Source organism: Lysobacter hankyongensis, from assembly GCF_039543145.1.
GTDB classification, from domain to species: Bacteria; Pseudomonadota; Gammaproteobacteria; order Xanthomonadales; family Xanthomonadaceae; genus Lysobacter_I; species Lysobacter_I hankyongensis.
Genome location: NZ_BAABJE010000005.1, coordinates 1 through 115343 on the forward strand (window position 1 = coordinate 1; position 115343 = coordinate 115343).

The following is a 115343-nucleotide window of genomic DNA, read 5'->3' on the forward strand; positions in this document are numbered from 1 at the left end:
CCCGATACCATCACCACAGGACTCACCGCTTGAGTGGCTACAAAATCCGTACGCAGGTCACCTGAGTTAAGCCGCGCCGAACGCGGCAGTAGGGAAGCCAGTATTGCCCGCACTCCGGCAAGTTTCAACGGAGCCGAGATACGGCGTCGGCTTGAACGACGAGTTAGGCGCGAAGGAAGCCGGCGAGGGTGAAGTCCTTGCGAACGGGACGAAAGACCAAAGCCCGGATGCCTGAGCGCGCTATGCGAACTGTCCGCCGACCGCCACCGAAGCGACCGCGTCTGGGGCGAAGATGCCGGCCGAATGCCGACCAGTGTTTCCGAAGCCGAGGACCGCAATGCATACGACGCTTGAGCGCGCCTGGTGAACTTGGCCGAAGCGTCAACGCGCCGAGACCGTATCCGAAGAGCCATGCTGACCGAAGCCAGAGAGCCGCAGCCGCGTGCAACGCAACTGAAGAATGCTTGTGACCGCCTAACGCCTGAGTTAAGCCGCGCCGAACGCGGCAGTTGGGAGCCAGTATTGCCCGCACTCCGGCAAGTTTCAACGGAGCCGAGATACGGCGTCGGCTTGAACGACGAGTTAGGCGCGAAGGAAGCCGGCGAAGGTGAAGCCATGGCGAACGGGACGAAAGACCGAAGACCGGAAACATGAGCGCGCCAGGCGAACTGTCCGCCGGCCGTCACCGAAGTGACCGCGTCTGGGGCGAACGTGCCGACCCTCAGCCGACCAGTGTTTACGAAGCCGAGGACCGCAACGCATGTGATGCTTGAGCGCGCTAGACCAAATTGACCGAAGCGGCAACGAGCCGAGAGCGTGTCCGAAGAGCGATGCTGACCGAAGCCCCTGTGTTGCAGCTGCGAGCAATAAAACTACAGAATGCGTTCCAACGCCTAACGCCTGAGTTAAGCCGCGCCGACCGCGGCAGACGGGAGCCAGTATTGCGCGGGCGCAAGCGAGTTTCAACGAAGCCACGATACGGCGTCGGCTTGAACGAGTGGTTAGGCGCGAAGGAAGCCGGCGAGCGTGAAGCCATTGCGAACAGGCCGAAAACCGAAGACCGGATGCCCGAGCGCGCCCCGCGAACTGTCAGCCGGTCATCACCGAAGTGATTGTCTCTGGGGCGAACGTGCCGACCGTCAGCCGACCAGAGTTTCCGAAGCCGATAACCGCAAAGCAGTTGACGCTTGAGCGCGCATGACAAGCTTGACCGAAGCAGAAACAGGTCGAGAACCTGTCCGAAGAGCAATGCCAACCGAAGTCGATGAGTCACAGCCGCGATCAACACAACTACATAACGCTTTTGACCGCCTAACGCCTGAGTTAAGCCGCCCCGTGGCGGGGCGGCGGACACGTGCAAGCGTAGCGCATAGCACGTGGCCGACGCCACGACATGGGGTCGGCTTGAACGAATTGTTAGCGCCCATTGCGGAGTGTCCAGCGGTGAAAGAAATTTCCAGTAGCTCCCATTAACATTAATACTGACAAAAAGAAATATAGAGAGAAAATACACCAAAAAATAAGTGTATTGCTAATTGAAATTTGAACGCCACGGGGAAATACAAGAATACCTGTGTCAATACCGCGAGACATACCAATGATGCTAATAATTGCAAGGGATGTGAAAAAAGCACAGGACAAGAGTGATACACCAATTCCAGCAGTCGGTTTTTCGATCATCTTTGCACGGCCTGTTTTCACTCGCCACGCTCCATAGAGCAATAGTAAGGCGGTAGTACCAACAGATGCCAATGAAATTACAATTAACGAGAAACTAATCATGGGCGCTAACGCCTGAGTTAAGCCGCCCCGCAGCGGGGCGGCGGACGCGTGCTAGCGTAGCGTATGCACGTGGCCGCTGCCACGATGCGGGGTCGGCTTGAACGAATTGTTAGGTGCCGCGCTCCATGTAACCGTCCACGTAGCCTGACACAAACCCAAGAGCGAATATCAACAGGCCGATGTGGGCAAGGGCTTGAAGTCCGTACGCCCACTTGAACCCGCGGTACATCCACACGCGCTTTTTCTCCTCGCTGAGCAATTGCATGAGGTCATTGCGATTACACGTGTTAGTTATGTTCATCTCGTAAACAAGCGCGTAGATGAGCAACGCGATTAGATAGTGAAGAAAAACTTTGTACTGTGATGTGGCATGAAATATAGCGTCTCCTTCAATTTTGAAGAAAGACACAATTGCTGCAACGGCGGCAATCATGGCTAAGTCAAATTTGAAATAGAAGATGCAGCTCTCTCTCCATCGAGCGAGCGCCTCGATAAACATGCTTGGTTCACTGCGATCTTCCATAGGTACCTAACGCCTGAATTAAGCCGCGCCGCGAAGCGGCGTCGGCTTGAATGAATTGTTAGGCCTCAGTGTCATTGCAAGAAATGGACTTGAGACCGGCTTTGTGAAGGGCCGTGTTTGCGCGGAACCGAATGCGCCCACAGCGCTCCCTGGTTTCATTTGGCATGGAATCGGCGCAAGCGCAATTGGATGCCAGCCAGCGAAGATCTTCTACGTCCAACCAGAGAGCGACGCGGCCAAGCCCCATCTCGTGAGATGGATCAGTGGACTGCACAGATCTTGGGATGTCTGTCATGAGGCCTAACGCCTGAGTTAAGCCGCCCCGCAGCGGGGCGGCGGACGCGTGCTAGCGTAGCGTAGGCACGTGGCCGATGCCACGATGCGGGGTCGGCTTGAACGAATTGTTAGGCACCCGACCCGCGGAGGCTGAATACCCCAAGGAGAACCCCGATGACGCCGAGCATGACGCTAATGAGTCCGAGCCAGGCCGCTACGCGAACAACAACTTGAGGGTGATGTGTACATGCCATGAAACGCCCCCAATGACCATTGGCCGGCTTGACAGTGATCTGGGCAGTAGACTGCTTGGCAAGGTTGCCGAGCTTAGACCGGTACCAACCATTCATGACAATTGAACTGGCGGGGGATGTGATGCTTATGCGGTGCGGTTTGTTGTAGTGGCGGAGGAAGTTCTCGTCTATTTGCAGAGCCTCGCAGTACACCGATTTACCAGAAGCTGTATTGGTCAATTTGACTATAGAGCGGGGAGGCAGACTAGAAGACTCTAGCCAAACCCAGCCCTGCTGTGCTTCTTCAACTGTGGATGCGAAGACTTCAAACATGGGTGCCTAACGCCTGAATTAAGCCGCGCCGCGAAGCGGCGTCGGCTTGAATGAATTGTTAGACCCAATCTTAGATCTGCCCCCAAGGCAGTAAAAACCGCAGCCCCGGCCTGAGGGCGCGGATATCTTCTTGCCACTGGCTGAGAGACGCCATTACCTGTTCGACCGGAACCTTGCCCAGCTTGCATGAAGCGACCAAACTCTCGGCTCTCCTGGCGAGTGCGAGCATGCCTTCGCCCGCCCGCCGATGCTTTAGGAGCAGCAACTCGAATGCAATGAGGTGCAAGTCATCAACGCGGTCAGCCCGCTGCAAATTCGTTTGAACCTCATCCCCAACATAGTTGATGGCACGAACGCAACGTAGTGCCTCGTGCTTCAACGAGTTGAACTTGGCCTGCTTCGCCATGAGTAAGCCGGAGTAGTAGCCTGCAACGGCGCCCGGAACGAGTGCCATGGTCAGTTCGTAGGCAAAGGAGTTTGGCATGGGGTCTAACGCCTGAGTTAAGCCGCCCCGTGGCGGGGCGGCAGACGCGTGCAAGCGTAGCGCAAAAGCACGCGGCTGACGCCACGACGCGGGGTCGGCTTGAACGAATTGTTAGGCGCCATATGGTGCTGGGGCTTGTCTGCACACCGTCACCTCATCAGCCCACCATCCGCCGCGCTCATAGGAGCACAAGAGCACGTGGTCGGCTGCCGAGGATACTTTCAGTACTTGGTTGTTAGCAGCGATAAAACTGAGTGACACATCTTGACCAATCAATGATGCCCACATGCTTGTGTCAGACACATCGTAGTCTGCGAGTTCAGCGTCTGGCACGAAGTGTGACGCGTCTTTAGTGCCGATTGCGTATTGAACCGGATCATTTACCCACGAGATAAAGCTTTTTTCCCCATCATCGAATGTCAGTACAAGTTCACCACCAAAATCATGTATCTCATTATTCTCGGCAGCTTCAACTGCAGACGCCTCACCATTTAAAAGTCTGTAACAGATCGCTATGAGTTTTGGCATGGCGCCTAACGCCGGAGTTAAGCCGCGCCGAACGCGGCGGATGGGAGCCAGTATTGCCCGCATGCCCGGAAGTTTCAACGAAGCCACGACACGGCGTCGGCTTGAACGACTTGTTAGGCGGGAAGGAAGCCAGCGAGGGTGAAGCATTGACACACTTGCCGAAAGGCCGAAGCCCAGAGGCCTGAGCGCGCCCCGCGAACTTTCAGTCGGATGTTGCCGAAGCGGCCGCATCAGATGCTGACGAACTGTCCGCGCGACAAATAACGCTTCCGAAGTCCGCAGACGCGACGCTTGCGTAGTGTGAGCGCGCCTAGCGATGTCACCGAAGTGGCAACGTGCCGAGAAACTGTCCGAAGAGCAATTCCAACCGAAGCCGATGAATTGCAGTTGCGGACAACGCAACTACAAAATGCTTTTCACCGCCTAACGCCTGAGTTAAGCCGCCCCGTGGCGGGGCGGCGGACGTGTGCAAGCGTAGCGTAAAGCACACGGCCGACGCCACGACATGGGGTCGGCTTGAACGAATTGTTAGGCGGCGGGGGACGCCAGCGCACTTGAAGGCCATGCGTGCTCACCGAAAGCCGAAGCGAGAAGACCCGAGCGCGCCCCGGAAACTTTCCACCGGCCGTCTCCGAAGGAGCGGGTCCGGCGTAGGGAAACTAACCGATGAGGCTCGTTGATTCCGAAGCCGGCAAGCGCAACGCATGCGAAGCGTGAGCGCGGCAGACGAACTATCCGAAGCATTGCATGATTGCTGAACACAACAAGCGCAGCAGCTAAAGACGGCAACGGAGCGAAAATGAGCGGAGCGGCTGAGCAAGAAAAGCGCGGCTGAAAACGAATGTTTTTTCTGCCGCCTAACGCCTGAGTTAAGCCGCGCCGAACGCGGAAGACGGGAACCAGTATTGCTCGCAGTCCGTCAAGTTTCAACGAAGCCGAGATACGGCGTCGGCTTGAACGACAAGTTAGGCGCGAAGGAAGCCGGCGAGGGTAAAGTCATGGCGAGCGGGACGAAAGACCGAAGCCCGGAAACATGAGCGCGCCAAGCGAACTGTCCGCCGGCCGCCACCGAAGCGGTCGCATCTGGGGTGAACATGCCGACCGTCAGCCGACCGGTGCTTCCGAAGCCTTAAAGCGCAACGCGTGTGATCATTGAGCGCGCCTGACGAACTTGACCGAAGCAGCAACGAGCCAAGAACGTTTCCGGAGAGCCATGCTGACCGGAGCCGGAGTGTTGCAGCTGCGAGCAATACAACTACAGAACGCCTTTCACCGCCTAACGCCTGAATTAAGCCGCGCCGCGAAGCGGCGTCGGCTTGAATGAATTGTTAGGCCGCTGGCCCGGAAAGGCCAAGTCCCGCGGCCACGAATGCAATGGCTTGCTCAACGGTACCAGCCGTGAGCCGATCAGCCGACCCGGAGCTTTCAAACAAGAATGGGAAAATGCCGGTACTCGACTCAAGTTGCACCTCTACGTCTGTGGCCGGGTGGCGGAAGAACCACAAACCATCGTCATCAGCGCCAGGGTGCAGAACGGTGAGCTGCTCTGCGGAGATATCCGGGTGTGCGACAAGAAGCCGGGCAATGATTGCATCTATGTCCCGCACACTGCCTCCTGCGGCCTAACTACCAATAGACCCCAACTTGGGGCTTAGCGCCAAAACTGCCATAGCCCGTTTGGGCGGTCAATCGGAGAAATCCCGCAAGAATCAGATGGATGGCCCGATACCTCTGATTGGATTCCGGTCGCATCTTTCCGGATTACACGGCGAGGACACCCCAATATGGCTTATCGCGGCGCCAAGCCCCTCATATCCCGGCGAATCGATGATGCTGCCGCAAGCGGTGGGAATCGCCATCGGCCACGTCTGTTGGGCAAGATTCGCAGCCGTTCGCGGTTGAAGCACTACAACCTTCGGACGGAGAAGGGCTGCCTGCACTGGATTCACGTGTATATCCACGGCAATGGGTGCCGGCATCCACACGGGTTTGACGGGGTGTACTCGATCCGCTCAGCCATCGCTGGATCCCGGCCTTCGCCGTGATGACAGGCACGGAGAGCACTGCGCGTTCGCCGGGCAACACGCTTCGGCCATCCCCGCCCCCTATTTTTCCTTCCGCCAGTTCACCGAGCCGCGGTTTTCGACGGTGCTCGATTCGATCTCGATGTCGAAACCCTTGCGCAGCAGGTATTTCAGGGTGATCACCTGGCCGGTGCCGAGCAGGGAGACGCCGTAGCTCACGTACAGGCGCGGCGAGAGGTATTTGCCGATGCCGACGACGCTGCCGCCGAGGGCGCGGGATTCGCTGACGCCGGCGTCGTCGAGGCCGATCTTCGCGCCGAGCTGCGAGGCCAGCAGGTTGCCGGCGGACAGCGCGGCGGCAGCGCCGCTGAGCTGGCGGTTTTCGTCGGCGCTGGCGCTGGACAGCGGGCGGCCCAGGGCGAGATAGGCCAGGGCTTCGGATTCGCTGGTCGCGGGATTGCTCCACACCTGCGCGACCGGCGCGGAGGCGCGGCCGGTGACATCGATGCCGGCGGTGACGTCGCCGACCTCGCGCTCGGCGCGGATATCGATCACCGGATCGCCGAAGGCGCTGTTCGACCACAACAGGCGGCCGCGGGTGATCTGCAGTTTCTGGCCGTAGGCGGTGTAGCGGCCGTCCACGTCCAGCGAACCGGTGGCCACGGTTTCGCGGCCCGGCCGCGCGCGCATGCGCACGCTGCCGCCGAGCGTGCCCTGCAGGCCGAAGCCGGAGAGGCGCACGTCGTCGCCCATCGCGAGGGTGAGATCGAGATCCAGCGGCGCGCTGCCGCTGCGCTCGGGATTGGCGGGATCGAGCACGACCACGTCCTCCGACGCCGAGACGCCGGCATCGAGGCCTTCGAGATCGATCTTCGCGCTGGGAATCCGCACGCGGCCGGTCACCGCGATCGGCTGGCCGGCCGCGTAGCGCACTTCGACATCGGGATCGACCACCGCGCGCAGTTCGCGGGTGTCGGAGACCAGCACGTTCTCGCCGCGCAGCGCGAGCCGCAGCGGCGTGTCGTCGTCCTGCCAGCCCAGCGTGCCGTCGACGCGCAGCGTGCCGTCGCCGCTGCGCACGCTGCCGACGATGCGCGCGCTGCCGTCGGACTGCGCGTCCATGCGCACGTCGCCCTCGCGCAGGACCAGCGCGAGCGCCGGGAATTCGGCGCGGAAATCGCTGAGCCGCGCCTGTCCGCCCAGCGCCGGCTGCGCGCGGGTGCCGGCCAGTGCGATGCGGCCGCTCAAACGGCCCTGCGGATCGACGATGTCGGGCGAGAACAGTTCCAGCCAGGTGAGTTCGCGGGTGTCGATGTCGATCGTGCCCTGCAGCGGCGCGTAGGCGTCCCAGCCGGTGGCGATGCGCGCGGCGACGCGGCCGTCGGGCGTCAGCGCGCTGGCGAGATCGGCTTCGAGCCGCTGCGGGTCGAAGCGCGCGTCGAGGGTGAGATCGCGATACGCGAGGATTTCGCGACGGCCGCGGGTGTCGATCGACAACCCGCCCTCGGCGGAGCGCAGGCGTGCGGTGCCGGCCCAACTGCCGGCGCGCGGGCGCACCTGCGCATCGAGATCGACCGCGCCGCGCAGATGCCAGACCTGGTCGCGCTCGCGTTCGGGCAGATACGGCGCGACCAGCGCCAGCGGCAGCGCTTCGCCGCGCACGTCGGCGCGGGTCGGCCAATCGATGTCGGCGCAGAGTTCGCCGGCCGCGTTCGCGCTCACGGTGGCGAAGCAGCTCGATGCGATGCGCAGGCGCAGGCCTGCCGGCGAAGGCGTCGCGGCGAAGGCCGCTGGCGCGCGCAGCGCCCAGGCCGGACCGGTGGTCGGCGCCAGGCGCAGCGCTGCGAGGGTGCCGGCCCACTGCGCGCCGCGCTTCGCGACATCGCCGGCGAGTTCGATGCGACCGATGTCGGTATCGGCGTCGCCTTCGACGCGAAGATTTTCCACCGCGCCGCGCGCGTCCAGATGCAGGCGCGCGAACGCGAGCCCGGCTTCGACCTGCTCGCCGTCGATGGCCAGCGCGCCCGCCGCGCCCGCATGCCACGGCAGGCGACCGCGCACGCGCAGCGCATCGGCGGTCCAGTCTTCATGGGCCAGCGACTGGCCGGCGAGATCGACCGCGATGTCCGGCTGCGTGCGCGGGCCGGTGAGGCGCAGCGTGCCGCGCAGCACGCCCTGCGCCGTGGGCAGCAGGTCGTTCAACTGCAGCGGCGCGAGATTCGCGTCGATATCGAGCGTGTCGGCGACGCGGCCCTTCGCATCGACGCGGCTGGCGCCGAGGGTGAGCGCGACCTCGCCGGAATAGTCGGTACGGCCATCCGCACGCGCGGGCAATCGGGCGAGCACGTTCGCGCGACCGCCGAGCGCGCGGCCGCGCAGACGGCCGCCGAGGCGATCGGCGTCGACGCGCACGTCGAGCCCGCCGTCGCGGCGGGTTTCGCCGCTGCTGCGCAGCGCGCCGTTCACCGCGCCGCGCCAGTCGGGCAGCAGATAACCGGGGTCGAAGCCCGCGAGCGTCGCTTCGGCCTGCCAGCCGAGCGACGGCGCCCAGGTCACGGAGCCGCGGCCGTCGAGCCGGCCGCTCGGCATCGTCGCGCGCAGCGTGTCGATCCGCGCGCTGCGGTCGTCGCCCTTCGCCTTCAGCGACACCACCGCGCGTTCCCTGCCGCGCAGCAGCGTCGCATCGCCCTCGGCGATCCACGCGCGCAGCCGGCCGGAGAGTCTGAAATCGCCGTCGCCGACCACCGCCACCGCATCCGCCGTGTCGCCCTGCCAGCGCAGCTGGCGCGCGATGACGCGGCCGTCGAAACGCGCGTCCGCGGGCTCGGTGAAATCCGCGCGACCGTTCGCCGACAGTGTGCCACCGAGCAGTTCGAGCGACAGCGGCGCGAGCAGCAGCTTCTGGTTCTCGACGGTGAGCTTCGACGGCAGGATCGTCGCCTCGATGCCGTCCTGCGCGACGCGGCCCTGCAGGTTCGCCGCGCCGCCGATGCCGTGGGCGCGCAGATCGAACGCATACGGCGCGGCTTCGTCGTCATCGTTGCCGAGCAATGCGGACAGCGTCAGCGCATCGCTCTTCGCTGCGAACGTCCAGCGCGGCCGCACCTCGCCGTCGAGTCGCAAGCGTGCGCGCAGCAGCGCCGGCGCGCGGCCGGCGAGCGCGACATCGAGCCGGCGCAGATCGCCGCGCGCGATCAACCCCAAGCGCGCGGGCGTGTTGCCCGCCGCCGCGGGCAGCAGGGCGCTGGCGGTGAGATCCATGCGATAGCGGTCGCGCGGCGCGTAATCGCCGTGCAGCGCGAAACGGCCGCGGTCGGTCGCGGCCTGCAGGCGTTCGAGATGCAGGCGACCGTCTTCGGCGAGCAGGCCGCCGCGCAGCGCGCGCACGTCGATCACGGTGTCGCCGCCCTGCACCACGCGCAAGCGATCGACCGCGATCGATCCGGCATCCAGCGCCAGCGGCGGCGCGATCGCCGGCAGCGATTCCGGCCAGCGCGGCAGCTCGAACGGTTCGTCGCTCTCGGGCAGCGTCAGCGTGGCGTCGGCAATCCACAGCGCTTCCAGGCGCAGGCGACGGCCGAGCAGCGGCTGCAGGGTCGGGTCGAGTTCGACCCGCTTGGCCGCGAACACGTTGAGCAGCGGCGTCGCGCAACCGGGCCAGGCCACGGGTTTGCCGCCGACATCGGGACAACCGCGATGCACGAATTCCACATCGTGCAGCACCATCGGCCCGGACGCCGGGCCCTCGGCGCGCGACCAGGTCAGCGTGGTGCCGTCGGGCAGACGCGACACGATCTGGCGCAGCAGCACGTCGCGGCCACGGAAGGTGTTGAACAGGAAATAGCCCAGCGCGATCGCGACGACCACCAGCGCCAGCATCAGCAACAGGCTGCGGATCGCGAGCCAGCGCGCGCGCGCCAGCCGCCGCTGGCGCAGTTCGGCGATGCGCGCCTCGCGCTGGTCCGCGGTTTCGGCGTCCTTGCGCATCGGTCAGAGGTCCGCGCCGAGATTGATGTGCAGGGTGAACGACGCGTCCGGATCGTCCAGGCCGTGGCCGATGTCGACGCGCAGCGGCCCGACCGGCGATTTCCAGCGCAGGCCCAGGCCGACACCCTTGCGCCAGCGGTCGAGCTGGTCGTCGAACGCGCTGCCGCCGTCGACGAACGCGGCGAAACCCCAGGCGTCGTTGAAATACTGCTCGTATTCGAGGCTGGCGGTGGCCACGTTCTTCGCGCCGACCGCGAACGCCTTGCCGCCGGCGACCGGACGGATGCGCGGGCCGATCTCGCGGTAATCGTAGCCGCGCACGCTGCGGTCGCCGCCGGCGTAGAAGCGCAGGGTCGGCGGAATTTCGGCGAGCGCATCGGTGAAGGTCGCGCCGACTTCGCCGCGCGCGATCAGCCGGCTGCGTTCGCCCAACCCGCGGAACCAGCTGCCGCGCACGTGCAGCTGCAGGAAGTTCGCGTCCGAGCCCGCGCCTTCCAGCCCGCCGCGCAGGGTCGCCGTGCCGCCGAAGCCGTTGCGCGGGTGGATGCGATCGTCGGCCTTCACGTATTCGGCGACGAGCGACGGATACAGATAGGTCGATTGCCGGTACAGCCGCACCGGGCGCAGGCGGTCGTCGATGGCGTAGGCCCAGCGCTCCTGCAATGCGTGCACGGACGCGACCAGATTGAGTTCGCGGTTGTATTGCCCGCTGCGGCTGAACACCGCTTCGTAGCGGCGGGTGTCGATGTATTCGGTCTGTTCGTCGTAGGCCTGCAGGCTGGTGGTGTACCAGCCGTCGCGCCACGCGAATGCGGGAATGCGGTGCTGCAGGGTCAGGGTCTTGCGCTTCTCGGCGTAGTCCAACCGCGCCAGCGCCTTGTGCCCGCGCGAATTGAGGTAGCGCCGCTCCAGCCCCAGCGATACACCGAAACCGCTGTCGGTGCCGAAGCTGCCGCCGACGCTGTAGATGCTGCGCTTCGCCGGCGTGAGCCGCACCGTCACCGGCACGCGGCCGTCCACCGCGTCCTCGGGCGAGGGTTCGATGTCGATGCGGCTGAAGTAGTCCAGCCCGGTCAGCGATTTGCGCAGGCGGTCGAGACGGCCCTGATGGTAGTAGTCGCCCTCTTCCCAGTAGATGAACTCGCGCAGCAGCGATTCGCGGATGATGGGTTTGGGCCCCTGATCGAAGATCATCTCGCCCATGTCGTAGCGGTCGCCGCTGTTCCAGCGCAGATCGATGTCGGCCGCACGCTCGGCACGGGTCACTTCGACCCGGCGCGCGGCGAAGTCGGCATCGAAATAGCCGCGCTCGGCGAGGCGGCGGGTGATGAAGGCCTTGCTCTGCTCGTAGCGCGCGTGCTCGAACACGTCGCCGACCTTCGGCGTGAACGTGTCCAGTTCTTCCTGCAGATAGCGGTCGTCGTCGCCGTCGCCTTCGATCGCCAGGGCGGCGCTGCGCACCCGCACCGGCTCGCCGATGCGCACGGTGATGGTCACCGACACCGGCGCATCGTCGGCCAGCGCGGCGCCCGCGGCGCTGTCGATGATGGCGATGTCGGGCGAGTAATAGCCGAAGGGTTCCAGCGCCTCGCGGGTTTCATCCTCGGCCACGCGCAGCAGATAGTCCAGTCGGGCATCGGACACGCGCTTGCCGACCGCGTCTTCCAGCGACAGCGCAGTGCGTACGTTGGTTTCCATCAGCGGATCGAGGCCGTCGATGCGCACCCCGGCGATCTGCGCGGCCTGCGCGCCGGCGCAGAACATCAACAGCGCGGCGGCGATGGCGGGGCGTGGGGGCGGCGACATGGCGGAAGGATACCCGGCGACCCCGCGCCTGCGCGCGCGACACCGCGTTTCCGTTCATCGTGGCTTCGATGGCCCCGATGCAGCGACATCCGGGCGGTGTCCACGGCGGATACCGGTGAAGCGATGGGCGATTGGTAGAGCGGCCTTCAGGCCGCTGGATTCGGAGAAAAAGCAGCGGCCTGAAGGCCGCTCTACCGGCGATGCTGCGGCGTCGACCGGACTCCGATCGGGCGCTCAGGAACCGGCGGCGACCGCCTGTTCGCCGGGCGTCGGCAGCACCCCGAATTTCTTCATGCACGATTTGATCGGGCTTTCCGCACGGACCACGATCTTCCAGCCGCCTTCGGACTCGGCCAGCGAGTGGTCCGCCACCAAGTCGTAGCGCACGCAGGGTTTCATCTCGAGCGTGAAGGGCCGCGCGGTCATCTCGCCGCTGCGGCTGCGCCTGGTGCTGGCGACGCGCAACTGATAACGACCCGGCGCCAGTTCGTAGCGGTTGCTGTCCTGGAAATCCATCGAACCGTTGATGGCCATCAGCATCACGTCGTACTGCTGCAGATCCTTGTCGGCCAGGCTGCCGACCCGGATCTCGGCCCACGGCGCGGGGTCGTCGGCCCACGCGGGCGCGTAGGGCGATGCGGCCGCAGCGGCGAGGCAGAACGTCGACAGGACGGTGAGAATGCGCATATCCATATGCTCCAGAAGATCGGTCAGTCGGATTCGACTCGACGAAGATGATAGCCGGCGGTCACCGCCGTGTCGTGTCGCCGCGACCATGCGTGCATCGTGCAGTGCGCAAACCTTGATGCCAATCACGGCACCGCATGCGGACTCCGGCCGGTCTCCCCGAAAGGATGTATCGCCACGCCGTTCGTTGCGACTCGACCGCCGCCTCGTCGACAAGGTGTCGACGGGCCGGACACAGGGGCGGCTTCTCGCCTCCGGAGAGGCTTCAGGAGCCGGCGGCGACCGCCTGTTCCACGGTCGCCGGCAGCACGCCGAACTTCTTCGCGCACGATTTGATCGCGCTTTCCGAGCGGACCACGATCCGCCAGCCACCCTCGGACTCGGCCGGCGCATGGTCCGCCACCAGGTCGTAGCGCACGCAGGGTTTCATGTCGAGCGTGAAGGGCCGCGCGGTCATCTCGCCGCTTCGACCGCGCTTGGTGCTGGCCAACCGGAAATGGTAGCGGCCCGGCGCGAGTTCGTAGCGGGTGCTGTCGCGGAAATCCATCGAACCGTTGATGGCCATCAGCACCACGTCGTACTGCTGCAGATCCTTGTCGGCCATGCTGCCGACCTTGATCTCGGCCCAGGGTGCGGGCTCGTCGGCGAGCGCGGACGCGCAGGGAAGCCCCGCCGCAGCGGCGAGGCAGAGCGTCGAAAGGATGGTGGCGATGCGCATGTCCGCGTTCTCCAAAGGATCGGGCCAGAGGATCGGCCGGGCGGATTTGAACCGACGAAGATGACAATCGGCGGTCATCGCCATGTCGTTTCGTCTCGACATCGATCATGCGTCATCGCGCGGGCCGCAAACCTTGATGCCAATCACGACGCGGCATGCCCGCCGCATCCGCGACGGGCATGCGGCCGGCGCCGGCGATACTTCAGCGCACGGGCGCGGGCTGCATCCGCGACAGACCGCCGGGCAGGAGGATGTCCTGCTGCGTGCACAGGCCCGCCACCCACTCGGTGGTCTTCACGAGGTTGAAGTTCGCGTCGAACACCAGCAGCCGCGCCTGCAGCGGACCCGGATAGCGCGGACAGTAGAAGCCGCAGTGCGTCTGGTTGGTGCAGTCGGCGGGGAAGATGGCGTCGATGTCGACGTAATCGAACTGGTACATGAAGGTGACCGGTCCGGCATCGCTGTAGGCGTCGCCGAAGCAGGCATTGCTCTGCAGCGAACAGTCGATGTAGGCCTCGGTGGCGGCGGATGCCGCGCCGGACGCGCCGAGCGCGAGCAGCAGGGCCGAGAGTTTGACGACGAGGGCGGTGGGCAGCAGGCGCTTCATGGTGGTCACTCCTGTGATCGGTTCGGGGATGCCCCGACGCCGCATTCCGGGCGGAGGATCGCGCCGGAACGCCTGCGCGGAGCGCCGCGTGCGCGACGCGGCAGGCCGATCCTAACCAGCGCCCCGACGCGGAGGCGGACCCGCGATGCCGGGCCGTGACGCAGGCCCGTCGATCATGCAGAACGCATGTCGTCGCTATCGACAGCGACGATCACCGATGAAAGATCGATCGATTGCGACGATGACATGCCGGCTCCGCGTCCCGGGCCCGGGAGGCGGATGCCTAGCCGGGCGGAGGAGCGGCGGTCCCGACCCGCATGCCGGGGCGGAGCGTTCGCCGCGCCGTTCGTCGCGACTTCCGTCGCTCCCACAAGGGCTGACGGACAGGTCGCGGCAACGGCTGATGCAATGCCCGCGGGAGCGCCGGCTTTCAACAGCCGGCGGGTCGAGTCGTGACCGATCGGCTCAGACCGACAGATGCTCGATCGCGGCGACGCTGCCGAGGCGGTCGGCGAGGCGCTGCAGCAGGGCGAGGCGATTGCCGCGCACGGCCGCGTCGTCGGCATTGACCATCACCTTGTCGAAGAAGGTGTCGACCGCCGGACGCAGGCGCGCGAGGCGACCGAGCACCGCGACATAGTCGCGGGTCCTCAGCGCCGCATCGGTGTCGGCGATGGCCTGCTCGACCGCGGCGTGCAGATCGCGTTCGGCGTCTTCGGCGAACAGCGCGGTGTCGACCGTCGCGGGGATCGCGATGTCGGCCTTCCTGAGGATGTTGCGGATGCGCTTGTTCGCCGCGGCCAGGGCCTCGGCCTCCGGCAGCTTCGCGAATTCGCCGATGGCCTTGAGGCGGCGGTCGAAGTCGAGCAGGGAGCCGGAGGTGGCGTTGACCGAAGAGCTCGGGGCTGAAGCCCCTCCTACGACGGCATCCGACGCATCGCCACCACTCTTCGTAGGAGCGGCTTTAGCCGCGAGCGTTCCCATCAGCGCGGCCACGGCCTCGAATTGCTGCGGGGTTACGCCCTGGTCGGCGTAATAGGCACGGAGGCGGTCGAGGATGAAGTCGAAAACATCTTCAGCGATCTCAGATTCATGCCGCATCTGAATGATGCCGACCTGGACATCATCTACCTTCACCCCTTTGCGCCGAGCATCTTCGGCATCAGCTTCACGCTTTAAAGCCTTTGTAGTCAGAACCGCGTTTCTTGCCGAAATAACAGCACTGTTGATACTACTCCGAAGATCCAAGTCATGATTGCCTTCGATCAAGGTCCTTGCCAATCCTAAGGCGTTACGTCTCAACGAGAACGGATCCTTGTTGCCTGTCGGCTTCAGCCCTGCAACAAAGCCACCCGCAAGCGTATCGAGCCGTTCCGCAATCGCCAGCACCTGACCGAGGCTACTGGGTGCGATGGAATCACCGGCGAAACGAGGCATATATGCCTCATCGATTGCATCCGCAAGCTGCTTGCGATCGTTCGTCGAGAGATCATCAAAAAACACATCTCTCATCGCGTAGTAACGACCCGCAATACCTTGCAGCTCGGGAAATTCATTGACCATTCGCGATTGCAGATCCGCTTTCGCAAATTCGGCCGCACGAGATGCGAGTTGCGAATCGACATCAATCTTCCCAGCGACTCTTTCGGCCAACTTTGAGACGCGATCAACTTTTTCAGACACCTTGCCAAGATCCGTTTGATAAGTGACGGTCTCAAGGCCTTGATTCATCCTCACGAGGCCCTGCTTCAGATCCTCGTCGAAGAAGAACTTGGCGTCGGCGAAGCGCGGGCGGATCACGCGTTCGTAGCCCTTGCGGACTTCGCTTTCGTCCTTCGATTCGATGTTGGCGATGCCGATGAAGTGCTCGGTGAGCCGGCCCTCGGCGTCGAGCACCGGGAAGAACTTCTGGTTGGCTTCCATCGTCGCGATCAGCGCTTCCTGCGGCACCGCGAGGAATTCGCGTTCGAACGCGCACAGCACGGCCTTCGGCCATTCGACCAGGCACTGCACCTGTTCGAGGTTGTCGTCGGTGATCCGCGGCGTACCGCCGACCTTCGCCGCGGCGGCTTCGACCTCGGCGACGACGCGGGCGCGGCGTTCTTCGGGATCGACCAGCACTTTCGCGGCGCGCAGCGCGTCGACGTAGTCGTCGGCCGAGGAGATCCACACGGTCTTTTCGTGATGGAAGCGGTGGCCGCGGCTCATGCGGTCGGCCTGGATGCCCATCACTTCGGCATCGACGACCTGGTCGCCCAGCAACAGCACCAGCCAGTGCGCGGGACGGGCGAAGCCGTATTCGTGGGCGCCCCAGCGCATCGGCTTGGGAATCGGCATGCCGGCGAGGGCTTCGGCCAGGATCTCCGGCAGCAGCGCGGCGGTCTTCGCGCCGGGCTTCACCGCGCGATGGACGAAGCGCTCGCCCTTGTTGTCGGTGGTCTTCTCCAGCGCGGTCCAGTCGACGCCGGCCTTCGCGGCGAAGCCGTCCAGCGCCCGGGTCGGCCTGCCTTCGGCGTCGAGCGCGATGTTGAGGTAGGGGCCCAGCACTTCGCTGTGCTGTTCGGGCTGTTCGGCGGCGACGCCGGGTAGCCGCACGGCGAGCCGGCGCGGGGTGTACAACGGCTTGGCGCCGTCGCGGTCGAAGGCGATGCCGCGCTTGGTCAGCGCGTCGATGATGCCGTCGAACAGCGCCTGGGCCAGTCCGGGAAGAGCTTTGACCGGCAGTTCTTCGGTGCCGAGTTCGATCAGGAGGGGGAGCATCTGGGTCATCACATCAATCCTGTGCATTCGCTTCGCCGCCTTCGGGGCCGTAGAACAGCACCCAGGTGGCGAAGTCGTCGCTGAAATCGAGAAAACGGTGTTCCATCCCGGCCGGCACGAACAGCAGTTCGCCTGGCGCGAAATCGCGGGTCTCGCCGTCGCACAAGAATGTGCCGCAGCCGGCGACGACCACGTAGACCTCGTCGCGCGCGTGCGGCGTCTGCGGGTCGTGACCGCGCGGTGCGTATATCTCCACGCTCAGGCTGTGGTGCGCGAACACTTCGGCGAACCGGGGATGGTCGCCGAGATGTTGCGCCAGCGCGGGCGTCAGCCGGGACGGCAGCGGGTTCATGCGCCGCGGGCCCCGGTGGCGTCGGGCTGGAAGAAGGGCACATGGAATGCGCGGAAGACCGGCAACGCTTCATATCGGGCACGTCGCGCACTCAACGCCGGCCAGGCGTCGAGCGGTTCCGGCACCGCTTCATGCAGATAGGTCGTGAAGCAGGCGAGCGTGATGTCGGCCTGACCGATGCGATCACCGATCAGCCATTCGCGTTCGCCGGCCTCGGCGCAGGCGCGGTCGAGTTCGGTCAGCGCGCCGCGCATCTGCGTGCGGCAGCGCTCGAGGAACGGCGGGTGATGCAGCGCTTCGGGCCTGAAGACCCGCTCCATCACGATCTGCAGGCCTTTCTCCACCGCGCCGGTGGCGAAGGCGAGCAGACGCAGCGCGCGACGCCGGTCGGGGCCGGAGGGCGGCAACAACGCACGCTCCGGGCCGACGACATCGTCGAGATGTCCGAGGATCATCGCCGACTCGATCAGCGCCTCGCCGTCGTCCGGCGCCAGTACCGGCACCCGGCCGAGCGGGTTGTAGGCGCGGATGCGCTCGAAATCGTTGCCCACGGACCAGTTGCGGTGCTCGAACGGAAGCCCGAGCAGATCCATGCTGACAGCCACCCGCCGTACGAACGGCGAGTCGAACATGCCGATCAGCAGCGGCGCACCGCCCGCGGCGCTCATGCCGCGTTCCCGAGCGCCGCGCGCTTCGCCTCGTCCTTCAGGCCCGGGAAGCCCAGTTTCTCGCGCTGGGCGTAGTAGGCCTCGGCCACCGCCTGCGCCAGCTTGCGCACGCGCAGGATGTAACGCTGGCGCTCGGTGACCGAAATCGCGCGGCGCGCGTCGAGCAGGTTGAACGAATGCGAGGCCTTGCAGACCTGGTCGTAGGCCGGCAGCGGCAGGCGCAGCTCGACCAGCTTCATCGCTTCGGCTTCGCAGGCATCGAAACGATGGAAGAGTTCCTCGACGTTCGCGTGTTCGAAGTTGTAGGCGCTCTGCTCGCGTTCGTTCTGCAGGAACACGTCGCCGTACGTGACCGGGCCCTGCGGGCCGACGGTCCAGATCAGGTCGTAGACGTTGTCGCAGTTCTGCAGATACATGCACAGGCGTTCCAGACCGTAGGTGATCTCGCCCAGCACCGGCTTGCACTCGATGCCGCCGGCCTGCTGGAAGTAGGTGAACTGGGTCACTTCCATGCCGTTGAGCCAGACTTCCCAGCCGAGGCCCCAGGCGCCGAGGGTCGGCGATTCCCAGTTGTCCTCGACCAGCCGCAGGTCGTGCACCAGCGGATCGACGCCCAGCGCCTTCAGCGAATCGAAGTACAGCTCGACGATGTTGTCGGGATTGGGCTTCATCACCACCTGGTACTGGTAGTAATGCTGCAGGCGGTTGGGGTTCTCGCCGTAGCGGCCGTCGGTGGGACGGCGCGAGGGCTGCACGTAGGCGGCGTTCCACGGCTCCGGGCCGAGCGCGCGCAGGAAGGTGGCCGGGTGGAAGGTGCCGGCACCGACCTCGAGGTCGAGCGGCTGGATCAGCACGCAGCCCTGGGCGGCCCAATAGGCGTTAAGGCGCTGGATGAGTTCCTGGAAGGTCGGTCCCTGCATGGAAAGGCGCTGGCGGTGTGGGGACTGGGTAGTATAAGGGCCACGTCCCGCCGCCCATGCCGCGCCCCGCCGCGAGCCCGCCGTGAACACGAAGCCCGACCCGCAGTTCCTGATCATCGAAACCGGCCAGCCCGTCGCCAGCATGCGTCGGCACGGGCGCTTTCCGCACTGGATCCGCGTCGCCGCCGGCCTGCGCGCCGACCAGGCCACGGTGGTGAATGTGGAGGCCGGGGACCCGCTGCCCGGGCACGCCGGATACGCCGGCGTGCTGATCACCGGCTCGGGAGCGATGGTCACCGACCGCCACGGCTGGAGCGAGCGCACCGCCGACTGGCTGCGCGACGGCCTCGACGCGGGGCTGCCGGTGTTCGGCATCTGCTACGGCCACCAGCTGATCGCGCATGCCCTCGGCGGCGAGGTCGGCGACAACCCGACTGGCCGCGAGATGGGCACGGTGCCGGTGGAACTGCACCCGGAAGCGGCGCAGGACCTCCTGTTCGCGCCGCTGCCGACGCGGTTCGCGGCGCAGGTCACCCATCTGCAGACCGTGCTGCGGCCGCCGGCCGACGCCGCGGTGCTGGCGCGGTCCGAGCAGGACGCCTGCCAGGCCTTCCGCTGGCGCGATCATGCCTGGGGCGTGCAGTTCCACCCCGAATTCAGCGCGTCGCACATGCGCGGTTACGTGCACGCGCGGCGCGACGCGCTGCAGCGCGAAGGCCGGTGCCACCGGCGCATGGCGAAGGACGTGAAACCGACGCCCGCGGCCCGCGGCGTGCTGCGCCGCTTCGTCCGCCACGCGGCGACGCTGCGCGGCCACTGACGTCCCCGCACCTTTTTTTCCGCACCCACACGACACTACGAGGAGAGGCATGGAGATTCGCAAGGTACCGGCGGCCGCCGGCGCGGAATGGCTGCTGGACGCATTCCGGCTGCTGAAGAAATCGCCGATTGGCTTCGGCCTGCTGGCGGTGATCTACGCCGTGCTCTGGCTGATCGTGGTGCTGGTCTCCGGCACGGCGCCGCCGATGGCGAAGGCGCTGCAATTGATCTTTATCGTGATCGGCCCGCTGCTGATGGCCGGCATGATCTTCGCCGCCCATGAAGTCGCCGAAGGCCGCAGCGCGGCGCCGGCGCATCTGCTGGCCTCGATCCGCACCGGCAAGGCCGCGCGCCTGCTGACCACGCTGATTCCGCAGTTCGCGGTGCTGTTTCTGATCTTCGGACTGCTGTTCCTCATGGTGGGCCAGGAGAACCTCGACAAGCTGTCGGCGCTGATGCTGAAGATCCAGACGGAAGCCCAGAACGGCGGCCAGGTCGATCCGCAGCTGTTCCTCGATCTGCCCGCGGGCCGCCTGTTCCTGTGGATGGTGCTGGCGCTGGGCATCGGCTTCCTGTCGCTGTTGCTCACCCTCACGGTGGTGCCGGACATGCTGTTCAACGACGTGCGCCTGGTGCCCGCGATGAAGCGCAGCTTCACCGCGTGCGTGCGCAATCTTCCGGCGCTGATCGTGTTCATGGTGCTCGCGTTCGTGATCCTGTTCGCCGCCGGCATCGGCGCCGGCATCGTGATGGGCATCGCCCAGCTGGTCTTCGGCCAGACCGCGACGCTGATCGGCAATGCGCTGATGAACGGCTTCTTCATCTGCTTCATCGCCGGCGCGATGTATTTCGCCTGGAAGCAGATGCTGGGCGCCGCGGACGTGGCCGCACCGGGCGAGTCGCCGGGCGTGGCGATGTGAGCGCCTGAGCAGACATCGACCGGCCGCATCGGTAGAGCGGCCCCGCCGGGCATGTGGCCGCAGCCGCTGTAGGAGCGCCGGAAGGCGCGACAGGCTGCGGAAACGCTTTCCGTCATCGGTCGCGCCTTCCGGCGCTCCTACAGATCTTTGCCGATGCGATCGCGCGCTCAGCGCCCTTGCGGCGGCGCCGCCAGTTCCTTCGCGTCGAGAAATCCGCTGCGGTCGATGTCCTGGCGACGGAAGCGTTCCGCCAGGCGCGTGCGGTGGGCCTCGCGGGTGAGCGTCTGCCCGCGGCCGCCCGGCTGTTCGTCCGGCGTCAGCGTGCCGTCGCGGTTGCGGTCCATGCCGTCGAAGGCGTAGCTCAGCCAATCCTGATATTCGACCAGCGCGACCTTGCCGTCGCGGTCCGCGTCCATGCGCGAGAGATAGTCGCCGGTGCCCCGCGGCGTGACGCCCGGCGCGGCAGGCGGACCGGGCAGCGGCATCGTCGTCGGTGCGGCCGGCGCGGGTGCGGGCGAAGTCCAGACCCGCTGCGCCGACACGGCCGGCGCAAGGACGAGTACCGCGAGCGCGAACACCATGCGGGCGGCGGCGGCGGTCACGGCGCGGCGGCGGTGCGCGGCAAAACTCAGGCGCGCACGGGCTGCAGCGAATAGCCCTTCATGCGCAGCGAGAACTCCTGCAGCGCCTGGATGCCGCTGGCTTCGGCCTCGCGACACCACTGCTGCAACTGCTGCAGGGTCTCGGTCGCGCTCTGGCTGCGGGTTTCCAGCACCGCCGACAGGCGCGCGCGGTATTCGATCAGGGTGCCGATGCGCGGACGCTGCGCGACCCATTCCCGCAGCTGTTCGCGGGCATCGGGCTGCAGCCAGCGGCCGTCGTCGACGATGCCCTTGCGCAGCTTGCGCGGCAGCAGCGCGCGCAGCTTCTCGCCGGCGATCCGCGCTTCCTCGCGCAGCGCCGGCTTGACGACGTTGCGCTGGTAATCGGTCATCGCCTGGAAGCGCAGCGCCAGCAGCGCCTTCAGGGTGTCGGTGTCCGGCACCGGGATGTTCGGGCGGATGTCGAGGCTCGGCGCGACCCGCAGCACCTTCGCCAGGCCCACGGTTTCCAGCGCCTTGATCGCGGCCCAGCCGATGTCGAACTCCCACTTGCGCAGGGCGAACTTGGCCGAACTCGGGAAGGCGTGATGGTTGTTGTGCAGTTCCTCGCCGCCGATCCACACCGCCCACGGGGTGAGGTTGGTCGCGGTGTCGGTGGTCTCGAAGTTGCGATAGCCCCACCAGTGGCCGAGGCCGTTGACGACGCCGGCGGCCCAGAACGGAATCCACGCCATCTGGATCGCCCACACCGCGATGCCCTTGAAACCGAACAGCGCGAAGCTGACGAACAGCAGCAGGGTCGGGCCGAAGGTGGCGTGCGCGGTGTAGAGATGGCGTTCGATCCAATCGTTCGGCGCGCCCTTGCCGTACTGCTCGATCGAGGCGCGGTCGCGGCGCGCTTCGCGGTACAGCTCGACGCCGCGCCAGAACACCGTGGAGATGCCCTTGGTCCTCGGGCTGTGCGGATCCTCTTCGGTCTCGCACTTCGCATGATGCTTGCGATGGATGGCCACCCACTCGCGGGTGATCATCGAGGTGGTCAGCCACGTCCAGAAGCGGAAGAAGTGATTGAGCACGGGATGGAAATCGACGCCGCGGTGCGCCTGGCTGCGATGCAGATACAGGGTCACCGAAAAGATCGTGAGCTGGGTCGCGATCAGCAGATAGATCAGCATCGTGACCCAACTGGCCTGGAGCAGGCCGCCGGAGAGAAAATCGAACAGGGACAGGGACATGCGCGCAGGCTCGTGGTGAACCCCTGCATGATGGGGCCGGCCATGGCCGATTGCCATCCGTTCGAATGCGTATGGTTCACCCGCGTTGGGCGATGGGCGTCGCAATTCGGACCATGGCGGCGAAAAAACGCGACCCGTTCACATTGCGGACAACGGACGGGGCGGTATGGAATGATGACGCGGCCATGTCGATCTACGCACTCAAACCGAAATTCCAGGCGCTGCTGCGCCCGTTCGTCCGTCGCCTGCACGCGCTCGGCGTCACCGCCAACCAGGTCACCCTCGCCGCCTGCGCGCTGTCGATCGCGCTCGGCCTCTGGCTGTACTTCCACGCGCCCGGCCCACGAGCATTCCTGTTGATCCCGCTGTGGATGTTCCTGCGCATGGCCTTCAACGCCATCGACGGCATGCTGGCGCGCGAGTTCGGCCAGCAGTCGAAGCTCGGCGCCTATCTCAACGAACTCACCGACGTGATCGCCGACGCCGCGCTGGCGCTGCCGTTCGCCGCGGTGGCGCCGTTCACCGTGGGACATGGGCCGGTGTGGGTGGCGGTCTTCGTGGTGCTGGCCGGGCTGAGCGAATTCGCCGGCGCGCTCGGACCGACGATCGGCGCGAGCCGTCGCTACGACGGCCCGATGGGCAAGAGCGACCGCGCCTTCGTGCTCGGCGCGATCGCGCTGTGGATCGGCATCGCCGGGCTGCTGTCGGCCTGGGCCTTCTGGCTGTTCCCGGCGCTGTGCGCGCTGACCGCGTGGACGGTCGTGCGGCGCGTGCGCAACGGTCTGCGCGAAGCGGCGGTCGCGCCATGAGCGCACGGAACGGTGGCGGCATGATCGAACGCCTGATCGCGCGGCTCATCATCGCTTTCATCCGCCTGCTCACCGGCGCGCAGGCGTTCTGGCGCGGCATCCGGCCCAACGCCGCGCAGCGCATCTACTTCGCCAACCACGCCAGCCACGGCGACTTCGTGCTGCTGTGGGCGTCGCTGCCGCCGTGGCTGCGCCGGCGCACGCGCCCGGTGGCCGGCGCCGACTACTGGAACCGCGATCCGCTGCGCCGCTTCCTCGGCGGCAAGGTGTTCCGCGCGGTGCTGATCGATCGCGAGCGCAAGGCGGCTCCCGATAAAAGTGATCGTCCCGACCCGATCGAACAGATGGTCGACGCACTGACCGGCGGCGATTCGCTGATCATCTTCCCGGAAGGCACGCGCAACACCACCGACGCGGTGCTGCTGCCGTTCAAGAGCGGGCTGTTCCACCTCGCCACGAAAGCGCCGCAGGCCGAACTGGTGCCGGTGTGGATCAACAATCTCGCGCGGGTGATGCCGAAGGGCCAACTGCTGCCGATCCCGCTGCTGTGCACGGTCGTGTTCGGCCCGCCGCTGGCGCGCATCGACGGCGAAGACAAGGCCGCCTTCCTCGAGCGCGCCCGCGCCGCGATGCTGGCGCTGCGGCCCGAGGATCCCGACGACGCGACGCCCAGCGACAACGACGACGCCATCCCACCCGCGCCCGTGGAGCCCGCCTGATGCACAACCCGTTTCCCTCGATGTACGCACTGCCGATCTTCGCCGGTGCGGTCGCCGTGCTCACGGTGGCGTCGATCATCGGCTGGGTGCTGAAGCTGCGCTTCGCGCCCGAGGAACCGCACGGCGTGATCGACAACCTCAACAGCCGCATCCGCGCCTGGTGGTGGATGGTCGGCGTGCTCGCGGCCGCGTTCTGGTTCGGCAAGGGCGGCGTGATCGTGCTGTTCGGACTGCTGTCGTTCTTCGCGCTGCGCGAATACATCACCCTGTGCTACACCCGCCGCGGCGACCATCTGGTGCTGCTGCTGGCGTTCTTCATCGCGCTGCCGGTGCAGTACGCGCTGGTGTGGATCGAGTGGTACGGGCTGTACGCGATCTTCATCCCGGTCTACGCCTTCCTGCTGCTGCCGATCTTCGCCGCGCTCTCGGCCGACACCACCCGCTTCCTCGAACGCGCCTCGAAGGTGCAGTGGGGGCTGATGATCTGCGTGTTCTGCCTGTCGCACGTGCCGGCGCTGATGACGCTGAACATCCCTGGCTTCGAAGGCCGCAATCTGCTGCTGATCGCCTTCCTGGTGATCGTGGTCCAGGGCAGCGACGTGCTGCAGTACGTCTGGGGCAAGCTGCTGGGCAAGCACAAGGTCGCGCCCGCGCTGTCGCCGTCCAAGACGTGGGAAGGCCTGATCGGCGGCGTCGCCAGCGCCACCGTGCTCGGGGCCGCGCTGCACGGCATCACCCCGTTCACACCGGTCGAAGCCGCGCTCGTCGCCCTCGTCATCTGCCTGATGGGCTTCTTCGGCGGCCTCGTGATGTCCGCGATCAAACGCGACCGTGGCGTGAAGGACTGGGGCCACATGATCGAAGGCCACGGCGGCATCCTCGACCGCCTCGACTCCGTGGTGTTCGCGGCGCCGATTTTTTTCCATCTTGTGCGGTATGGGTGGCAATAACGAACCGCATAGGGTGCGCCCCGGCGCACCGGATTTTCATGCGTGACATCCGCGGTGCGCCGAGGCGCACCCTATGGGTGGGTCGATGCGCGATACGGGGTCCGCGCTCGTCGACGGACAAAGTGGAGTTGCGCTGCGCTTGCTGCACGACTCGCTTCCTTTGCGCTGCTTCAAAGCCCGCAGCGAACGTATCATCGCGATATCGCCCCCGACTGCCACCCCCATGCCCGAACTCCCCGAAGTCGAAACCACGCGTCGCGGTCTGGCGCCGCATCTGGAAGGCCGGCGCATCGTCGGCGTGACGCTGCGGCGGCCGGATCTGCGTTGGCCGATTCCGCGCGAGATCGAGGCGCTGTTGCCGTCGCAAACCATTACCGCGATCCGGCGGCGGGCGAAGTATCTGCTGATGGACACCGATGCCGGTTCGGCGCTCTGGCATCTGGGCATGTCGGGCAGCATGCGGGTGTTGCCGGCGGAGACGCCGGTGCAGGCGCACGATCATGTGGATCTGTTGATTGGAGACGATGCGGGTGCGGCACAGGCCCCCACCCCGGCCCTCCCCCGCGTGCGGGGGAGGGTGAAAGAAGCCTCGCAGGACATGCGCGTGCTGCGCTTCAACGATCCCCGGCGTTTCGGTTGTCTGTTGTGGCAACCGCCGGGCGAGACCCACGAACTGCTGCGCGATCTCGGGCCGGAACCGCTGTCGGACGATTTCAGCGGCGAACTGCTGTTCGAGCGCAGCCGCGGTCGCAGGGCGCCGGTGAAGGCCTTCCTGATGGATCAGAAGATCGTGGTCGGCGTGGGCAACATCTACGCCGCCGAGGCGCTGTTCGCCGCGGGCGTGTCGCCGCTGCGCGCGGCGGGCAAGGTCTCGCGCGAGCGTTACGACGTCATCGCGGCCGAGATCCGCCGCATCCTGGCCTATGCGATCCAGCGCGGCGGCACCACCCTGCGCGATTTCCTCAGCCCGGACGGCGCGCCCGGGTATTTCGAGCAGGAGCTGTCCGCCTACGGCCGCGGCGGCGAACCCTGCCCGCGCTGCGGGCGGCCGCTGAAACAGGCGCTGCTGGCGCAGCGGGCCACGGTCTGGTGCGGGCACTGCCAGCGCTGACGCGGGCCGGTCCGCTGCGGCCCCGCGATGCCGGCCGTCGCCGGGGCGCGGTATAGTCGGCCTCCGTCCGATGGTGCCTCCGACCCGTCCATGAGCGACCACCCCAGCGAATCCGCCGACATCACCCAGTGGCTGGATGCCGCCCGCGACGGCGATCGCGCCGCGCTGGACCGCGTGCTGGGCACCCTGTATCACGAGCTGCACGCGATGGCGCGGCGCCAGCTGGCCGGGCAGTACGGGCAGACGCTCGACGCCACCGCGCTGGTGCACGAGGCCTACCTCAAACTCATCGGCCGCCGCGACGTGCAGTTCGACGATCGCGCGCACTTCTTCGCCTACGCCGCCTCGGCGATGCGCAGCGTGGTGGTGGACTACGCCCGCCAGCGCCTCGCGCAGAAGCGCGGCGGCGACCTGCATCGCGTCACCGAGCTCCCGGACGATGTCGAAGGCGGCCTGCGCCTGGACGAGGACATGCTGGGCCTGGACACCGCGCTGACCAAGCTGGCCGGAGTCGACGCCAAGCTGGCGCAGGTGGTCGAGCTGCGCTATTTCGCCGGCCTCTCCGAACAGGAGATCGCCGAACTCTTGCATCGCTCCGAGCGCAGCATCCGTCGCGACTGGCAGAAGGCGCGGCTGTTCCTGCTGGCCTCGCTGGGCGACGAGAACGGCCAGCGCTGACGGCTTGCGGGCGCTGCCCGCAGCGGCGACGATGATGCCGACCTCACGCGACGCCTGAGCAGAACGCCGAGCCCATGGACGCCGAACGCTGGCAGCGCCTGTCGCCGCTGCTCGATGCGCTGATCGAGCTCGATGCCGATGCCCGCAGGGCGCGGCTCGACACCCTGCGCGAGGAGGATCCGGCGCTGGCCGGCGAACTCGAAGCGCTGCTCGCGCTGGAGGACGAGAACGAGGATTTCCTCGCCGAGCCGCTGGTGGCGCCGCCGCCGATGGCCAAGCCGGAGACGCTGATCGGGCCGTACAAGCTCGACCGCCTGCTGGGCGAAGGCGGCATGGGCCAGGTCTGGCTGGCGCGCCGCGCCGACGGCCTCTACCAGCGCCGGGTCGCGCTGAAGCTGCTGCGCCCCGGCCTGGCCGATCCCAACCTGCGCCAGCGCTTCACCCGCGAGCGCCAGATCCTCGCCCGCCTCGGCCATCCGCACATCGCGCGGCTGCTGGACGCCGGCATCAGCACCGACAACCAGCCCTACCTGGCGCTGGAATACGTCGAAGGCGAACCGATCACCGACTGGTGCCGCGGCCGCGATCTCAACGTCGAGGCGCGGATCAAGCTGTTCCTGCAGGTCTGCGAGGCGGTGAGCCACGCGCACGCCAACCTGATCGTGCACCGCGACCTGAAGCCGTCGAACATCATGGTCACGCCGCTGGACGAAGTGCGGCTGCTGGACTTCGGCATCGCCAAGCTGCTGGACGGCCCCGAGCCGGGCCGCGACAACACCCGCACCGAAGTGCGCGCGTTCACCCTGCACTACGCCGCGCCGGAACAGATCCGCGGCGAACCGGTCACCACCATGACCGATGTGTATTCGCTGGGCGTGGTGCTGTACGAGCTGCTGGCCGAAACCAAGCCCTACCGGCTGAAGCGGCAGACCGACGCCGAGTGGGAAGAAGCGATCCTGGTCGCCGACCCGCAGAAACCTTCGGCGACCCTGCTGCGCGAAGTCGACAGCGATCCCTCGCGGATGATCGCGCTGCGCCGGCGCGCGAAGGAGATCGCCGGCGATCTGGACAACATCGCGCTGAAGGCGCTGTCGAAGCGTCCTGAGCACCGCTATCCCTCGGTGGAGGCGATGGCGCTGGATCTGCACCGCTATCTCGAAGGCAAGCCGGTGCTGGCGCGGCCGCAGAGCATGGCCTACCGCAGCCACAAGTTCCTGCAGCGGCATCGCTGGGCGCTGGCGACCGCCGCGCTGGTGCTGCTGGTGCTGACCACCGCGCTGGTGCTGGTGACGTGGAAGGCGAAGCAGGCGATGCGCGAAGCCAGTCGCGCGCAGGCGCTGCAGGATTTCGTGACCGGCCTGTTCGAACAGGCCGGCGGCCGCGACACCCCGGGCCCGCTGGACGTGCGCAAACTGCTGGAAGCCGGCGAACAGCGCGGCAATCGCGAGCTCGCGCGGCAGCCGCTGGCGAAGGCGGAGCTGTTCGGCGTGATCGCGCGACTGCGTCTGGGCCTGGGCGATTACCGCGACGCGGAGCGGCTGCTCAAAATCCAGAGCGTCATCATCGCCGGCATCGAAGATGCGCCCGACAGCCTGCGGCTGTCTTCGGCGACCGATTTCGGCCGCACCATGCGCCTGCTCGATCGTTCGCCCGAATGCGTGGCGCGGATGAAGCCGCTGGAAAGCGACGCCCGCGGTCTGCAGCGGAGCCTGCCGGCGCAGGTCGCGGATTTCTATTCGGAACTGGGTCGCTGCCAGCGCCAGGAGAACCGGCTGGAGGTGGCGCGGCTGTTGTTCCAGCGCTCGCTGGAACTGCGGCGCAATACGCTGGACGACATCGCCGGCGTGGTCGAGAACCTCGCCGATCTGGCCGACCTCGACAGCGACGACAACAAGCCGGAAGCCGCGCTGCAGGGCTTCCGCAATGCGCTGGCGCAACTGCAGGCCAGCGTCGGCAACCGCCATCCGCTGGCGATCGATCTGCAGCGCCGCCTGTGCGATCTGGAGCGCAGCGCCGGGCAACTGGTGCTGGCCGAGCGCGATTGTTACGACGCGCTGACCCTGGCGCTGGATCTGCACGGCACGGAGCATCCGGCCAGCGTCGACGCGCGCCGCCAGCTGGCCGCGATCCACGTCGACCTGGGCCGCTTCCGCGAAGCCGGCGCGGCGTTCGGCGAAAGCCACCAATGGCTGATCGCGCGGCTCGGCCGCAATCACGAGGACGTGGCGCGCAACGATGCGAGTCTCGGCATCGTGGCGTGGGAACAAGGCCAGTTCGACACCGCGCTGCGCCATCTCGATCGCGCCCTGGCGGTGCTGCGCAAGGACCCGACCTCGTCGCTCTACCACGGCGTGCTGTTCAACAAGGCGATGGTGCTGCACGACGCCGGCCGCAGCCGCGAAGCGCTGCCGCTGCTGCTGCAGGTGCGGCGACTGCGCGCCGCACAGCTCGGCGCCAACAACCGGCGCGTCGGCGATACCGAGCGCATGCTCGGCGAGGTGCAGACCGCGCTCGGTCAGAACGAGAAGGCGCGCGCGCATCTCGCGACCGCGGTGAAGCTCACCCGCGGCGGCTACGGCCCTTCGCATCCGAATACGCGCCGCGCGGAGCTGTCGCTGGCGCTGTTCGATCTTGCGCACGCCGATCCGCCGGCGCCCTCGGTGGCGAACCAGCTGCAGGCGCTGTCGGAACTGCCGAAATCCGATCCGGAACTGCGCAAGGTCGCATGGCTGGCGGGGACCGCCATCGCCCTGCAGCGCTGCAAGGAACCCGGTTTCGGCGAAGGCCCGGCGCTGCTGGATGCGATCGGCGCCGAAATCGCCGCCGCCCTGCCCGAAGGCGGCAGTCTCGCGCGCACGTTCGAACGCGAACGCCTGCGCTGCCGCTGACCGCCACCGATCGTCCTCTCGACACGTCCAAGGACTCCACCATGCCCACGCTCCGCAACGCCGCCATCGCAGTCGCACTCGTCGCCGGACTGTCGGGCAGCGGCTGCGCGCAATCCGGAAGCCGCGTCGACGCGCCTGCGACCAGCAACGCGACGACAGACAGCGCAACGACAGGCAGTATCGCCGGCCACATCCAGCATCCCGCACATGCCATCCCGCCGATGCGGATCTGCGCGATCGGCAGCGGCGCGCCCGCGGAAGCGACGCGGATCTGCGTGCGCACGCAGCGCGGCCAGGGGCGTTATCGCATCGACGGCTTGCCGGCGGACGATTACGTCGTCATCGCCGAAACCAGCGACGGCACGGCGCTGTACCGCGTGGGCGGCCACATGCAGCAGGTGCAATGCATCCGCGCGCCGTGCCCGGAGATGCCGAAGTCGGTGACGGTGACGCCCGGCGCGACGGTCGACGGCATCGATCTGAACGGCTTCTACGACCGCCGCGACGATTTCCCCGCGCTGCCGCCGGCGTGAAGCGCACACGGCAGCGCATACGGTAGAGCGGCCTTCAGAGTCTGTCTGGAATCTCGGCGATGCATATCTCGATTCGATGCCGGCGGACAATCGTCAGCCCGCATCGAATCGGGAAACACCCCCGTGGAGCGACGCAAGTCGCGACGGATTCCGGCAAGACTTGCCGCAGTCGGTCGCGACTTGCGTCGCTCCTACAGGGGCTCCGGTGACAGATCGGGCCGCTCTACCGACTTGATCGGAATGGGCTCCGGGACGCGCTACTGCGACAACGGCAACGGATGCTGCAGCGGATCGATCCGGCCTTCGCCGCGCATGACCTTCTTGAATTCGGCGCGGCTGACCGAGATGTAGCGCTCGTTGCCGCCGATCTCCACCTGCGGCCCGTCCTGCACCGCGTGGCCCTGTTCGTCGACGCGCACGGTCATCGTCGCCTTCTTGCCGCTGTGGCAGATGGTCTTGATCTCGCTGAGTTCGTCGGCCCAGGCCAGCAGATACTGGCTGCCCTCGAACAGTTCGCCGCGGAAATCGGTGCGCAGGCCGTAGCACAGCACCGGGATGCGCAGGCGGTCGACGATCTCGCTCAGCTGCCACACCTGCGCCTTGCTCAGGAACTGGGCTTCGTCGACCAGCACGCAGTCGAGCTTGCCGCGGGTCGCGATGTCGGCGCGCACCAGCGCTTCGAGATCGTCGTCGCGCTCGAAGGCGTGGCCTTCGGCGCTGAGCCCGATCCGCGAAGCGACGGTGCCGGAGCCGGCGCGGAAGTCGAGCTTCGGCGTGAAGATCGCCACGCGCATGCCGCGCTCGCGATAGTTGTGCGCGGACTGCAGCAGGGTGGTGGTCTTTCCGGCGTTCATCGCCGAATAGTAGAAATAGAGCTTGGCCATGCCGCCAGTTTAAATCACGTCGCCGCGGATCATCAGGACCCGCGACGGCGGGCCGCGGTCAGGGCGTCGGCGGCGCGGGCACGTCCACCGGCGGCGGCGGCCCGGCCTCGGCATCGCCGATCTCGCCGACCCGCACGATCCCGTTCTTCCAGGCGCGGTCTTCCGCTTCCCAGTAACGCTGCGGGTCGGTGCGCGACGGCGCGTGCACGGTCGCCAGGATCAGGGCGTCGTTGACGTTCGCCATCGTGCCGCGGAGTTTGTCGCCGGAGGTGATGCCGACGCCGCCGTCGAAGCCGGTGCGCGAGCCGGTGACGTTCAACCGGCTCTGGGTCAACGCCAGCTCGAAGCGACGCTTCGATGCCGGATCGCCGTATTCGGCGTACAGCGCGGGCCCGCGGCGGATCACGTCGGCCTGCTGCGCGGGCGTCAGTTCGCGCCACATGCGTTCGCGGATCGCGAGGAACTGCGGATAGCCGCGTTCGGCGGCGATGTCCGCCCACAGATAGCCCAGCACCCGATCCTCGCGCACGCCGACGCCGTGCCAGTACAGCAGGCTCAGGCGATGCTGCGAATATTTGTCGGCGTAACGCGCGGCCATGCGGAAGGCCTTGGCGGCATCGCGCCAGTTGCCGGTGGCGGCGGCCTTCTGGCCATACAGGCGATGGCGTTCGTTGGGATGATGCGCGCTGAGCGCATAGAGCAGATCGAAGCGCGCGAGCGCCTGGGCATCGGTGTCGATGGCGACCGCGGTCTCGGCCTGCACGGCATCGATGGCCTGGCCCTCCGCCGCGAAGGCGGACGGCGACGCCAGACACAGCGTCAGCGTCATCGATAAAACCGGCGACCGCAGCGCGCGCGCGTTCATGGCGTCGGTGCCGGGACGTCGTCCACGGCCGGCGCTGGTGCGTCGACCTCCGGCGCGGTCTCGGGGATGCGCGATGGGCCGGTCTCCTCGATCTCGCCGATGGTGACGCGGCCGATCTTCGGTTTCATCCACAGCTTGTCCTGCCACGCCCAGTACTTCTTCGCATCCCAGTAGCGTTCGTCGTAGAACTTCGAACCCTCGATCATCTGCCCGCCCTCGGGGCCGGGAATCTCGATCTGCACGCCACGATTGAAACCGGTGCGGCTGCCGGTCATCTGGCTGCGGCCGATGCGCAGTTGGTGTTCGTAGCGTGGCTTGGCCGCGGCGTCGCCGAAGCGCGCGTACGCGGCCTGGCCTTCGGCGATGGCGCGTTCGCGTTCGCCGGGGCTCAGCGCGTTCCAGTACTGCTCGCGCAGAAGCAGAAAGCCGCGATAGCCGCGCTCGGCGGCGAGATCCATCCAGATGTAGGCCTGCACCGGATCGCGCGGCGTGCCCTGGCCCTTCCAGTACATCTCCGCGACCATGCCCTGCGAAGGCTTGTCGGCGAAGAAACCGGCGCGGCGGAAGAAACGCAGCGCATCTTCGTAGCGGCCCTGCTTGTATGCCTCCATCCCGAACTTGCGGTACTTCAGGTCCTGGTGATGATCGAGGAAGCCGGCGGTGATCAGCAGCGGCTGCGACTCGGGATCCGGCGGCGGCGTGTCGGCGGCACGCGCGGCGGAGAGGGGCAGCGCGGCGAGCAGCGCGGCGGCGAGCAGCAGGGGGCGGATCATGGTCATGCGCGAGGGTCCGTGGGGCGGCGTCGACGGGCCGGGGCGAGCCGGTGTGGGGAAGATGTCTCCGTCTGGATGCGCACAGTAGCCGAATCGTCGCGCCCCGGCGGGTAAACTGATGACCTATCCGCCATCGGTCATTCCCGCTTCCTTCATGCACGGCCTCAATCCTCCCCAACGCGAAGCGGTGCTGCACGCCCAGGGTCCGATGCTGGTGCTGGCCGGCGCGGGCAGCGGCAAGACCCGGGTGATCGTCGAGAAGATCGCGCACCTGATCCAGTCGAAGCATTACCCGGCCAAGCGCATCGCCGCGATCACCTTCACCAACAAGGCGGCGAAGGAAATGCGCGAGCGCGTCGCCAAGCGGATCAAGGGCGACGCGGCGGACGGCCTGACCATCTGCACCTTCCACGCACTGGGCCTGAAGCTGCTGCAGATCGAACACGCCAAGCTCGGCCTGAAGCGCGGCTTCTCGGTGTTCGACAGCGACGACTCGCACGCGCAGATGAAGGACCTGATGCCGGGCGCCAAGCCCGATGCGGTGCAGGCGATGCAGAGCCTGGTCTCGCGCGCGAAGAACGCCGGGCTGTCGCCGGAAGAAGCCGTCGCCGCCGCGCAGAGCCCGCGGGAACGCGAGGCCGCACAGCTGTACGCCAAATACCAGCAGCGGTTGACCACCTTCAACGCGGTCGACTTCGACGATCTGATCCGGTTGCCGGTGCAGTTGCTGGAAAGCGACGAGGACTGCCGGCTGGGCTGGCGCGAACGCATCGGCTATCTGCTGGTGGACGAGTGCCAGGACACCAACGACGCGCAGTACCGGCTGCTGAAGGCGATCGCCGGCGAGAAGGGCCATTTCACCTGCGTGGGCGACGACGACCAGAGCATCTACGCCTGGCGCGGCGCGAATCCGGAGAACCTGTCGCAGTTGGGCAAGGATTATCCGACGCTGCGGATCGTCAAGCTCGAACAGAACTACCGCTGCAGCAACCGCGTGCTGCGCGCGGCGAACACGCTGATCGCCAACAATCCGCACGAGCACCTGAAGAAGCTGTGGAGCCAGCAGGCCGACGGCGAGCGCATCCGCATCCTCGAATGCCGCGACGGCGAGCACGAAGCGGAGCGGATCGCGTCGGAGATCCATTTCCTCAACCAGTCGCGCAAGGCGGAGTGGGGCGAGTTCTGCATCCTGTTCCGCGGCAACCACCAGTCGCGGCCGCTGGAAAAGGCGATGCAGCTGCTGCGCGTGCCGTATCACCTCAGCGGCGGCACCGCCTTCCTCGATCGCGGCGAAGTGAAGGACGCGCTGTCGTGGCTGCGACTGATCGCCAATCCCGAAGACGATGCCGCCTTCCTGCGCGCGGTGCAGTCGCCGAAGCGCGAGGTCGGCACGACCACGCTGGCGAAGCTCGCGGAACTGGCGCAGCAGGCCGGACAGCCGATGTCGCGGGCGGCCGAATCCGTCGGCCTGCTGAAGCATCTGCAGCCGCGCGCCGCGAACGCGCTCAGCGGCTTCGTCGACATCGTCCGCGGCCTGCGCAACGACGCGCGCACGCTGACGCCCGCGGAACTGGTGCGCAAGCTCAACGAACGCAGCGGCCTGCTCGCGGCGCTGCGCGCGCAGTGCAAGAACGAACAGATGTTCGCGCTGCGCCGCGGCAACCTCGACGAACTCGCCGACTGGTTCGACGGCGCGCGCGGCGGCGCCGGTCCCGGCGAACTCGCGGCCTCGCTGGCCCTGCTCAGCCACGCCGACAAGGGCGAGCCCGGCAATCAGGTGCGGCTGATGAGCCTGCACGCGGCGAAGGGCCTGGAATTCCGCTACGTCTTCATCATCGGCATGGAGGACGGCACGCTGCCCCACGAGGCCAGCCTCGAAGAAGGCCGGCTCGACGAAGAGCGCCGGCTGCTCTACGTCGGCATCACCCGCGCGAAGGAACAGCTGTGGCTGTCGTATTCGCGCGAGGCGCAGCGCTGGGGCACGAAACTGCGGCTGACGCCCAGCCGTTTCCTCGACGAACTGCCTGCCGACGAACTGCAGCGCGACGGCGCCGACCCGGTCGCCGACGCCGCGCGCAAGCAGGAGCGCGCCAGTGCCGGCTTCGCGGCGATCAAGGCGATGCTGGAAGGCTGACGGACCCCCACGTGGATATCCTCGTCGTCTGCATCGTCGCCCTGCTCGCCTCGGGGCTGACGTTCTTCTCCGGCTTCGGCCTGGGCACGCTGCTGCTGCCGGCGTTCGCGCTGTTCATGCCGCTGGAGCAGGCGGTGGCCGCGACCGCGGTGGTGCATCTGCTCAACGGCCTGTTTAAGCTGGGCTTGCTGTATCGCCACATCGACCGCGGGGTGCTGCTGCGCTTCGGCGCACCGGCGATGGCCGCGGCGCTGGTGGGCGCCTGGCTGCTCTCGGCGCTGGGCGCGCTGCCGCCGCTGCACGCCTACACCGCATTCGGCCATGCGTTCGCGATCACGCCGATCAAGCTGACCATCGGCCTGTTGCTGCTGGGCTTCGCGCTGGTGGAAATCGTGCCGGCGCTGCGCGACCTCGAATTCGATCGCCGCTGGCTGCCGCTCGGCGGCGCGCTCAGCGGTTTCTTCGGCGGCCTCTCCGGCATGCAGGGCGCGCTGCGCAGCGCGTTTCTCGCCCGCAGCGGGCTGCAGAAGCAGGCGTTCGTCGCCACCGGTTCGGCGATCTCGACGCTGATCGATCTGTCGCGCCTCGTCGTGTATGCCGGCACCCTCGCGGCGGTGTTCGGCCGCCTCGACCACCGCCTGCTCGGCTGCGCCGTGCTCGCCGCGTTCGCCGGCGCCTGGATCGGCAACCGGCTGCTGAAGAAGACCACGCTGCACGTCCTGCAACGGATCGTGGCGGCGATGTTGTTCGCGTTCGCGCTGGGGCTCATCGCCGGGGCGTTGTGATGGACACCCGCCGACGGCGATTCACGGCGTTCGGCTAAACTCGGGCGATCGCATTCCATGGGAGTCGCCATGCGCCAGTCGCTGCTGTTCGTTGCCGTGCTGTCTTCGTTGTTCGCTCTGGGCGGCTGCCGCAGTCTGCCCGCATCGACAGGGACGGACGCGGCGGCGGCCACCACGCCTGCGACCGCGCCGGTCGCAACGCCCGCCGTCGCCGCCGACGACAATCTGAACGCGGTGTTGTGGGTGCAGCGTTCGGCCGAATATCAGGCCGCCGCGGAGACGGTCTACCGCGCCGCCACCGACAAGCTCGACGCCGCGCTGAAGGATCCGCGCTGGGACGCGCTGGTGCCGGAGGAGCGCGCCACGCCCGCGACCGGGCTGCCGCCGGCGGTGGTGATGGACATCGACGAGACCGTGCTGGACAACTCGCCCTACCAGGCGCGGCTGGTGCGCGAGGGCGGCGAATACAACGAAGCGACCTGGGACGCGTGGGTGCGCGAGAAGCGCGCCAAGCCGGTGCCCGGGGTCGTCGAATTCGCCCGCGCGGCGCAGGCGAAGGGCGTGACCGTGCTGTACATCTCCAACCGCGCCGAACATCTGATCGCGCCGACCCTGGACAACCTGCGCGCGGTCGGCCTGCCGGTGAAGGACGACAGCGTGTTCCTCGGCCTGGGCACCTTCGTGCCGGACTGCGAGCAGGAAGGCTCGGAGAAACTCTGCCGCCGCCAGTTCGCCGGGCGCAGCTACCGCGTGCTGATGCAGTTCGGCGACCAGCTCGGCGATTTCGCCCAGATCATCGCCAACACCCCCGACGCCCGCGCCGAACTGCAGGCCCGCCATCGCGGCTGGTTCGGCGAACGCTGGTGGATGTTGCCGAACCCGACCTACGGCTCGTGGGAGCCGGCGGTGTTCAACAACGAGTGGCGGCAGCCGCGCGAACAGCGCCGCGAGGCCAAGCGGGCCGCGCTCGATACCGCCAACTGATCCGAACAGCGGCGAATCCGCGGCGTTCATCGACGAACGCCGCACGATGCCCGTCTCGTCGATCGCGGAGCGCGCATCGGACCAGCATCCGATTGATGAAATGCAAGCGATATCAATCACTTGATCCATATTTCTTGAAGTGTTGTATTAAAAACCGGGCGCGGTTAGGCTCTGACCATCCGGGTTCGCCCGGAACCGTGCCACAACCGTGACCTGCCGGCCTCGGCCGGAATTTTCGGGAGACCCACCGCGGTCTCCTTTTCTTTTTCCGTTTCCGACGACCTCCTGCCGGCCGCTTGTCGGCCGCGCCCGGGCCGGCCAAGATGCGGGCACCATGGCCTCCGCCCTCGCCACACCCTCCCACCGCTTCCCGGCACCGCTGGCCGCCCTGCTTGCGGTCGCGCTGGCGTTGGCGGCGACGAGCTGCGGCGACGAGCGCGAGCACGTGGCCGGTGCGGCGACGGAACCGGTACAGGCCGTCGCCCTGCTCAGCGGGCATCTGCGCGACAACGACCTGCAGGCCTTCGCCCACGACGCGGTGCCACCGGCGCTGCGTCCGGCGCTGGCGGCCGCGTGGCAGGCCGGCCGCACCCGCTGGCCGCTGGAGGAACTGCCGTTCGACCACCGCATCCCGGGCGTCCTCGCCACGCTCGCCGCCGACGGCGCCGAAGCCCGCCTGCGCAGGAACTTCGACCGCCAGTTCGCCAACGCCCACAGCGAGCTGCGGGCCGCGGCCAAAGCGCTGGGGCTGTTCGGCGCCAAATATCTCCAGAACGACCAGGCCCTGAGCCCGGAGGAGCGCGCGCATTACGTGCAGGTGGTGGAAGCCATGGCCGACTGGGGCGGGAAGGCGCGGCTGGGCGATCCGAAGCGCGCCCGTGCCGCGATCGCCAAGCTCAGCCTGGCCGCGCGCCGGACCGAATTGCGGGACGAGGCGGATTTCCGCCGGCTGGGCATGGACGAGAGCCTGCGCCAGCTCGGCCCGATGGCCGCGGCGGTGAAAGCGTCGCTGGCCGGCTACGGCCTGGATCTGGACGAAAGCCTGGACGCCATGAGCCTGTCGCTGGAAAGCCGGGACGGCGACCGCGCGCGGGTGCGGATGCGCTATCCGCTGGGCGGACGCACCATCGACACCGTGGTCGCGGTGGAGCGCGTTGACGGCCGCTGGTACATCAGCGACTTCCTGCGTCACGCCCGGGCCGCGGCGGCCGCGCCGACGCCGGCGGCGCCGCTTCCGCCGGTCGCTCCGCCCGCGGAGACCGCGACGGCGAAACCGACTTCGTCATAATGGCGGCGATCATGCCGACATCCCCGAACCAACCCACGCTCTTCGAAGCCGAATCCGGCCCCGCCCCGACGCCCGCGTTCGCTGCCCCGGAAGCGACCGTCGACGCCGGGACCGCACCCGCCAAAGCGCCCGAAGTTCCCGCTGAAGCACCGATCGAAGTCCCAGCTGAAGCGCCGACCGAAGCACCGGTCGAAACCCCGACGGAAGTGCCGGCCGAAGCCCCGGTCGAGGTGCCTGCCGAGGTCCCGACCCAAGCGCCGCCGCCCACCGCCGCAATGGCCGATGCGGACACCGCCGCCGCGCACGGACCGTCCGAAGATGACGGACCCGCGCAGCCCGAACTGGCGATACCGGCCGTGCAGCCCGAGGCGCCGCCGCCGGCCAGCCCACCGCCGGTTCGCGGTCGTCGCCCGTGGTGGGCCGGCCTGCTGGGTCGCCTGCTGGAGCCCTGGATCGAACTGCGCATCGATCCGCTGCCCGAGCCGCTGGCCGACGACCCGCGCCCGATCTGCTACGTCCTCGAGGACTATGGCCTGTCCAACGCGCTGATCCTCGAACGCGCCTGCCGCGAAGCCGGCCTGCCGTCCGCGCTGCGGCCGCTGGCGGGCGATCCGCTGAAGCGCAAGCGCGCCTACGTCGCACTGTCGCGGCGCAACGCCAACAGCACCCTCGGACTGGCCGCGGACATGGCCGTGGACATCGCCACCGGCAAACCGCCGAAGATGGCGCGTCCCGCGCGGCGCCATTCCGAGGCGCTGGCGCGCCTGCTCGACGCGCATCGCGCCGACCCTTCGCTCGACGTGCGGCTGGTGCCGGTGTCGATCTTCGTCGGCCGCGCGCCGGACCGGAACAACGGCTGGTTCTCGGTGCTGTTCTCGGAAAACTGGACCCTGGTCGGCCGCTCGCGCCGGCTGCTGGCGATCCTGCTCAACGGCCGCGACACCCGCGTCCAGTTCGCCGCACCGGTCGAAGTGCGCGGCGTGGTCGCCGAAGCGCTGCCGCCCGAGCGCACCGTGCGCAAGCTCTCGCGCGTGCTGCGCACCCACTTCAACCGCATCCGCGAAGCGGTGATCGGGCCGGATCTCTCCACCCGCCGCCTGCTGATCGACAAGGTGCTGTCCGCCGATCCGGTGAAGCAGGCCATCGCCGACACCGCGCGGCGCGAGAACGGCAAGGAAGAGGACGCCTGGAAGAAGGCCCACGCCTACGCCTACGAGATCGCGGCCGACTACTCGCCGCCGGTGGTGCGCTCGGCCTCGTTCCTGCTCACCACGGTGTGGAACCGCATCTACCGCGGCGTGCTGGTGCATCACCTCGACCGCCTCAAACAGGACGCCCCCGGTTACGAAGTGGTCTATGTGCCCTGCCATCGCAGCCACATGGACTACCTGCTGCTGAGCTATCTGCTCTACACCCAGGGCATCGTGCCGCCGCACATCGCCGCCGGCATCAATCTCAACCTGCCGGTGATCGGCACGATCCTGCGCAAGGGCGGCGCGTTCTTCCTGCGCCGCAGTTTCCGCGGCAACGCGCTGTACTCGGCGGTGTTCTCCGAATACGTCGCGCAGCTGGTCGCGGGCGGCTATTCGATCGAATACTTCATCGAGGGCGGGCGTTCGCGCACCGGACGGCTGCTGCAGCCCAAGGGCGGCATGCTGGCGATGACCATCCGCGCCTACCTGCGCCAACCGACGCGCCCGGTGCTGTTCCAGCCGGTGTACATCGGCTACGAGAAGCTGATGGAAGGCAACAGCTATCTCGACGAACTCTCCGGCAAGCCCAAGGAAAAGGAATCGATCTGGTCGCTGCTCTGGGGCATCCCCAAGGTGCTGCGGCAGAACTACGGCCAGGTGGTGGTGAACTTCGGCGAACCGATCCGGCTCGGCGACGTGCTCGCCGAACAGGCCCCGGAGTGGAACGGCCAACCGGTGGACGAGGACGAAAAACCGGCGTGGCTCGCGGGCACGATCGACAGCCTCGCCGATCGCGTGCAGATCAACATCAACCGCGCCGCCGACGTCAATCCGATCAACCTGCTGGCGCTGGCGGTCCTGTCCACGCCGAAGCACGCGATGGGCGAGACCGACCTGCTGGCGCAGATCGCGCTGTCGAAAATGCTGCTGGCCGAAGTGCCGTACTCCGACCGCATCACCGTCACCCCGCACACGCCGGAGCAGATCGTCGCCCACGGCGAAGACATCGGCGTGCTCGCGCGCACCGCGCATCCGCTCGGCGACGTGGTCCACGTGAGCGGCGACACCGCGGTGCTGCTGAGCTATTTCCGCAACAACGTGCTGCATCTGTTCGTGGCGACCGCGTGGATCGCCTGCTGCTTCCAGCACAACCGCCGGATGAGCCGCAACACCCTGCTGCGCGTCGGCCGATCGCTGTATCCGTTCATGCAGGCCGAGCTGTTCCTGCCCTGGGACGAAGACGGTTTCGCCGATCAGGTGCAGCGCACCATCGCGGTGTTCGTGCGCGAAGGCCTGCTGCAACAGGTCAGCGACGACGACGGCGGCATCCTCGCCCGCAACGCCGGACAGTCCGACGAAGTGTTCCGGCTGCGCGCACTGGGCCACCCGCTGCAGCAGGCGTTCGAGCGCTACTACATCGCGATCTCGGTCCTGGCGAAGAACGGCCCGGGCAAACTCGGCGCCGGCGAACTCGAAAGCCTCTGCCATCTCGCCGCGCAGCGCCTCAGCCTGCTGTACGCGCCCGCCGCCCCGGAATTCTTCGACAAGACCCTGTTCCGCAGCTTCATCCGCAAACTGCGCGAACTGAAACTGGTGTGGCCCGACGAGAACAGCAAACTGGTCTTCGACCAGCGCCTCGACAACTGGGCGAAGGACGCCAAGACCATCCTCGGCCGCGAACTGCGCCACACCATCGAGAAGGTCAGCCCGGAAGCGGCGACGCCGGAACCGGCGCCCGACGCCGTCGGCTGAGCCGGTTTCGCGCGGAAGGCCTGCCGCGGCAGGCTGGTTGTATCCGCGAGGATGCGGCGCCATGGATCGACACAGGAATGTGCGGAATCGCTGGCGCATCGGCGATACGATTCCGCAACGTCACGACGACAAGACACCCAAGGACGGCCACCACCATGCCTCTCTCGACCGACGCCGGAAACCGTTCGCGCCTTCTCCGTCGGCTGCGGGATTGGCGCAGCATGCTGCTGGCGCTTCTCATCCTCGGCGGCGCGGGCGCGGTGGCGCAGGTGGCCGGACCCACGCCCGCGCCGAATTTCTGCTACGGCAACAATTCCGACGCCCAGGTCTGCAGGCCGACGCTCGACCAGGCCGAAGCGGTGATGCGCGCCGACCCGTTGCTGAAAGGCGCGGGCGATGTCGTCGAACACTTCGCCACCGCGCCGGTGAATCCCGACACGATCCGGCAGCAGTACGCGGTCATGGATCGCCGGGCCGAAAGCATCGGCGTGCCGGCCTACTTCGGCGATTTCGGCGCATTCGGCAACAGCAACGGCGACTGCGCGCTCAGCGAGGACCAGACCGGACTGCCCGGCTGGTGCGCCAGCGAATCGCAGGTCGTCGAGCTCGGCAAGGCCGCGGTCCGCCGGCAGTTTCCGGAATGCATTCCCGGCAGCGCCAGCGTCGTCAGCGAGTACAGCCTGCCGAGCCTCAATCCGGTCGCCAACACCACCCGCGGCCGCATCAGCTACGGTCAGCGGCGATATCAGGTCGAGATGCTGTGCGCCGACGGTCCCTACACCAAGGACTTTCACGTCCTCAAGCAGCGTCCCGCGTACTGCCGCACGGGGTTCAAGACGATTTCCGGCGCGGTCCTGGACGAGCTGCTGACCCAGGATTTCCTGTGCACGGCGCAGGAAGGCCGCGTCGTCTTCATCGAATCGCCCATCCGGCAATGCGGCAGTTGCGCAGGCAGCCCGAATCCGATGTACCCGGCGACCGGGGAGAAGCGTCGCGCGGAAGCGGATTTCGCGTTCGCCGGTCAGGACTTCGTACGCCATTACCGCTCGCTGCGCCAATTCCGCAACAACCGGCAGTTCGCGGTGGCGTGGACGCATACCTGGAGCGACCGCATTCTCGTCGGCACCAGCAGCACGGTGCCGTATCTGCACATCGGCGAGGCGGGCGATTACGAAGGCTATCGCGCGGTCGGCGGCAATCGCCACCGCGGCGAGAATTCGACCGACCGCATCCTGGAACGGGTGAACGTCAACGGCATCGGCTGGCGCCTGCGGATGCCCGACGGCGAACTGCGGGAGTTCGATACCGACGGCTATCTGATCGCGGTCCGTCATCCAGACGACCCGCTGGCGGACGTGTCGATCGCCTATGCCGACAAGGCGATCTCCACAGTGACCGACGCGCAGGGTCGGAAACTTCGCTTCGAGTACGCGGATCGGCTGCTGCGCCGCATCGTCCTGCCCGACGATACCGTGTTCGCGTACGGCTACGACGACAAGCTGAACCTCGTCGCGGTCGTGCAACCGGGCGGTACCGTGCGTCAGTACCACTACAACGAAGCCGGACTCGCCGGCGCCAGCGATCGTCGACACCACCTCACCGGCATCACCGCGGAGGACGGGCGCCGCTACGCGTCGTTCGCCTACGACGCGCGCGGCCGGGCGATCTCCAGCCGCGTGCTGGGTTCGCCCAACGAAGTCGCGACCGTGTCCTATCCGGACGAAGACCACGCCACCCTCCAGACCGCCGACGGCGGCAGCGACGCCTATACGATCCAGTCCGGCACCTACCGCCGCATTCTGGGCAACAACGACGGCAACCACGCGTCGCAGCTGAGCTACGACGCCGAGGGCCGCCTGACCCGCGTGGTCGACAAGGCCGGCACGATCACCGACTACGCCTACGACAGCGTCCACCTCACCGCCACCACCGAAGCGGTCGGCAAGGATGAAGAGCGGCGGCACGAAGTCGACCGCGACCCGGTCACCGGGATGACGACCGCACTGCGCGTACGCGACAAGGCCGGCGCGCTCGTGGCGCGCACGACCTGGACGTACAACACGCGTCGTCAGACGACGAGCGAGTCCGTGATCGATCCGGTCACCGGGACGAGCCGTACGACCAACGTCACCTATTGCGACGCCATCGACAGTGTCTGCCCGGTGGTCGGCCTGCTGAAGTCGATCGACGGTCCGCTGCCTGGCGCCACCGACATCATCCGCTTCGAATACCGGATGACCGACGCGCCCGGCTGCGCGACCGCGCCGGGCAGCTGCGCGTATCGCAAGGGCGATCCGTGGAAGACCATCGACGCGCTGGGCCATACGCGCGAAGTCCTCGCCTCCGATGGTGCCGGCCGGGTCCTGTCGATGCGCGACGCGAACGGCGTCGTGACCGATCTCGTCCGCGACGCCCGCGGCCGGCCGATCGCGATCAAGGTCCGCGGCACCGACGACGGCGGCGAGACCGACGATCAACTGACATCGATCGACTATCACCCCACCGGCACCGTCCGCCGCATGACCTTGCCCGATGGCGTGCAGACACGGTTCGAATACGACGCCGCGCAACGGCTGACCCGCATCGTCGATGGCGTCGGCAACACCCTCGACTTCACGCTCAACCCGGCCGGCGAGGTGGTGGGCGAACACGCGCGCGACACCGGCGGCGCGCTGCTGCACATGCTCTCGCGCACCTACGACACCCTCGGTCGGCTGCAGGCGGTGAAGGACGCCGAGCTGCGTGCGACCACCTTCGCGTACGACGCTGTCGACAACCTCACGCTGGAGACCGACGCCCTCGGTCGCAGAACCACGCACGGCTACGACGCGCTCGGCCGGCTGCGCAGCAGTCTGCAGGACGTGGACGGCCTCGCTGCGCAGACGCAGTTGCATTACGACGCGCTCGACCGCGTGGTGCGCGTCACCGATCCCAACGGCCTGCACACCGACACCGTCTACAACGGCTTCGGCGATGTCGTCTCCACGACCAGCCCGGACACCGGCACCACGACGTCGACCTACGACGGCGCCGGCCGCGTCCACACCACCACCGATGCCCGTGGCATCACCGCGACCTACGCTTACGACGCGCTGGACCGGGTGACATCGGTCGTCTATCCCGACGACAGCCGCAATCTCGGTTTCGTCTACGACGTTGCGCCCGTCGAGTGCCCGACGGCCGAACGCTTCCACATCGGCCGCCTCGCGCGCATGACCGACGCCAGCGGCGCGACCGCGTTCTGCTACGACCGTTTCGGCCACCTCACCCGCAAGCTGCAGGCCACCCAGGGCCGCACCTTCGCCGTGCGCTACGACTACACGCCGCGGGCCGGCAGCGGCAACGGCGTGCTGTTGCGCCCGCGCCCGCCCGCCGGCCACCTGATGGGCCTGACCTACCCGGACGGCGCCCAGGTCCGCATCGACCGCAATCCATTGCGCGAGGTCACCGGCCTCACCGTGACCCTGGCCAATGGTCAGACCGAGACGCTGCTGCGCAACGCGCAGTACTACCCGTTCGGCCCTGTCTCGCGCTGGACCTACGGCAACGGTCGCACGCTGGCGCGGTCGCTCAACCAGAACTATCTGCCCGGTTTCGTCGAAGACACCCGCCCGGGCGGATTGAGCGAAGGCTACTGGTTCGATGCCGTCGGCAATCTGCAGTCGCTGCAGCGCGCCGACCAGAGCGCGCCCTCGAAGCGCACCTACGCCTACGACGGCCTGGACCGGCTCACCGGCGTGCGCGACGGCGCCACCGCCGCGCTGTTGCAGGGATACGAATACGACAGGACCGGCAACCGCACGCGCGAAACCGAGGGCGGCGCGGTGCGCGACTACGCGTATGTCGCCGACACCCATCGCTTGGCCAGCGCGGGCGGTCTATCGCGACAATACGACGACGCCGGCAACACCACGCGCATCGGCCCCGCGACGACCGCCGCGCAAACGACGGCGCCGGTCGCCTCGGACCCGCGCGCAACACCGATCCGCAACCGGCGTCTGGATCTGCAGACACAGGCCCGCGCCCGCAGGGACTACAAGCACGACCGTCCGCGGCCGACAACATCCCGAGTCGCCCCACTGTCATCCCGAGCCGCAGGCGAGAGACCTGCTGCCAGTTCGACCTCCACCAAAACCTTCCCGAGCCACATCGTCCGCGACTTCCTCTACGACGCCACCGGTCGCATGCGTCAGGTCCGGAACGACGGCGTCGTGGCGGTGGACTACCTCTACAACGCCCGCGGCGAACGCGTCCATCGCAGCCGCGTCGGGCAATCGGTCACCACCGTGCACGACGAGGCCGGCCGCTGGCTGGGCGATTACGACGGCAGCGGCCAGCCGATCCAGCAGGCGATCTGGCTCGACGACCTCCCGGTCGGCCTGCTGGTCGGCGCCGGCGCGAACCAGACGCTGTATTACCTCGAACCCGATGCGCTGGGCAGCCCACGCATCGCCATCGATCCGGTCCGCGACGTGGCCGTGTGGCGCTGGGATCTCACCGGCGAAGCCTTCGGCGAAACGCTCCCGAACGAAGACCCGGATGGCGACGGTATCGCCTTCGTACTGGACATGCGCTTCCCGGGTCAGCGCCACGACGCCGCGACCGGGCTGTATCACAACTACTTCCGGGATTACGATCCGGCCATCGGCCGCTACGTGCAGAGCGATCCGATCGGCCTAACCGGCGGGATCAGCACCTACGCCTACGGCAACGGCGCGCCGCTGGGGTTCAGCGATCCACTCGGACTGCAGGGCCGCGGCGGCTGGGGCCAACGCATCGGCGCGATGCTCGCCCGCCCGCTCGTGGAACGGATGGGCGGAGGATTGCTGGCGAAGGCCGCGGGTCAGGCCGCGAAGCAACGCGCCGACATGCGGCGCGCGCAGAAGATGCTGGAACGGATGCAGGGTATCTGGGGCAGGATCGGACGGGGCGGAAAGCGCAGAACGGATGAGGTGCCGCAGGGGTGTGATAGTACTGCTAGTGCTGCACAGCAGGTTCTGCTGGATAGCAACGTCACCACCGGATTGAAATCGGATGCCACTTTGCGTGGAAGAATCTTGCCAGGAGAGGTTCCGGTAAAATCCTATGTAACAATTCCTGAGATGCGGAACGCAGTAGAACACAGCAACCTGCGTGGCGTTCCCGGTGCTGCTTACGACCTCCCAACGCTGACGACACATCCGTCGCTGGATGCTCGGATCAACATTCGCGGGATGTTACCGGATCGCCCGGGACGCTTCGGCGATGGAGTTATTGGCGCTCAGGCATTGGAGAACAAGCTAACGTTGATCACCGACGACAGACGCCTGAGAGTTATTGTCGAATCCCTCGGAGGCACAACGCGATGATTGACCGCCAAGAAGTCTTCATAAAACATGGAGACCCTGTATTCCTTAAAAATGGTGTCAAATTAGAAGTGTCGGCATCAATCGCCTCAAGGCCATCTGCCATTTTGATAAGTGCCGAAAACGGAACTATCGAGATCCCAAGCTTCACTGATTCTCAGATCAATAATAAATTTGAATTGATGCCAATTTTTGAAGTTGTGTATTGGAACGATATTGCAATCATCGTTGGATTGCCTTCAATAGTCATTGTCTACGAAAAAAAGTTGCTCAAGATTGATCTTTTTCGCAAGGCTACTGACGATTCTGGTTTCTATGCCATCGAGTGGCTGGAAGATGATGATCGTCTGTTCTGCATCTATGAAGGTGGGATAATTTCTTTCAACCGCCATGGCGAAATCCTTTGGCATATACAAAAAGCATGGGATGACATTTTCACGAGCTTTGAAAATGGAGATTTTATTCTGATGGAGCCAGACGGAAAAATCATCGGCATTGATAGTTCGAACGGCTTTCGGAAAACCAAGAGAAATTGAACTTAGGAGAAGCTTTATGGTCTAGACACGCCTAGGCCTACAGCGGTGCGCAGCCCGCTCGTGGAACGGATGGGTGGCGACCTGCTGGCGCGCGGCGCGAGTGCGGCAGCCAAGGCGCGCGCGCAAGCCCGATGCTTAGCGGAGCTGGCGCAACGCATTCAGGGCATCTTGGGCAGGATCAGACGGGGCGGAAAGCATGGATCGGATCGGTGGAGAATCATTCTGATGAGTGCTTATAACTGGATCGACATCAACAGAAATTGCCCTTCCTGTCATTCTGATGCTCACATAAAGTGCCAAGCTCACTACTTTTCTGACTATTCAGGAGATGATTCCGGAAGATTTCATGACCGCAATTATCGTCTTGGACAGGCGATGTCTTGGTGGAATCAATCTGATCCAAAGTACCTCTCTTTTCTTGAAGGAGAATCAAATCCCGATGGAATGAAAGTAAATCGATTGATTGAATGCTGCTACAGCACATGCATGTCCTGCGATGCAGATCTATATGTAGCAATCGCCTTCTTAGTCAACACTCCTGAAAAAATATTGGATGTCGGATTGATCGCGGACTGGCCTGCGAACCGTCCAAGATAGATATTCTGCGATTTGAGCTGTCAACTGCTCTTTGAGGCGATTCCCAAGAGTCAGACTGCGAGTCGACGCGGAGAAGATGCTGGAGCGGATACAGCACATCTGGGGCGGAATTGCGTGGAGCTGGAAGCACGGTTTACGCGCACATTCGCCGAAAGCGTTCAGAACGAAGAGCCGAACATCGGCGGGCCATTTCCTCAATCGGCCCGCGTTTCCGCACCCCGCAGTTCACCCGGTAAAACGCAGGAAAACCGGTGCAGAATGACAGCCTTCGAAACGAATGGCTGCCCCCACCATGTCACGATTCCTTTCGGCCCTGCTCGCGCTCGCGTCGTTCGCCCTGTTCGCGCACCCTGCCTCAGCGGACAGCCTGGCTTGCGGCACCTATCTCGATGCCGAGTCCGGCACGCGGCTGACGGTCGCCGATGGCCGCAACGCGCGACTGCTGCGCGAGGGCATGGCGCCGGCGACGTACTGGCATCGTCGCGACGGCGGAGCGGCGCATCTGTACAACCTCGACGACGGCTACATCGACGACTACCGCGTGAGCGCCGATGGACGCACGCTGACCGGCGAGGACGCGACGTTCCGCAAGACCTTCGTGCTGCAGGAGACCGGACGCTGCGCGAACGTGTCGGCGCCATCGCCGGGCACCTGCGCGGCGTCGATGGATGCCTGCATGGCCGGCATGGATCTGGCCGCGGGCACGATGCTGAAACGCTACTGCGAGGAAGGCGTGCCCTACGCCTGCGGACGCTGGATCGAAACGCTGCGCGATGCGGCGAATCCGTCGTCGCCGCTGGACGCCGGCCCGCCACCGGTCTGCCGCGAAGGCACGGCCGCCTTCGACGCCGCGGCCTGCGAGCGAGCGGTCGCGACGGCGCTGGGCGCAGCGCTGGCGGAGGCCGCGACGTCCCTCTACGCCGATGACGCGCCGCTGGCGCCGACGCAGCTGGATACGTTGCCCGCGCTGTGCGAACGCCAGGGTTCGGCGAAGACCTGTGGCATCGTCGCGGAGGAACTGTGGAACGGCGGACGTTATGCCGACGCACGCACGGCGCTGCGCGATGCCTGCGAACGCGGCGGGGATCCGGAGGCCTGCAGACACACCGCTTCGCTCGCATCGCTGGACGACAGCGCCCTGCGCGCGGCACCGGCCGACGCGCTGCCCTGCGGCCGTTACGTCGCCGAGACCGGTTTGATGAGCGAACTGGACTTCGGCGATCGCGGGCGTGTCGAAGGCATCGGCGGCGCGCTGCGCGCGCGGCTGCAGGACGGACGGGTCCGCATCCGTCACGACAAGGGCGGCGATTTTGTGTTCCGCCGGCTTGGCGACGATCGCCTGCTCGGTCTCGACGACTGGAACCGCTACGCGCTGTATCGGCGCGAAGGCGATGCCCGCACGTGCGCGGCGCCGGTGGCGTTCGTGGAAACGGCGATGGTCGAGGACTGCCCGCAGCCGGGCGCGGAAAGCGCCGCGGCCTGCTGCGCCCGCGGCAGCCTGCACGGCTGCAACATCGCCGGGCACCAGGCCGCGCTCGCGAACGACTGGCCCGGCGCGAAGCCCTACTACCTGAAGGTCTGCGCCGGCGGCGTGCGCGTCGGCTGCGAAAACCTCGTGCAGGTGTTCGCGCACATCGAAGACGGCGGCATTCCCGAAGCGCTGGACGCGCTGTGCGCCGCGAATCCGAAGCACGTGGCCTGCGACGTCGGCGAAACCACGAACTGGGACGCGCTGGGGCTCGCGCGCGGGCTCGACGACGTCATGCGCGAGCTGGAGCGCGAAGAAAACGCACCGCAGGAATGACCGTACGTCCGCCGGTTCCCTGAGCGGGTTCCCGGAGCAGGCCCTCAGCGCTCCGGCGCGAGCAGGAAGCGCAGCGGAATCTCCACCCGCGCGCGCCACGCGGTCTCGTTGTGTTCGGCACCCTCGAAGCTGCGCGTCATCCACGCGCCGCCTTCGCGCCAGCCGGCCTTGCGCATCGCGGCGTCCATCCGCTGCTGGTAGGGCGCATAGCGCGCATCCAGCGCCGCGGTGCCGTGGTCGAAATACAGCCGGTGCGTTCGACGGTCGGGCAGATGCGCGGCCAGCCACTCGACGACGCAGCCGTCGCAGGCCGGCCAGTGCGTGGACACCGCACCGGCGCCGCCGAACACCTCGGGATGGGTCGCGATCGCATACAGCGAGATCAAGCCGCCCATGCTCGAGCCCATGATGGCGGTGTCGTCGCGCCCCGGGCGCGTGCGATAGCGCCGGTCGATGAAGGGTTTGAGTTCTTCGACCAGGAAGCGCAGATAGTCGTCGGAGCGGATGTCTTCGACCCGTCCGATCGCCCCCCCTTCGATGCCGCTGCCGACGGTGTCCGTGCGCACCGGCGCCTTCGGCATGTACTCGGCGAAACGCAGCGGCGAGTTCCAGACGCCGACGACGATGGCCTCGCGGACTTCGCCGCGTTCGATCAGCCGGGTCATCGCGCCGTCGATGTCCCAGTCGACGCCGGTATAACCCAGCGCCGGATCGAACAGATTCTGGCCGTCGTGCATGTACAGCACCGGATACCGCCGCGCAGGATCGCGGCCGTACGAGGGCGGCAGCCAGACGTCGACATCGCGCGCACCGACATGCCGCGACGGCACGCGCTGCCAGCTCTCGGTCGTGCCGGTCGCGTTCAGCGGCGGCGCGTGCACGGCGTATGCCCAGCGCAGGAACACCGGCAGCATCCGCGCCCACGACGCCTGCGCGTGCCTGCCGCCGGCGAGCACGAACAGCGACGCGTCGGCACGCGTGCCTTTGGCGGCGTGATCGAGATTCACCGAATGACCGAGCTGACGCAGGCCTTTCGCGCGAGGCTCCGCTTCGCCGGACACGCGCCAGCCGTCGATCAGGTCGCGGGTGTCGTCGAGCACGTCGATGACGCCATCGGCGTCGCGGTCGTCGGTTTCCTCGGCATCGCCGACCGCGAAGAAGAACTTCGACCCGGGGTGATACTGCCCGGCCGCGACCATGCCTTGCGCGAACCGGCTGCCCTGGATGCCAGCGATCTCGTCAGGCGCCGGCGACAGCCACAGCGACGGCGAAAATGCGCCGACATTGGCGAAGACGTCGGGATACTGCCAGCCGAGGTTGAGCGCGTTCGCGCCGCCCAGCGACCAGCCGAGGATCGTGCGCGCTTCCGGGCGCGCGCGGGTGCGGTACTGCGCGTCGATCGCCGGCACCAGCCGTGTCGCGACCCACTCGGAATAGGCATGCGCCTGCGTGCCGACAGCGCCGACGCGCAGCGGCGACACCAGGCTGCGCTGCGCCGCGCGATCGGAGAAGCCATACGCGCCCATGCGATCCTTCGGCATGTCGATCGCGACCGCGATCAGCGGACGGACCTCACCGCGATCGATCAGACCGTTCATCGTCGCCTGCAGCGCGATCGCTTCCGCATCCTGCCCGTCGTTGAGATACAGCACCGGATAGCCGACCGACGCCAGCGGGTCGTAGCCGTTCGGCAGGAACACGCGCACGCGCAGGCCGTCTGGCGCAAGCTCGGGGACGGGAATGCGCAGCGTGTCGACGCGCGCGCGGTCGTTGCGCATCGCGGCGTCCTGCGCATGCAGCGCGGGTGTCGCGAACAGCGCGAGCAGGATCGACAGCGCGGTGGTGCGGAACACTCGTATGCGACGCATCGAAGGACACTCCATCGAAGGGATCAGGCAGGCGCCAGATTGCGCCGACAGGTGAAAAAGCCGTTGAGACTGAGCCGCCCGGCGCGCGGATCGCGCGACAACAGTTCCGGATGCGCGATCTCGCCGCTGTGGAACAACGTGCCTTCGTAGAAGATCATCCGGTTGTAGCGCGCGGGCACGGTGAGGATCTTCTCGAACCAGTCGTTGGACGCGGTCATGTAGCCGGTCGCGATGCCGTATCGCGCGCGGAACGCCTCGGCGTCGAGGTTGCCGGCATCCGCGATCATCGGCAGGATGACTTCGGGCGGATGCTTCGGCGCATAGAACGTCGTGCCGCCGAGGCGCACATCGCGGAACAGATACAACACCGAGGCCACGATCCGATGCTGCGGTTCGACGCTCAGGCGGTCGACATGGCAGATCGACTGCGACGGCGCCAGCCGCTCCGGCGGGGTCGCGGTGATCGCCAGCCGGCTGTACATGCGGTCGGTGCGGCGCACGTCGAAGGCGCGCCGCAGATGCCGGGTGAAGAACGCATCGAGCTGCGCGGAAAACCCATCCGGCATCCGCAGCTCGGGCCCCGGGTACGCGTTGTGGCGGGTCTCGACGAACGCATCGGCATGCGCCGCCGCCAGCGCCACCAGCGCATCGGGATCGAGCAGCGCATCGTCGATCACATGACAGACGTGACGTCCGGCGATGGGCACGATCTCGATGCGCGGATTCGGGTTGAACATGACGGCGTCCTATCGCTTCGGCACGAACCGGATCGCCTGGCCGCCGCCCGCGCCCAGCCACAATGTCAGCGTCTCGGTGCTCTTCACCTCGCGGGTCTCGCGCTTGAACGCGAATCGGTTGGACCTGTAGTCCGCGCCGTCGCCGTCGCGGTAGATCTGCGCGATGTAGGTGCGGCCGGGATCGAGAAAGCCCAGCGGCACCGACAGCGTGCGCGCGGTTTCGTCGGTCACGCTGCCCAGATACCAGTCCTCGCTGTTGCGATCCTTGCGCACGATGGTGGCGAAGTCGCCGACCTCGCCGTCGACGACGCGGGTGTCCTGCCAGTCCACCGGCACGTCGCGGATGAACCGGAACGCGTCCATGTGCTGTTCGTAGTGCTCGGGCAGATCGGCGGCCATGTGGATCGGACTGTAAAGCACCACGTACAGCGCGAGCTGGCGCGCGAGCGTGCTCTGCAGCGGCTGGCCGCGCCCTTCCAGGCTGAGCACGCCGGGCGTGAAATCCATCGGGCCCGCGAGCATCCGCGTGAAGATCAGGTTCGGCTCGTGCTCGGGCGGATTCGGCGGATTGCCCCAGGCATTGAATTCCTGGCCGCGGGCGCCTTCGCGCGAAATCCAGTTCGGATACGTGCGACGCAGGCCGGTGTCCTTGATCGGTTCGTGCGCGTTGATCGCGACGCGATGCTTCGCGGCCGCCTCCAGCACGCGCTGGTGGTGGTTGCTCATGAACTGGCCTTCGTGCCATTCGCGCACCACCGGGCCGCCGACCGTGTCCTGGCGTTCGATCTGGCCGGCATCGCAGACGTAGCCGGTCTTCACCGCGTCGATGCCCAGGCGCGCGAACAGTGCGAACGCCCGGTCCATCTGCCGCTCGTAGTGCGACACCGCGCAGCCGGTCTCGTGATGGCCGATCAGATGCACGCCCTTCGACTTCGCGTACGCGGCCAGACCTTCGAGGTCGTAATCGGGCGTGGGTTTGCTGAAGTCGAAATCCCAGCCGTTGGCGAACCAGTCGCCGTCCCAGCCCACGTTCCAGCCTTCGACCAGCACACCGCGGAACCCGTATTTCGCGGCGAAATCGATGTAGCGCCGGGTATTCGCGGTGGTCGCGCCGTGCTTCGGCCCGGTCGCCCAGCTTTCCCTGTCGAGATGCAGCGACCACCACACGCCCACGTATTTCGATGGTTTGAACCAGCTCACGTCGCCGAGTCTGTTGGGTTCGTTGAGATTGAGGATCAGGCTGGATTCGACCAGTCCGCCGGCGCGATCGGCGATCTGGATCGTGCGCCATGGCGTCGCGAACGGCGCGCGGCGCACGACCTTGGCCGGGCTGCCCGGCGTCAGCGCGGCGCGCAGCACGCCGCCGTCGCCCTTCGCCAGATTCATGCCGGCGTAGTCCACCAGCGCGGCCTCGTGGATCGAGAGATGGGTGCCGTCTTCGGTCCGCAACGTGATCGGAGTCTGGGCCATGCCCACTTCCGCCAGCGGCGTGCGGGCGTAGAGATATTCCTCGCGGTTCCATTCGAACGCCGGGTTCCACCACGCGGTCGCCGGACGCGCGATCGCGAACTCGGTCAGCTCTTCCTGGATCTGCACCTCGTCCAGCGCCGGCTGCTTCGGAAACTCGTAGCGGAAGCCGAGGCCGTCGTCGAACACGCGCACCACCACGTCGAAACGGCGGCGGTCGCGATCGCGCTCGACGAAGCGCGCGCGCAGTTCGTTGTAATGGTTGCGGACGACGCGGCGCTCGCCCCAGGGCAGCTCCCAGGTCTCGTCGACGCTGCGCGCCGACTGCGAGTCCAGCGCGATCCCGCGCAGGAACTGGCGTCCGTTGCGCAGGATGAAGCCGAGCCGCGAATCGCCGATCAGCGGCTGTCCCCTGCGCGCCACGCGGTAGGCCAGCCGGCCTTCGCCGCTGACATCCAGTTGCACCTGGAGCGTGCCGTCGGGCGAGGCGACTTCGGCGACGGTGGCCGCCTGCAGCGGCAGCGCGATGCACAGCGCGAGCGCCGACAGGACGGCGATGCGGAACGGAAGACGGTCGCGGCGGCGCATGGGCATTCCTCTTCGAAACGTGGGGTGGCGACTCATTCGACGACGTAGACCACCGCACTGCGCGCGGGGATCATGAAACGACCGCTGGCGGGGTCGTGACGCGCAGCCTTCGGGCGATCGTCGGCGGCCGTGGACGCGCGCTGCACCGGATGCAGCACGTAGGGCTTGCCGACCTCTTCGGGCAGCGTCAGCGTCTGCGCTTCGGGCGAGACGTTGATGAGGTACAGCACTTCGCGGAACGCGGCGCCGGTATACCCCGTACCGTCGAGATGCGCGGCGAACACCGCCGGATTCTGCCCGGGCCCGGTGTTGCGGAACGACAGGCGCGCACGCACGTCGTCGGTGCTGCGCAGGCGGAACAGCGTGGAGCTCGCGCGGATCCGCAGCAGGTCGCGGAAGGCATCGCGCATCCATGCGATGTCTTCGGGCCGCGGCGCGATGCCCGCGTCCGCCAGCGCCGGCCGCATCCAGGGCCAGTCCTTCGCATTGTCCTTCGCCGGCGGCAGCCCCCTGCCGAAACCGTTGTCGGTGTACGACCAGTCGAGGCGATTGAAGGCGTCGCCGGAATCGAAACTGTTCTTGTCCAGCGATTTCGAACGCAGGATGTCGATGCCGGCGTGGTAATAGGCCACGCCCTGGCTGAAGGCGGTGAAGGCGACGCCGAGCATCTGCACCCGCGCGCGGTCTTCGCGCGAGGTCGCGCGCGGCAGCCGCAATGCGTTGAGATCGAACAGGGTCATGTTGTCGTGGTTCTCGACGTAGTTCACGACCTCGCCCGGCTGGCTGGCGTAGCCGGCGGGCTGTCCCGCGTAGTCGAACTTCGATAGGGCACGCACGACGCCGTCGGCGCCGCGCAGTTCGACCTCGCGCAGGGTGCCGGCCAGACCGATGCGTGCCAGATCGGCGGCGCGCAGCAGATCGACGCGGCGATCCTTGCCCGCGTTGAAGTCGTTCGGCGCGTGGTGCAGGCCGTTGAGCAGGCCCTGGTTCGCGACCAGGCCCTCGCCGCCGTCGCAGCATCCGCCGCCGCGCAGGGCATCGCGGGCGCGGTCGCTGAAGGTGGCGATGCCGCTGCCGTTGAGCGACCGCTGCGACGCCTGCACGAAGCGGGCGCCGTCGGCGATCTCGCCGAAATTCCAGCCTTCGCCCAGCAGCGGCACGTGGCGACCGGCGGCGGCGTCGACCGCGACCTGCAGGCGTTCCATCGCCGCGCGCGGCTGGTGCCCCATCAGATCGAAACGGAAGGAATCGATGCGGTAGTGCTTCGCCCACAGCGCCGCCGAATCGATCATCAGCTTCGCCATCATCCGGTGTTCGGTCGCGGTGTTCTCGCAGCAGGTGGAGCGTTCGACCTTGCCGCTCGCGTCGAGGCGGTGGTAATAGCCCGGGACGATCCGGTCGAGTACCGATTTCCCGTCCTGGCCCGACGCGAAGGTGTGGTTGTAGACCACGTCCATGCCCACGCGCAGCCCGGCGGCATGCAGCGCCTGCACCATCGCGCGGAATTCGCGCACCCGCGCAACGCCGTCGGGTTCGAGCGCATAGCTGCCTTCGGGCGTGCTGTAGTGATACGGGTCGTAGCCCCAGTTGAAACAGTCGCGCGCCGCGGTCGCGGCCATCGCCGCCTGCTGCGCATCGCTGTCGGGCGCGGCGTCGGGAATCCGCGGTTCGATGCAGCCGCGTTCCGGCACCGTCGACAGATCGTAGACCGGCAGCAGATGCACATCGGTGATGCCGGCCGCGCCGAGCGCGCGCAGATGGCGCATGCCCGCGGAGGCCGGCTCGGTGAAGGCGAGATACTTGCCGCGCCACGGCGCGCGCACGCTGGCGTCGTCGCGGGAGAAATCGCGGACGTGCAGTTCGTACACGCTCATGTCGACGTTCGCGGCCAGCGGCGGCGGCCGCGATGCGTCGGCCCAGCCCGCGGGCCGGGTGTCCGGCGCATCGAGATCGAGCGCCACGCTCTCCTTCGAATCGGCGGTGAGCCCGACCGAATAGGGATCGGTCACGCGGTTGCGGACGATGCCGACGCCGGGCACGAAAACATCAACCAGATAAACGTAGCGGCGACCGTGCGCGCTGCCGGGCAGGTCCAGCGTCCACACGCCGGTGGCGTCGTCGCGCCGCGCGGCGAACGCGTCGCAGGCGCGCGTGCCCGCCTCCAGACAGACCGCGACCGACCGCGCGGTCGGCGCCCACAGCGCGAAGCGGGTCGCGAAATCCTCCGCGCCCGGCGGCGGCCCGAGCCGATGCACGCCCAGGGTCGCGTCTTCCGCCGCCGCATACAGATCGTCCAGCGCGCCCGGCAGCTGCAGCGCGGTCGCATCGAGGATCCGGCCCTGCGCATCCTCGCGCACCAGCAGGAGTTGGTCGCGCAGCAGCGCGGGCACCTGCACGACAGCGGCGTCGGGCAACACCAGACGCGGGCCGTCACCGACGAAGCGGAAGCGGTCGGCCAACGCCGTGGTCATCTCGACCTTGGCCAACGCCAGATCGATATGCGCATCCGCGCCGCGTACGACGTCTCCGGTGGCGGCGCGCAGGCCGGCGCTCGCGGAGCGGTACAGCCGGAAGCGTCCATCGACCGCGGCGCCCGGCCACTGGATCAGGCGTCGATCCAGCCAGTAGGCGCGGGCCTCGCGCGCGGGTTCGGCGGCCGCCTGCAGCACGGTCGCGTGCGCCGTGCGATCGCAGGCCGCGCGCAGGCCGTCGTCGGCACGAACGCCGTTCGATGCGAACGCGAATGCAAGCAACGGCATGAATACGTATGCAGGCGACCGGCGGCGTGGGCGCTGCGTTGCGGGATGACCGAAGCCGGCAGGGATCGCATACTTGTCGCGCATTTCAACGGGACTCCACTGCATGAGCACCTCTTCCGACGCCGTCACCGGCCAGCCTGCCGCAGAACGCGTTTCGCAGATCGTCATCGTCGGCGGCGGCACCGCCGGCTGGATGACCGCCGCGGCGCTGTCGAAGGTCCTGGGCCGATCCTATTCGATCCGGCTGGTGGAATCCGAGGAGATCGGCACCGTCGGCGTCGGCGAGGCGACGATCCCGATGATCAAGCTCTACAACACCGCGCTGGATCTGGACGAAGCGGAGTTCGTGCGCGAGACGATGGGCTCGTTCAAGCTCGGCATCGAATTCGTGAACTGGGGCCGGCTCGGCGACAGCTACATCCACGGCTTCGGCAAGATCGGCCAGGACCTGGGCCTGGTGCCGTTCTACCAGTACTGGCTGAAGATGCACCAGGCCGGCAAGGCCGCGCCGCTGGACGATTATTCGATCAACACCTTCGCCGCGCGCCACAACAAGTTCATGCGCGCGGTGACCGACAGGCCGAACTCGCCGCTGGCGGACATCGCCTACGCCTACCACTTCGACGCCGGCCTCTACGCGCGCTTCCTGCGCCGCTACGCCGAAGCGCGCGGCGTGGTGCGCACGGAAGGCAAGGTCATGGGCGTGGAGCAGAATCCCGAGAGCGGCTTCATCGAAGCGATCACGCTGGAGAGCGGCGAGCGCGTGCCCGGCCAGCTGTTCGTCGACTGCTCCGGCTTCCGCGGCCTGCTGATCGAACAGACGCTCAAGACCGGTTATATCGACTGGACCCACTGGCTGCCCTGCGACCGCGCCGCGGCCGTGCCCTGCGTGCGCACCACGCCGCTCACGCCCTACACGCGCTCCACCGCGCGCGACGCCGGCTGGCAGTGGCGCATCCCGCTGCAGCACCGGGTCGGCAACGGCCACGTCTTCAGCAGCCGCTTCATCAGCGAGGACGAAGCGGTCGCGACGCTGATGGCCAAGCTCGAAGGCGAGGCGCTGGCCGAACCGCGGGTGCTGCGCTTCGTCACCGGCAAGCGCAGGAAGTTCTGGAACAAGAACGTCGTCGCCATCGGCCTGGCCAGCGGCTTCATGGAACCGCTGGAATCGACCAGCATCCATCTGATCCAGTCCAGCATCGCGCGGCTGACCGCGTTCTTCCCGCACGCGGGTTTCGACGAAACCGACATCGACGAGTTCAACGCCCACTCCGATTTCGAGTTCGACAAGATCCGCGACTTCCTGATCCTGCACTACCACGCCACCGAGCGCGACGACACGCCGTTCTGGAACTACTGCCGGACCATGGACGTGCCCGAATCGCTCACCCGCAAGATGGCGCTGTTCAACAGCAACGGGCGGATCTTCCGCGACAGCAGCGAACTGTTCGCCGAACCCAGCTGGATGCAGGTGATGCACGGCCAGCGGATGACGCCGCGCGGCTACCACGCGCTGGTGGACGTGTATCCGGAGGAGAAGATCGTCGAATACATGGCCGGCATCCGCGGCGTCATCGCCAACTGCACGCGGGTCATGCCCACCCACGAGGAATTCATCGCCAAACACTGCGCGGCGAAACCGATGTGACGCGGGGCGGCGGACGCCGCCTGAAACTGTCTGCCGCATGCGCGGGCACATCATGCGCGGGAACGTCCGGCCGGTCGGGAGCGCGACGATGCCACGCATGCGCCGCCCGCGAACGTCGCGGCGATGCGCGAAACGATCTGAATACGTTTGCATGCGCGAAATGCTGCACTGCAACGTGCCGCGCACGATGCGCACGGGCATCGTAGCCGCGCGACGATGCGCGGCCGCGCACGTCATGCCCCACAGGACCCCACGATGACCTCGAACGCGACGCCCACGCACCAGAAACCGCAGCTGTCGTTCTGGCAGATCTGGAACATGTGCTTCGGTTTCCTCGGCATCCAGTTCGGCTTCATGCTGCAGAACTCGAACGTCAGCCGCATCTTCCAGACCCTCGGCGCGGAAATGGACGCGCTGCCGGGGCTGTGGATCGCGGCGCCGCTCACCGGCCTGATCGTGCAGCCGATCATCGGCTATCTCTCAGACCGCACCTGGACCCGCCTCGGCCGGCGTCGCCCGTATTTCCTGATCGGCGCGATCCTCGCGTCGCTCGCGCTGTTCGTGATGCCGAACTCGTCCGCGCTGTGGATCGCCGCCGGCACGCTGTGGGTGTTGGACGCCTCGCTGAACATCTCGATGGAACCGTTCCGCGCCTTCGTCGGCGATCAGCTGCCGATGTCGCAGCGCGCGAAGGGCTATGCGATGCAGAGCTTCTTCATCGGCGTCGGCTCGGTGGTGGCGGGCCTGCTGCCGTGGGTGCTGGAACGCTATGGCGTGGCCAACACCGCGCCCGACGGCGTGGTGCCGGACACGGTGCGCTACGCGTTCTACGCCGGCGGCGCGGCGATCCTGCTGGCGATGGGCTGGACGGTGCTGCGCACCCGCGAGTATCCGCCGGACGAGCTGTACGCCTTCGACGAAACGCCGCCGCTGTCCGCGCACGCGATCGATCCGGCGCGCATGCGCGGCCACGGCCTGATCTGGCTGGCGGCCGGCGCCGTCTTCCTCGCCGTGGTCGCGTTCTTCGCGCTCGACAAGATGCTGTATGTGCTCGGCGGCATGCTCGCCGCCTACGGCCTGTGCCTGATCGCGGCGAACGTGTTCCGCGCGGACGGCGGCTTCGCGACGGTCGTGTCGGACATGTACGCGCTGCCGGACAACATGCGCCGGCTCGCGTGGGCGCAGTTCTTCTCGTGGTTCGCGCTGTTCGCGATGTGGATCTACACCACCAGCGCCGTCACCCAGCTGCACTACGGTACCTCGGACACCACGTCGGCGGCCTACAACACCGGCGCCAACTGGGTCGGCGTGCTGTTCGCCGCATCGAACGGCTTTGCCGCGGTGGCCGCGATCTTCATCCCGATGATGGCGCGCCGGCTCGGCCTGCGCTGGACCCATCTGATCAACGTCTGCCTCGGCGGCCTGGGCCTGCTGTCGATCACCGTGATCCGCGATCCGCAGTGGCTGCTGCTGTCGATGGTCGGCGTGGGTTTCGCCTGGGCCTCGATCCTGTCGCTGCCCTACGCGCTGCTGTCCGACAGCGTGCCGGCGCAGAAGATGGGCGTGTACATGGGCATCTTCAATTTCTTCATCGTCATCCCGCAGCTGGTCGCGGCCAGTCTGCTGGGCTTCCTGCTGAAGACGTTCTTCGGCAATCAGCCGATGTACGCGCTGGTCATCGGCGGGACGTGCATGATGCTCTCGGGGCTGCTCACGCTGCGGGTGCGCGAGCCGAAGGCGCATTGACGGCGGCGACGCCGACACGACGCACTTGCCCACACGCCTGTCCGCAGCGCGATCCGGAATCCACGTATCGAGATCGCATGCTTTTGTAGGAGCGCCGGCTTTCAACAGCCGAATGGCTGATCAATACTCTCTGGAATTCATCGCGCCTTCCGGCGCTCCCACAAAAGCCGGGCCATCCTCGCCTGCGTTGCGATGCGGTGCGTCTCGACCCTACGCCCCGCTCGACCGCCGCACCACCAGCTTCGCCGGCAGCATCTGGCTCTGCGCGGCATGGCCGTTCACCAGCTTGAGCAGGGTCTCGACCAGCAGCTCACCGGCGTGGGCGGTGTCCTGATAGACGGTGGTCAGCGGCGGATTGCAGAAACGAGACATCGCGATGTCGTCGAAGCCGACCACGGCCACGTCCTCGGGCACGCGCAGACCGTGTTCGAGCAGGGCGCGGATCGCGCCGATCGCGATCAGGTCGCTGGCCGCGAACACCGCGTCGAACAACACGCCGCGGCCGAGCAGCGCCTTCGCCGCCTCGTAACCTTCTTCCTCGGAACTCAGCGCATCGACCTGCAGCGCCGGTTCTTCGGCGATGCCCGCCTCGCGCTGCACGAGTTCGCAGCCGCGGTAGCGCGCGTGGAATTCCGGATAGTGGCTCGACGCATCGCCGAGGAAGGCGATGCTGCGCCGGCCGAGACCGATCAGATGTTCGCCGACCAGGCGGCCGCCGGCGAAATTGTCGCAGCCGATCGACACGCCGGGCTGGTCCGGCAACACCGCGCCCCAGCGCACGAAATGCGTGCCCTGCTCGACTAGGCGTTCGAGTTTCGGACGGTAATCGACGTAATCGCCGTAGCCCAGCAGGATCAGGCCGTCGGCCTTCATGCTGTCTTCGTAGTCGGCATGCCAATCGTCCGAGAGCTGCTGGAACGACACCAGCAGGTCGTGATGATGGCGCGCGCAGGCGCGGGTGATCGAGCCCAGCATCGACAGGAAGAACGGGTTGATGTTCGATTCGTCCTCGGTCGGATCCTCGAACAGCAGCAGGGCGAGGGTGCCGGCGCGCTGGGTGCGCAGACTCGACGCGCGGCGGTCGACCTTGTAATTGAGTTCCTGCACCGCATCCAGCACGCGTTTGCGGGTTTCGGCGTTGACCAGCGGACTGCCGCGCAGCACGCGCGAAACGGTGGCCTGCGACACGCCCGCACGGTGGGCGATGTCGACCGAGGTGGCCTTGGTTTTGCGAAGCGCCATGGGGCTGTCCGATCCGGTGCAGACCTGAAGTGTAGTCAGGTCGGGGCGTGCGCGCACGCGCCGGCCCGCAGCGATCGGCTCAGTGGCCGCCTGCGGCCGACGCGGTACCGTGGACGTGCGGCGTGCCCTGCTTCACCGCCAGCCACGCCAGCGCCGAAACCAGCATGCAGCCGCCGCCGATCGCGAACACCAGCGCCTTGTTCTCCAGCTGCGACAGCAAATAACCCACGCCGAGACTCACCGCCAGCTGCGGCAGCACCACGCTGAGATTGAACACGCCCATGTACAGCCCGATCCGCGCCGGCGAAACGGCCTGCGAGAAGATCGCGAACGGCAGGCTGACGATCGCGCCCCAGCCCAGGCCCATCAGGCCCATGCCGACGTACACCGCGACGTGGCTGTACCCGAACAGGTAGACGAAGCCGAAACCCGCGGCCATCGTCGCGAGGCTGGCCGCATGCACGCGCACTTCGCGGAAGCGCAGCGCCAGCGGACTGAGCACCAGCGCCGGCACCACCGCGGCGACCGCGTTGAGCGACAGGAAACTGAAGGACATCAACTGCCCGGTCGCGTCGTCGTCCAGTTGCGGAAAACGCTGCTGCACGAAGCCGATCATGAACACGAACAGGGTCTGCATGCCGAACCAGCTGATCGCATGCGCCGCCAGCACCTTGCGGAAGCCGGCGATGTCCTCGCGACCGTCCAGCGTCTGCTTCTCGGTCAGCGCATGCAGGATCAGCGCCAGCGCCAGCACGCCGAACACCGCTTCCAGCCACAGGCCGTGCGCCTTCACGCCGGCGAGCTTCATGCCCATCGCGATCAGCGCATACACCGCGAACGCCCACAGCGGCCGCATGAGCAGCAACAGCGCGCCGACGCCGAGCTTTTCGGTCGACGCAGCGGTTTCGGTGTGCGCCAATCGCCGCGGCTCTTCCACCAGCAGCGCCGGCACGATCGAGAACACCAGCGCCAGACCGGCGCCGAAATAGATCAGCGCGACATTGCCCCAGATCGCGCCGATGGCGTACGCGAGCACGCCGAAGGTGCCGGAGACCGTCTGCATCCAGGTATAGCCGGCGGTACGCTTGGGCCCTTCGGGCGTCACGTCGGTGATGAGCGAACGGGTCGGGTTGAAGCCGAGGTTGATCGACAGATCCAGCGCCAGCGCGACGGTGATCGCGACGCCGAGGATCGCGTCGAGGCCCAGCGCCTTGTCGATCGCGCCGATCGAGGGCAGGGCCAGCAGCATCAGCGAGGTCAGCACCCCGCCGACCACGATGAACGGGCGCCGGCGCCCGCCCCACAGCCAGACGTTGTCGCTGATGATGCCGATCAGTACCTGGCCGAGGATGCCCGCCAGCGGACCCGCGGCCCAGACGATGCCGATCTCGTGGATGTTCAACCCGTATTGGGTGGACAGCAGCCAGCTCAGCGCGGAGATCTGCACCGCCAGCGCGAAACCCATCGCCGTCGACGGCAGGCTCAGCAGCATCAGGAACGGCAGCGACAGGCGTTCTTGCATCCGCAGCATGGGCGGTCCTCCCCGGGTGGTGCCGCAGCATAGCCCGTGGGTTCCGCGACTGGCATGAATACGGTTGCTGTTGCGGTGCAGCATGGCCGCCCGTCGTGGCCGCGCGACCTTCCGGCGGATCGCGGCGCGGTTCGTGTCGGTTGGACGGAATCGACGACGACGACGCGGCTATCCTGCCGCGATCATCGGAGCGAGACATGGCGATCTGGAACTGCACCAGCTGCGGCGAAGACAACGATTCCGAGTTCGGCATCTGCTGGAACTGCGGCCTGCCCGCGGACGGCGGCGTGCACGACGCGACCTTCGTCGACGGCGACGCGCTGCTGGTCGACGACGAAACCCCCGCATTGCGCGAACTCGCCTGCGCGCGCTGCGGCGCGGCGATGCAGGCGCTCGGCCGTCTGCGCCTGCACGAGAGCTCGCTGACGCTGCCGGTGATCCACGGCCCGCTCGGCGAACGCGTGATCGACCGCCAGGCCTTCGACGCCTACACCTGCACGAGGCCGGATTGCGGCAAGGTCGAATTCTTCACGATCGCGCTGACCGAAGTCTCGATGCAGGGCTGAGGCCGCGGCGTCGGATGCGCGCTCAGCGCAGGCGTTCGAAGGAAAAGAATGCCGCCAAGGGATGCTTGCGCCGTTCGATCCGCGCGCGCAGGAGCTCCGCCCCGATCATCGAGTAGGTGATGCCGTTGCCGCCGTAGGCCATCGCGAAATGCACCCGCGGCCCGAGCTGCGGATGCGGGCCGAAGAACGGCAGGCCATCCGCGGTTTCGGCGAACGTGCCCGCCCACGAGAACGCCGGCTGCATCGGCAGGTGCGGAAACAACGCTTCGACCTTCTTCCGCAATCGGCGCGCCTTGCCCTCGACGCGGCGGTCGCGGCGCGACGGGATGTCGACCGCATCGTCTTCGCCGCCGACCAGCAGGCGTCGGTCGCCGGTGCTGCGCAGATACAGATACGGCCGCGCCGATTCCCACACCATCGTGTCGCGCAGCGGGCCGAGGACATCGGCATCGATGGGATCGGTGATGAAGGCATAACTGCTTCGATTCTTCGCCACGCGCGCGCGCAGCCAGCGCTGGTTGGCGTAACCCGCCGCGAGCACCACGTGTTTGGCGCGAATGCCGACACCCTCGGTGGTGCGCAGGTCGACGCCACGCGCGGTCGGATGCAGCGTGTCGATCGTGGTGCGGTCGTACACCGCTCCGCCGCGTTTCGACACCGCCGCCAGCAGGCGGTAGGCCATGCGATAGGGATCGACCCGCGCCGCCAGCGCGCTGAGGATCGCACCCGGCGCGTCGATCGCGAACCCGGCGCGGAGTGCGTCGCGTTCCAGCCAGCGCACGTCGAAGCCGTGGCGCCGGCGCAGATCGCATTCCTCGCGCATCGCCGCCACGTCGCGGCGACGGCTGGCGAAATAGAGACTCGACATGCGCGCGAAATCGACATCGCCGAGCTTGCGGGCCAATGCCTGCAGCGCGGGGATCGCATCGGCGCAGGCGCGATAGGCGGCCACCGCCTGCGCTTCGCCGTAGCGCTTCGCCAGGTCGATCATGTGGGTGTCGATTTCGTACTGCAGCAGGGCCGTGCTCGCGGCCGTGCTGCCCCATCCGATGTCGCGCTGTTCGACGACGGCCACCGCATGCCCGTGGCTCGACAGTGCGTGCGCGATGAGCGCGCCGGTGATGCCGCCCCCGACCACCGCCACGTCGCACGCGATGTCGGACGACACTTTCGGAAAGGCCTGCATCAGGCCGTTCTTGACGGCCCAGAAGGGATACCCGCTTTTCAGATCCACACTACCGTCCTTCGCTGCGCGCATCGCACGCCGCCGATCGCGTCGCCGACATGGAGTCAGCGGAAAAGATCAGGCCGGTTCGTCCGGAATCAATGCCGACTCCAACCGGATGATGGTGTCCTTGAGCTGCAGCTTGCGTTTCTTCAGGCGCTTCACCGCGAGTTCGTCGGCGGCGATGGTCTCGTGCAGACGCTCGATGGCCAGGTCCAAATCGCGATGCTCGATGCGCAATTCGGTCAGGCGCTGGGCGACTCGGGCGATCTCGGCGGGGTCGGAAAGGCGGGTCATGGCGCGAGCTTAGCACCGGTCCCGCGGCATCGGGACCGGGCGGGAAAAGGCAGGCCCGCAGCGCCGCGACCGGTCGGGCGCGGTCCGACGCGTTCAACGGTCCGAGACGTAGAGCGCGGCTTCGGAGATCTGCTGGCCATCCGTCAACGCGCCTTCGGTATCGACCGAGACCTGCACGCCTTCGGGCGCGCCATCGCCGACGCCGGCATCGGCCACCGTGGCGACCCGGCTCTCCACGACCGCGATCGGCAGCAGCGAGGCGTGACGGTCCTGCGGCGGCACGTCGATGGCCGACAGCGCCGACGACAGCGCCCAGGCGAACAGCAGGGTCCAGACGGCGGTCATCGCCAGCAGCGCGCGCCTGCGGCGGCGGCGGCGCGACGAACGCGGGCTCGGGAATGTGCGGATGAGTGCGTTGGACATGACGGGATCCTCGCGGGGGGCACTCCAACACCATCAAATAGCGTGCCATTCCTAACCACGCGATTTTCAAGGCGAAGAGGACGCGGCCCGGCTTCTGCGGCCGTGCGCGCTGCATGGGCGCGTGCAGAATGCGGCGGCCGCACCCCACGCACCCGTGGCCGCAACGGCGCGCGGCCGCCGGAGGTCCGCCGCAAGTCGCTGAAAACGCGGGCGTTGCCGACCGTTCACCACCGGATGCGCGATGGCACGCGTTTTGATGGTGTCTCTTCGTGCCCGCGGTCGCGGGCCGCAGTCCATCCCCCGAGGAGAATCTCATGCTGTACTACACACTCGTCTTTCTGGTCGTCGCGCTCATCGCCGGCGTGCTCGGCTTCGGCGGCATCGCCGGCGCAGCCGCCGGCATCGCGAAGATCCTGTTCTTCGTCTTCCTGGTGTTGTTCGTGCTGTCGCTGATCTTCGGCCGCCGAAAAGTCAGCGTCTGACGCCGCCCGCGCCCGCGGCGCTTCGCCGCGGGTCGCACGGCGATCGAGATGTCGATCCGGTCCGGCCGGTCCCTCCGGCCGCGGCCGCTCAGGCCAAGGTCAACTCGAACACGAAGGTCGCACCGCCGCCGAGGCGGTCCTCATACCAGAGATCGCCGCCCATGGTGCGTGCGCGCTGTTTCGCCAGCGCAAGACCGAGGCCGGTGCTGCTCTCGCCGCCGGTAGGCGTCGCGCTGAGCCGCACGTAGCGTTTGAACAGGCGCTCGCGGTCCTGCCTGGAGATTCCCGGCCCGCGGTCGTGGACCGACACCGCGCCATACTGACCGCGTCGCGCGACCGTCACCGCCACTTCGCTGCCCGGTGGCGCGTACTTGATCGCGTTCGACAGCATGTTCTGCAATACGTGCCCGGCACCGGCCTGTTCGGCCAGCACGCATGGATCCGGTTCTTCCACCGATAACTGCAAGGCGATGCCCTTGCGCTCGGCCTGCTGCGACAACAGCGCGATCGCCCCGCGCGCGAGACCCGCTGCGGACAGCGGCAGCAACTGCACGCCCTGCGATTGATTGCCCTGCTGATCGAGAAAGGCCTGCAGGAAGAGCACGCCGGCATCGGCCGACTCCCGGATCGAGGCCGCCAGGCGTTGCCGGGCGTCGTCGGGCAGACCGGGTTCGTGCAGCATGTCGGCGGAGAACAGGATGTTGGCGAAATGATTGCGCAGGTCGTGACTGACGATCTCGGCCATGCGCTGGCGCTCTTCGGCGACGCGCGCCAGCCGCTCGCGCGATCGCTTCAGATCGAGATGGGTGCGCACGCGCGCCAGCAGTTCTTCGGCGATGAAAGGTTTGGTGATGTAGTCGACCGCGCCGGCGGAGAACGCGCGGACCAAGCTGTCGCGCTCGTGATCGGCGGTGAGGAACACCACCGGCACGTCTCGGGTCTGCGGCATCGCATGCAGGCCCTCGAGCACGGCGAAGCCGTCGAGACCGGGCATTCGCATGTCCAGGAGGACCAGATCCGGCGGGCTGCGCTCGGCCAGCGCCAGCGCCTCGCGACCGTCGAGCACCGGCACCACGTCGTAATCGGCGTGGGTCAGCAGTTGTCCGACCACCTGCAGGTTGGCGCTCTGGTCGTCGATCATCATCACCACCGGCAAGGCCACCGGGGACTGGAACCTAGTGGGCATCGCCCTCTCCCTTCGCTTCTTGTTGCGACGCGTGCTGGTCGTCGTCGTCGGGCCACGCGGCCAGCCGGTCCAACACCGTCTTCATCTGATGCACGTCGAAGCGTTGTACCGCCAGATGCAGTCGCTGCGCTTCGGCGCCGAGCTCGGCATCGCCGATATCGGCCGCCAGCGCATCGAACAATTTCGAGAACTCGCCGATCTCGCGGACGCGCATGCGCTGGCGCAGCGCCTGCAGCGGCGCGGCGCGGACCGTCCGCCATTCCGCCAACGCCCTGTCGCGACGATCGGCCATGCTCGCGGAATCGACGATCGTCGTCGCGGCCGGCGCGGCCGACGTCGCATCCTCGCCCTCGCGCGTGCCGAACAGCGCGCGCAACGCACCGAACAGTTCGATCGGCGCATAAGGTTTGCGGATGTAGCCGTCGAAGCGCAGCGGGCGCATGCCATCCTCGTCGATGAGACTCGACGCGGTGACCGCGATCACGCGGGTATCGCGCAGCACGGGATCGGCCCGGATGGCCTCGACCGCGCGATCGCCGTTCATGCTCGGCATGCGCAGATCCATCAGCACCACATCGGGACGGAACATGCGCGTCATCGCGACCGCTTCCAGGCCGTCGCGCGCGACCGCGATCTCGTGCCGGCTGCCCTGGAAATAACCTTTCGCGACTTCGATATTCCACTCGACGTCGTCGACCACGAGGACCTTCAACGTCGGCAGCACGTCGAAATCGGCCCGCTCGCCGGCCTCGACGGCGGACAGTGCGGGCGTCGGCACCGCAGGCAGCAGATCCGGAATGTCGATGCGGAACGTGGCGCCCTGGCCCGGACGGCTGGCGACGTGGATGCGGCCGTGCATGAGATCGACCAGCCGCTTGGTGATGCTGAGTCCGAGGCCCGTGCCCTGCCGCGGTTTTCCGTCGAGACTGTCGGCCTGGTAGAACGGTTCGAAGATCCGCGCCTGCTCGTCGGGGTCGATGCCGGTACCGCTGTCCTGCACCGAAATCCGCAGATCGCGCCCATCGCCGAGCGGCGACGGCAGCATCGTCACCCGCACGACGACCTCGCCGGCTTCGGTGTACTTCACCGCATTGCTGAGCAGGTTCATCAGGATCTGGCGCAGGCGCTGCGCGTCCACCGCCACCGGCACCAGTTCGGCGTTTTCGATCTCGCAGCGCAGCAGCAGGCCCTTGGCCTCGGCCATCGGCTCGAACAGGCCGGCGCTCTCGAGGACCAGTTCGGCGACATCGGTGCCCTGCGGGTTGAGCTGCAGCTTGCCGGCCTCGATCTTGGACAGGTCCAGCACATCGTTGATCAGCGCGAGCAGCATCTGCCCGCTCTTGCGGATCGACGCCACCCACTCTTTCTGCAGGGGCTCGTTGACGTGATCGGCGAGGAGTTGCGCGAAACCGAAGATGGCGTTCATCGGCGTGCGGATCTCGTGGCTCATATTGGCGAGAAACGCGCTCTTCTCGTCGCTGGCCCGCCGCGCCTGCGCTGCGCGCAGCTCGACGATCAGCGCGTTCTCGGCCTCGCGCTGCGCGCGCCGCAGCGCCACGAAACCGAGCAGTCCGGCGAACAGCGCCAGGCCGTTGGCGATCAGCAGGGTGGCGTTGGTCTGTTTCACCAGCGAATCGCGATTGGCCTGGCGTTCGGCGAGCAGGCGACCTTCCTCTTCGGCCATCTCGTCGATCGTCCTGCGCATGCGGTCGACGATATCCTCGCCGCGACCGTCCCGCAGCCGACGGATGGCGGCACGGTCGTCGCCGCGGCGCATGTCTTCCTGTTTGATTTCGACCGAGCGCCGCGCGCGCGCGCGCAATCGCTCGTAATCGGCCTGCAGCCACGACAGGGCTTTCTGGTGGTGGTCGTTGTCGCTCGCGAGGGACTTCAGGCGCAAGACGCCCTCGCCGACGTTGCCGAGATGCGTCTCCAGACCGTCTCGATGCATTTTCAGACCGCCGACCATGTAGCGCAGGCCGTCCGCTTCCATCAGGCCGAGTTCGCGCTGCAATGCCGAGAGTTCGTCGCGTACCGCGAGGGTGTGCGTGATCCAGTCGATCGAATCCCGGAGCGCGTTGATCGAACGGACGGAGACGACGGACGTGATCGCGATGACCACGAACGCAAGCGCCAGCAAACCGGTATTGGTCCGGTTGCGGAACTGGGTCTTGCTCGACAGCGGCATGCGGGCCCGGTCCTGTGTCCGTGGAATCGGTGGGTGGAAGCGGTGGGTGAAAGCGGCGCGCGCATCGTGCGCGCACGCGTCATGCGTTCATCAGCCAGATCGTACCGTTCAGGACCAGCGCGAACGAGACCCAGAGCAGATAAGGCAACAGCAGATAGCCGGCCAGCGGGCGCACGCGACCGAAGGCGAGCATGGTGGTGAGCAGCGCGATCCACAGCAGGCAGATGTCGACGAACGCCAGGCCCGGGCTGTGCAGGCCGAAGAACAGCGGCGTCCACAGCAGGTTCAGCACGAACTGCACCGCGAACAGGGTGCTTGCGCGACGACGCTGCACGGGGTCGGCATCGCGGTCGCGGCGCACCAGCCACAGCGCCACCGCCATCATCAGATACAGCGCGGACCAGACCGGACCGAACAGCCATGCCGGCGGATTGAAAGTCGGCTTGAGCAGCGCCAAGTACCAGGCATCCGGCGCGAACAGGGCGCCGGTACCGGCGCCGAGCCCGAGCAACAACGACATCCATGCGAACAGCGTCAGCCCATCGCCGAGCGGCGTGGTGGAAAAGTCGCCGGAGGCGGGTTCGGGACGGGGGTCTTTCATGCGGGGAACAACCTTTGGTGCGGGACAAGCACCGCCGCGCGCGGCGACGGGAACGGGTGGGAGGAGGATCAGAAACCGTAGAGCTTGCGCTTGCGGTACAGGGTGGACGCGTCGATGCCGAGCGTGCGCGCCGCCGCGTCCAGACTGTCGCTGGCGGCGAGGATGCGTTCGATGTGCAGCTTCTCCAGCGCTTCCAGCGACATCAGTGCCCCCGGCTGGGCTTCGGCGCGCAGCGCGGTATTGAGCGCGAGCAGATCCGGGCCGATTTCCTCGCCACGGCCGAGGATCACCGCGCGCTCCATCATGTTCTGCAGTTCGCGCACGTTGCCGGGCCAGGCGTAGGTACGCAGTTTCGACAGCGCCGATGCCGACAGCCGTCGCGGCGGCAGGCCGTAGTCGGCGGCGTAGCGGCGGATGAAACCGTTGGCGAGATCTTCGAGGTCTTCCTGGCGCTCGCGCAGCGGCGGCAGGGTGATGCTGATGACGTTGAGGCGATAGAGCAGGTCGAGCCGGAACTGGTTCTCGCGCACCATCGCTTCGAGATCGCGGTTGGTGGCGGCGACGATGCGCACGTCGGCCTTGCGGGTGGCCGGATCGCCGACGCGCTCGTATTCCTTGTCCTGGATGAAGCGCAGCAGCTTGGGCTGCAGCGACAGCGGGAAATCGCCGATCTCGTCGAGGAAGACGGTGCCGCCATCGGCATGGGAGATGCGGCCGACGGTGCTTTGCACCGCGCCGGTGAACGAGCCCTTGGAATGGCCGAAGAGTTCGCTTTCCATCAGCTCCGCCGACAGCGACGGGCAGTTGACGGTCACGAATTCGGCGGCGGCGCGGGCGCTGGCGCGGTGCACCGCGCGGGCGAGCACACCCTTGCCGGTGCCGCTTTCGCCCAGCACCAGCAGGTTGGCGTCGGTGCGCGCCACCTGCAGCGCCATGTCGATGGCGGCCTGCATCGCCGGATTGCGGCTCGCGAGTTCCGGCGCGGCGCCGACTTCGCGCTCCAGCGTGTCCAGACGATCGAGCATGCGCCGGGTCTCGATCTGGCGCGCCACCGCGATCCGCAGTTGTTCGGGCGAACAGGGCTTGACCAGATAATCGGCGGCGCCCAGCCCGATCGCCTTCACCGCATCCTCGACACCGCTGTTGGCGGTCACCATGACCACCCGCATCTGCGGCGCGAGTTCGGCGAAGCGCGGCAGCGCTTCGATGCCCGAGTCGTAACCGATGTTGTGATCGAGCAGGCAGACCTGGAAGGGCCGGGTCGCGGCCAGACGCAGGCCGTCGGCGAGATTGTCGGCGGTCTCGACGCTGTAACCGTCGCGCGCCAGCGCGAGCGAGAAGTTCTCGAGTAGACGGGTGTCGTCGTCGATGGCGAGGATGCGGCCTGCCGGCTTCGCTGCGGTTTTCGGCACGTGGGGCGGCTCCGTGGGCTGCGGGGCGGACCCCACTATATCGGCGCCCCCCGGGACATGCCCGATGGTGCCGAGGATGGCCATCGGGGACACCGGACGCGGGCGGGGGGTGCGGGCAACGGTATCGGTGGACATGCGGGAATCCTTGGAGGCGGGCAGGACGACGGTCGACACGATCGCGCACGACTTCCGCCATGGCGTCGATCCGGGCGAATGCGGACAGGGAACAAACCGGCGCAAGACGCATGCCAGTCGCAAACCCTTGGTTTTGCAGGCGGGCGAACGACCGTCTCCGTGCGTCGCGCACGATCTTCGCGCCCGAACCATGCATCTCGCACGACCCATCGCGCGGTCGCAAAAAAAAGCCGCCCCGGGGGAGACGGGGCGGCAAGACCGGTGTTGCGGTCGTTGAGGGACCTCGCGGGTGGGGACACAACCTCCGCGCATGCGACCCGTGGCGCAGCGCGCGGGACCCGCACCCGTCCGCTCGGGAACATTCCACCGGGGAACATCCGGAGTCCGACACGGACGGATTGGGTGGGATCGGCGGGCTTCACGGGGGGAGGACGCGAAGCCCGGCCGGAACCGCCGCGCGCCTGCACGGGCGCGGGGCGGAGAGCGCGGAAGGTCAGTGCGGACCGATGTGCTTCTCGAAATCCTTCACCTGCTGCATGGCGATGTCCTTGGTCACGCCGTAGCGCTCCTGGACCTTGCCGGCGAGGTATTCGCGGTTGCCTTCGGCGACGGTGAGGTCGTCGTCGGTCAGCTCGCCCCACTGCTGCTTGATGCGGCCGTTGAGCTGCTTCCACTTGCCTTTGATGATGTCGGTATTCATGGGGGTGTTGTCCTCTTCTGATGGGGGATGGCGCGCGGAGCGCGCCGAACCGTCAAGCGCCGAGGCGCGAAGATCAGGCGCGCGGCTTCACGGTCAGAGTGGTCGCGTCGACGGACTTCACGCCCTTGATCGAACGCGCCACGGCGACGGCCTTCTCGACCTGGGCGTGGCTGTCGAGCTTGCCGCTCAGCGTGACCACGCCATTGGTGGTGGTCACGTTGATGTCGAGGCCCTTGGTTTCCTCGGTCACGAGCAGATCGGCCTTGACCTTGGTCGTGATCCAGCTGTCGCTGACCGGCTGGGCGGATGCTTCGTTGGCCTTGGTCTGCTCGCCGGCCGACGTGGCCGCCATCGCGGTGCCGGCGACGAGCGCCAGCGCCAGTGCGGACGCGAGCGTCAGCGCAGGCATCAGACGGTTGTGTTCGGACAGGGACTTGTTCATGTGGATCTCCGAATCGCTTTGGGGGAATGCCGCACGGCGACACCGCGCCGGCAGGAAAGACTCCTGCATGCCGCGTGCCAATCGGCATCACCCATGCGAATCAATGCGTTACACGCATTCGCGCGTCGTCCCGGCTTGCAATCCGCGCGATATCGCATGCGCGCTGCCCGATCGATGCCGGCCCATGACAACGGTTCGAGGCTAAAATGCGCGGCCCATGAACACCCCCATGCCCCTCTCCGAGCCGCTGCCGCCGCCGGCACGCCGCGCCGCGCACGAAGCCAACCGGCTGGCGAAGCGACTGCGCCATCAGGTCGGCCGCGCGATCGCCGATTTCGGCATGATCGAGGACGGCGACAAGGTGATGGTGTGCCTGTCCGGCGGCAAGGACAGCTACACGATGCTGGACATCCTGCTGCAGCTGCAGAAGAAGGCGCCGGTGTCGTTCTCGATCACCGCGGTGAATCTGGACCAGAAGCAGCCGGGATTTCCCGAACACGTACTGCCTGACTATCTCGCGTCGATCGGGGTCGACTACCGGATCCTCGAACAGGACACCTACTCGGTGGTCACCCGCGTGGTTCCCGAGGGCAAGACCATGTGTTCGCTGTGCTCGCGGCTGCGTCGCGGCGCGCTGTATACGTTTGCAGAGCAGAACGGCTTCACCCGGATCGCGCTGGGACACCACCGCGACGATCTGGTGGCCACCTTCTTCCTCAACCTGTTCTTCCATTCCAAGATCAGCGGCATGCCGCCGAAGCTGCTGAGCGACGACGGCAAGCACGTGGTCATCCGCCCGCTGGCCTACGTGCGCGAAGACGACATCGCCGCCTACGCCGAAGCGCGGAAGTTCCCGATCATCCCCTGCAATCTCTGCGGTTCGCAGGAGAACCTGCAGCGCAAGCAGGTGAAGAAGATGATGGACGCCTGGGAACGCGAAACGCCCGGACGCATCGAACAGATCGCGCGCGCGCTGGGCGACATCCGCCCGTCGCAGCTGAGCGACCCGAAGCTGTTCGACTTCCTCTCGCTCGGCACGCGCGGCGCCGGCGATCTGCCCGATGCGCATGCGTGGCTGGGTGGGGAAAGTCGGGAATCGGACATGGGGAACGGGGAATCGTCGTGAATCCCGTCATCCCGAGGCCGAAGGCCGAGGGACCTGCTTTGCCGTCTTCACGCAACAACCCACAACAGGTCCCTCGGCCTTCGGCCTCGGGGTGACATGATCTTCCACTGCCCGGATACCCGATGTTCTTCAGAAACCTCACGCTCTTCCGTTTCCCCGCGTCCCTGAACTTCGACGACCTTGACACCGGTCTGGCCGAATGCCTGCTCAAGCCGGTCGGCGCGCTGGAACTGTCCTCGCGCGGCTTCGTCTCACCGTTCGGGCGCGGCGAGGGCGAGGCGCTGTCGCGCCGCATCGACGACGCGATCTGGGTCGCCACCGGCAGCGAGGACAAGATCCTGCCCGGCTCGGTGGTCAACGACATGCTGCAGAAGAAACTCGCCGAGATCGAGGAAAAGGAAGGCCGCAAGCTCGGCGGCCGCGCGCGCAAGCGGCTGAAGGAAGATCTGGTGCACGAACTGCTGCCGCGCGCGTTCGTGAAGCCCGGCCGCACCGACGCGCTGATCGACTGCCGCAACGGCTTCATCGCCATCGATACCTCCTCGCGCAAGAGCGGCGAAGCGGTGGTGTCCGACGTGCGTCACGCGCTGGGCAGCTTCCCGGCGCTGCCGCTGAACGCGGAAGTCGCGCCTCGCTCGATCCTCACCGGCTGGATCGCCGGCGACACCCTGCCCCATGGCCTCTCGCTGGGCGACGAATGCGAACTGCGCGATCCCACCGACCACGGCGCAGTGGTGAAATGCCAGCATCAGGAGCTGCAGAGCGACGAGATCGCCAAGCATCTGGAAGCCGGCAAGCAGGTCACGCGCCTGGCGCTCACGCTCGACGATCATCTCAGTTTCGTGCTCGGCGAGGATCTGGTGATCCGCAAGCTGAAATTCCTGGATGGCGCCGTGGATCAACTCGAATCCACCGAGCGCGACGATCTGCGCGCGGAACTCGACGCGCGGTTCGCGCTGTTCAGCGGCGAAGTGCGGCGCCTGTTCCTGACCCTCGAACCCGCGCTGAAACTGTCGAAGGCCGAGTAGGCGAAAGCCCGAACAGGCGATCGGACCATCGTCCCCTTCCGCCGCGCACGCCGCTGCGGTTAGCATGACGCATGCCCTTCCGTTTCCGTCTGCGCACATCCGTCGCGCCCTCGCCCCGTGCGCAACAGCGCGACCGCGTCCCCCTGCGCCTCGACGACGGTCGCGATGTCGAAGTCCTGCGCGTGCGCGATCCGCGCGCGCACCGCATCAAACTCTCGGTCAGCGAGCGCGGCGTGCGGCTCACGCTGCCGGAACGCGCCAGCCTCGTCGCCGGCGATCGTTTCCTCGCCGAACATCGCGGCTGGCTGCACGCACAGCTCACGCGGCTGGTCGACATCGACGATATCGCATTGCGCCGCGACGACACCGCCACACTGCCGCTGCGCGGCGCCGCGGTGCCGCTGCGCTGGGAACGCGGGCGGTTCACCGCGCTGCAGCGCGACGACGACGCGCTGGTGTTCATGACCACCGCCCGCGCCGGCGATGCGGCCCTGCGCCGCGCGCTGCGCGATTTCTACGAAGCCGAAGCCCGCGCCGACATCGGCCGCTGGATGCCGCGCTATCTTCCGTCGCTGCCGCGCGCCCCGCGCCGGGTGCAGTTGAAGGTGATGAGCTCGCAGTGGGGTTCGCTGGCGCCGGACGGCACCGTCGCCCTGGATCTGTCGCTGGTGCTGGCGCCGCCGCCGGCGTTCGAATACGTCCTGGTGCACGAGCTGTGCCACCTCATCCACCACGATCATTCGCCCGCCTACTGGCGCGAAGTGGACGCACGCTTTCCCGAGTGGCGCGACCAGCGCGATTACTTCAAGGACGAAGGCCGCCGCCTGAAGGCGACGCTGCAGGCGCTGCTGCGCTGACGAAGACAATCCATGCGGTAGAGCGGGCTTCAGCCCGCTGATTTTTTCCCGACAAGGAACAGCGGGCTGAAGCCCGCTCTACCGGTTTGGTTGGCGGAGACGCCGCCCGGCCTACAGCCCCAGCACCGCGACCACTTCGGCCGGATGGGTCATGTGCAGATGATGGCTGCCCGGCATCGACACGCAGCGGATGTCGCGCACGCAGGCGACGCGCGCGTCGCGCAGCGCGGGCGTGAAATACGGCGGCGGCGGATCCGCGACCAGCAGCGTCGTCGGACAGGCGATCGCGCGCAGGCAGTCGCGGATCTGGGTCTCGCTCATGCGCACCGCGGTCGGCAGGGTCAGGCGCGCATCGCTGCTCCACTCGTAACCGCCTTCGACCGCGCGGATGCCGCGCTCCACCAGCAACCGCGACGACCCTTCGTCCAGTGCGGTGATGCTGGTCTGCATGCGCGCCTGCACCGCGACCTGCGGGTCGCCGAACACACGCTTGCGCTTGCCGTCCAGCGCGCGGCGCTGGATCACCGAATCGCGCAGGCGCGACGCGGTGGTGTCCTCCGCCGCGGCCAGCGGGCCCAGCGCTTCGATCAGGAACAAGCGTTCGATACGCTCCGGCGCGGCCGCGGCGAGCATGCTGGCGATGGCGCCGCCCATGGAATGCCCCAGCACCGCGAACCGGGACCAGCCCAGCGCGTCGGCGGCCGCGAGCAGATCGAGGAGGGTGCTGAACATGCTGTACTCGGCATCGTCCGGGTAATGGAAGCTGCGGCCGTGGCCGGGCATGTCCAGCGCGACGAGGTCGTAGTGCGCGAGCCATGGCGCCATCGGCCGGAAGCTGGCCGCGTTGTCCAGCCAGCCGTGCATCGCCAGCAGTTTCGGCGCATGCGTGCGGTCGTTGCGCAGCGCGGCGAAGCGGCCGCGCGCGCTGTCGATGAAGATCTCGCGCATCAGCGGTTCTCCTCGACCCTGCGCCGGGCGAGCGCGGCCAGCGCGTCGGCATGCGCGGGCGCGGCGTTGAGGCAGGGGATGTAGCGCAGCGCGTCGCCGCCGGCGGCGCGGAACAGCGCGTCGTTCTCCACCGTGATCTCCTCCAGTGTTTCGAGGCAGTCCACCGCGAAGCCGGGGCAGACGATGTCGATCCGCTTCAGGCCCTGCGCGGCCAGCGCTTCCAGGGTCTTGTCGGTATACGGCTGCAGCCACGGTTCGCGACCGAAGCGCGACTGGAAGGTGAGCATCGCCTGCGCCGGTTCGAAACCGGGCACGTCGGCGAGCGCGGCGACGATGGCGTCGACGCTGGCCTGCGATTGCGTCCGGTACGGATCGCCGGCGTCGACGAGGCGCTGCGGAATGCCGTGGAACGAGAACAGCAGACGTTCGCCGCGACCGTGCTGCGCCCAATGCTCGCGGATCGAATCGGCGACCGCCGCGATCCACGCCGGATCGAGGTGGTAATCGACAATGGTGTCGATGCGCAGCGCGTCGCCGGCCTCGCGCGCCAGGCGCTCGGCGACATCGGTGACCGATGCGGTGGTGGTGGTCGAATACTGCGGATACAGCGGCAACAGCACGATCCGGCGCACGCCGTCGGCGCGCAGCGCGGCCACGGTGGCGGCCATCGACGGGTTGCCGTACCGCATCGCCCACGCGACCCGCAGGCCGGGCAGACGGTCCTGCATGGCCGCGGCGAGATCGCGGGTATGCACCGCCAGCGGCGACCCGCCCTCCATCCAGATCTGCGCGTATTTCTTCGCCACCTTCGGCCCGCGCAGCGGCAGGATGATGAAGTGCAGGATCGGGCACCACAGCCAGCGGCTGAGCGCCACCACCCGATGGTCGTGGAGGAATTCCGCCAGATAACGGCGTACGGCGGGCGCGGTGGGCGCATCGGGGGTACCGAGGTTCACCAGCAGGACGGCGGTGTCGGGCACGGAAGCGGGTGTCGTGGGGGTCATGCGCATAGGATGACAGTTGCGCCCGCGGCCGTCAGCGCGGCTTCGCGCGCGGCATTCGCGCAGTCCCCGCGACCGCGGCGGGTACTGCCCGGGTGCGTACTGCCACGGTTCATGGCGCGCGCACTACGCTCGGCCGCAACCCCGCTGGAGACGCCTCCCCCATGTCGCATACGCGTATCGCCGCCCTGTCCCTCGCCCTTTCGCTCGCCTTGGCCGCCCCCGCGCACGCCGGCCCCCGCGAGGATGCCCAGGCCGACAACGCCGTGCGCGTGCTCAACGAGATCCAGGCGATCCCCGAGTCGGGCATTCCCGACAAGCTGCTCGACGAAGCCAAGGCGATCGTGATCGTTCCCGACACCATCAAGGCCGGCCTCGTGCTTGGCGGTCGCCGCGGCCACGGCGTCATGTCGGTACGCACCGCCGACGGCGGCTGGTCGAACCCGAGCTTCGTCAAACTCACCGGCGGCAGCGTGGGCCTGCAGGTGGGCGTGCAGTCCGCCGACGTGGTGCTGGTGTTCCGCAGCGAACGCGGGCTCGATTCCATCGTCAACGGCAAGTTCACCCTCGGCGCCGATGCCGGCGTCGCCGCCGGGCCGTTGGGCCGCAACGCCGCCGCCGCCACCGACGGCCAGATGAAGGCCGAAATCTGGTCCTGGTCGCGCGCCCGCGGCCTGTTCGCCGGGGTCGCGCTCGACGGTGCGGTGCTGTCGATCGACGACGCGGCCAACGAATCCGTCTACGGCCAGGACACCACGCCGCGGATGATCTTCGAGGACCGCGCGCCGCAGGTGCCGTCGCCGGCCGTCGCCGGCGTGCGCGAACGCCTGATCCGCGCCAGCGACACCGCGCGCGCCGCGCGCCAGGACACGCCCGCAGCGGCCCCCGTGCCGACCGTCGCCACCGGCGAGACCATGCCCGCACCCGTGCAGTCGCAAGCGCAGGCACAACCCCAGCCGCAACCGTTCGAACCGGTCGAGAATCCGGCCAAGGTGGAGCCGCTGCCCGGCACGCCCTGACGATCGCCGAACGCGCGGCGATCCCGGTTCCTGAACCGGGGTCCGGGCCCGGGTGTCGCGTCTGCGGTATCCTGAGCGCCTCTACACACACCGAGCAAACGCCATGGGCAGTTGGAGCATCACCCACTGGATCATCGTGCTGGTCATCGTTCTCTTGGTGTTCGGCACCAAGCGCCTGACCAGCGGCGCCAAGGACATCGGCAAAGCGGTCAACGAGTTCAAGAAGGGCATGCGCGAAGAGGACGAGAAGCCCGCGCAGCTGAGCGACCAGTCGAAGCGCGATGCGTCGTCCGAGTCGCAGCGCAACGACGACAACGTCGCGCGCTGAGCCGCCGCGGGCGGCGACCACATGTTCGGCATCGACGGCTGGGAATTGCTGATCATCGGCGTGATCGCGGTGATCGTGCTCGGTCCCGAACGCCTGCCCAAGGCCGCGCGCTTCGCCGGACTGTGGGTGCGGCGGGCGCGGGCGCAGTGGTATTCGGTCAAGAGCGAGCTGGAACGCGAGCTGGCCGCCGAAGAGTTGAAGCGCAGCCTGCAGGACACCCGTCGCGCGGTGGCCGACATCGACGCGGAGATCGGCGACGGCATCCGCAACGCCAGGATCGAGGCCCGGCGCGAGTTCGACGCGATCCGCGGCGACATCGGCCTCGATGCCGGCGACAGGCCGGCGGTGTCGGGCGAATCGGAACCCGGCCCCGTGGACCCGCTGGAATACGCATCGACCGACCATCCGCCGCTCGATCAGCCGCTCGATCAGCCGCTGCCCGCGGCCACGGCCGCAGACGCATCGCTTTCCACGCACGAGACCCGCGATGACCGTGGTTGATCCCGATTCCGTCGACGGTACGCTCATCGGTCATCTCATCGAACTGCGCGCACGCCTGATCCGCGGCGTCGCCGGCCTGCTGGTGGTGTTCCTCGGCCTGCTGCCGTTCGCGAACAAGGTCTACGGCTGGTTCGCGCAGCCGCTGCTGGACAAGCTGCCCAAGGGCGGCCAGCTGATCGCGGTGGAAGTGGCCTCGCCGTTCTTCACCCCGCTGAAACTCGCGTTCTTCGTCGCGATCTTCGCGACCATGCCGTGGCTGCTCTACCAGGCCTGGGCCTTCGTCGCCCCCGGCCTGTACCGGCGCGAGAAACGCCTCGCGCTGCCGCTGCTGGCTTCGGCGCTGGTGCTGTTCTACAGCGGCTGCGCGTTCGCGTTCTTCGTGGTGCTGCCGTCGGTGTTCGGATTCCTGGCCAAGGTCACGCCCGACGGCGTGGCGATGATGACCGACATCAACGCCTACCTCGATTTCGTGCTGGTGATCTTCCTCGCCTTCGGCATCAGCTTCGAGCTGCCGGTGGCGCTGGTCATCCTGGTGATGCTGGGCTGGGTGACGCCGAAGCAGCTGTCGGAATGGCGCGGCTACGCCATCGTCGGCATCTTCATCGTCGCCGCGGTGATCACGCCGCCGGACGTGATCTCGCAGCTGCTGCTCGCGATCCCGATGTGCCTGCTGTACGAGGCGGGCATCATCGCGGCGAAGCTGGTGGCGCGAGGACGAGAAGCCAGCCACGAGCAGTAGGTTCGTGCCCTTTCACCTGATGAGAAAAGGCACGACACATCGGTCATCTAGCCATTTTGTTCGATGGTAGGCCATAGGCTATCTATTAACCTCGCCATCTCTTCTAGTGTTCCGATGGTTTCTACTCGAGGCTCGCTTCCGCGGTAAAGCACTCCAGTAAATAGGTCTAACAGCTCTAGCTGATGCGGTTTAACTTCTACTCCATTTTGCCTCAAGATCCAGTAACCGAATTCCAATGTAAGCCGTGCTTCTTCCGGATTACATTGTTTAGCCTTCTCGTGAAAGTAAATGTAGCGAATTTCGTCGCCTTCTTTTGCCACCAGATGTGGCGACAAGCGAAGCTCAAGACCACGAACTTGCGCGTAATAACGATGCGCAGTAATCAAATTAAGCCGCCGATTCGAATGCGGTGAACTCACGAACGAGTCAAGCACGCGCTTGAGATTGTTTCGCCTTGACTCCTGAGTAACGCGCTCTAATTTTGCTCTCGCACTAAGCAACCCCCTGAGCCCGTCCTTTACTACCTCGCGAATACCATTGATTGCCGGTGCGTAAAAGGGAGGCTTAAATGCTTGTGGCGTTCCTTTCGGAAATTTCAGATCGCGCAAGAATCGCATCTGCTTAGATGCAGGCATGCACATGAAACGTGCGGCGTTTCGATCGGAGAGACGCGGTTTAGGTGTAATAGGAGAAGGTTTTGGAATGGCACTCATCTTGTTTCTTTATCCTCTGGCAATCTACGAATGAAAGAGGGGCGGCCTTACGGCCGCCCCTCTGGTTTCTCATTTACCACGCGATTTCGACGACGACGAAGGAGCTTTATTCCGCTCCCTAACAGTCGTGGCTTTGTGCTTCTCGGCATATTGTTTCGTAACAAACTCGCCGCTCTTCGCACTGCGGTATTGAGTGATCTTCTTCTCAGACATTGCTAGTTGCCTCTCTATAGTTGGGCTGAGTCAATACAACTGCCCAACGAGACACCGACGCTCTCACGCTACAGTGAGAACGTTGACGGCCTTTGGCCGGAGAGGCTGAAGATCTTCGTAGATGCTTTGACGAAAGCTGGTTTTTAAGCCTAAACTTTCGCGTCTGCCAGGACGCAGCACGGGGAAATATTCAGCTGTCCGGACCGTTGGACAGTTTGTTCAGGTTCTTACGTTTTTGGTTGCTGATGCCTCCTTTGCTGTCGGTTGTACTCAAACGCCCCGCCACAAGCGGGGCGTTTGTTTTGAAGCGTCTAAGGCGGCAAGTTTAGACCCGCCTTAACAGTATTGGCAATCCCTTGGCTCGACTGCTAAAACACAAAATGTAGTCTCAAATTATGAGACAAACCAAACATGTTGTGGTTTTACGCTGCTTATCCACAGGCCAATAGCCGGGGTCGAGGTAGGCTTGACATTTCTAGATCCCTCGGGACGAGATTATAGCCAAACACGCAATCCATCACAAAATCTCATTGCGCGGCGAGAACAAACTTGAGCGGCTCTTGGCTATCTTTGGCCATTCGTGGTGACCTTCCGTACTTGGTCGAATCCGTCCAAAAGACAACGCCGGCTTTCGCCGGCGTTGTCTTTTCGCACTTTCGGGCTGGACGCCCACGATCGGAGCGCATGGGCCTGAAAGAAGAGCGTGGGCCTGGCTGAAGAGCTCGGGCCTGAAGGCCCTCCTACTGGGTGATGTCCACGTCCTTGGTCTCGCGCAGGAACAGCGAGCCGACCACGAAGGTCATCGAGGCGATCACGATCGGATACCACAAGCCCTGGTACATGTTGCCGCTGCCGGCCACGAGGGCGAAGGAGATCGTCGGCAGGAAGCCGCCGAACCAGCCGTTGCCGATGTGGTACGGCAGACTCATCGAGGTGTAGCGGATGCGGGTCGGGAACAGCTCGACCAGCCACGCCGCGATCGGGCCGTAGACCATCGTCACGTAGATCACCAGGACGGTCAGGATCAACAGCACCATTGGCTTGTTGATGCGCGCCGGGTCCGCCTTCTCGGGATAACCCGCGGCGGTGAGCGCGCCCTTCAGCGCACCGGTGAAGGCGTCGCCCTTCGCCTTGCCGTCGTCCTTGCTAAGCCCCGCGCCTTCGTAGGCGTCGACCGCGGTCTCGCCGATCTTCACCTGCGCCAGCGAGCCCGCCGGTGCCGACTGGATGGTGTAGGGGATGCCGGCCTTCGCCAGCGCCGCGGTCGCGATGTCGCAGGAATTGCTGAAGACCTTCTTGCCCACCGGATCGAACTGGAACGAACAGGTCCCCGGGTCGGCGACGACCACGGCCGGCGCGCGCGCGCGGGCTTCGTCGATCGCCGGATTGGCGTAGTGGGTCAGCGCCTTGAACAGCGGGAAGTAGGTGAGCGCGGCGATCAGGCAGCCGACCATGATGATCTTCTTGCGGCCGATCTTGTCCGACAGCCAGCCGAACACGATGAAGAACGGCGTACCCAGCAGCAGCGCGGCGGCGATCAGCAGCCACGTGGTGGTGGCGTCGACCTTGAGCGACTGGGTGAGGAAGTACATCGCGTAGAACTGGCCCGCGTACCACACCACCGCCTGGCCGGCGGTCGCGCCGAACAGGGCCAGCACCACGATGCGGCCGTTCTTGCTGAAGAAGCTTTCGGTGATCGGCGCCTTCGACTGCTTGCCTTCCGACTTCATCTGCTGGAACAGCGGCGATTCGTGCAGCTGCATGCGGATCCACACCGACACGCCGAGCAGGACGATCGACAGCAGGAACGGAATGCGCCAGCCCCAGGCTTCGAATTCCTCGGTGCCCAGATAGGTGCGCACGCCGAGGATCACCAGCAGCGACAGGAACAGGCCGATCGTCGCCGTGGTCTGGATGAAGCTGGTGTACAGACCGCGCTTGCCGTGCGGCGCGTGTTCGGCCACGTAGGTGGCGGCGCCGCCGTACTCGCCGCCGAGCGCGAGGCCCTGCAGCAGGCGCAGCGCGATCAGGATGGCCGGCGCGGCGAAACCGATGCTGGCGTAGTTGGGCAGGATGCCGACCAGGAACGTCGACAGGCCCATGATCACGATGGTGACGAGGAAGGTGTACTTGCGACCGACCATGTCGCCGAGACGGCCGAACACGATCGCGCCGAACGGCCGCACCGCGAAACCGGCGGCGAAGGCCAGCAGCGCGAAGATGAAGGCCGAGGTGTCGTTGAGGCCGCTGAAGAACTGCTTGGCGATGATCGCGGCCAGCGATCCGTAGAGGTAGAAGTCGTACCACTCGAAGACGGTGCCGAGACTCGACGCGAAGATGACCTTCTTGTGGCCCTGGGTGAGCGCGCCCGATGCGGGTGCGGCGGGTGTTGCGGTGACACTGGACATGGTCCGTTCCCTCCGGAATGTTGAGGCGCGTCAGAAGCTGTACTTGACGTGGGTGTGGATGCGGCGGAGATCGCCTTCGAGATCGTTCTCGAGCGAACGCTGGCCCCAGATCAGTTCGGCGCCGACATCGAGCTTGGGCAGCGGCGAATAGATCAGGTTGGCGTGGAACGACTGCGCGCTCTCGGTGGCGGCGAAGCCGGTGAGTGCGGTGTCGTTGTCGAAGTGCGCGGTCGAATAGAACAGGTTGCCGCGCAGCTTCGGCGAGAACGCGTGACGCCAGGAGACGAACGCGCCGTAGCCGTCGATCGCTTCCAGATCGCCGCCGGCGTCGGCCACGGTGTCGGCGCCGAGGCCGAAGCCCATGTAGCGGCCGATGCCCTGACCGGCGTTGACCGCGTAGCGCAGATCGTCGCTGGCGCCGAGATTGAACTTGCCCGACACGCTGACCGACGCGCCGCTGGTGGTTTCGTCGAGACGCTTGAACTGGCGGAGCAGGCCGGCGACGCTGAAATGGCCCCAATCGCCTTTCTTCTGCCAGCGTGCGGTGACATCGGGCAGGACGTTGTCGCCCGAATTGGCGCGCGTGGCGCCGCCGAGGAACGGCGTGACCGTGGTCTGCGGATTTTCCACCGAGAACGACCACGGGCCCTTGGTGTAGCGCACCTGCGCCTGGCGCACGAACACGGTGCTCTCGGTCGGCCCGACGAAGTCGACGCTGTCGGGCAGCGCGGCGACGTCCATGAAGTTCGACCAGGTCTGGCCGGCCAGCCATTGCGCACCGTTGGGACGGGTGAGGCTGACGTAGGCCTGACGCAGCGACACCGCATAGGTGTTGGTCGCGGTTTCGTTGCCGACCAGCGCGTTGCTGCCGCCGCCGAACATGTCGGCTTCGATGTAGCCCTTGATCTTGTCGCCGTCGCCGGTGGTGTGGTCGGCGCTGAACCAGAAGCGCGAGAACTGCGCGTGATAATCGGCGTAGGCATCGCCGCCATCGGCGCCCGCGGGGCCGACCGGAATCGCGGACGGCAGATAGAACAGGCGACCGGCGGAACCGTCGGCGATGCGACCGTCGCTGGTGTCGGTGACCATCGCGTCGAGCTTGATGAAACCGCCGTACGAGAACGCGGTGCCCGGATTGGCGGCGGTGAGGATCGGCGTGGACTGGATCTTCGGCTTGCCGTCGTCGGCGGGTTTGGCCGCGGGCGCTGCGGTCTGCGCCGCCTGCACCTGACCGACGGTGGTTTCGGTCCGCTGTTGTTGCGCGATCAGCTGCTGGACGATCTTTTCCAGCTCGGCGACGCGCGCCTCCAGTTGCTGTTCCTTCGGCGTGGCGCTTTGCGCGAGCGCGAGGCCCGGCGCCAGCAGACAGACCAGCAGCGACAATGTCAGCGGCCGTCTGCAATGCAGTCGATGATTCATGGTGAGCCCCTCCCGAGGGCGCATGCGGATGCACGGTGAGCGCAGACTGTGCGCGCCCGACCGCATCGCCTATTCGCCATTGGTCGAAGGAACGCGGGATACGGCGGTTTTTGCGACCATGGTCTAAGCGCGATGTTGCAGCGCAAAACGACGCGAGTGCGGCACACTGTGCGCCAGACTTGTCCCGTCATTCCGCGGAGGAAGCCCTCATGTCGCAGACCGACACCGCCCCGTCCGTCTATCCCGTGCCCGCCGATTTCGCGGCGCGCGCGCGCATCCGACGCGAAGATTACGAACGCGACTACGCCGCCGCCGTCGCCGATCCCGATGCCTATTGGGGCCGGATCGCGCAGCGTCTGGACTGGTTCAAGGCGCCGACGAAGATCAAGGACGTGAGCTACCACGTCGAGGACTTCCACATCCGCTGGTTCGAGGACGGCGAACTCAACGCCAGCGTGAACTGTCTCGATCGCCACCTCGCGACTCGCGGCGACAAGACCGCGTTGATCTTCGAGCCCGACGATCCGGCCACGCCGTCGCAGCGCATCAGTTATCGCGAACTGTACGAGCGCGTGTGCAAACTGGCCAATGCGCTGCGTCATCTCGGCGTGCAGAAGGGCGACCGCGTCACCATCTATCTGCCGATGATTCCCGATGCGGTCGTCGCGATGCAGGCCTGCGCGCGCGTCGGCGCGATCCACTCGGTGGTGTTCGGCGGTTTCTCGCCGCAGTCCATCGCCGACCGCATCGCCGATTGCGGCAGCAAGCTCGTCATCACCGCGGACGAAGGTCTGCGCGGCGGCAAGTCGGTGCCGCTGAAGGAGAACGTCAACGCCGCGCTGAAAATGCCCGGCACCGACTCGGTGGAAACGGTGCTGGTGATCCGCCACACCGGCGGCGCGGTCGGCATGCAGATGCCGCGCGATCGCTGGTACGACGCGGTGGTCGACAGCCAGCCGACCGAATGCGAACCCGAGCGCATGAACGCCGAAGATCCGCTGTTCATCCTCTACACCTCCGGCAGCACCGGCAAACCCAAGGGAGTGCTGCACACCACCGGTGGTTATCTGGTGTGGGCGAGCTACACCCACGAATCGGTGTTCGATCTGCGCGAAGACGACATCTACTGGTGCACCGCCGACGTCGGCTGGGTCACCGGCCACAGCTACATCGCCTACGGGCCGCTGGCCAACGGCGCCACCGCCGTCGTGTTCGAAGGCGTGCCCAATTACCCGACGGTCTCGCGCTTCTGGGACGTCGTCGACAAACATCAGGTCACCATCTTCTACACCGCGCCGACCGCGATCCGCGCGCTCATGCGCGAAGGCGAAGCGCCGGTGAAGAAGACCTCGCGACAATCGATCCGCCTGCTCGGCACCGTCGGCGAACCGATCAATCCCGAAGCCTGGCGCTGGTATTACGACGTGGTCGGCGAGGGTCGTTGCCCGATCGTCGACACCTGGTGGCAGACCGAAACCGGCGGAGTATTGATTTCGCCGCTGCCCGGCGCGACCGACCTCAAACCCGGTTCGGCCAGCAAACCGTTCTTCGGCGTGCAGCCGGCGCTGGTCGACGCCAACGGCGCCCTGCTCGAAGGCGCGACCGAAGGCAATCTGGTGCTGCTGGATTCCTGGCCCGGGCAGATGCGCACGGTCTACGGCGACCACCCGCGCTTCATCGACACCTACTTCAAGACCTATCCGGGCATGTACTTCACCGGCGACGGCTGCCGTCGCGACGCCGACGGTTACTACTGGATCACCGGCCGCGTCGACGACGTGATCAACGTCAGCGGCCACCGCATCGGCACCGCCGAGGTCGAAAGCGCGCTGGTCTCGCATCCGCTGGTCGCGGAGGCAGCGGTGGTCGGCTTCAACCACGACATCAAGGGCCAGGGCATCTATGCCTACGTCACCCTGGTGGCCGGCGAAACCCCGACCGAGGATCTGCGCAAGGCGCTGGTCGCGCACGTGCGCAAGGAGATCGGCCCGATCGCCACGCCGGATTTCGTGCAGTGGGCGCCCGGTTTGCCGAAGACGCGATCGGGCAAGATCATGCGCCGCATCCTGCGCAAGATCGCCGAAAACGCGCCCGATCAGCTCGGCGACACCTCGACCCTCGCGGATCCCTCGGTGGTGAAATCGCTGGTCGAGGAACGGTTGGTGAAGTGAGCGGGGCGGCCATGACTGGCGGGGGCCATTGGTGACCGCCGCCGGTCTGCGTTACCTTGGGGGCGCCGCCATCGCGATGCCGCTTCCCATGCCCACCATTCTTGTCGCCGACGACCACCCGCTGTTCCGCGAGGCCCTGCGCAATGCGGTGGCGCGGGCGCTGCCCAACGCGCAGCTGCGCGAGGCCGACAGCGTCGACGCGCTGTATGCGCTGGTCGAACGCGAACCCGACGCCGATCTGCTGCTGCTCGATCTGAACATGCCGGGCGCGCACGGGTTCAGCGCGCTGGTGCATCTGCGCGCGCATGTCCCGCAGCTGCCGGTGATGGTGGTGTCGGCGCGCGAGGAACCGGCGGTCATGCGCCGCGCGCTGGATCACGGTGCGGTCGGTTTCCTGCCGAAATCCGCCGACGCCACCACCCTGGGCGAAGCCATCGACACGGTGCTCGCCGGCGATCGCTGGGCGCCCGCGGCCGCGCTGAAGGCACCGGCGGCCGCTGCGGACGAACACGACGCAGCGCAACGCGTGCGCGAACTCACCCCGCAGCAATTCCGCGTGCTGCAGATGCTCGGCGACGGCCTGCTCAACAAACAGATCGCCTACGAGCTCGGCGTGTCCGAAGCCACGATCAAGGCGCACATGACCGCGATCCTGCGCAAGCTCGGCGCCAACAACCGCACCCAGGCGGTGCTGATCGCCGGCAAGCTCGCGATCGATCCCGAAGCGGTGATGCCGCCGCCGGAAGAGGACTGAGCGCGTTCGAAATGTTCGGATGGCATCGGTAAATGGGCCTGATCCATCACCGCAGCCCCTGTAGGAGCGCCGGCTTTCAACAGCCGCATGGCTGGTCAAGGCGCGACCGTCTGCGGATAATCTTCCTGTCACCCGTCGCGCCTTCCGGCGCTCCTACAGGGGTATTTCCCGGTTCGATGCGGGCTCGATGTCGTCCGTCTGCAATTGCACGAGAGACGGAGAGAACCATCTCCGCCGCCAGGACCGCGATCTATTCGTCCTCGGAGCGCGCGTCGACGCTCAGCACTTCGCCGTCCTCGGCAACCACGGTGAACACGATCGGACGGCAGCAGACACTGCAGTCCTCGACGTACTGCTGATGCTCGACCGAACCGTCGACGACGATCTCGATCTCTTCGCCGCAGTACGGGCATTGCACGAACGCGGTGTCGGTGTGGTGCATCGCGAACCTCCTTCGTGGAATCGTGTGCCGGCATGATGCCGGATGCCATCGCCGTTGGCATCCGTCGCGCGGCTAGTCTTCCCAGTAGAACAGCGTGTCGAACACGGCATACGGCCCGTCGAACGCGGTCGGGATGCGAATCCCGTCCGGGGCCGGCGCCAGCAGCGGCGCCGTCGGCAGCAGTTCGACGCCGTGGGCTTCGAGCACGATCCGCAGGGTGCGCAGCAGGCCGCTCCAGTCGCCGGGCGGCAGTCGATCGAGGTTGTCTGTCGTGATGAAGCCGGACGAGGTTCCGCTGTCGCGCTTGTTGCGGGTCCGGCTGCTCGCACCGAACACCGCGATCGGTGCGAGGCGCGACACGTACAGCAACAGCCCGACGGTCTCCACATGGGCGGGATGATCGATCTCGTCGACCCCGCCGCGACGCGACAGGAACGCCGAGATGTACGAGGCATACCCGGAGCCGTGGTGATCGTCTTCGATCAGGACATCCACGCCGTCGCGGCGCAGGGCCGCGAACATGCACTCGTAGAATCCGGTCACCGCCGCCTCGTCGCCGGAGAGGAACGGTTCCTCTTCGCAGAGCGGTTGCGCCTGCACCGATTTCTCCATGATTTCGCGGGTGATGTCGAAGGGGATGAGGTCGAACATGGCGGAATGCGTCCGGTGGTCTGCGCGCGGGGATCAGCCGAACAACAGCGGCGGCACCGTCTGCGCCAGGAGTTCGATCAGTTCCGGATCCATCTCCCGATAGTCGTCGGGAATATCGAGCACGTGGATCGGCGTGTGTTCGACCAGACGCGGAAATCCGGCGACGATGCGGTCGCGATGCTTGTGCTCCATCGCCATCACCACGTCCGCCCAGCGCAGGTCGTCGGCACTGATCGTGCGCCGTGCGTTCGGGCTGGTGCCGGCCGAGCGCACGGACATCAGCGGATGTCGCCGGAACACGCGTTCGGCGGTCGGGCTGCGCCACTGGTTGCGGCTGCAGACGAACAACACGTTCACGCACTCGCGTTCCGCGAGCTGCAGCCCCTCCACGCAGGGATATTCCATGCCCAACTGCTCCGCGCGCCGCAACTTTTCGGAGCGTGTGTAGACGAGCTTCCAGTGTTTGTCCTTCTGCGGCATGGGCTGGATTCGTCGGAAGATGCGCCGGTCGACCCGGGCCGAGACCGCGGATTCTAGATCATGCGCTGTCATGAGGCCGCGCCGGGCGGACCGCTCGCGCACGAGGATGGCCCAACGCACCCGATGCGCGGCCACGAACGGCCGGAACAGCAGTCCGTGCAGGATCACCGGCGCCGACGCCGCCTGGGCCGGCGCATCGACCCACGCGTTCGCGTCCCGCGGGGCCGGAGCAAACGTCCATCAATCGCGCAGTCCCGTTTTCGGACGGCCGTCGAGATCGGTCCAGAGATCGTCCGGCAAGGCGCGGTCGCGATGGCAAACGCGATCGTGGTCGGGATAGGTGATGTCGTCCACCGGGGCGCGGGTCCCGACGATCAGGCAGCGGGTCGGCGCGTCGCTGCGGTTCTCCAGACAATGGCCGACCGGCGTTCCGGCACGGAAGGTCGCCGCATCGCCGGGCCGCAGCACGGTCTCGGTCGCGCCCTCGACCAGCGTGATGTCGCCTTCGAGCACGTAGACCATTTCGTCCTCGGCCCGATGCCAATGCCTGATCGACGAACGCGACCCCGGCTGCAGCACTTCGACGAACGCGCCGAACTGGGTCAGGCCGCCGGCTTCGCTGATCCACAGCGTGCGATCCGGCGCGGCGCGACCCTCGACAGGCGTTTCTTCGATGACGAAACGATCGGGCGTGAAGGCGGGCATGGCGAAGATGCTCCCGGGACTCCGAGCAGGCTCCCGCTCTCGACAGCATGCCATGGCGTGCGCCGGGATGCGCGCACGCCCATGGCCAGTGCGGCGCGGGAATATTTCCTTCGATCAACGTCGGCCGTACGTATCCAGGAACTTGCCGACGACATTGCCTTCTTCCGATCCGTCCGGATGGGTGATCAGCCAGTCGAGCAGTTCGGATTCCGCGAACCCGTAGTCGTCGCCGAATCGATATCCGCGAACCGTATTGATCTCGCTCCAGATCCTGCCGTGGACCATGCCGCCATCGATGCTGCGAACGGCGATGAAGACCTGCTCGAACGCACCGGTGCCGTCGTGGAGGCGCGTGGTGACGAAGAACGATTGCCCTTTCGGCAGACCGGCGACGAATTTCTTCTTCGCCTCCGGATAGGTGCGTTTCGCTTCCGCGACGTGCGGTGCGATCGCGGCTTCGAAGGCGGCCAGCTCGCTCGAATGCGCGGTGATCGGTTTGTCCTGCGGCGCGTTCGGCGCGAGCTGCGGATCCTGCGCCGCGGCGGACCACGACAGCAGGATCAGGATGGCGAACATCTGCAACTTCATGCGGCCTCCGGCGATGGTGTCGCGGCACGCCATGCGCATGCCGCAGGGCTTGAAGTGTGGATTCCACCGGGCGCGGGGTCAACGCGGCGACGGGTCGCGCATCACCCCCGCGCCGCCAGCCACGCGCGCAGCGATGCGGGCTTCACCGGTTTGGTCAACACCGCGCAGCCGTATTCGCGCGCCGCGTGCTTGAGCGTGTCGCTGCCATCGCCGGTGAGCAAGGCCGCGGGCAGATCGCGCTTCGCGCGACGTCGGAGTTCGGCGATCACGCCGAGACCGTCGAGCCGATCGTGCAAGTGGTAATCGACGAGCGCGACATCGGGCAGCGACGACGCATCGTCGGGAGCGATGTGGGCCAGGGCTTCGTCGACGGTGGCGGCGGTGAGCGCGACCGCGCCCCAGCGCGAGAGCAGGGCGCGCATGCCGTCGAGGATTTCCGGATCGTTGTCGACGCACAGCACGCGCAGCCCGGCGAGCGCGTCCGGCGCGAGCATCGGCGTGGCCACCGGCGCGCGCACGGGCATCTCCGCGGCGACCGGCACGCGGATCGAAAACACGCTGCCGCTGCCGACGCGCGAATACACCTGCAGCGGGTGACCGAGAATGCGCGCGATGCGCTGGCAGATCGACAGGCCGAGGCCGAGACCGCGTTCGCCGCCGATGTCGGGGCGGGTGCTGGGAATATCGAAGCGACGGAACTCATCGAAGATCTGGCCCAGATGATGCTCCGGAATGCCGGGGCCGGTGTCCCAGACCTGCAGCTCGAGTGCATCGCCGCGCACGCGCAGCGCGAGCAGCACGCCGCCTTCGCGGGTGTAGCGCAGTGCGTTGGCAAGGAAGTTCTGCAGCGCGCGCCGCAGCAGGCGTCGGTCGCTGCGCACGAAGAGGCCCGGCCGCGCGTGCACGCGCAGCGCGAGGCCGCGGCCGGCGGCGCTGGGGGCGTACTGCGCGGCGAGTTCCTGCAGCAGCTCGGCCGCCTCGAAGTGCGACAGCTCCGGTTGCAGCGCGCCGGCGTCGAGACGCGACACGTCGAGCAGGCCGTCGAGCAGATCCTCGGCGGCACGCAGCGCGGTGTCCACGCGTTCGGCCAGACGCGCGCGCTCGTCGCCGTTCTCGGTCTCGCGCAGCGCGGAGGCGAACAGGCGCGCGGCGTTCAGCGGCTGCAGCACGTCGTGGCTCACCGCGGCGAGGAAGCGCGTCTTCGATTGCTGCGCGGCCTCGGCTTCGCGCGTGCGCAGTTCGACCCGGTGTTCAAGGGTTTCGTTGATCTCGCGCAGCGCCTGTTCCGCACGCTTGTAGTCGGTGATGTCGCTGAAGCTGGTGACGTAACCGCCGCCGGGCAGCGGTTGCCCGCGCATCTCGATGACCTGGCCGTTCGCACGCAGACGCTGGAACACGTAGGCCTGGCCGGCGCGCAGATGCGCAAGACGCCGGCGGACCTGGTTTTCCACGGTGTTGTCCACGGTATTTTCGACGGTGCTTTCCGCATGGCCGGTGCCCGGCTCGGCAGCCTGCGGACCCAACTCGTTCATCTCGGCGCGTTCGGCGCTCCAGCGGATCAGATCGGCGATCGGACGGCCGACGTAGAGCATGCCGTCGGGATAACCGAGCATCTCCTGATACCGGCGGTTCCACGCGATCAATCGCAGCTCCGGATCGACCACGCTCACGCCCTGGCTGATGTTCTCCAGCGTGGTCGACAGCACCTGGCGATTGAAGCGCAGTTCCTGGCTCGCTTCGTCGAGCAGCGAGACCACCTCGCCCAGTTCCATGCCCGAACCGCGCAGCGCGCTGGTGAGCGTGAGCCGCGCCGATGCCGCGCCGATGGCCGAGGCGAGCAGGCGTTCGGTGAACTGCACCAGCGCGCGATCGGCGAGCTGCTGCGGCTGCCACTGTCGGCGCGACGTGGATTCGGCGTACTCCGCGAACGCACGGCGGGCATGACGTTCGCCGACGATGCGTTCGGCCAGCGCCAGCAGTTCGCCGCTGCGCACGGTGCCGGCCCAGCCGCCGGGTCCGAGCGGCGAGCGCTGCGCGTAGGGATCGAGATAGGTCGCGGCGAGCAGTTGTTCCTGCAGCAGCGGACGTCGCCGTGCGGACACCAGGAACAGCGCGCCGATGTTGAACAGCAGCGACCAGAACACGCCGTGGGTCAGCGGGTCCCAGCCGGTGACGCCGAACAGCTGCTGCGGCCGCAGCCACGAGAATCCGAACAGGCCGTGCGCGATCCAGTCGGCGCCGGCGGCGCTGCTCTGCACCAGCGCCGGCAACAACAACGTGTAGGCCCATAGCATGGCGCCGGCGAACACGCCGGCGAAGGCGCCGGCACGGCTCGCGCCGCGCCAGTACAGCCCGCCGATCAGCGCGGGCGCGAATTGCGCCACCGCGGCGAACGCGAGCAGGCCGTGCTGGGCGAGGCTGTCGCCGGCGGCGGCGGCCATGCGGTGGTAGCCATAGGCCATCAGCGCCAGCGCGAGAATGGTCACGCGTCGCACCCACAGCACCTGACGATCGATGCCGCCGCTGGCGACCAGCGCGCGATTGCGCAGCAGCAGCGGCATCACCAGATCGTTGCTCACCATCGTGGACAGCGCGACGCTGGCGACGATGACCATGCCGGTGGCGGCGGAGAATCCGCCGATGTAGGCGGTCAGCGCCAGGGTGTCCCGATCGAGCGCCAGCGGCAATGCCAGCACGTAGGTGTCGGGCGATACGCCGCTGCCGGCGAGCAGCGATTGTCCGGCGAGCGTGATCGGCACCACGAACAGGCTGAAGAGCACGAGATAGCCGCCGAACAGCCAGCGTGCGGGCCGGAGATCGGCCGGGTCCTGGCATTCGACCACCGCCACATGGAACTGCCGCGGCAGGCAGACGATCGCGGCGAAAGCGATCAGCGTCTGCGCGACGAAACCGGTCGGCACGCCGGGCGCGGTGACGACATCGGTCGCCTGCGCGATGCGTTCGGTCAGGCCGCCGGTACCGGGCAGGTGCAGCAGCGCGAACACGCCGATGGCGATGAAGGCCAGCAGTTTCACCAGCGATTCCAGCGCAACCGCGAGCACCATGCCACGATGGTGTTCGGTGGCGTCGATCTGGCGCGTGCCGAACAGGATCGCGAACACCGCGAGCAGCAATGCGACGTACAGCGCGGGATCGGCGAACAACGCGTCGTCGCTGCCCGGCGCCAGCACCTCCACGCTCATCGCCACCGCCTTGAACTGCAGCGCGACGTAGGGCACCGCGGCGACCAGCGCGACCGCGGCGACCAGCGCCGCGAGTCCGGGCGCGCGGCCGTAGCGCGAGGACAGGAAATCGGCGATCGAGACGATGCGATGCTCGCCGGAGATCAGCACGAGACGTTCGAGGATGCGCCAGCCGAACAGCAGCATCAGCAGCGGGCCGAGATAGATCGGCAGGAAGCCCAGCCCGGTGCGCGCCGCGGTGCCGACCGCACCGTAGAACGTCCACGAGGAACAGTAGACCGCGAGCGCCAGCGAATAGACCATCGGCCGCAGCCAGCGCCAGCGCGGCCGCATGCCGCGCACGTCGCCGAGATAGGCGACCGCGAACAGCACGCCCACGTAGCCCAGCGATACCAGCAACAGCACCCAGCCTGGGATCATGCGCGTCTCGGCGGAATCACGGTCCGGCGAGTGTACGGCGAGCCGGCGGCCCGGCGCAGGGCTCCGACCAAGGTCGAAGCCCGCGGACGCGGTCGGTCAGCGTTCGGCCGCCGGCCGCGTCCGGCGTTCCTCCAGCGTTTCCAGCAGATCGTGGATGCAGCGTCGAAAATCGCGATCGCCGGGCAGGCCGAGTGTCTGGCACTGCAGCAGGCGTTCGCGTTCATAGGCGTCGGCCTCGGGCGGTTCATCGTGCCACGACAGACCGATCTGGCATTTCTTGGACCGGTACGCGACCAGCGTGGCGGCCGTGAGCCGCGGGTCGAGGTAGACATCGTCGATGCGCGACAGCGCGACCATGCGCGTGCCGTCGTTCTCAGGCAACACCGCCGCCTTCGCGACCATCTCCGCCTTCGGCGTTCCGCGATCGCGGGCGTGGACGGACATGCCGATCAACGCGGTTTCCTGCTGGTCGCAGGACAACCGGGTGTTGATCTCACCGTTCATCAGCGGCCGCAGTTGCGCGTGCGCGCCCGGCGCGACGCCCAGTGCGCACAGCCCGGCCAGAATCAGCACATGCATGCGCATCGGGCGGTTTCCGTCGTGTGTTCGCCGCGAATCATGCCATCGTCGGTGACGGCGGCGCACTGTCCGGCCCATCGCAACGCGCGATCACGGCCTCGGCCAACGCCCGCAACCGCAGCCGCAACGCCTCCGGCGCCAGCACCCGCAATTCCGGACCGATGCCGAGCAACAGCAGCGCAGCCTGCTCGATGTTCTCGATCGGCAGGGTCATCCGCGACCAGCCGTCGGCATCGGCGATGGCGGCCTGCGCCGCGGTCTTCGCATACGCGCCGAGCGCCGCGATCCGCGCCAGCCCGATGACGCTGACCTGGAGCGTCGCGGTATCGCCGCGCAGCTGCGCTTCGAAGCGTGCGGTCTCCGTCGCCCACCAAGCGGCGAGATCGAAGGCCGGCGGCCGTTCGAACACCCGATCGGTCGCGAGGTGATGGCGGATGTTCGCGACCTTGAAGATCCGCGGCTTGCCGTGGCCTTCGGCGACCAGATACCACTGCCCCGCCTTCAGCACGAGCCCGAGCGGCCGCACCGTCCAGTCGCGCACGCCGGTCCAGCTGTCGTAGCGCATCTCCAGCTCGGTGCGATCGAGCACCGCCCGCGCGATCGGACGCAGCACCGCGGGCGTGTCGTCCTCGCGATACCAGTCGACCGGATCGAGATGGAAGCGCTCGCGCATGCGTACGGCCAGCGCGCCGCCGGCATCGGGCAACGACGCCATCATCTTGTGCGCGGCGGCGCTGGCGGCCTCGCCCATGCCCAGCGCCTGCGCCGGACCGGGCATGCCGATCAGGCACAGCGCTTCGGCTTCATCGGCGGCCAGACCGGTGAGCCGCGTGCGATACCCGTCGAGCAGCCGGAAGCCGCCACCGGGCCCGCGGTCGGCATAGACCGGCACCCCGGCCGCCGCGAGCCGGTCGATGTCGCGATAGATCGTGCGTACCGAGACCTCGAACTCGCGCGCGAGGGCGTCGGCGGTCGCGCCGCCGCGCAGCTGCAGCAGGATCAGCAGGGACAACAGTCGACTGGTGCGCACGGGCTGGTCCGGCGGAGGGGGGCATCCGCGATGGGTTCGCAGGATCGTAGTCTATTCCTGACGGCATGTGTCAGGTATCGCCGCGTACGGTGGCCGCACCCCCCTTACTGACAGGCGCCCACCATGACCCGCACCCCCGACGATCCCGCACGCCGCACCCTGCTCATGTCCGCCGCCGCCGGACTCGCCGTCTCCGTTGCCGGCGTGGGCACGGCCACCGCGGACACCGCCACGGCGACCGACGCCGTGGCGCCGCCCCCCGGCAAGCCCGGCGACTTCGATTTCCTCGCCGGCGAATGGAAGATCCACCACCGCAGGCTGAAGACGCCCGGCAGCGACGACTGGGACGTCTTCGAGGGCGAGGCGACCTGCTGGACCCTTCTCGGCGGCATCGGCAGCGTCGAAGAGCTGCGCATCCCGGCGCGGAATTTCAGCGGCATGGGCCTGCGCCTGCTGGATGTCGAGAAGCGCGTGTGGTCGGACTTCTGGGTCAACGCGAAGTCCGGCGTCCTCGCCGCGCCGGGCATGCCCGGGCATTTCATCGACGGCGCCGGCGTGTTCGTCGCCGACGAGATGGACGGCGACAAACCGATCAAGGTCCGCGGCCTGTGGGACCGGATCACGCCGACCTCCTGCCGCTGGTCGCAGGCGCTGTCGTACGACGGCGGCAAGACCTGGCAGGACACCTGGCGGATGGACTGGACGCGCGCATGAGCAGCCGCGACTTCGACTTCTTCATCGGCGACTGGCGGGTCCGCCACCGTCGCCTGCACTCGCGCCTGGCGGGCGGCGACGACTGGGTCGACTTCGACGGCACCTGCAGCGTCCGCGCGCTGCTCGGCGGCGACGGGAATGTCGACGACAACGTGCTCGCACTGCCGGACGGCGCGTACCGGGCCGTCACCCTGCGCGCGTTCGACGCGGCGACGCGGCGATGGTCGATCTGGTGGCTCGACGGTCGTCATCCGGACCGGCTCGATCCGCCGATGGTTGGCGCATTCGATCAGGGCATCGGCACGTTCTTCGCCGACGACCGCTTCGAGGGCCGGCCGATCCGCGTGCGCTTCCTGTGGCGGGCCACGGATCCGCAAGCGCCGCGGTGGGAACAGGCGTTCTCCGCCGACGGCGGCGAGACCTGGGAAACCAACTGGACGATGGATTTCTCGCGCGCGCACCCGTAACGCGGGCGATCCGCCCGCGCATGGGTCGGAAACGAAAAAACCCGCCTTTCGGCGGGTTCTTCGTGGAGGCCGGATCCCCGCGTTCGCGAGGATGATCCGCGTCATGCGCGAATCACTTGATCTTGCCTTCCTTGTAGATCACGTGCTTGCGGACGACGGGATCGTACTTCTTGATCTCCATCTTCGCGGGGGTGTTCTTCTTGTTCTTGTCGGTCGTGTAGAAATGACCGGTGCCGGCCGAAGAGATCAGGCGGATTTTGTCGCGCTTGGAAGCCATGGTGAATTACTCCTCAGATCTTTTCGCCGCGGGCGCGAAGCTCGGCGAGCACGGCGTCGATGCCGTTCTTGTCGATGGTGCGCAGGGCCTTGGTGGAAACGCGCAGTTTCACCCAACGGTTTTCCGAAGCGACCCAGAAGCGGCGCTCGTGAAGATTGGGCATGAAACGGCGGCGGGTCTTGTTGTTCGCGTGCGACACGTTGTTGCCGGTCGCGACGCGCTTGCCGGTGACTTGGCATTCGCGGGACATACGTACCTCTCATCGAATAGAACGCACGGGCGTGCGATCTGCGGTTGTTTCCCATAGCCCGGGAGACGGCGGCCCCGGCGTCGGTCCGGGCCATTCGGCCGGAACGTCCACCACGCGATGCGGGAAGGCAGGTATCGCGGCGACTTGCGGACGGGATCGCGTTCCAGTCCTCCGTCCGGGGATGTTCCACGCGGGAATTCCTCGGGCCGGGCGCAGCGAGCCGGGCATTATGCCGATCTTTTCCAGCGCAGGCAATCACTTAGGGCCGCGGAAGCGCGACGGAATCATCGAGACGGCGGCCTGAAGCCGCTCGACCGGTGCGGCCGCCGGAGATTCCGAAGCCGATCTGCGGCCGCGGCGGTCCCCGCCGATCGAGGTGCGGGAATCGCGCCCGGCGCCGCAATCGTGGCCGCCGCCACCGGCTACCATCCGGATTTCGACGCCCGCCCGACGGAATGACCGGCATGAAGGATCTGGACCACATCACCATCACCCCGGACGCGCTGCCCCGCGAGGTCTGCGACCGGATCGTCGCGCGCATCCGCGCCGATCAGGCATCCCTGCATCCGGGTCAGGTGGGCGGCGGCGTCTTCCCGGAGCTCAAGCACAGCCGCGACATCACCCTCACCGGCAACGCCGCCTGGCAGGACGTCGAGCAGACCCTGAACATGGCGATGCTCGGCGCGCTCATCCGCTACCTGCGCGAATATCCGGCGGCGCTGATCTCGCCGCTGATGCTGCAGCAGACGGGCCCAGACGGGACCCTGCGGCGGCTGTCCGCGGAGGACGTGGCGACGAAGGACGACGCCGGCCTCATCGAACTGATCCGCACCTGCCTGCGCCCGGGCCACATCAACCTGCAGTGGTACCGCGCCGACGAAGGCGGCTATCCGTACTGGCATTGCGAGCTGTACCCGCGCGACACCACCTGCGAGACCCTGCACCGGCATCTGCTGTGGACGCTGTACCTCAACGATGGATTCGAGGAAGGCGAAACCGAATTCATGTACCAGGCGCGCAAGGTGAAACCGCGGACCGGCTCGCTGCTGCTCGCGCCCGCGGGCTTCACCCATACGCATCGCGGCAACCGCCCGAAAGGCGGCGACAAATTCATCGCGACCAGTTGGGTCCTGTTCCAGCGCGCGGAGACGCTGTACGGCCAGGGCTGAAGGGTCGCGCGACGCCCACCGCGATTTCTTGCCGCGGACGACATCGTCCGATCGCCGGTCGATGCCGACCGCCGGGATGACCGTGCGGTACGCGGGACACCGTTTCACGACGGTGTCGTTCGCGTCAGCGTTCAGCGTTGACCGACAGCGTCGCGTACGCATCGCGGAAACCGCCCGAAAGCGGCGACAGATGCATCCCGCCCCGTCGATCCTGTTCCCGCGTGGACGTCCTTCTGCCGACCGTGGCCGCATGGCCGGGAGCGGCGGCCACCGGACCGGTACGGTCCGATCGGGCGGACACCGACGCGTATTTCATTCCCGATACCGGCATGGTTACACTCCCTGCCTGCGACCACGTTCCAAATCAAGGATTGATGGAGGGCGCTTGAAAATTCTGTTCATCCCCAATGCCGGCGCGGTCGTGCCCCACCTGGCGCCGCTGATGGCATTGGCGCTGAAGCTCGATCCCGTGGCGCACGAGGTCGGATTCCTGGCACCCGCCAGATTTCATGCCTCGGTCAGAGCGCTCGGCAAACAAGTGCTGGACATCGATTACCGCCCCGAGCGCGCATTCCAGGACGAGATGTCCGCCTGCACACGGTTCCGTCCCGATGTCATCGTCGACGACTTCAGCCTGGTGACGCTTCTGACCGCGACGCTCATGGACCTGCCGAGAGTGACGATCGCCAGGACGGGCGCGTTTCCCGGATACGTCCCGCGGGACGCGAATCACTGCCACAGCTGCGAATCGATCGCGCGCTTCGACTTCGCCGCCAACTTCAGCGAGAGCGAGTCGTGCTTCGGCATTCCCGCACCGGAATCGTTCGCCGATGTCTGCGCCGCGCATGCCAGCATCGTTCCCGGCATCGCGAGCATCGAACAACTCCCGTTCGACGCAGACGACAGGCCCGATTTCTTTTTTTCGGGCGCACTGGACCTGCCAGACCGCCTGATGCCGATCCCCGACGGGCGCACTCGGCCCGACGAAGCCGCAATGTCGGAGTTCTTCGAACGCCATGCGCAGCGACGCATCGTCTTCGTCACCCTGGGCTCGGTGCTGGCGCCAAGCGATTCGATCCGTCGGGCGATCCTCCACATGCTCGACGCCGGCGTTGCGGTCGTTTCGACCGTCGGGATGACGGATCTACCGGCCGGTTACGATCGACTGTTCCACTACGCGCCGTTCGTGCCCATGCACGCGGTCTGCTCGCGCGTCGACATGATGGTTCATCATTGCGGCAGCGGTACTTATCAGTACGCGATCCTGCATGGGCTCCCTTCACTGTGCATCGGGTCCGGTTTCTACGACCGCGACGACATCGGGCGCCGTCTCCATGAACTGGGCGTCGGCAGATTCATTCCCGGCGACGACGCGGCGCTGTTCGTGGAGACATTCCGCGATGGGTTCGATGCATGCATCGACCCGTCAAGCGCGTGGCATGCGCAGGCGATGCGGCGGCTGGACGCGCTCAAGCGCGAAAACGACCTTGCCTCCCGGCGTTTCGATCTGGAATCCATACTGAACGAAGTCGTGCGGACCTGTGTGTGATCGGTCGGGTCACTCCTTTTCAGATCGCGATCGGCGATACTCGCCGGCACCGTACGGACGGCAGGAACCGCGGATGCATCGGGTTCGCCGCATCGTGTGCGGTTGTGGAGAGCGACAGGATCAGGAGATCAGGATGTTCACGCGCAGGCTTTTCATCATTTCGATTGTCATGGCGGCATCGATCATCAACGGAGCAGGTATGGCGGCGACCAAGGCAGGTATTCTCGAGGGCAACTGGAAACTGGATGGCGCTTTCGCGCCGTCGGGCGAGACGTTGACCGCAACCATCGTCGAGCTGCCGGGGCAGCAATGGCGACTCGTCCTGCCGAAGGACGTGAAGCCTGAAGGCATGAACGGCGATGCCGTGCTGCGTCAGGCAGAAGACAACGTCTTCGTTTCGACCTCATCGGACGATGTCAGGATCCGGATCGCGGTGACTGCGCCGGGCAAGGCCCAGATGACGATCAACATCGACAGCAGCAAGGGCTTCGCGCGATTCGCATATGGAATGACCCGCATCGGACACTGACGGCGGGCCGCGCCTCCCGGGATCGGGCGGCGCGGCTTGCGTCCTTCCGTCGGGTGATGCGGGATGGCCACATCGCGACGCCCAGGTCCACGCGTGCGTCAAACGCGTCCTCTGCGATCGGCACCCGGGACGCTCAGAACAACTCGCCCTGCGGCGATGCCGGTGTCCGAGGCGCGAGCGGCACGAATTTCGATGCATCCAGCGGCGGCAGGCGGCCGAATCCGATGCGCCTGTACGCCTTGGCGAAGCGCATCGCGATCAGATCGGCGAACGGCCCTTCGCCGCGCATGCGCGTGCCGTAGGCGCTGTCGTAGTCCTTGCCACCGCGCATCTGCCGGACGAGGCTCATCACGTGCGCGGCGCGTTCGGGATAGTGCAGCGCCAGCCACTCGCGCCAGACCTCCTTCAACTCGTGCGGCAGGCGCAGCAGTACGTAGCCGGCGGCGCGGGCGCCGTGTTCGTATGCGGCTTCGAGGATGCGCTCGATCTCGACATCCGTGATCATCGGGATGACCGGCGCCACCATCGTCCCCACCGGCACGCCCGCCTCGTGCAGCGCCTGCACCGTTTTCAGCCGCGTGTGCGGCGCGGCGGCACGCGGTTCGAGCTTCGACGAGAGCCTGTTGTCGAGCGAGGTGATCGATACGTAGACCGTCACCAGGCCGTCGCGCGCCATCGGTGCGAGCAGATCGAGGTCGCGCTGGATCAGCGCGCTCTTGGTGATCAGGCTCACCGGATGGCGATGTTCGGCGAACACTTCCAGCAGTTGCCGGGTGATGCGCCAGCGGCGTTCGATCGGCTGATAAGCGTCGGTGTTGATGCCGAGCGAGATCGGCGAGCAGCGATAGCCCTTGCGCGCGAATTCCCTCCGCAGCAATTCCGCGGCATTGGTCTTGGCATAGAGCTTCGTTTCGAAATCGAGGCCCGGCGAAAGATCGAGATACGCGTGCGACGGCCGCGCGAAACAATAGACGCAACCGTGCTCGCAGCCACGATAGGGATTCAGCGATTGGCTGAAGGGAATGTCCGGAGAATCGTTGCGGCTGACGATGCTGCGCGCGCGTTCTTCGGTGACCTGCGTGGTCAATTTCGGCGGCGCGCCGCCCGTGGCGTTCTCGTCGGATTCCTTGTCATCCGCATAGACCGAGCCCCAACCGTCGTCCTCGGCTTCGGCCACGGTCTTTTCGAATCGTCCGCGCACGTACGAAGCCGCACCGCGGCCCTTGATCGGACCGTTGCGCACCAGATTGTGCGTCGCCTCGTCGACTTTGCCGCGGTGTGCCATCCGGTCAGGCTAGCGCGCACGGGTCGCAATCGCTGCGACGGCACTCCCGATCGCGAAGGCCGCCGCTCCGGCGAAGCGCCCGGAAGGTCTCAGCCGATGTCCCGGGAGGGTTCCAACCAGGGCGACTGGCCGGCCGCGACGATCTGTTTGCTGGCGCCTGGGTCGTCGTAAACGATGAAACCGGCACCGAGGATCGTCACGTCCCACGGATCGAGATCGAGGTCGGATGCCGCCAATGCCCGCACGAAAGGAGGCCATGCGATCCGCTGGCCTGCGGCCATGGCGTCCAGATCGGCGTCGATGCGGTCGCGATCGCCCGCATCGAGCGCGGCGGCACGGCGGTCGAAGGCCTGTCGCACACGAACCAAGGCCGCCCGGGCATCGAGTTCGCGCGGGGCGCGAACCGATTCGGCGACCGTGTCCTCGAGCAGTCGCCGCTCGGCATCCGCCAATGCGCCGCGAGCGAGCGCCTCGAATACCGCGGCGCGATCGGAGGTGTCCAGAAAGATCGCCAATTCGCGCAGCAGATCGGCGGGTTCGTCGGCGACATGGAACAGGCTGAAGACGCGATTGGGCTGCGCCATCCGGCTGCGCAGGCAGTCCGGCGTCTGTTGCGACACGTCCGAGGGGCCCTTCAGGACGCTGAGCCGCACCGTCGCCGGCAGCGCGGCGCCGGAAACATCGCACAGACACAGCATCAGACAGGGATTGGCGAACACGAGATCGTTGACCATCAACCGGTCGAGCGTCGATGCGGTGAGCTGGTAGCGCCACAGCTCCCGCCATTGCAGGCGGTGCATCGCGAATTTCCGCACCGCGACGATCCGCAGATCGTGCGCATGCAGGAACTCGACGATGCGCTGCGCCTTGCCGCTGACGAGACCGTCCGGTTTGATCATCAGCAGCGCGCTGCGATGCAACACGGATCGCGCCCGTTCGCCCCACAGGCCCTCGGCCTGGCTGAGCGCTTCGCGGAAGTAGGTCTCCCGGCCGTAGAGCTCGGCCTTGAGCGGAATACGCGAGAGGTCGTTCCAATCGATCATGGGCACGGAGTCGGCGAGTGCGGGCGGCCGCCGCCATCGCAGCGGCCGGGCGAGTGTAGCAGCCGCCCATCGGGGCGACCCGAGCGGCGGCATCCGGCCGGCTGCGCGACCCGATGCCGAACCGAGGCAACGGGTCTCCGCGAGGGTGACAGAACCACGTAAGCAACTGAAAAGAAAAGATTTTCATGCATGTTGACTCGTCAATGTCGATTTGCTAGCCTGCAAATGGCTTGTTCGAGCCGTCTCCAATCGAACCCATATTTCAAGGAGATCCACATGTTTTCTTTCGCAAAGAAAGACGCTGTCAACAAGGCCGTCAACCTGAACGCCGTCAGTCAGGAACTCCCGGAAGGTTGCGAAGCCCTTTCGGATTGCGAGTTCGCTGAAATCACCGGTGCGGCCATCAGCGCCGTCGCCGCGCACCTCTAAGTTCGGACTCGCGACACTCGGGGGTCGGTCTCTGCCTTTTCCAAGGCACAGGGGCCGGCCCCTTTACGTTGTCGTTCGGAAGTCGCTGCGTCGGGCGTCGCGATCCCCGCAGCAGATGGAATGACACTCACTTCAAGGATTCAATCGCTGTCCGTCCGACGATGAAGACCGAAGAATTTTTCAGCCATCCCTGTCTGCTCGATGACGTCCAGGTGCGCATCGAAGACAATGTGCTCAATGTCTCGCGCGCTTCGCGCGGCGTACGGCTGAAGGGCCTGCCCCCGCAACACGTGCAGCCGGTCCACGATTGGCTCCAGAAATGCAATGCGGCCCGGGCGCCCCTGCTCGACGTGACGAGGCAGGCTTCAGGCGTCGATATCGCCGTGCTGCGTGCGCTGGACTCGGCAGGGCTGGTGGTCGAACAGTCCCCGCAGCGCAACGACCGCAGCGGCACCGCCGTGCTCAGCCGGATCGAGCAGCGCGTGCTCGAACAGATCGAGGCGATGCCGGAACAGGATTTCGCCGACACGATGGACCGCAACGGCTGGAACCAGCGCCAGCTCGTCGGCAATGCGTTCGAGTACTACTTCATCACCCTCGGCGCCTACGATGCGATCGCGCCTGCATTGGCGCGCGTTTCGGGCCAGTGCCAGGCGACGATGGCGTCGTTCGTGATCGAGGAATACCGCCACGACCGCATCCTGCTGCGCGCGCTCGAGGCCTGCGGTTACGGCGAGCGCGATGTCCTCGACGTGGTGCCGCTGGCCTACACCAGCGCGGTGATCAACGAACTTTTCTATCTGGCCCACGTCGACCCCCTGGCGATGATCGCCTGCCTGTTCGTGGTCGAGGGCAGGCAGCAGGCGGGCGAAGGCTATCTGCAGATGCTGCAGCGCAATCGCGCGCCACAGGCCTACATCGACAGCCATCGCGAGCACGACCGGATCAACAACAACCGCGAGCACGGCACGATCAGTCGGCAGTGCTTCCGCCACATCGACCATATCGGCGAAGAAGACGAAATCCGGATCACCGAGCGGGTGCTGATGTTCCACCGCGTGGGCGTCGAACGCCTGCGGCAGATCTATACCTATTACGCCGATGACGCCAATCCTTGCCCGCGCAGGGTTTCCGAACTCCAGGTCCGTTCCCATGACAGGATGCATTGAGCCGCGCGCCTCCGCGGCGATACGCGAGTTCATCGGTACCGCCCGAGTCGCGCGCTGACTCCGCTGGCATGGAGCCTACGACGAGCACCAAGGGGACCTTCCGCAGCGAAGCCCTGGCCGCGCAGCGGGAAAAATTCCAGGGCGAAGCGGCGATGCCCTACCCGCTTTCCCTCTCCAGGCTCGGCTGGGGGACCGCGATCGTCGCCGTCGCGCTGGTGACGTTCCTCGGCCTGAGCGATTACACCCAGTACTATCGCGCCACGGGCATCGTCAGCCCGCACTCGGGCATCACGGTGCATGTCGCCGGACAGGAGGGGCGGGTGCACCTCGCGCCGACGCTCAAGCCCGGCGCGCGACTGCCCGCCAACAGCCTGCTGGGATGGGTGGAAGCCGCCGCGTCGGTGGAAGCCGCGAACGGATTGACCGACAAGGGCCTGGCCTACCTGGTCTCCAAGCGCGACAGCCTGGTCCGCGAGGACCGCATCGCAGGGAGCTCCTCGCAGGCGCAACTGGCCTCGCTGCAGACGCAATCGGAATTGATCGATGCGCAGATCGCGCGCCAGCAACAGCAGCGGGCGCTCGTCGCCGAACGCCTGCGCATCAAACAGGCGGAGCTGGAACGGAATTCGGCGCTGCAGCGCGACGGTTTCGTCTCGTCGCAAGCGCTTTCGGCGCTGCGCGCCGAAGTCGCGTCCCTGCAGGAGGACGGAGCGACGGTCGAACGCCAGATCGCGGCGCTGCGGCAACAGGCGATGGCCTTGAATCAGGATGCGATCGATCTGCGCGATCGCTCGCGTGCGGAGATCGAGCGGCTGCAGCAGGACATGGCGGAAGTGGACAGCCGGATCGCCTCGGCGCAGGGCAACCGCCGCATCGAACTGCGGGCGCCGCGCGCCCTCACGATCCAGGCGATCCACGTCGAATCGGGCAACTACGTGGACGTCGACACGCCGGTGGCGACCACCACGGCGCCCGGCGAAGCGCTGGAGATCCGCGCGCTGGTCGGCGCGAGCGCGGTGGTCGGCCTGCGCGCGGGGGCGCGCGTCCGCATCCGTTACGACGCGTTTCCCTATCACTACTACGGCAGCTTCGAGGGCCGCGTCAGCAGCATCGACCGTTCGCCCTGGCGAGGCGCGCCGGCCAACCCCGGCGAGGCGGCGCGCCAGGCGCAGGAACCGCTCTACCGCGTGATGGTGCAACCGCTCGCCCAGCGGGTACGCACGCCGCAGGGCATGCGACCGCTGTTGACGGGAATGTCGGCGCAGGTGGAAATTCCCAAGACCACGCGGACGCTCCTGCAATGGATCCTGTTGCCAGGCCGCAACTACTGAACGCTCCCGGCGGCACCCGCGACACCGGTCCGCCGCCGCGCGCGTCGACGGTCGCGACACGACGCGGCCCGCACATCTTCTGGCGATGCAATCCATGATTCTCGAATACCTCGGCATCAAACGTTCGGTTCCGCAGATCCTCCAGTCGGAGCGCGCAGAGTGCGGTCTGGCGTGCCTGGCGATGGTCGCCGGGTACCACGGCTACGACATGGACATGGCGACGATCCGCCAGCGTTTCGTGTTTTCCGCGTTGGGCGCCACGCTGCGCGAAGTGCTGGAAGTCGCGGGCCGGCTCAATCTGTCGACGCGTGCGATCAAGGCGCCGCTCGCGGCGCTGCCCAAACTCAAGACGCCTGCCATCCTGCACTGGGACTTCAATCATTTCGTGGTGCTGGTGGGCACGAAGTCCGACGGTTCGCTGGTGATCCACGACCCTGCGGCCGGGCGGCGCACCTACAGCGCGGAAGAGGCCTCCACCCACTACACCGGCGTCGCGGTCGAACTCTCGCCGGCCCAGGACTTCAAGCGCGAGAAGGTGCGTACGGCGCTGCCGTTCCGCGTGCTGCTGCGCGGCGCGCTGCACGACCACCGTCCCCTGGTGCACGGGGTGATCTTTGCCCTCTTCACCCAGCTGCTCGCGATCTCGGTGCCGCTGGTCGGCCAGTTCCTGGTGGACAGCGTGGTCCCGGCGGGCGATCTGCGCACGCTCAATGTCGTCGGCGTGGGCCTGTTGCTGCTGCTTGCGACCCTGTTCGTGAGCCATTTCTCGCGCGGCCTGACCCTGGTGTATCTGGGCAATGCAATCCACAGCCATCTGGCGCGCGGCCTGTTCAGGCACCTGATCGAGTTGCCGCTGGATTTCTTCCAGCGCCGCCAGAGTTCCGATCTCGTCGCGCGCTTCGAATCGCTGCGGGTCATCCAGCGCCTGATCAGCACGGCCTTCGTCGAGGCCATCATCGATGGCCTCGCCATGGCCGTGGCCATCGTCGCGGTGCTGGTCTACAGTCCGACGATCGGCACGATCGCGATCCTGGGCATGGCCGCATACGCCCTGTTGCGCTACGCGTTCCAGACCCGCTACGTGATGATGAACGAAGAGCAGATGGTCAAGGCGTCCGTGGCCCTGACCACCTTCGTGGAGACGATGCGCGGCATCGAAAGCATCAAGGTCCACAACAACCAGTACATGCGCGACTCGACCTGGAGCGCCCTGCTTTCCGCCTGGTTCAACGCGACCGCGCGCATGCAGACGCTGTTGTCGGTGTTCTCGGCGGCGGCCGCGACCCTGCAGCTGCTGATCTTCGGCGCGAGTCTCTGGTACGGCGCACGGATGGCGATCAATGGAGACCTGAGCCTGGGCGCGCTGCTGGCGTCGCTGAGCCTCGTGCAATTGTTCTCGCTGCGGCTGACGACGCTGATCGACCGGATCTCGGACTTCAACATGCTCAGCATCCACCGCGCCAAGCTCAGCGACGTGTATGCGGTGGAGAAGGAAAAATCCATGCAGGGCAGCGGCGTGCTGACCATCGCTTCGCTCAAGGGCGGCATCGAAGTGCGCGACGTGTCGTTCCGCTACGACCCCAACGCGCCGTGGATCCTGCGCGACACCACGATGAAGATCGAGCCCGGCGAGTTCGTCGCCATCACCGGCGCCTCGGGCGAAGGCAAAAGCACCTTGCTTCGGGTCATGCTGGGGATGCTGGAGCCGGAGGAAGGCAGCGTGCTGATCGACGGCGTCGAGATGGCGTCTCTCGGCAAGGAGCGCTACCGCGACCTCATCGGCGTCGTGTTGCAGAACGACACGCTGTTCTCCGGGTCGATCCTCGAGAACATCTGTCTGTTCGACATGGCGCCCGACCTCGCATTCGCCGAGGAGTGCGCGCGGATGGCGGGCATCCACGATGCGATCGCGAAGATGCCCATGGGTTACCGCACGCTGGTCGGCGACATGGGTTCGGTCCTGTCGGGCGGGCAGCAACAGCGCGTGTTCCTGGCGCGCGCCCTGTACCGCAGGCCGCTGATCCTGTTCCTGGACGAAGCGACCAGCCAGCTGGACGTGAAGCGCGAACGCCAGATCAACGACGAAATCTCGAAGATCGGGATCACCCGGATCGTCATCGCGCATCGGCCCGAGACCATCAACGCGGCGAGCCGGGTCCTGCATCTCAGCGGCGGACAACTCACCGAGATCGCGCGCGAACAGGAGCCGCCCGCGACATGAGCGCGACCGTCTGCCGGGCGCTGTTCCAGCTGCTGACCACGCCGGCGGACGCCGCCGACACGGTCGTGAGGGCGGCGTTGCAGGACGAGGATCCGGGCGTCGTGGTCGAGATCGCCAGGCGCGAGCGCTGCCTGCCGAACCTGTTGGATCACCTCGGGCGGCTGCGCGGGCTGGATGCCGCGGAAACGGACATGCGCGAAGCCCTGGAAACGCAGCATCTGTCCAGCCTCGCGATCCTCGAAGGCTTGCCTGCCGGAACGGTGTTGCTGAAGGGCGCGAACATCCACCGCCATTATCCGGCAGGCGCGGCGCGCTACAGCGGCGACGTCGATCTGATGCTGCGGGGATACGCGGACCTCGGCCCGTTGCACGCCCACCTGCAGTCGCAGGGTTACGTTCCGTTCGGTTCCGGGCTCTGGGGGTTTCGTGCGGACGATGGTTTCGACGGGGCGCTCGCGAGTCTTCGCTATTGGCATCCGGAGCGCGACGAGCGGATGGTGTCGATCGAAGTCCAGGTCGGCGGCTTCCCGATCTCGGAACGGCAGTGCCTGCGCTTCGACGAACTCTGCCGGGATGCGGAACGTTTGCCCGGCAAGGCCTATCTGACGCTCGCGCCCACCGCGCAGCTGCTGCTGGCGCTGGCCGATTTCGTCGGCCGGCAATCGCCGATCTCGGTCCGGCACCTGGCCGATGTCGTGCTGGTGGCGCGCCACGCGCCGGCGTCCATCGACATCGACCATCTGCGAGCGCGGGTCCGCACGTTGGGGCTGATGAGCGGCGTGGACAAACTGCTGGCGGCGGCGCACGCCAAGGGCCTGCTCGACGCACTGCCGGCGCCGCTGCTGACGCTGGGGGAAGCGCCGGCCAGACCGAGCGCGAGCGCCGATGCGGAAGCGCGCCGCGATCCACGCCCCCGTGGCCGGCTGCGACACGCGCTCGCTTCGGGGCTGCTGGCCGCCGCGCGGCAGGCCTATCGGTTTCGCCCCGATGCGCGCTGGTCGGCCGCGTGGTCGTCCCGGCCGGCGCTGGTACGCTTCGTCCTGGACAGCGGGCATCGCGTCGCCGGGATTCCCATGTCCTTCCAATCGAAAGCGGGCACGCATCTGTTGCGTGCCGGCTCGGGTCTCTACCTCAGCGGCGGCAGCGGCGTGTATGCACTGTCGCTTTGCGGGGACTGCACCCACGGCAACCGCAAATGGCTGTTCGAACGCCTGCGAGCCACGCCCTCGCCCCTCCTCGTCAGCAGCAGCAAGGAGCTACCATGACCGATCCGCTCGCCCGCGCCGTCGAAACGGACGCCGATCCGGCCGTCGCGGCGATCCTCGATCGCCAGTACGCCTACTTCATCTACCGCAGCCTCGAATGCGTCTCGCATATGGTCAGCGGCACATCGCGCATGCCCGAGGATTTCGATCGCACATCGCGACTGTACGTCCGGGTGATCAATCTGCTTTCGCGCCACGGCGCCGCGTTGCCCGCGTTCGACGCGATCCTGCCGGCCTCGGAAGGCCTGGCCGCACTGCTGTTCCATTGCAGCGTCTGTCATCGCGAGGCCTACTGGCCGGCGCTGCGCACCGCGCACGAACGCTGCTTCGGCGAGACTCGCGCACGGGTGCGGGCGCACGGCGGCGGCGCGAATGCGGAAGACGACTTCGTGGCTCTGGCTTCGCTGTTCGAGCGGGCGCTGCGCGAGTACGAAGAGGCGCTGGAAGCGCCCGGGCCGTTGTCGTTCCAGGCGCAGGCGGCGGTCGTGCAGGCCGGGGAATGGGCCGGCATCCTGCTGCAGGAAGCGAAGCAGGCCGCAAGAACCACGCACTGAACGCACAGGCCGAGGCGGCATGTGCGTTCCGTTCATGCGGGCGGCTGCGGCGCGGCCCAGCCGGACTGCAGCCACGCCTGCCAGAACAGATCCGCGCGCGCGGGATCCAGCGGCTGGCGCATGGCGTGGGACGCCCCGTCCAGGATCGCGCGGGCGTCGCGGCGGCCATCGATGTGCAGGGCGATGTTCGCCAGCCACGCGAGCGTGCGCTTGTCGTGCCGGATCTCGGCCTGCATGCGGGCGCGCAGCGGTTCCGGCAACGCGCCGATCATCGCACGCAGATTGAATGGCCCGTCCCATTGCGGATGGATGGGCCGGATGGCGGCAGCCTCCGGTTCGGAACCGGCATTCCGGCCATGCGCCGTCGGCACGTCCGGCATCTCGTTTTCGGCGAGCGCGCCGACCTGTGCACGCAGCGTCCGGTGCGCCGAAGCGACCGCGCGCAGATACGTATCCCGCCAGGCCGGATCGCCGGCCATCGCCGCGGCATGTTCGGCCGCCTGCGCATCGCGATCGCACCAGTCCCGCGTCAACGCCCGCAACCCATCGGCCAACGCAGCGTAATCGTCGGCGGCCAGGGCGAGCAGCAGCGCCGCGGCAGCGATCGAACGACGCATTTCCAGCGGCGAGACCTTGTCGAGCGTGTCGGCAGCGGAATGGTTGAAACGATCCGGCCAGTGGGCGAACTGCACCGCGGGCGCCGCGAGGTGCGGGCCGGCGAACAGCGCGTGGTCGGAGTACCCGAGGAACGGCACCGAACGCCAACGGCCGCCAGCGCCGGCGGTCGCTGCGAACACGCCGTCGACCACCCATTCGGCGACCGGCACCAACGGCGACAGGGTCGTGGCCGGCGTGCGTTCGACCACGAACGGACTGCCGCAGCGCGCTTGGTCTTCGCCGATCATGTCGAGATTGAGCACGGCATGCGGCACCGCCGACAGGCCTGCCGCCTCGACACGGGCGCGGTAGAACGCGGCGGTGCCCACGAATTCCGGCGCCCAGACGAAGCGGATCGGCCGCCTGCGCGCAGGCCACGCGGACGCGGGCTGCGACGACAACGCCTGCAGGGTCGAAGCCACGCCGAGCAGTCCGACCACCCCGGAGCCGTTGTCGTTGGCGCCGGGGCGCGGATGGCAGAGGTGGGATGTGATCCAGACCTCCGCCGGGCTCGCAGGCTCGTCTGCGACGTCCTGCTGGGCCGGCAACACGCCGGTCACGACCGGCATGGACGCATCGCGATCGACGAGGATGGTCGCATGCGCATGCGCACCGGATGCGGCGAGTGCCGACAACGCGGCGAATTGGGCATGGGTGACGCTGAATCCGAACCACTGGGCCCATGCATCCAGTTCGATCCTGCCGGAATAGGCCGTACCGGTGTCCGGATCGACGCAGCAGGGGCCGTCGGTGACGAAGCCGAGCGCACCGCGTGCACGCAATGCCGGCAGGCATTCGGGATCGCGATAGGTGTCGGCATCCACGAGCACGATCGCATCGTGCAGCGGCGCGTCCGCCTCGGCGATGGACACCAGGCGCGCGCGCGTGCCGGCGTCGGGCGTCGGCGCGGAATACGTCGCCAGCAGGAACGGTTGCGATGCGTGATCGAGGGTCAGGGTTCCGGGAGCGTCTGCCTCGCCGACGCGCAGGCGGGCGATGCTGGGAGTCCAGGCACGCGGCGCGGCGAACGTCCAGAAAGTGCGTTCTCCGTCCGCTGCGAACGCATGCACGGCCACGTCGATCAGGCCGGCCTCGCGCGCGGCCTCGGCGACCATCGCCGCCGCCGCGGCGATGCCCGTCGAAGCCTGATAGCGATCGTGTTCGATCAGTCGCGCGAGCCGGGCCATGACGCCGTCGATGGGGACGGCGTCCAGGGCCATGCGGATCCAGGCATCGCGGACGGGCTCCATGTCCGGCGCGACGCGTATCGTCAACCGCGGAGGAAGTGCTTGCCGTCGTAACGCGACTGGCGGCCCAGATCGATCTCGATGCGCATCAGGCGGTTGTATTTCGCGGTGCGATCGGAGCGCGAGAGCGAACCGGTCTTGATCAGGCCGCAGTTGGTGGCGACCGCCAGGTCGGAGATCGTGTTGTCCTCGGTCTCGCCGGAACGGTGCGACATGACCACGGTATAGCCGTTGGTGTGCGCGGCATGCACCGTGCGCATGGTTTCGGTGAGCGTGCCGATCTGGTTCACCTTCACCAGGATGGAATTGGCGATGCCGCGGCGGATGCCGTCGCGCAGCCGGGCTTCGCTGGTGCAGAACACGTCGTCGCCGACGAGCTGGCAACGGGCACCGATCTGCGAGGTGGCGAGGATCCAACCATCGAAATCCTCTTCGGCCATGCCGTCCTCGATCGACACGATCGGATAACGCGACACCAGGCTGTCGAGATACCGGACCTGCTCTTCCGGAGAACGCTTGATGCCTTCGCCGGTGTAATCGTAGACGCCGTCCTTGAAGAATTCGCTCGCCGCGGGATCGAGCGCCAGGCTCACGTCGTCGCCGGGCTTGTAGCCGGCGAGTTCGATGGCGCGCACGATCAGTTCGAGCGCTTCCTCGGCGGTGCGCAGGTTGGGCGCGAAGCCGCCTTCGTCGCCGACGTTGGTGCTGTGCCCGGCATCCGACAGCAGCCTGCGCAGCGTATGGAACACTTCGGAGCCCATGCGCACGGCATCGGTGAAGGTCGGCGCCCCCACCGGCATGATCATGAATTCCTGGAAGTCGATCGGATTGTCGGCATGCGCGCCGCCGTTGATGATGTTCATCATCGGCACCGGCAATTGATGCGCATGGCTGCCGCCGACGTAACGGTACAGCGGCAGGCCGACGCTGGCGGCGGCGGCCTTCGCCGTGGCGAGCGAGGCGCCGAGAATGGCGTTGGCGCCGAGGCGGCCTTTGTTGGCCGTGCCGTCGAGCGCGATCATGGTTTCGTCGATGGCGATCTGGGCGGTGGCGTCCATGCCGACGAGCGCATCGGCGATTTCGCCGTTGACCGCATCGACCGCCTTGCGCACGCCCTTGCCGAGGTAACGCGACTTGTCGCCGTCGCGCAGTTCCACGGCTTCATGGATACCGGTCGATGCGCCCGAGGGCACCGCGGCGCTGCCGAAGCCGCCATCGGCCAGTTCGACTTCCACCGCGACGGTCGGGTTGCCGCGGCTGTCGAGGACTTCATATCCGAAAACTCGCTTGATCGTGGTCATGTCGATGCGCAATAAGGTCCATGGGAAACGGAAGATGGGCGCGGCGCGAAGAGGTGCGGCTGCCGCCCGGCGATGCAGGCGATGATAACGCGATCCGTCGCGGTCGAAGCCGCGAACGCGGCAGCGATGGCCTCAGCCAAGCCGAGACGCGTCGGCGGCCCCTGCGCCGAGGCGGGCCTGCAGCAGCGCCATGCGCTCGGGACGCAACGGAACGCTGCAACGGTGGATCGTGCGCATTCCCTGCGGGTGCCACAGCGGATGCCGTTTGGTCCCGATGCGCAGCGTCGCCGGATCGCCGGAATCCGTCAGCACCGCGGGCAAGGCATCGAACAGGAGATAGGGCAAGGCCTCGCCGGCCGGCAACAGCGCCGCCGCATCCACCCCGCAGGCGACCAGCGACGTGCGCAGTTGCGTCTTCGCCTCGGCGATGCGCGCGCGCAGGGGCGCGCCGATGTCGCCGCAGGCGAGGATCGCGCCGCCGACGACCAGCGACAGCGTGGACACGCCCAGCGCGGGCAGATGGCTGCGGACCCGCGAAGTCAGGGCCGGCGACGACACGGCGTAGCCCAGGCGCAGGCTGCCCATGCCGTAGGCCTTGGACAGCCCGCGCAGCACGACGAGATTGTCGAACGTCGCGGTGAGGGTCGCGGCGCTGAATGCGGGCGGACAGTAATTCGCGTTCGACTCGTCGATGAGCACGATCGCATGCGGCATGCGCGCGCACAGCGCGCGCAGGGCATCGAGGGAGTCCCAGGGCGATGCGAACAGGGCGGGGCGTTCGAGGTGGACGAGGCCACGATGGGCCGACCAGTCCTCCAGCCGCTCCGACGCATCGGCATCGAAGGCGCGGATCGCGATGCCGCGCCGAAGCAGCCAGTGCGAGAAATCCGGATAGACGCTGCCGGCCATCGCCACGCCGTCAGGGCCCGGCAGCGCCGCCAGCGCATGCAGCAGCCCGTTGACGCCCGCCGCGCAGCTGACGTGCGGCGCCAGGCCCGACAGACCGAAATACCGCTCCACCGCGGGCCCGAGGGTCTCGCCGCCGTAGGGATCCTTCACGAGGTAGCGATGCAGCCCCGGCAATCCCGACGCCAGTTCCTCTTCCAGCCGTGCGGCGACCAGAGCGTCGAGATCCGCCGCCAACCATTCGCGTTCGTCGAGCGTCCACGACAGATTCAACAGCCCGGGCACATCGCCCAGCGTCGGCACGGCGCGGTAGGTATCGATGGCCAGCGTCATGACGGCGCACCCGGGAGCAATGCCGCACAACCCGGAGGGCGGCGATCGGGGTAACCCATCGCGCACTGATAGGCATGGCCGATACGCAGTACCGTCGCTTCGTCGAACGCGCGCCCGACGATCTGGAACCCCAACGGCATCCCGGCGCGATCGAAGCCCGAGGGCACGGCCAGCGCGGGATGTCCGGTGACATTGAAGGGAATGGTGAGCTTCGATGCGTCGGTCGGCGGCCAATCGCGCGGAAACGCGTCCAGTCGCGGCGCGGGCGAGAGACATCCGCCGGAGATCATCGCGTGGCTGTGGCGGAACACATCGCGCTCCAGCGTCGCCGACAATTGCAGGCGCAAGCGCTGCGCGTGGACCAGGTCCGCGGCGGAGATCGCCGCGCCGGGCAACAATCGCTGATACGTGTAGCGGCCGTATTCGGCGCCGCGCATCCGCAGCATGCGCTCGTGGATGGCATACCCTTCCGCGGTCATCAGCAAACGGCCGCAGGCGGAAAACCACTCGAAGGGCGGCAGCTCGACCTCCACCACGTCTGCGCCCAGGGCGGCGAACGTCTCGCCGACGCGGTCGAGGTCGGCCAACACTTCGCCGGTGGTCGCCGCCATGTCCGACCAGAAGCGACGCGGGAACGCGATGCGCATGCCGTGCAGCCCATCCGCCAGTCCGTCGCGATAGTCGGGCACGGACTGCGGCGCACTGGCGACATCCGCCGGATCGTGTCCGGCCAGCACCTGCAGCGCGATCGCGGCATCCTCGACGGTCCAGGTCAGCGGGCCGCAGTGATCCAGGGCGTACGACAGCGGGAAAACGCCACGGCGCGACACGCGGCCGTAGGTGGGTTTCAGACCGACGACGCCGCAATAGCAGGCGGGCCCTCGGATCGAACCGGAGGTATCCGAGCCCAGCGTCAGGCGCGTCAGGCCCGCCGCGACCGCCGCCGCGGAACCGGACGACGATCCGCCGGTGAAACGTTCGGGGTCCCACGGATTGCGCGCCGGGGGAAACGGCAGCTCGGGACTGGGCCCCCCCAGCGCGAATTCGTGCGTCGCCAGCTTGCCGAGCAATACCGCTCCGCCATCCACCAGTCTGGTCACGACCGCGCTGTCTTCCGCCGCGACGTGGTCGCGCATCAGATGCGAATGACAGCTCGTGGGCATGCCGGCGACATCGAAGATATCCTTGA

The 115343-nt window shown here is 67.1% G+C and carries 96 protein-coding genes (1 of these 96 running past the window's edge); 42 read left to right on the plus strand and 54 right to left on the minus strand.

All coding sequences use genetic code 11. From position 1 onward, the window contains the following. Positions 1-1416: 1416 nt before the first annotated feature. From ABD974_RS05975 to glyQ, 13 genes are all read right to left on the minus strand, one after another. Positions 1417-1782: a hypothetical protein gene (locus ABD974_RS05975; RefSeq protein ID WP_345302390.1), complete on the minus strand. Its 366-nt coding sequence runs from the start codon at positions 1780-1782 to the stop codon at positions 1417-1419. Positions 1783-1891: 109 nt separating this feature from the next. After that, on the minus strand, positions 1892-2281 hold the full coding sequence (locus ABD974_RS05980) for a hypothetical protein (RefSeq protein WP_345302391.1): 390 nt from the start codon (positions 2279-2281) through the stop codon (positions 1892-1894). Positions 2282-3217: 936 nt separating this feature from the next. Beyond that, positions 3218-3631 (minus strand): hypothetical protein, encoded by a 414-nt coding sequence (locus tag ABD974_RS05985; protein WP_345302392.1) that lies wholly within the window; start codon positions 3629-3631, stop codon positions 3218-3220. Between the two features lie 111 nt (positions 3632-3742). After that, on the minus strand, positions 3743-4246 hold the full coding sequence (locus ABD974_RS05990; RefSeq protein ID WP_345302393.1) for a hypothetical protein: 504 nt from the start codon (positions 4244-4246) through the stop codon (positions 3743-3745). 2018 nt (positions 4247-6264) lie between these two features. After that, complete coding sequence (locus tag ABD974_RS05995; RefSeq protein WP_345302394.1) at positions 6265-10170, minus strand: translocation/assembly module TamB domain-containing protein; 3906 nt, start codon at positions 10168-10170, stop codon at positions 6265-6267. A 3-nt stretch (positions 10171-10173) separates the two neighbouring features. Continuing rightward, entirely contained in the window at positions 10174-11976 is a 1803-nt protein-coding gene (locus ABD974_RS06000) for an autotransporter assembly complex protein TamA (RefSeq protein ID WP_345302395.1), read from the minus strand. Between the two features lie 234 nt (positions 11977-12210). After that, a complete protein-coding gene (locus tag ABD974_RS06005) occupies positions 12211-12663 on the minus strand; it encodes a hypothetical protein (protein WP_345302396.1) in 453 nt (150 codons plus the stop codon). Positions 12664-12928: 265 nt separating this feature from the next. Beyond that, positions 12929-13381: a hypothetical protein gene (locus tag ABD974_RS06010; protein WP_345302397.1), complete on the minus strand. Its 453-nt coding sequence runs from the start codon at positions 13379-13381 to the stop codon at positions 12929-12931. A 202-nt stretch (positions 13382-13583) separates the two neighbouring features. Further along, positions 13584-13988, minus strand: a complete 405-nt coding sequence (locus ABD974_RS06015; RefSeq protein ID WP_345302398.1) for a hypothetical protein — start codon at positions 13986-13988, stop codon at positions 13584-13586. Between the two features lie 465 nt (positions 13989-14453). Then, complete coding sequence (gene glyS / locus ABD974_RS06020; protein WP_345302399.1) at positions 14454-16757, minus strand: glycine--tRNA ligase subunit beta; 2304 nt, start codon at positions 16755-16757, stop codon at positions 14454-14456. 4 nt (positions 16758-16761) lie between these two features. Next, positions 16762-17100, minus strand: a complete 339-nt coding sequence (locus ABD974_RS06025; protein WP_345302400.1) for a cupin domain-containing protein — start codon at positions 17098-17100, stop codon at positions 16762-16764. Then, entirely contained in the window at positions 17097-17768 is a 672-nt protein-coding gene (locus tag ABD974_RS06030) for a glutathione S-transferase family protein (RefSeq protein WP_345302401.1), read from the minus strand. The genes ABD974_RS06025 and ABD974_RS06030 overlap by 4 nt, the downstream gene beginning before the upstream one ends. Then, entirely contained in the window at positions 17765-18688 is a 924-nt protein-coding gene (gene glyQ / locus ABD974_RS06035; RefSeq protein ID WP_345302402.1) for a glycine--tRNA ligase subunit alpha, read from the minus strand. Before glyQ ends, ABD974_RS06030 begins: the two co-directional genes overlap by 4 nt. 82 nt (positions 18689-18770) lie before the next feature. Here glyQ and ABD974_RS06040 point away from each other — a divergent pair, with 82 nt between their 5' ends. Continuing rightward, positions 18771-19508 carry a glutamine amidotransferase gene (locus ABD974_RS06040; protein ID WP_345302403.1) on the plus strand — a complete coding sequence of 246 codons (738 nt, stop codon included), beginning with the start codon at positions 18771-18773 and terminating at the stop codon, positions 19506-19508. A gap of 49 nt (positions 19509-19557) precedes the next feature. Then, positions 19558-20427, plus strand: coding sequence for a BPSS1780 family membrane protein (locus ABD974_RS06045; protein ID WP_345302404.1), 870 nt, complete (start codon positions 19558-19560; stop codon positions 20425-20427). Positions 20428-20594: 167 nt separating this feature from the next. On the opposite strand, the gene ABD974_RS06050 is transcribed toward ABD974_RS06045, so the two are convergent. Then, entirely contained in the window at positions 20595-21029 is a 435-nt protein-coding gene (locus tag ABD974_RS06050; RefSeq protein ID WP_345302405.1) for a CREC-EF hand family protein, read from the minus strand. A gap of 26 nt (positions 21030-21055) precedes the next feature. Then, positions 21056-22264, minus strand: a complete 1209-nt coding sequence (locus tag ABD974_RS06055; protein ID WP_425562637.1) for a DesA family fatty acid desaturase — start codon at positions 22262-22264, stop codon at positions 21056-21058. Between the two features lie 185 nt (positions 22265-22449). Between ABD974_RS06055 and ABD974_RS06060 the strand changes: the two genes are divergently transcribed. The 7 genes from ABD974_RS06060 to ABD974_RS06090 all read left to right on the plus strand — a co-directional run bounded on the left by ABD974_RS06060 (position 22450) and on the right by ABD974_RS06090 (position 29952). Continuing rightward, positions 22450-23073, plus strand: a complete 624-nt coding sequence (locus ABD974_RS06060; RefSeq protein ID WP_345302407.1) for a CDP-alcohol phosphatidyltransferase family protein — start codon at positions 22450-22452, stop codon at positions 23071-23073. Between the two features lie 20 nt (positions 23074-23093). Next, positions 23094-23792, plus strand: coding sequence for a lysophospholipid acyltransferase family protein (locus ABD974_RS06065; protein WP_345302787.1), 699 nt, complete (start codon positions 23094-23096; stop codon positions 23790-23792). Then, positions 23792-24742, plus strand: a complete 951-nt coding sequence (locus ABD974_RS06070; protein WP_345302408.1) for a phosphatidate cytidylyltransferase — start codon at positions 23792-23794, stop codon at positions 24740-24742. Before ABD974_RS06065 ends, ABD974_RS06070 begins: the two co-directional genes overlap by 1 nt. A gap of 223 nt (positions 24743-24965) precedes the next feature. Continuing rightward, positions 24966-25853 (plus strand): bifunctional DNA-formamidopyrimidine glycosylase/DNA-(apurinic or apyrimidinic site) lyase, encoded by an 888-nt coding sequence (gene mutM / locus ABD974_RS06075; RefSeq protein WP_345302409.1) that lies wholly within the window; start codon positions 24966-24968, stop codon positions 25851-25853. A 90-nt stretch (positions 25854-25943) separates the two neighbouring features. Further along, positions 25944-26531 (plus strand): ECF-type sigma factor, encoded by a 588-nt coding sequence (locus ABD974_RS06080; protein WP_345302410.1) that lies wholly within the window; start codon positions 25944-25946, stop codon positions 26529-26531. A 74-nt stretch (positions 26532-26605) separates the two neighbouring features. Beyond that, positions 26606-29419 carry a serine/threonine-protein kinase gene (locus ABD974_RS06085; protein WP_345302411.1) on the plus strand — a complete coding sequence of 938 codons (2814 nt, stop codon included), beginning with the start codon at positions 26606-26608 and terminating at the stop codon, positions 29417-29419. A 41-nt stretch (positions 29420-29460) separates the two neighbouring features. Then, entirely contained in the window at positions 29461-29952 is a 492-nt protein-coding gene (locus ABD974_RS06090; RefSeq protein ID WP_345302412.1) for a hypothetical protein, read from the plus strand. 257 nt (positions 29953-30209) lie between these two features. Here the strand turns inward: ABD974_RS06090 and ABD974_RS06095 are convergent, their stop codons facing one another. Genes ABD974_RS06095 through ABD974_RS06105 form a run of 3 tightly spaced genes read right to left on the minus strand, consistent with a single transcriptional unit; the run spans position 30210 to position 32480 of the window. Further along, positions 30210-30836 carry a thymidine kinase gene (locus ABD974_RS06095; RefSeq protein ID WP_345302413.1) on the minus strand — a complete coding sequence of 209 codons (627 nt, stop codon included), beginning with the start codon at positions 30834-30836 and terminating at the stop codon, positions 30210-30212. A gap of 58 nt (positions 30837-30894) precedes the next feature. Further along, positions 30895-31665, minus strand: coding sequence for an SEL1-like repeat protein (locus tag ABD974_RS06100; RefSeq protein WP_345302414.1), 771 nt, complete (start codon positions 31663-31665; stop codon positions 30895-30897). Between the two features lie 32 nt (positions 31666-31697). Next, the gene (locus ABD974_RS06105; protein WP_345302415.1) at positions 31698-32480 is read right to left on the minus strand and encodes an SEL1-like repeat protein; all 783 of its coding nucleotides are present in this window, start codon (positions 32478-32480) and stop codon (positions 31698-31700) included. 148 nt (positions 32481-32628) lie between these two features. On the opposite strand from ABD974_RS06105, the gene ABD974_RS06110 reads away from it, so the two are divergent. The 9 genes from ABD974_RS06110 to ABD974_RS06150 all read left to right on the plus strand — a co-directional run bounded on the left by ABD974_RS06110 (position 32629) and on the right by ABD974_RS06150 (position 48892). Beyond that, the gene (locus tag ABD974_RS06110; RefSeq protein ID WP_345302788.1) at positions 32629-34608 is read left to right on the plus strand and encodes a UvrD-helicase domain-containing protein; all 1980 of its coding nucleotides are present in this window, start codon (positions 32629-32631) and stop codon (positions 34606-34608) included. An 11-nt stretch (positions 34609-34619) separates the two neighbouring features. Continuing rightward, the gene (locus tag ABD974_RS06115; protein WP_345302416.1) at positions 34620-35393 is read left to right on the plus strand and encodes a sulfite exporter TauE/SafE family protein; all 774 of its coding nucleotides are present in this window, start codon (positions 34620-34622) and stop codon (positions 35391-35393) included. 57 nt (positions 35394-35450) lie between these two features. Then, positions 35451-36377, plus strand: coding sequence for a 5'-nucleotidase, lipoprotein e(P4) family (locus ABD974_RS06120; protein ID WP_425562638.1), 927 nt, complete (start codon positions 35451-35453; stop codon positions 36375-36377). A 334-nt stretch (positions 36378-36711) separates the two neighbouring features. Further along, positions 36712-37665, plus strand: coding sequence for a hypothetical protein (locus tag ABD974_RS06125; protein WP_345302418.1), 954 nt, complete (start codon positions 36712-36714; stop codon positions 37663-37665). A gap of 275 nt (positions 37666-37940) precedes the next feature. Continuing rightward, positions 37941-40610, plus strand: coding sequence for a glycerol-3-phosphate 1-O-acyltransferase PlsB (gene plsB / locus ABD974_RS06130; protein ID WP_425562645.1), 2670 nt, complete (start codon positions 37941-37943; stop codon positions 40608-40610). Positions 40611-40831: 221 nt separating this feature from the next. Beyond that, entirely contained in the window at positions 40832-45958 is a 5127-nt protein-coding gene (locus ABD974_RS06135; protein ID WP_345302420.1) for an RHS repeat-associated core domain-containing protein, read from the plus strand. Then, positions 45955-46491 (plus strand): hypothetical protein, encoded by a 537-nt coding sequence (locus ABD974_RS06140; protein ID WP_345302421.1) that lies wholly within the window; start codon positions 45955-45957, stop codon positions 46489-46491. The genes ABD974_RS06135 and ABD974_RS06140 overlap by 4 nt, the downstream gene beginning before the upstream one ends. Positions 46492-46536: 45 nt before the next feature. Continuing rightward, positions 46537-47088 (plus strand): hypothetical protein, encoded by a 552-nt coding sequence (locus tag ABD974_RS06145; protein WP_345302422.1) that lies wholly within the window; start codon positions 46537-46539, stop codon positions 47086-47088. A 292-nt stretch (positions 47089-47380) separates the two neighbouring features. Then, on the plus strand, positions 47381-48892 hold the full coding sequence (locus ABD974_RS06150; RefSeq protein WP_345302423.1) for a hypothetical protein: 1512 nt from the start codon (positions 47381-47383) through the stop codon (positions 48890-48892). 44 nt (positions 48893-48936) lie between these two features. Here ABD974_RS06150 and ABD974_RS06155 read toward each other — a convergent pair whose 3' ends face one another. The 4 genes from ABD974_RS06155 to ABD974_RS06170 are packed head-to-tail and all read right to left on the minus strand — an operon-like array spanning position 48937 to position 56311. Beyond that, complete coding sequence (locus tag ABD974_RS06155; protein WP_345302424.1) at positions 48937-50760, minus strand: alpha/beta hydrolase-fold protein; 1824 nt, start codon at positions 50758-50760, stop codon at positions 48937-48939. 23 nt (positions 50761-50783) lie between these two features. Next, complete coding sequence (locus ABD974_RS06160; protein WP_345302425.1) at positions 50784-51497, minus strand: DUF6445 family protein; 714 nt, start codon at positions 51495-51497, stop codon at positions 50784-50786. Between the two features lie 9 nt (positions 51498-51506). Then, the gene (locus tag ABD974_RS06165) at positions 51507-53552 is read right to left on the minus strand and encodes a glycoside hydrolase family 97 protein (RefSeq protein ID WP_425562639.1); all 2046 of its coding nucleotides are present in this window, start codon (positions 53550-53552) and stop codon (positions 51507-51509) included. A gap of 32 nt (positions 53553-53584) precedes the next feature. Beyond that, positions 53585-56311, minus strand: coding sequence for an alpha-1,6-glucosidase domain-containing protein (locus ABD974_RS06170; protein WP_345302427.1), 2727 nt, complete (start codon positions 56309-56311; stop codon positions 53585-53587). Positions 56312-56414: 103 nt separating this feature from the next. Between ABD974_RS06170 and ABD974_RS06175 the strand changes: the two genes are divergently transcribed. Both ABD974_RS06175 and ABD974_RS06180 read left to right on the plus strand, forming a co-directional pair. Further along, a complete protein-coding gene (locus ABD974_RS06175) occupies positions 56415-57959 on the plus strand; it encodes a tryptophan halogenase family protein (protein ID WP_345302428.1) in 1545 nt (514 codons plus the stop codon). Between the two features lie 255 nt (positions 57960-58214). After that, positions 58215-59705, plus strand: a complete 1491-nt coding sequence (locus ABD974_RS06180; RefSeq protein WP_345302429.1) for an MFS transporter — start codon at positions 58215-58217, stop codon at positions 59703-59705. 210 nt (positions 59706-59915) lie between these two features. On the opposite strand, the gene ABD974_RS06185 is transcribed toward ABD974_RS06180, so the two are convergent. Continuing rightward, positions 59916-60947 (minus strand): LacI family DNA-binding transcriptional regulator, encoded by a 1032-nt coding sequence (locus ABD974_RS06185; protein ID WP_345302430.1) that lies wholly within the window; start codon positions 60945-60947, stop codon positions 59916-59918. Between the two features lie 79 nt (positions 60948-61026). After that, on the minus strand, positions 61027-62478 hold the full coding sequence (locus tag ABD974_RS06190) for an MFS transporter (protein ID WP_345302431.1): 1452 nt from the start codon (positions 62476-62478) through the stop codon (positions 61027-61029). Positions 62479-62675: 197 nt separating this feature from the next. Here ABD974_RS06190 and ABD974_RS06195 point away from each other — a divergent pair, with 197 nt between their 5' ends. Next, positions 62676-63044, plus strand: coding sequence for a hypothetical protein (locus ABD974_RS06195; protein WP_345302432.1), 369 nt, complete (start codon positions 62676-62678; stop codon positions 63042-63044). 22 nt (positions 63045-63066) lie between these two features. Here the strand turns inward: ABD974_RS06195 and ABD974_RS06200 are convergent, their stop codons facing one another. The 3 genes from ABD974_RS06200 to ABD974_RS06210 form a co-directional block, all read right to left on the minus strand. Continuing rightward, positions 63067-64278: an NAD(P)/FAD-dependent oxidoreductase gene (locus ABD974_RS06200; RefSeq protein ID WP_345302433.1), complete on the minus strand. Its 1212-nt coding sequence runs from the start codon at positions 64276-64278 to the stop codon at positions 63067-63069. Positions 64279-64347: 69 nt separating this feature from the next. Further along, a complete protein-coding gene (locus tag ABD974_RS06205; RefSeq protein WP_345302434.1) occupies positions 64348-64566 on the minus strand; it encodes a YdcH family protein in 219 nt (72 codons plus the stop codon). 93 nt (positions 64567-64659) lie between these two features. Continuing rightward, complete coding sequence (locus tag ABD974_RS06210) at positions 64660-64989, minus strand: hypothetical protein (RefSeq protein WP_345302435.1); 330 nt, start codon at positions 64987-64989, stop codon at positions 64660-64662. Positions 64990-65303: 314 nt separating this feature from the next. On the opposite strand from ABD974_RS06210, the gene ABD974_RS06215 reads away from it, so the two are divergent. Then, the gene (locus ABD974_RS06215; protein ID WP_345302436.1) at positions 65304-65471 is read left to right on the plus strand and encodes a DUF1328 family protein; all 168 of its coding nucleotides are present in this window, start codon (positions 65304-65306) and stop codon (positions 65469-65471) included. A gap of 88 nt (positions 65472-65559) precedes the next feature. Here ABD974_RS06215 and ABD974_RS06220 read toward each other — a convergent pair whose 3' ends face one another. The 6 genes from ABD974_RS06220 to ABD974_RS06245 all read right to left on the minus strand — a co-directional run bounded on the left by ABD974_RS06220 (position 65560) and on the right by ABD974_RS06245 (position 72135). Further along, the gene (locus tag ABD974_RS06220) at positions 65560-66657 is read right to left on the minus strand and encodes a hybrid sensor histidine kinase/response regulator (protein ID WP_345302437.1); all 1098 of its coding nucleotides are present in this window, start codon (positions 66655-66657) and stop codon (positions 65560-65562) included. Continuing rightward, entirely contained in the window at positions 66647-68845 is a 2199-nt protein-coding gene (locus ABD974_RS06225; RefSeq protein WP_345302438.1) for an ATP-binding protein, read from the minus strand. Before ABD974_RS06225 ends, ABD974_RS06220 begins: the two co-directional genes overlap by 11 nt. A 79-nt stretch (positions 68846-68924) precedes the next feature. After that, on the minus strand, positions 68925-69446 hold the full coding sequence (locus tag ABD974_RS06230) for a TspO/MBR family protein (RefSeq protein WP_345302439.1): 522 nt from the start codon (positions 69444-69446) through the stop codon (positions 68925-68927). Positions 69447-69514: 68 nt separating this feature from the next. After that, positions 69515-70858 (minus strand): sigma-54-dependent transcriptional regulator, encoded by a 1344-nt coding sequence (locus ABD974_RS06235; protein WP_345302440.1) that lies wholly within the window; start codon positions 70856-70858, stop codon positions 69515-69517. A 628-nt stretch (positions 70859-71486) separates the two neighbouring features. Beyond that, on the minus strand, positions 71487-71693 hold the full coding sequence (locus ABD974_RS06240) for a CsbD family protein (protein WP_345302441.1): 207 nt from the start codon (positions 71691-71693) through the stop codon (positions 71487-71489). 73 nt (positions 71694-71766) lie between these two features. Further along, entirely contained in the window at positions 71767-72135 is a 369-nt protein-coding gene (locus tag ABD974_RS06245; RefSeq protein WP_345302442.1) for a BON domain-containing protein, read from the minus strand. A 229-nt stretch (positions 72136-72364) separates the two neighbouring features. Here ABD974_RS06245 and ttcA point away from each other — a divergent pair, with 229 nt between their 5' ends. The 3 genes from ttcA (at position 72365) to ABD974_RS06260 (ending at position 75146) form a co-directional block, all read left to right on the plus strand. Then, positions 72365-73261: a tRNA 2-thiocytidine(32) synthetase TtcA gene (ttcA, locus tag ABD974_RS06250; RefSeq protein WP_345302443.1), complete on the plus strand. Its 897-nt coding sequence runs from the start codon at positions 72365-72367 to the stop codon at positions 73259-73261. Positions 73262-73383: 122 nt separating this feature from the next. Next, on the plus strand, positions 73384-74289 hold the full coding sequence (locus ABD974_RS06255; RefSeq protein ID WP_345302444.1) for a recombination-associated protein RdgC: 906 nt from the start codon (positions 73384-73386) through the stop codon (positions 74287-74289). A gap of 71 nt (positions 74290-74360) precedes the next feature. Then, on the plus strand, positions 74361-75146 hold the full coding sequence (locus ABD974_RS06260) for a M48 family metallopeptidase (RefSeq protein ID WP_345302445.1): 786 nt from the start codon (positions 74361-74363) through the stop codon (positions 75144-75146). Between the two features lie 111 nt (positions 75147-75257). On the opposite strand, the gene ABD974_RS06265 is transcribed toward ABD974_RS06260, so the two are convergent. Together ABD974_RS06265 and hemH are read right to left on the minus strand one after the other, a co-directional pair. Continuing rightward, positions 75258-76094, minus strand: coding sequence for an alpha/beta fold hydrolase (locus tag ABD974_RS06265; RefSeq protein WP_345302446.1), 837 nt, complete (start codon positions 76092-76094; stop codon positions 75258-75260). Beyond that, positions 76094-77098 carry a ferrochelatase gene (gene hemH / locus ABD974_RS06270; RefSeq protein ID WP_345302447.1) on the minus strand — a complete coding sequence of 335 codons (1005 nt, stop codon included), beginning with the start codon at positions 77096-77098 and terminating at the stop codon, positions 76094-76096. Before hemH ends, ABD974_RS06265 begins: the two co-directional genes overlap by 1 nt. Positions 77099-77259: 161 nt before the next feature. Between hemH and ABD974_RS06275 the strand changes: the two genes are divergently transcribed. The 4 genes from ABD974_RS06275 to tatC all read left to right on the plus strand — a co-directional run bounded on the left by ABD974_RS06275 (position 77260) and on the right by tatC (position 79682). Further along, the gene (locus ABD974_RS06275; RefSeq protein ID WP_345302448.1) at positions 77260-78114 is read left to right on the plus strand and encodes a lipid-binding SYLF domain-containing protein; all 855 of its coding nucleotides are present in this window, start codon (positions 77260-77262) and stop codon (positions 78112-78114) included. 103 nt (positions 78115-78217) lie between these two features. Next, positions 78218-78442, plus strand: a complete 225-nt coding sequence (tatA, locus tag ABD974_RS06280) for a Sec-independent protein translocase subunit TatA (protein WP_345302449.1) — start codon at positions 78218-78220, stop codon at positions 78440-78442. A gap of 21 nt (positions 78443-78463) precedes the next feature. Beyond that, entirely contained in the window at positions 78464-78943 is a 480-nt protein-coding gene (gene tatB, locus ABD974_RS06285; protein WP_345302450.1) for a Sec-independent protein translocase protein TatB, read from the plus strand. Then, positions 78930-79682 carry a twin-arginine translocase subunit TatC gene (gene tatC, locus ABD974_RS06290; protein ID WP_345302451.1) on the plus strand — a complete coding sequence of 251 codons (753 nt, stop codon included), beginning with the start codon at positions 78930-78932 and terminating at the stop codon, positions 79680-79682. The genes tatB and tatC overlap by 14 nt, the downstream gene beginning before the upstream one ends. Before the next feature lie 47 nt (positions 79683-79729). On the opposite strand, the gene ABD974_RS06295 is transcribed toward tatC, so the two are convergent. The 3 genes from ABD974_RS06295 to ABD974_RS06305 all read right to left on the minus strand — a co-directional run bounded on the left by ABD974_RS06295 (position 79730) and on the right by ABD974_RS06305 (position 84435). Next, a complete protein-coding gene (locus ABD974_RS06295) occupies positions 79730-80395 on the minus strand; it encodes a hypothetical protein (RefSeq protein ID WP_345302452.1) in 666 nt (221 codons plus the stop codon). 953 nt (positions 80396-81348) lie between these two features. After that, positions 81349-83016, minus strand: a complete 1668-nt coding sequence (locus tag ABD974_RS06300; protein WP_345302453.1) for an MFS transporter — start codon at positions 83014-83016, stop codon at positions 81349-81351. A gap of 30 nt (positions 83017-83046) precedes the next feature. Continuing rightward, positions 83047-84435: a DcaP family trimeric outer membrane transporter gene (locus ABD974_RS06305; protein WP_345302454.1), complete on the minus strand. Its 1389-nt coding sequence runs from the start codon at positions 84433-84435 to the stop codon at positions 83047-83049. Positions 84436-84644: 209 nt separating this feature from the next. Between ABD974_RS06305 and acs the strand changes: the two genes are divergently transcribed. Further along, complete coding sequence (gene acs / locus ABD974_RS06310) at positions 84645-86606, plus strand: acetate--CoA ligase (RefSeq protein WP_345302455.1); 1962 nt, start codon at positions 84645-84647, stop codon at positions 86604-86606. Between the two features lie 88 nt (positions 86607-86694). Further along, positions 86695-87360: a response regulator gene (locus ABD974_RS06315; protein ID WP_345302456.1), complete on the plus strand. Its 666-nt coding sequence runs from the start codon at positions 86695-86697 to the stop codon at positions 87358-87360. A gap of 250 nt (positions 87361-87610) precedes the next feature. Here ABD974_RS06315 and ABD974_RS06320 read toward each other — a convergent pair whose 3' ends face one another. The 8 genes from ABD974_RS06320 to ABD974_RS06355 all read right to left on the minus strand — a co-directional run bounded on the left by ABD974_RS06320 (position 87611) and on the right by ABD974_RS06355 (position 95458). Further along, the gene (locus ABD974_RS06320) at positions 87611-87802 is read right to left on the minus strand and encodes a CPXCG motif-containing cysteine-rich protein (protein WP_345302457.1); all 192 of its coding nucleotides are present in this window, start codon (positions 87800-87802) and stop codon (positions 87611-87613) included. A 72-nt stretch (positions 87803-87874) separates the two neighbouring features. Continuing rightward, a complete protein-coding gene (locus tag ABD974_RS06325; RefSeq protein WP_345302458.1) occupies positions 87875-88453 on the minus strand; it encodes a hypothetical protein in 579 nt (192 codons plus the stop codon). Between the two features lie 33 nt (positions 88454-88486). Then, positions 88487-88933, minus strand: a complete 447-nt coding sequence (locus ABD974_RS06330; RefSeq protein ID WP_345302459.1) for a low molecular weight protein tyrosine phosphatase family protein — start codon at positions 88931-88933, stop codon at positions 88487-88489. Between the two features lie 240 nt (positions 88934-89173). Further along, on the minus strand, positions 89174-89638 hold the full coding sequence (locus ABD974_RS06335; RefSeq protein WP_345302460.1) for a cupin domain-containing protein: 465 nt from the start codon (positions 89636-89638) through the stop codon (positions 89174-89176). A 114-nt stretch (positions 89639-89752) separates the two neighbouring features. After that, complete coding sequence (locus ABD974_RS06340) at positions 89753-90226, minus strand: DUF2314 domain-containing protein (RefSeq protein WP_345302461.1); 474 nt, start codon at positions 90224-90226, stop codon at positions 89753-89755. A 101-nt stretch (positions 90227-90327) separates the two neighbouring features. Next, entirely contained in the window at positions 90328-93849 is a 3522-nt protein-coding gene (locus ABD974_RS06345; RefSeq protein WP_345302462.1) for a PAS domain-containing hybrid sensor histidine kinase/response regulator, read from the minus strand. Positions 93850-93945: 96 nt separating this feature from the next. Continuing rightward, the gene (locus ABD974_RS06350) at positions 93946-94434 is read right to left on the minus strand and encodes a hypothetical protein (RefSeq protein WP_345302463.1); all 489 of its coding nucleotides are present in this window, start codon (positions 94432-94434) and stop codon (positions 93946-93948) included. Between the two features lie 31 nt (positions 94435-94465). Next, complete coding sequence (locus ABD974_RS06355) at positions 94466-95458, minus strand: helix-turn-helix transcriptional regulator (protein ID WP_345302464.1); 993 nt, start codon at positions 95456-95458, stop codon at positions 94466-94468. 123 nt (positions 95459-95581) lie between these two features. On the opposite strand from ABD974_RS06355, the gene ABD974_RS06360 reads away from it, so the two are divergent. Both ABD974_RS06360 and ABD974_RS06365 read left to right on the plus strand, forming a co-directional pair. Continuing rightward, entirely contained in the window at positions 95582-96172 is a 591-nt protein-coding gene (locus tag ABD974_RS06360) for a hypothetical protein (RefSeq protein WP_345302465.1), read from the plus strand. Further along, a complete protein-coding gene (locus ABD974_RS06365; RefSeq protein WP_345302466.1) occupies positions 96169-96639 on the plus strand; it encodes a hypothetical protein in 471 nt (156 codons plus the stop codon). The genes ABD974_RS06360 and ABD974_RS06365 overlap by 4 nt, the downstream gene beginning before the upstream one ends. A gap of 112 nt (positions 96640-96751) precedes the next feature. Here ABD974_RS06365 and rpmG read toward each other — a convergent pair whose 3' ends face one another. Together rpmG and rpmB are read right to left on the minus strand one after the other, a co-directional pair. Continuing rightward, positions 96752-96916 (minus strand): 50S ribosomal protein L33, encoded by a 165-nt coding sequence (gene rpmG, locus ABD974_RS06370; protein ID WP_052631863.1) that lies wholly within the window; start codon positions 96914-96916, stop codon positions 96752-96754. Positions 96917-96929: 13 nt separating this feature from the next. Further along, complete coding sequence (gene rpmB / locus ABD974_RS06375) at positions 96930-97166, minus strand: 50S ribosomal protein L28 (RefSeq protein WP_345302467.1); 237 nt, start codon at positions 97164-97166, stop codon at positions 96930-96932. 464 nt (positions 97167-97630) lie between these two features. Between rpmB and ABD974_RS06380 the strand changes: the two genes are divergently transcribed. From ABD974_RS06380 to ABD974_RS06390, 3 genes are all read left to right on the plus strand, one after another. Then, positions 97631-98335 (plus strand): 2OG-Fe(II) oxygenase, encoded by a 705-nt coding sequence (locus tag ABD974_RS06380; RefSeq protein WP_345302468.1) that lies wholly within the window; start codon positions 97631-97633, stop codon positions 98333-98335. Between the two features lie 61 nt (positions 98336-98396). Then, positions 98397-99884, plus strand: a complete 1488-nt coding sequence (locus tag ABD974_RS06385; protein ID WP_345302469.1) for a glycosyltransferase — start codon at positions 98397-98399, stop codon at positions 99882-99884. 133 nt (positions 99885-100017) lie between these two features. After that, positions 100018-100413, plus strand: a complete 396-nt coding sequence (locus tag ABD974_RS06390) for a hypothetical protein (protein WP_345302470.1) — start codon at positions 100018-100020, stop codon at positions 100411-100413. Positions 100414-100546: 133 nt separating this feature from the next. Here ABD974_RS06390 and ABD974_RS06395 read toward each other — a convergent pair whose 3' ends face one another. Together ABD974_RS06395 and ABD974_RS06400 are read right to left on the minus strand one after the other, a co-directional pair. Beyond that, positions 100547-101698 (minus strand): PA0069 family radical SAM protein, encoded by a 1152-nt coding sequence (locus tag ABD974_RS06395; protein ID WP_345302471.1) that lies wholly within the window; start codon positions 101696-101698, stop codon positions 100547-100549. An 89-nt stretch (positions 101699-101787) separates the two neighbouring features. Continuing rightward, positions 101788-102741: a nucleoside-diphosphate kinase gene (locus ABD974_RS06400; RefSeq protein ID WP_345302472.1), complete on the minus strand. Its 954-nt coding sequence runs from the start codon at positions 102739-102741 to the stop codon at positions 101788-101790. A gap of 276 nt (positions 102742-103017) precedes the next feature. Between ABD974_RS06400 and ABD974_RS06405 the strand changes: the two genes are divergently transcribed. The 6 genes from ABD974_RS06405 (at position 103018) to ABD974_RS06430 (ending at position 109710) form a co-directional block, all read left to right on the plus strand. Beyond that, positions 103018-103170: a hypothetical protein gene (locus ABD974_RS06405; RefSeq protein WP_345302473.1), complete on the plus strand. Its 153-nt coding sequence runs from the start codon at positions 103018-103020 to the stop codon at positions 103168-103170. Between the two features lie 161 nt (positions 103171-103331). Then, a complete protein-coding gene (locus ABD974_RS06410; RefSeq protein ID WP_345302474.1) occupies positions 103332-104339 on the plus strand; it encodes an iron-containing redox enzyme family protein in 1008 nt (335 codons plus the stop codon). Positions 104340-104407: 68 nt separating this feature from the next. Then, positions 104408-105670 carry an HlyD family secretion protein gene (locus ABD974_RS06415; RefSeq protein WP_345302475.1) on the plus strand — a complete coding sequence of 421 codons (1263 nt, stop codon included), beginning with the start codon at positions 104408-104410 and terminating at the stop codon, positions 105668-105670. A 94-nt stretch (positions 105671-105764) separates the two neighbouring features. Next, positions 105765-107891, plus strand: a complete 2127-nt coding sequence (locus ABD974_RS06420) for a peptidase domain-containing ABC transporter (RefSeq protein WP_345302476.1) — start codon at positions 105765-105767, stop codon at positions 107889-107891. After that, the gene (locus ABD974_RS06425; RefSeq protein ID WP_345302477.1) at positions 107888-109156 is read left to right on the plus strand and encodes a nucleotidyltransferase family protein; all 1269 of its coding nucleotides are present in this window, start codon (positions 107888-107890) and stop codon (positions 109154-109156) included. Before ABD974_RS06420 ends, ABD974_RS06425 begins: the two co-directional genes overlap by 4 nt. Further along, complete coding sequence (locus ABD974_RS06430) at positions 109153-109710, plus strand: hypothetical protein (protein ID WP_345302478.1); 558 nt, start codon at positions 109153-109155, stop codon at positions 109708-109710. The genes ABD974_RS06425 and ABD974_RS06430 overlap by 4 nt, the downstream gene beginning before the upstream one ends. Before the next feature lie 32 nt (positions 109711-109742). Here the strand turns inward: ABD974_RS06430 and ABD974_RS06435 are convergent, their stop codons facing one another. The 4 genes from ABD974_RS06435 to ABD974_RS06450 form a co-directional block, all read right to left on the minus strand. Beyond that, positions 109743-111587 carry a M28 family peptidase gene (locus tag ABD974_RS06435; protein WP_345302479.1) on the minus strand — a complete coding sequence of 615 codons (1845 nt, stop codon included), beginning with the start codon at positions 111585-111587 and terminating at the stop codon, positions 109743-109745. A gap of 50 nt (positions 111588-111637) precedes the next feature. Continuing rightward, positions 111638-112915: a phosphopyruvate hydratase gene (gene eno, locus ABD974_RS06440; protein ID WP_345302480.1), complete on the minus strand. Its 1278-nt coding sequence runs from the start codon at positions 112913-112915 to the stop codon at positions 111638-111640. A 132-nt stretch (positions 112916-113047) separates the two neighbouring features. After that, positions 113048-114154: an aminotransferase class I/II-fold pyridoxal phosphate-dependent enzyme gene (locus tag ABD974_RS06445; protein ID WP_345302481.1), complete on the minus strand. Its 1107-nt coding sequence runs from the start codon at positions 114152-114154 to the stop codon at positions 113048-113050. After that, positions 114151-115343, minus strand: the 3' portion of a protein-coding gene (locus tag ABD974_RS06450) for an amidase (protein WP_345302482.1). The gene runs 241 nt beyond the window's last position; 1193 of the gene's 1434 nt are visible here — the last part of the coding sequence; its start codon lies beyond the right edge, outside the window; the stop codon is at positions 114151-114153. The genes ABD974_RS06445 and ABD974_RS06450 overlap by 4 nt, the downstream gene beginning before the upstream one ends.

Bases quoted from the DNA above. Each gene is read 5' to 3' on its own strand.
- ABD974_RS06140 (WP_345302421.1), top strand. From the start codon at position 45,955: ATGATTGACCGCCAAGAAGTCTTCATAAAACATGGAGACCCTGTATTC.
- ABD974_RS06150 (WP_345302423.1), top strand. From the start codon at position 47,381: ATGTCACGATTCCTTTCGGCCCTGCTCGCGCTCGCGTCGTTCGCCCTG.
- ABD974_RS06080 (WP_345302410.1), top strand. From the start codon at position 25,944: ATGAGCGACCACCCCAGCGAATCCGCCGACATCACCCAGTGGCTGGAT.
- ABD974_RS06430 (WP_345302478.1), top strand. From the start codon at position 109,153: ATGACCGATCCGCTCGCCCGCGCCGTCGAAACGGACGCCGATCCGGCC.
- ABD974_RS06220 (WP_345302437.1), bottom strand. From the start codon at position 66,657: ATGCCCACTAGGTTCCAGTCCCCGGTGGCCTTGCCGGTGGTGATGATG.
- ABD974_RS06100 (WP_345302414.1), bottom strand. From the start codon at position 31,665: ATGACGCTGACGCTGTGTCTGGCGTCGCCGTCCGCCTTCGCGGCGGAG.
- ABD974_RS06090 (WP_345302412.1), top strand. From the start codon at position 29,461: ATGCCCACGCTCCGCAACGCCGCCATCGCAGTCGCACTCGTCGCCGGA.
- rpmB (WP_345302467.1), bottom strand. From the start codon at position 97,166: ATGTCCCGCGAATGCCAAGTCACCGGCAAGCGCGTCGCGACCGGCAAC.
- ABD974_RS05980 (WP_345302391.1), bottom strand. From the start codon at position 2,281: ATGTTTATCGAGGCGCTCGCTCGATGGAGAGAGAGCTGCATCTTCTAT.
- ABD974_RS06265 (WP_345302446.1), bottom strand. From the start codon at position 76,094: ATGCGCGAGATCTTCATCGACAGCGCGCGCGGCCGCTTCGCCGCGCTG.
- ABD974_RS06110 (WP_345302788.1), top strand. From the start codon at position 32,629: ATGCACGGCCTCAATCCTCCCCAACGCGAAGCGGTGCTGCACGCCCAG.
- ABD974_RS06320 (WP_345302457.1), bottom strand. From the start codon at position 87,802: ATGCACCACACCGACACCGCGTTCGTGCAATGCCCGTACTGCGGCGAA.
- ABD974_RS06425 (WP_345302477.1), top strand. From the start codon at position 107,888: ATGAGCGCGACCGTCTGCCGGGCGCTGTTCCAGCTGCTGACCACGCCG.
- ABD974_RS06240 (WP_345302441.1), bottom strand. From the start codon at position 71,693: ATGAATACCGACATCATCAAAGGCAAGTGGAAGCAGCTCAACGGCCGC.
- ABD974_RS06435 (WP_345302479.1), bottom strand. From the start codon at position 111,587: ATGGCCCTGGACGCCGTCCCCATCGACGGCGTCATGGCCCGGCTCGCG.
- ABD974_RS06210 (WP_345302435.1), bottom strand. From the start codon at position 64,989: ATGTCCAACGCACTCATCCGCACATTCCCGAGCCCGCGTTCGTCGCGC.
- ABD974_RS06300 (WP_345302453.1), bottom strand. From the start codon at position 83,016: ATGTCCAGTGTCACCGCAACACCCGCCGCACCCGCATCGGGCGCGCTC.
- ABD974_RS06045 (WP_345302404.1), top strand. From the start codon at position 19,558: ATGGAGATTCGCAAGGTACCGGCGGCCGCCGGCGCGGAATGGCTGCTG.
- ABD974_RS06135 (WP_345302420.1), top strand. From the start codon at position 40,832: ATGCTGCTGGCGCTTCTCATCCTCGGCGGCGCGGGCGCGGTGGCGCAG.
- ABD974_RS06445 (WP_345302481.1), bottom strand. From the start codon at position 114,154: ATGACGCTGGCCATCGATACCTACCGCGCCGTGCCGACGCTGGGCGAT.
- plsB (WP_425562645.1), top strand. From the start codon at position 37,941: ATGGCCGATGCGGACACCGCCGCCGCGCACGGACCGTCCGAAGATGAC.
- ABD974_RS06165 (WP_425562639.1), bottom strand. From the start codon at position 53,552: ATGCGCCGCCGCGACCGTCTTCCGTTCCGCATCGCCGTCCTGTCGGCG.
- ABD974_RS05995 (WP_345302394.1), bottom strand. From the start codon at position 10,170: ATGCGCAAGGACGCCGAAACCGCGGACCAGCGCGAGGCGCGCATCGCC.
- ABD974_RS06010 (WP_345302397.1), bottom strand. From the start codon at position 13,381: ATGCGCATCGCCACCATCCTTTCGACGCTCTGCCTCGCCGCTGCGGCG.
- ABD974_RS06330 (WP_345302459.1), bottom strand. From the start codon at position 88,933: ATGCCGCAGAAGGACAAACACTGGAAGCTCGTCTACACACGCTCCGAA.
- ABD974_RS06180 (WP_345302429.1), top strand. From the start codon at position 58,215: ATGACCTCGAACGCGACGCCCACGCACCAGAAACCGCAGCTGTCGTTC.
- ABD974_RS06380 (WP_345302468.1), top strand. From the start codon at position 97,631: ATGAAGGATCTGGACCACATCACCATCACCCCGGACGCGCTGCCCCGC.
- ABD974_RS06175 (WP_345302428.1), top strand. From the start codon at position 56,415: ATGAGCACCTCTTCCGACGCCGTCACCGGCCAGCCTGCCGCAGAACGC.
- ABD974_RS06120 (WP_425562638.1), top strand. From the start codon at position 35,451: ATGGGAGTCGCCATGCGCCAGTCGCTGCTGTTCGTTGCCGTGCTGTCT.
- ABD974_RS06205 (WP_345302434.1), bottom strand. From the start codon at position 64,566: ATGACCCGCCTTTCCGACCCCGCCGAGATCGCCCGAGTCGCCCAGCGC.
- ABD974_RS06225 (WP_345302438.1), bottom strand. From the start codon at position 68,845: ATGCCGCTGTCGAGCAAGACCCAGTTCCGCAACCGGACCAATACCGGT.
- ABD974_RS06185 (WP_345302430.1), bottom strand. From the start codon at position 60,947: ATGGCGCTTCGCAAAACCAAGGCCACCTCGGTCGACATCGCCCACCGT.
- eno (WP_345302480.1), bottom strand. From the start codon at position 112,915: ATGACCACGATCAAGCGAGTTTTCGGATATGAAGTCCTCGACAGCCGC.
- ABD974_RS06295 (WP_345302452.1), bottom strand. From the start codon at position 80,395: ATGAGTGCCATTCCAAAACCTTCTCCTATTACACCTAAACCGCGTCTC.
- ABD974_RS06155 (WP_345302424.1), bottom strand. From the start codon at position 50,760: ATGCGTCGCATACGAGTGTTCCGCACCACCGCGCTGTCGATCCTGCTC.
- ABD974_RS06160 (WP_345302425.1), bottom strand. From the start codon at position 51,497: ATGTTCAACCCGAATCCGCGCATCGAGATCGTGCCCATCGCCGGACGT.
- ABD974_RS06360 (WP_345302465.1), top strand. From the start codon at position 95,582: ATGACCCGCACCCCCGACGATCCCGCACGCCGCACCCTGCTCATGTCC.
- ABD974_RS06025 (WP_345302400.1), bottom strand. From the start codon at position 17,100: ATGAACCCGCTGCCGTCCCGGCTGACGCCCGCGCTGGCGCAACATCTC.
- ABD974_RS06005 (WP_345302396.1), bottom strand. From the start codon at position 12,663: ATGCGCATTCTCACCGTCCTGTCGACGTTCTGCCTCGCCGCTGCGGCC.
- ABD974_RS06125 (WP_345302418.1), top strand. From the start codon at position 36,712: ATGGCCTCCGCCCTCGCCACACCCTCCCACCGCTTCCCGGCACCGCTG.
- ABD974_RS06230 (WP_345302439.1), bottom strand. From the start codon at position 69,446: ATGAAAGACCCCCGTCCCGAACCCGCCTCCGGCGACTTTTCCACCACG.
- ABD974_RS06415 (WP_345302475.1), top strand. From the start codon at position 104,408: ATGGAGCCTACGACGAGCACCAAGGGGACCTTCCGCAGCGAAGCCCTG.
- ABD974_RS06325 (WP_345302458.1), bottom strand. From the start codon at position 88,453: ATGTTCGACCTCATCCCCTTCGACATCACCCGCGAAATCATGGAGAAA.
- ABD974_RS05985 (WP_345302392.1), bottom strand. From the start codon at position 3,631: ATGCCAAACTCCTTTGCCTACGAACTGACCATGGCACTCGTTCCGGGC.
- ABD974_RS06410 (WP_345302474.1), top strand. From the start codon at position 103,332: ATGAAGACCGAAGAATTTTTCAGCCATCCCTGTCTGCTCGATGACGTC.
- ABD974_RS06060 (WP_345302407.1), top strand. From the start codon at position 22,450: ATGTCGATCTACGCACTCAAACCGAAATTCCAGGCGCTGCTGCGCCCG.
- ABD974_RS06405 (WP_345302473.1), top strand. From the start codon at position 103,018: ATGTTTTCTTTCGCAAAGAAAGACGCTGTCAACAAGGCCGTCAACCTG.
- ABD974_RS06395 (WP_345302471.1), bottom strand. From the start codon at position 101,698: ATGGCACACCGCGGCAAAGTCGACGAGGCGACGCACAATCTGGTGCGC.
- rpmG (WP_052631863.1), bottom strand. From the start codon at position 96,916: ATGGCTTCCAAGCGCGACAAAATCCGCCTGATCTCTTCGGCCGGCACC.
- ABD974_RS06390 (WP_345302470.1), top strand. From the start codon at position 100,018: ATGTTCACGCGCAGGCTTTTCATCATTTCGATTGTCATGGCGGCATCG.
- ABD974_RS06350 (WP_345302463.1), bottom strand. From the start codon at position 94,434: ATGCGCATGCATGTGCTGATTCTGGCCGGGCTGTGCGCACTGGGCGTC.
- ABD974_RS06070 (WP_345302408.1), top strand. From the start codon at position 23,792: ATGCACAACCCGTTTCCCTCGATGTACGCACTGCCGATCTTCGCCGGT.
- ABD974_RS06195 (WP_345302432.1), top strand. From the start codon at position 62,676: ATGGCGATCTGGAACTGCACCAGCTGCGGCGAAGACAACGATTCCGAG.
- ABD974_RS06275 (WP_345302448.1), top strand. From the start codon at position 77,260: ATGTCGCATACGCGTATCGCCGCCCTGTCCCTCGCCCTTTCGCTCGCC.
- ABD974_RS06085 (WP_345302411.1), top strand. From the start codon at position 26,606: ATGGACGCCGAACGCTGGCAGCGCCTGTCGCCGCTGCTCGATGCGCTG.
- ABD974_RS06345 (WP_345302462.1), bottom strand. From the start codon at position 93,849: ATGATCCCAGGCTGGGTGCTGTTGCTGGTATCGCTGGGCTACGTGGGC.
- ABD974_RS06105 (WP_345302415.1), bottom strand. From the start codon at position 32,480: ATGACCATGATCCGCCCCCTGCTGCTCGCCGCCGCGCTGCTCGCCGCG.
- mutM (WP_345302409.1), top strand. From the start codon at position 24,966: ATGCCCGAACTCCCCGAAGTCGAAACCACGCGTCGCGGTCTGGCGCCG.
- acs (WP_345302455.1), top strand. From the start codon at position 84,645: ATGTCGCAGACCGACACCGCCCCGTCCGTCTATCCCGTGCCCGCCGAT.
- ABD974_RS06305 (WP_345302454.1), bottom strand. From the start codon at position 84,435: ATGAATCATCGACTGCATTGCAGACGGCCGCTGACATTGTCGCTGCTG.
- tatA (WP_345302449.1), top strand. From the start codon at position 78,218: ATGGGCAGTTGGAGCATCACCCACTGGATCATCGTGCTGGTCATCGTT.
- ABD974_RS06385 (WP_345302469.1), top strand. From the start codon at position 98,397: ATGCCGACCGCCGGGATGACCGTGCGGTACGCGGGACACCGTTTCACG.
- ABD974_RS06245 (WP_345302442.1), bottom strand. From the start codon at position 72,135: ATGAACAAGTCCCTGTCCGAACACAACCGTCTGATGCCTGCGCTGACG.
- ABD974_RS06215 (WP_345302436.1), top strand. From the start codon at position 65,304: ATGCTGTACTACACACTCGTCTTTCTGGTCGTCGCGCTCATCGCCGGC.
- ABD974_RS06095 (WP_345302413.1), bottom strand. From the start codon at position 30,836: ATGGCCAAGCTCTATTTCTACTATTCGGCGATGAACGCCGGAAAGACC.
- ABD974_RS06190 (WP_345302431.1), bottom strand. From the start codon at position 62,478: ATGCTGCGGATGCAAGAACGCCTGTCGCTGCCGTTCCTGATGCTGCTG.
- ABD974_RS06340 (WP_345302461.1), bottom strand. From the start codon at position 90,226: ATGAAGTTGCAGATGTTCGCCATCCTGATCCTGCTGTCGTGGTCCGCC.
- glyQ (WP_345302402.1), bottom strand. From the start codon at position 18,688: ATGCAGGGACCGACCTTCCAGGAACTCATCCAGCGCCTTAACGCCTAT.
- ABD974_RS05975 (WP_345302390.1), bottom strand. From the start codon at position 1,782: ATGATTAGTTTCTCGTTAATTGTAATTTCATTGGCATCTGTTGGTACT.
- ABD974_RS06315 (WP_345302456.1), top strand. From the start codon at position 86,695: ATGCCCACCATTCTTGTCGCCGACGACCACCCGCTGTTCCGCGAGGCC.
- tatC (WP_345302451.1), top strand. From the start codon at position 78,930: ATGACCGTGGTTGATCCCGATTCCGTCGACGGTACGCTCATCGGTCAT.
- ABD974_RS06335 (WP_345302460.1), bottom strand. From the start codon at position 89,638: ATGCCCGCCTTCACGCCCGATCGTTTCGTCATCGAAGAAACGCCTGTC.
- ABD974_RS06365 (WP_345302466.1), top strand. From the start codon at position 96,169: ATGAGCAGCCGCGACTTCGACTTCTTCATCGGCGACTGGCGGGTCCGC.
- ABD974_RS06055 (WP_425562637.1), bottom strand. From the start codon at position 22,264: ATGTCCCTGTCCCTGTTCGATTTTCTCTCCGGCGGCCTGCTCCAGGCC.
- ABD974_RS06030 (WP_345302401.1), bottom strand. From the start codon at position 17,768: ATGAGCGCCGCGGGCGGTGCGCCGCTGCTGATCGGCATGTTCGACTCG.
- ABD974_RS06255 (WP_345302444.1), top strand. From the start codon at position 73,384: ATGTTCTTCAGAAACCTCACGCTCTTCCGTTTCCCCGCGTCCCTGAAC.
- ABD974_RS06260 (WP_345302445.1), top strand. From the start codon at position 74,361: ATGCCCTTCCGTTTCCGTCTGCGCACATCCGTCGCGCCCTCGCCCCGT.
- ABD974_RS06000 (WP_345302395.1), bottom strand. From the start codon at position 11,976: ATGTCGCCGCCCCCACGCCCCGCCATCGCCGCCGCGCTGTTGATGTTC.
- ABD974_RS06015 (WP_345302398.1), bottom strand. From the start codon at position 13,988: ATGAAGCGCCTGCTGCCCACCGCCCTCGTCGTCAAACTCTCGGCCCTG.
- ABD974_RS06065 (WP_345302787.1), top strand. From the start codon at position 23,094: ATGATCGAACGCCTGATCGCGCGGCTCATCATCGCTTTCATCCGCCTG.
- ttcA (WP_345302443.1), top strand. From the start codon at position 72,365: ATGCCCCTCTCCGAGCCGCTGCCGCCGCCGGCACGCCGCGCCGCGCAC.
- ABD974_RS06400 (WP_345302472.1), bottom strand. From the start codon at position 102,741: ATGATCGATTGGAACGACCTCTCGCGTATTCCGCTCAAGGCCGAGCTC.
- hemH (WP_345302447.1), bottom strand. From the start codon at position 77,098: ATGACCCCCACGACACCCGCTTCCGTGCCCGACACCGCCGTCCTGCTG.
- ABD974_RS06420 (WP_345302476.1), top strand. From the start codon at position 105,765: ATGATTCTCGAATACCTCGGCATCAAACGTTCGGTTCCGCAGATCCTC.
- ABD974_RS06170 (WP_345302427.1), bottom strand. From the start codon at position 56,311: ATGCCGTTGCTTGCATTCGCGTTCGCATCGAACGGCGTTCGTGCCGAC.
- glyS (WP_345302399.1), bottom strand. From the start codon at position 16,757: ATGACCCAGATGCTCCCCCTCCTGATCGAACTCGGCACCGAAGAACTG.
- tatB (WP_345302450.1), top strand. From the start codon at position 78,464: ATGTTCGGCATCGACGGCTGGGAATTGCTGATCATCGGCGTGATCGCG.